Raw genomic sequence first — 114,457 nt, 5'->3', positions numbered from 1 at the left:
GACTCAGCCCCACCCTGCCGATCGTGCTGGCCAACCTGGTCAGCATCGGGCAGGTTGGCGTTACCTACCGTGACAATCTCGAATCCCTGCTGGTCGAGCTGCCCCAGGGCGCCGCAGACATCCAAGCGATCGGTGTCGCCAACCGCAACACCAAACAGGGCTACAACGGCGCTTTCCTGAGCTTCAACTTGAACCTCAACTGGCCGCCGCCCTGCACCACCGGCTTCCTGCCCGCCCAACAGCAGCGGGCCCCCAGCTACGAGGACTACCCCGACGCGCCCAAAGGCGACTTCTACTGCCGGGTGCCGCAAGATTCGATGCTCAACGTGCGCGGCGCGCACAACTACCCGTGTGAAACACGGGAGGGCAAACGATCCCCGACCGTCAAACTGTGCGAAAGCGACCAAACCTACGTTCCGCTCAACGACGGCTGGAACTGGAAAGGTGACCCCAACGAGACGTTGAGCGGCCAGGGCGTGCCGCAGCTGCGACCCGGCGACGAACCGCCCGGGCAACAGCCGCCGCCTTCGCCGCCCGGCCCGCCACCGCCACCGATCGCGGCCGTCCAATACGACCCGTCCACCGGCATGTACATGGGACCCGACGGCCGCATGTACAGCCAAGCCGACCTGGCCCACGGGAGCACGAAGGAGAAAACATGGCAAAGCATGCTGATGCCGCCGAAAAAGAACTGACTGAAACAGACTCCACGGCAACGTCATCCGCGTCAACGTCGACCAACAACGCGGATTCACTGGACTCCGACATCGCACCCGAGACGACCGCTGACACCCAGCCAGAAGAATCGACGGCCGACTGGGCCCAAGACTGCGATGCCTCCGTCGAGAACCAACCCGACAGCGAAGCCGGGGACAATACGCCCAAGAAGCCACGCTCGCCAGTGCGGATGGCGATGGCGTGCCTGCTGGTGGTCTTCCTCGCGCTAGGCGGGCTGGGTTGGTGGTTCGGCTACCAGCTGTATCAGTCACACCAAGCCCAACACCAACGCCAGTTATTGATCGGCGTTGCCCGACAAGGTGCGCTGAACCTGACCACCATCGACTGGCACCACGCCGACGCCGACATTCAACGTATTCTGGATTCGGCCACCGGCACCTTCTACGACGATTTCTCCCAACGCTCTAAGCTTTTCGTCGACGTGGTGAAAAAGGCACAGTCGACCTCTGTGGGAACCATCAGCGAATCCGGTCTGGAATCGCAAACAGGAGACCAAGCCCAGGTCCTGGTGGCTGTCGCTGTGAAGACCTCCAACCTCGGTGCAGCCGAGCAAGACCCGCGACACTGGCGGATGCGCATCACCGTGCAAAAAGTCGGGAGCGAGGCGAAAGTGTCTAACGTCGCATTCGTTCCATGAGACCCCGGCCCGCAGGGCAACCACCGACCAATCCAAAGATCAAAGTTAAGGAGGCGCCACAGTGGGGATCACATCCGGGTCTGCAGTTGACCAAAAAGAACTGAAGGCCGCTGACGAGACGACGCAGCCAGCCGACGCCATAACCGACCAGAACGACAAAACCGATTGCGGTGAAGACACATTCGACGACAATGCCGTCGCTGAGGCGGACAACGAAGACGGCGATGACGACCGGGCAGTTAGTTCAGAAGCCGATACGACACCCTCACCGAAACGCCGACCCAAATGGTCACGCGTAGCGGCCTTCGGGCTACTGCCCGTTCTGGCGTTGGCCGCGGCCGCCGGCGTGGGCTACCTCAAATGGCAAGACGCCTGGGACCGGGGGGCTGGGGTTGCCGGGGTCGAATCACTGGCCGCGGCCAAAGACTCCACCGTTGCCATCCTGTCCTACCAACCCGACACCGCCGAAAAGGACCTCGGTGCCGCCCGCGATCGGCTCACCGGCAAATTCAAGGACGCATACACACAGTTGACCCACGACGTTGTCGTGCCAGGGGCGAAGAAAGAGCACATCTCAGCGGTCGCGACCGTGCCCGCAGCGGCCCTGGTGTCAGCTGCGCCGGACCACGCCGTGGTGCTCGTATATGTCAACCAGACCGTGACCGCCGGCAATGACGTCCCCACCGACACCTCGTCCACCGTGCGAGTGACTCTGGACAAAAGTGGTGACCGCTGGCTGATCTCATCGTTCGATCCGCTGTAAGCACCCGAGTGCGAGGCTTAAGCCATGATGTCGCGGACCTGGTCTTCTCATAGGCCTCAACATCGCCGCACCTGCTGCCTCCACGTGCCTGCGCCAGTGCGCTTCAGCGGCACCACCCGTGCGAGCTTCGAGTAAAGCTGCCAGTCGTCTATAGGATTTCAACAGCCTCGTGTACTCGGCCTTGGGTACCGTAAGAGCTGCACTGGCAATTGAGATTGCCGCAGCATGTCTTTCACCCATCTCGTGCAGCATCCCGGCGATGATCCCCGGCGTCGCGTTGCCCGAAAGTTCGACCATGCGACGATGCAGGTGCGCCGACCCGAAGCCAATTCACCGGCTTCCCAGGCGCGAGGCACGTCAACGACCAACCGTCGGAATTCTTTGTGAGCCGTACCGGCGCCACGGTCGGCGAGCAATTTGGCGGCCGGCGGCTCGATCGCGGTGCGTGCCGCCAACACGTCCGCCAGCGTCGTGCCCGTCAACGCCAGCAACAGTCCCGCCGGTTTCGCGACGATCTCGGGGCCAGGTACGCGCACCCGCGCGTCCGTCCGGGAACCGCGGCGCACCTCAATAAGGCGTTCGGACTCCAAACTCCTGCCGCCTCCCGCAGAGTCGGCGTGCTGATCTGGACATGCGCCATAAGATCCGCCTCACGCGGCAGGTAGTCACCGTCTGAGCTGCCCGTCGACCACCATCCTGCGCAGCGTGCACGCTACGAGCTCCGCCGTCTTCGGCGCGCGTATCCTGACGGTCGCGCTCTCGGCTGAAGAACATCGGCGCAAGCGACTCCGGCCGAGACATGCGACCCCTCCTCCTGGCTGAGCTGATGTAGCACTCGTACACCATGCCGGCGCGCACTGTCGCGTAAACGCCCTGGTCGCAGCTGGCGTGTATTAAAGACGCGGTTTTAGCCCTGGCGCCGGGCCGCCGGGCACCAGCAGATCGGTCAGCTCACCCCATCGTCATCCAACCCTGTAGGATCCCCAAAACAGATAACCATTTATCCGATTGTCGCTATGGAGGGAATCGTCGATGAAGCGCCTTGTTCTCGACGCAGAGCACGAGCAGTTCCGCGAGACTACCCGGCAATACATCGAGCGTGAAGTCGCGCCGAACGCCGACAAGTGGGAGCGAGATCGGATCGTCGATCGGTCGGCCTACGTCACCGCCGGAAAATACGGTCTGATCGGATTCAACCTGCCCGAGGAATACGGCGGCGGAGGTTCGGATGATTTCCGATTCAACGCTGTCATCAACGAAGAGCTGTCGCGCTACGGCAATGTCGCACCGGCACTCACGTTACAAAACGATGTAGTCGGCCCATACTTCACGACACTTGCCGACGAGGAGCAAAAACAACGCTGGCTGCCAGGCATCGCCAGTGGCGAGACGATCGTGGCGATCGCCATGACCGAACCCGGGGCCGGTAGTGACCTAGCCGGCATCCGCACCTCGGCCCTTCGCGACGGCGACGACTGGGTCCTCAACGGCTCGAAAACCTTCATCTCCTCGGGCATCAACTGCGACCTCGTGGTCGTGGTCGCACGCACCGACCCCGAGGCAGGCCATAAGGGATTCACGCTGTTAGTGGTGGAACGCGACATGACGGGTTTCACCCGGGGCCGCAAACTGGACAAGATGGGCTTACCGTCGCAAGACACCGCCGAACTGCACTTCGAAAATGTTCGCGTTCCGGCCGCCAACATGCTGGGCAACGAAGGCCGCGGCTTCTATCACCTCATGCACAACCTTCCATCGGAGCGCTTGTCGATCGCGATCTCGGCCATCGCCGCGGCGCGCGAAACATGGCGTCAGACTTTGCGATACGTCAAGGACCGCGAGGCGTTTGGGCAGCCGATCGGCAGCTTTCAACACAACAGATTCGTCATGGCCGAACTCGATACCGAACTGGAGATCGCCGAACAATACATCGACCGGTGTCTGCGCGCCGTTGTCGACAAGGAGCTGACCGCCGTCGAGGCAGCCAAAGCCAAATGGTGGTGCACCGAGCTAGCCAAGAAGGTCGTCGACGCGTGCGTGCAGCTGCACGGCGGATACGGCTACATCAACGAATACCGGGTGGCACGCGACTACGTGGACACCCGGATCATGACCATCTTCGGGGGCACCACCGAAATCATGAAAGACCTGATCGGACGGGATCTGGGTCTGTGACGAGACCAACGTCAATTGCGCCGGCATCGCCAGCGCCACCAAAACGCTGGGCAAAGGCGGACCATTTCCGATCACGGAGTTCCAAAAAGTCGTGCAAGTCAACCTGATTGGCACCTTCAACGTCATCCGCCTGGCCGCCGAACGCATCGCGAAGACCGATCCAGTCGGCGAGGAGGGCGTGATCATCAACACCGCCTCCGTCGCCGCCTTCGAAGGCCAGGTCGGGCAGGCCGCCTACTCGGCGTCGAAGGGCGGCATGGTGGGCATGACCCTGCCCATCGCGCGAGATCTGTCCCGTGACCTGATCCGCGTCGTCACCGTCGCGCCGGGTTTGTTCAAGACCCCGTTGCTGGCATCGCTGCCCGAACCGGCTCAACAGTCGCTTGGCCAATAAGTACCGCACCCAGCGCGCCTCGGCGACCCTGATGAGTACGCTGCCTTGGCTGCCCACATCATCGCCAACCCCATGCTCAACGGCGAGGCGATCCGTCTGGATGCCGCCATCTGTATGGCACCCCGGTAATCAGCGTGACCAGCCGGCCCAGTCCTGCCATGGCGATACGTCGACTCACCGGCGGTAAACCCTTCGCGAATGCTATCCCGGCGACACATTTCGCTACATGTCCGGACGAAAAGAACTTGTCAGACAACGTATTCGGTGGATTCACGGCCAAAATCGATGATGTGAGTCATAGGGCGCATCGACGGCACCTAGGTGATTGACCAGAATTCCAGCAGCGTGCGCAACGCTGCCACCAGCGGCAGCGGTTGGTCGAGCATGGGATGGTGGCCGGCTTCCGCGAGCTCCACGAACGGGCCCCTAAGCTGGAGGAGGGACCGGATGCGTTCAGCCATTGCGAGGGACACCAATCCGGCTTCACAGCGCAAATAGCCTACGCGACAACGCATTGTGATCATCATGTCATCCAGCGAGTCGTCGTCCACGGGAGCCGGATCGAAGAGCTCACCGCCGAAGATCGCCGGGTCGAACTTCCAAATCCACTCTTTGCCGGATCTCCGTATCGATTCGGCTGCGATGTGATCGCGGATGTAGGGGAGGAGTACCTCCTGGGAGGGCACAGCCGTGAAGCGGGCCAAGATTTCGTCTCTGGTCGCATAACGGGTGTGATTGCGGTTGCGCAGCCGAGTTGCTTCGGGCGCACGGTCGCGCAGCGGCGAGTCGATCACCACCATGCTGTTGACCTGATCGCCAAAATGCATGGCCGCCTCGGCAGCGACCCAACCGCCCATACTGTGCCCGACGATGGTCGGTTGCCCCAAGGCCCCTGCGGCCGCAGAGGCGGCCATCACTTCACTTGCCCAGGTGCGCAGATCGTAAGTGCCGCGAATGCCGCTATCACCGTGCCCGGACAGATCGGGCGCGATCACGCGATGAGTGCGGGAAAAAAAGGGCGCGATGTGATCCCACCAACCCGAGTGCGCTCCGCCGCCGTGCACGAGCACCACCGGGGGTCGTGCCCGATCGCCCCACGCGCGGAGATGGATGTGGCAGCCCTCGACGTCGACGTCGGAATGCTCTGGTTGTTGGTTGAGCGCGGCGCTGAACCAGGATGGTCGAGTCGCCGCTGGAGTCGAACGAGAAAACAGGTTAATGACCTCCGTGTCCGGAAATTCAAGACCAGCCCCGACGCCTACTGACTTTACGGCGTCAATGGCGCTCCGATCGCTGAAGGCCGATACCGAAGTCTTTTAAAGGCCTTGAGCATCAGGCTCGACCTATGGCTCGCCATGACGACGAAATGTGTGCATCAAGGCGAAACTGAACGAGCAGGGACATGTCCGGCTCGCCGATGCCGATAAAGGGAGACTTAAACATGTTGTCTGGGTTGATCTTTCGTGTCACTCAGCATTTCCGTCCCCAGGTTCGGATGTATACGTGACCCGGTGCGGTGCATGAGCCCGGCGGCGTTGCGCTTCGAGCGCTGGTGCGCGGCCCAGCGCCTGATGCTGTACAGTTCCCATTCGACGGAACCCAAGTTCCGTCGCAGTTGAGTCGCTGACGATTAACAGCTAGACGCCTGGATGGCATCGCAACACACAAGCGGAAAACGAAGGGCGAGATGCCTTGTTCCGAATGCTCACCAAGGTGTGGATGCCCCTGCTCCTCCTAGTGGTGATTTCGTTGGGCGCATACACAGTCGTCCGGATCCGCGACACATTCGGCACCTATGGCACCGTCGGAAGCGGCGAGGGCAGTGGTGACAACACCAAACCGTTCCATCCCAAGCACATCACCTACGAAATAACAGGTGCGCCGACTGGAACGGTGAACGCCAACTACCTCGACGAAAATGGGCAGCCGCACCTCGTTGATACCGCCGCGTTGCCATGGTCCTACACCATCGTGACCACGCTGCCCTCGATGTCGGCCAACATCGTGGCTCAAGCCAGCACAGAGGTACACGCCTTGCGGTGCCGCGTCCTTGTCGATGGCCAGGTGCGCGACGACCGCAAAACCGACGACTACCAACCGTTCATCTACTGCTTGGTGAAATCTGTATGAGCAACCCGCATCTGAAGCCGCGCCTGCCGGTAATTCCTCGGCTGATCCGCGCACTGTCGTTGCCAATCATCCTGGGATGGCTCTTAATCGCCGTAGCCCTCGGTGTGTTCTCGCCCTCTTTGGACGATGTTGCGGCCCAACACTCGGTGCCCATGACTCCCAGAGACGCCCCGGCGTTCAAATCAATGATGCACATCGGCCAAAAATTCCAGGAGTTCAACACCGACTCCACGGCGATGGTGGTCCTGGAAGGCCAGGACAAACTCGGCGACAGCGCGCACGACTTCTACAACCACATTATTAGCAAACTCAAACAAGATCGCTCCCATGTCCAGAACATCCAAGACTTCTGGGGCGACCCGCTGACCGCTGCCGGTTCGCAAAGCCCGGACGGCAAGGCTGCCTACGTCCAGGTATTCCTCAACGGCGCCCAAGGCACGACCCCCAGCCATGAATCCGTCGCCGCGGTGCGCAAGATCGTCACCGACACCCCCGCGCCACCAGGCGTCAAGGCCTACGTGGCCGGCAACACCGTGCTCAACGCCGACACCAGCGTGGTCGGACACAAGAGCATGGCCACAATGGCGCTGGTCTCCATCGCCGTCATCTTCGGGATGCTACTGCTGGTCTATCGGTCGATCGTCACCACCATCTTGTGCCTGGCAGTAATCGGCATCGAACTCTCTGCGGCCCAAGGCGTTACAGCTACCGCAGGCGACCTCAACATCATCGGCCTCACCCCGTACGCCGTCAGCATGATCACCATGCTCGGCATCGCTTCGGGGACCGACTACGTCATCTTCTTGCTGGGCCGCTATCACGAAGCACGATCGATCGGCCAAGACCGTGAGGAGGCCTTTTACACCGCCTACCACGGCGTGTCCCACGTCATCCTGGGCTCGGGTCTGACCATCGCCGGTACCTGCCTGTGCCTAACGGCAGCCCGGCTCCTTATTTCCAGACCATGGGACTGCCCTGCGCGATAGCGCTGCTCGTCATCGTCTTCGCCGCGCTGACCCTTGCACCGGCAGTGTTGGCTGTCGGCTCACGGTTAGGCTTATTTACCAGACGCGCGGTCGATGTGCGGGGGTGGCGCAAGGTGGGCACCTCGGACGGGTGATCACAGTGCAGGATGGGGTGCAGGTCAAGTATCTCTACGCCCTTGAGGGGGTTGTCGATTCGGGCAATCGCGCGCCAGATGGGGACGTCACGGAAAGCGGCTGCTGGGGCGATTGCAGCGGAGCCACCGCCGCGATATCGGCGTATTTGGGTCCGTGACATTCGACCCGTGTAAGCCGCGTACGCGGGAGCTGTTGGCGCAGATCCCGATAATGCGGCGAAAATCATTGGGCGGTGGGTGGGTAGGTGGTTGGTTGGGGCTGGCGCGAGTACGTGCCCAGGGATCCGGCGGACCGGTTGTCGCATCGGCCGGGTGATCAGGTGCAATGCGCTCTGTGGTTTCCGCCAATCCAGCTTCCGCTGGGCCAAGGCCAGCACGGGTCAACACCGGTGACGGTGGCAGCGTTTTCCCGGTTGATTACCACGATGATGATTTCGAACCCGCACGACCTGGTCTCTGTTGACCTCCAGTTGGAGGCCGTACCGCGACAGCTGTTCTAGGACATTAAATCTGGTATCGGTAGCGGCGTCGAGATACGTGACCCCTTCGAGGCGAACAGTGTAGGCGCGCCGAATAGCCATGATCCAAACCGCACAGCCGATACCGGCTCCGGTCGGTAATCCCAGCATGCTTGGAAGCGTCAGGCGGCAGACCAACCAGCGCGTTCAGCGTTTTGTACGGGCATGATTTGCAATCAGCGTCAGGCGTGTGACATAGCTGCCAGCTTCACTTGCCAGAAACAACAGGGCACCGTCCAATTCCTCCTCCGAGCGTCCGCGACGGCGCGCCGAGATCCGTTCCTCGATCCACCGGCCCGCACCGCGCTGGAATCAGCCTGGCCCAAGGGCGTTGACAACGGATGCCATAGCGGCCTCATTGATGGGCCAGCTCGCGAGTCAACGTGATCGTACCGTCCTTGGTACTCGAGTGCCCGCCGGTGGGGAGTCGGGCGGTACCCCGCCACCCACGATCCGGAAAATGTTGACCACCACGCCGCCCTCGCCGCGCATCCGCATGGTGCGCGCGACGGCATCCGAGAGCCGAAAAGAGGCTATGAGGTTCACTGCGATCTGATCCTCGACGTTGGTAACGTCTTCCCGGGGCGGGCTTGGAGGTCGCCACACCCGCGATGTTGATCAGGGCGTCGATGCGGCCGTCAACTGTGCCCGCGAAGACTGATCGCGACCGCGCGATAACCGGCCGAGGCGAAGAGGTCCAGGAAGTGTTCGTCCCAGCACCGTGCGAAATGATAAGTGCCACGGGCAAATAGCAGCGGTGCGGGGTGCGCCGGACGAGCAACGCACTTGTCGATTATTTTGAGCACGCGCGCTCTCCAGGTCGAGATGAACGGCTATGCCAGCGAAGCGGTGTCAATTACAAACCGGTACTTCACATCGCTGGCCAGCACCCTCTCGTAGGCTTCGTTAATGCACTCGGGCTCGATCAATTCGATTTCGGGCGCGATGCCGTGCCCCGCGCAGAAATCCAGCATCTCCTGGGTTTCGGCGATCCCGCCGATTGCCGATGCGGTCAGCCTGCGGCGCATGAGCGCCATCATCGGTACGGTGGGCGGGTGTCGGGGCATGCCGAGTTCGACCATCGTGCCGTCGATTTCTAGCAGCCGCAGATACCGGCCGACGTCGATATCTGCTGATACGGTGTTCAAGATCAAGTCGAATGAGCGGGCAAGCTGCTTGAACGTGTTTGGGTCTGCAGTGGCGTGATAGTGACTCGCGCCCAGCCGCAGCCCATCCTCCATCTTCTTGAGGGACTGACTAAGTACCGTGACATTGGCACCCATCGTCGCGGCGAATTTGACAGCCATGTGGCCGAGACCGCCAAGCCCGATGATCCCAACGCGCTTAGCCGCTCCGGCCTTCCAATGCCTCAGCGGCGAATATGTGGTGATGCCGGCGCACAGCAACGGTGCCGCAGCATCTAGCGGCAATGCGTCAGGTATGCGCAACACGTAGTTCTCGTCGACGACGAGAGCGCCGCTATACCCGCCCTGCGTCAGCTGACCGTCAGTGCCTACGCCGCCGTAGGTTGGAACCATGCCGCGCAAGCAGTACTGCTCCAACCCGGCAACGCAGTTAGCGCAGTCGCGACACGAGTCGATAAAGCAACCCACTCCAACCCTATCGCCGACTGCGTGCTTAGAGACTTCGGAACCGATCGCGCCAACAACGCCGGCAATCTCGTGGCCCGGCACCAGAGGGTAAGTCCGCTGGCCCATCTCGCCACGGACAATGTGAATATCGGAATGGCAGATACCGGCGAATTTGATCACGATCGCGACGTCGCGGGGGCCGATGGGGCGACGCTCGATCGTGGTCATCGCCAACGGTTCGGTCGCAGACGGGGCGGCATAAGCCAAGACAGTGGTCATCATTGTCCTGCCGCTAAATGAGGCCCGGGGTTAATCACCCCATGCTCGGACACGGGACCGCGCGATCGCCAGCGAGGGCCTTGCGACTGAAGCCGAGCCGATCGATGACTCCCGGACAACTTTGTCGGTACCAACCGTGACTCTATGAGCTTACGTGAGAAACCGTCGGCTCCGCTTCGATTATTGAGCAAACCGTGCACAAACATATATATAGTTATACTATAAGCTGAGAACTCTTGTATACGGCTAGTTTCAAACATGCGTCCGTGGTTTGCCAGTACGGAGTTGTGCCCGGCGGGGGGTGGATGCGAGTTCGCCGAGTCGGTCAAGGCATGCCACACACATATAGCAATGTATTGCACCGTGGCTGGGTACGGTTGTGCACTGGTATGAGCGAGCAGGACATGATCGACTTCCACCGCTGAAGGTTCCGACGACGAAACTTCCCAGTGTGCGGAAGACGATCGTGCCACCACGCTACTGAAGCTCGATCGGCCCGGCCGCACAACGCATTAGGGCGCCTAACAGGATCGACGAACGGCTGAGCGTGGATATGATCACGGCCTCGAAGAAACCGGGGCACAGCGGGTATCGTTGTCATTCAAGGCATTTCCCGAGATTTCCGAGAATACGGATCGCGGTTGGATCCAGCGCATTTGCTATCGGTTAACCCACGTCCTGGACCCCTTGATCGCGTTCGAATCGCTATACAGATACGCGCGTAAGTCCCCGCGTTGAGGTCCGTCGTTACACGCTGATCTCGATGCCCCAGTTGAAGTACCCCAGGTTTTGTTCGTGGTTGAGCATAACGATCGGGAAGCCGGGTCCCCGTCTGCTGGGCGACCGTGCGAGGTGTCTCCGATCTAAAGAAGTTGGATGGCTCATTTCCTGACCTACAGGCCCACATCAGCCCACCCCATCGGCGCTACTGGCCGCGCGCGGCGAGGCGGCGGTCACCGTGCACGAACAGACGAACTCCTGGCGACTTGGGCCGCAGACCTGCGCACTGGTGTCGCAGCATCTCTACCCGCAGATGCCGTTCACATCACGCCGCCCCGACGAGGCGGTGATCGCACCGGACGGCACTGTGTTCGCTGAAATCGTCAGTCGCACAACCCAGGCGCGTCACGGTCCGACCGACCCGGCGCTGCTGACCGCGTTGGCCGAGCGGGTGCGCGAACTGACGTGGCATGACTACCGGCGAGGCGGAATCAGTGAACCGCTGACCGCTGCCGACATCGCTGTGGTGGTGCCCCACGTGGCCCAGGCCGGTGCGGTGCGGGCGCTGCTGCCCGACATGCCCGACGTGCTGGTGGGCACCGTCAACGCCCTGCAGGGCTTGGAACGGCCAGCTGTCGTCGCGCTGTACCCGATGGCCGGATACCCACGCCGAATCGTTCGCGCTTGACGCGGGTCGCATGTGCGTGACCCTGAGCCGTCACCGGGCGCCTGACGATCCTCACCGACCCGGCAACCGCGCTGCTGCTCGACGCCGCCGCTGACGACGATCCGCAAGCCGCGCACGCGCGGGCGGTGCTGGCCGCGCTCTGACCGGGCGCGGCCAGGCCGCGAAACCCACCCCACCCCGTGCCTCCACCCTCACTCGGCACGGGTGAGAGTGGAAGGTTGAAAGGAGCTGTCAAAGCCAGGGTTTCGTCGATGGTCCGGATTTGTCGGTGTGGGGCAGTAGAGTCGCACCTGTAGGGCAGGCCATTCGGGTCGGCCCGCGGTTCCCGGAAAGGGGAGTTGTGGTGACTGCTGTCGTTTAGGGTTCGGTCGCCGTGGTGTCGCGGTCGGTGGCGGAGGCTATGGCCGCCGGCGTGCCGGCGGGCGCCAGGTCTATTTCAGGGCTCTGCGATGCTGGTTGGCTCCCCGAGGATTCGCGCGATGCCCGCTTTCTGCTGTGGCGCCTTCGACCGTGATTGCCCACCACACGGTCCGATTCACTGCGCAGTTGGAGCAGGTGCGTGGGCCGATGACGCCCAGTACGCGTATTCGCGGCGGGTAGTCCCACCCCGTGTGATAGGCGGCCTCGGCGGTCAGAATCTCCTCGGTGCCGCAGACCTCGCAAATATGGCGCAACTGCATGGCCTCACGGTAATGACATGGGTGACAGATAGTTTCGGCATTGTCGGGCCTCATTGAATCTGGGGCACTTTGCACGTCTTGACCTGCGATGCCGCAGTTGCAGTGAGAACTGACAGGCGAGCGCTCTTTCGCTTCACCGATACGCTGTGCGCGCGGCGTCGATCTGTCAGCTGGCCATGCCGGCGAAGAACGCGCCCGTAATGAGGCCGATGATCATGGCTACGAGCACCTGCCCGAGCGCGGCGGCCACCAAGGTGGAGCTGACCCCGGCGATGAAGAGCATCAATACCAGGCTCACCCACAGCCGGTGGGTGGTCAACGTTCCCGCGGCTGGAGATGGACCGGCGATTGCCGCACGGTTCTGCCTTCGGATCATTTGTTTGCCTCTATCCATGGGTTTGATCACAACTTACACGGCCGGTGAGCTGAATCACAGCCTCCACCAGATTTTTGCTCAACTACGCCATCGCGGCGGTGAAGTGCAGGATATTGGGTCTTTCGACGACTGGCTCGCGAGTTGCTTGGTTGTCGAATTCTGGTGTTCTCACGGCGCAACCCAGGCCGCCGTGGCCGGCGCGGGCTGTTCCGCGGCCCATGCGTTAGCGGCGGAGTCCGCTCGCCTGAGGTACGTTTCTCACCGTCACAAACCGAGGAACTCCGGTTCCGTTACGGCGGGCGGTGCGGCTACTCGATGCCATGTGGCTTGATCAATGAACCGAATTGGGCAGGGGCATGCAGTGGTGTACCGGCTGATGAAGCGCTTGTGGATCCCAATGCTTCTCCTGGTAGTGACTGCGCTGGGTGCTTATGCCATTCTGCGCATTCATGGGTCCGGAGGACCGCGAGCGCCGAAGTCCGCGGAGGGGTCTGGGATTACCGCGAACTTCAACCCGAAGCACATTACGTACGAGGTCAGCGGCTCCGGGGGCACCGCGAATCTCAACTACCTCGATGAGAACGGTCAGCCCCATCTCGTCGAAAACACGCCGATGCCTTGGTCGTTCACTATCGTGACGACGTTGCCGTCGATGTCGGCCAACATTATGGCTCAGGGTGACCGAAATGTCAGCGGCCTTCGATGCCGGGTGACGGTCGACGGTGACGTGCGCGACGACCGGTCCAGCACCGATTTGGTTAAACCGTTCATCTACTGCTTGGTGAAATCCGTATGAGCATCCAACATTCGAAGCCCCATCGCCCGTTCTTGGGGCGGATGGTCCGGATCTTTTCGCTGCCGATCATCGTGTTCTGGGTGCTCGCCGCGGTCGGGCTGGGTCTCCTGGTCCCGTCTCTCGATGAGGTGGCGGCGAGCCGGTCGGTGCCGATGAGCCCGACCGATTCGCCGGCGTATCAGGCAATGCTGAATATCGGCAAAGTCTTTCAGCAGTACGATTCGGATTCTTCGGCGATGGTCGTGTTCGAGGGCAAGGACAAGCTCGGCGATTCCGCGCATAAGTTCTACGACGAGATCGTCGCCAAGCTGAAGGCCGATCACCAGCATGTGCAGAACGTTCAGGATTTCTGGAGTGATCCGCTCACCGCTGCGGGCTCGCAGAGCGTCGACGGCAAGTCGGCGTACGTGCAAATCTTCCTCAACGGCTCGCAGGGCACTAGTGAAAGCCATGAGTCGGTGGCCGCCGTTCGTCACATCGTCGATTCGGTACCGGCGCCGCCGGGTATCAAGGCCCACGTCGCCGGCAACAGCGTTCTCAACGCCGATACCAGCGTCGCCGGGCACCAAAGCATGGCAACGATGGAGTTGGTATCGGTCGCCGTCATCATCGTGATGCTGCTCGCCATCTACCGCTCGGTCGTGACGATGCTGGTGTCCATGGTCATCATCGGACTGGAACTCTTTGCTGCCCAAGGTGTTACAGCCGGCGCCGGTTACCTGCACATCATCGGTTTGACCCCGTACGCGGTGAGCATGGTGACCATGCTGGCCATCGCCGCCGGAACGGATTACGTCATCTTCCTACTGGGCCGGTACCAAGAGGAAAGATCGAAAGGCTTAGATCGCGAAGACGCGTTCTACGTGGCCTATCACGGTGTCTCGCACGTCATTCTGGGTTCGGGCTTGACGATTGCGGGTGCCACCATGTGCCTGAGCTTCACCACACTGCCGTACTTCAATACCATGGGTCTGCCGTGCGCGATTTCGGTCTTGGTGATCATCGCCGCCGCGCTGACGCTCGCACCGGCAATACTCACGGTGGGGTCCAAATTCGGTCTACTCGACGCCAAACGTGACCTCTCCGCACGGGGTTGGCGCAAGGTCGGCACCGCTGTCGTTCGGTGGCCGATCCCGATCATCTTTGTCACCACCATGGTCGCCGTCATCGGTTTCACCAGCCTGCTGACCTATGTACCGCAATACAACGACCAGAAGTTCACCCCTGCCAACATGCCCGCCAACCTCGCCATGGGCGTCGCGGACCGGCACTTCTCCCAGGCTCGCATGAACCCGGAATTGTTGATGCTGCAGGCCGATCACGACCTGCGCGACCCCGCCGACATGCTCGTCATCGACCGGGTCGCCAAGAACGTGGCACATATGCGGGGCATCGATCGGGTGCAGACCATCACGCGCCCACTGGGTTCGCCGATCGAGCACAGTTCGATTCCATTCATGCTTGGTGCGCAAAACGCCGGCACCCTTCAGTCCGCCAAGTTCAACAACGACAACTCAGCTCAAATGCTCCAACAGGCCGACGAAATGAGCAGGACCGTCGCCAGCATGGAACGCATGTACACCATCACCTCCGAGCTGACGGCGACCACACACAGCATGGTCGGCCGCACTCACGAGATGGTGGACACCACTAAGGAGTTGCGCAACAACATCTCCGATTTCGAGGATTTCTGGCGACCGATCCGTAGCTACTTCTATTGGGAGAAGCACTGCTATGACATTCCGATCTGCTGGTCACTGCGGTCCGTCTTCGACACTCTCGACGGCATCGACGCGATCACCGACGAGCTCCAGGGCCTCACAACCGATTTGGACCGCTTGGATCAGTTGATGCCACAGATGTTGCCGATTCTGAAGTCGACCATCGACTCAATGAAAAAGATGCGCGACTTCATGATCGCGACCCACAGCACCATGGCCGGCACCCAGGCTCAGCAACAGGAACTGGCCAAAGGTGCGACCGAGATCGGGCTGTACTTCGACCAGGCCAAGAACGACGATTTCTTCTACCTGCCACCGGATGTGTTCCAGAACCCTGATTTCAACCGTGGCCTCAAGATGTTCGTCTCGCCTGACGGTAAAGCTGTCCGTTTCATCATCACCCATCAGGGCGACCCCGCCTCCACCGAAGGCATCGCCCACGTCCGCGACCTCAAAGGTGTCGTCGCGGACGCCGTCAAGAACACCCCATTGTCCAATGCGCAGGTTTCGCTTGCCGGCACCGCGTCGATGTACGCCGACATGCAGGACAGCGTCAAGACCGATCTGATGATCGCGGTCATCGCGTCGATGATCCTGATCTTCGCGATCATGTTGGTGATCACCCGCAGTCTGGTGGCAGCACTGGTGATAGTCGGCACCGTGGCCGCATCGCTGGGCACCGCATGCGGGCTGTCCGTGCTGCTGTGGCAAGACATCCTGGGCTTGGGCGTGCAGTGGATTGTGATTCCGCTGTCCATAGTGATCTTGCTGGCAGTGGGCTCGGACTACAATCTGCTCGTGGTTTCGCGCCTCAAAGAGGAGATACATGCGGGACTGAACACCGGCATCATCCGCGGTATGGGAGCAACCGGACGCGTCGTCACCGCGGCAGGGATGGTGTTCGCGTTCACCATGATGTCGATGATCGTCAGCGACCTGCGCGTTATCGGCCAACTGGGTATGACCATCGGCATCGGTCTGATCGTTGATACGCTGATCGTGCGTGCGTTCATGACCCCATCGATCGCCGCGGCACTTGGCCGCTGGTTCTGGTGGCCGATGAACACCTTCAACATCGTGAACAGGACCCGTCCCGGGCAGTATTCCGACGACAGCACCGCACCAATCCCGCGAGTCCCGACCACATGAGGGCCATCCGAGCATCTGGCCGGCCGTCGACACCATCGTCGACGGCCACTCAACCCGGGTCCACCCCCGAATCGGAATCCAAACTGCGCCAACGTACCAACGGGCGCCTGGACCGCTCACGTGATCCCGCGATCCTCAACGCCGCCTTGGAAATTCTCGCCGAACGCGGCTACGACGCCACCAATATGAACGACATCGCCGCACGGGCCGGTGTCGGTAAAGCCGCCATCTATCGCCGCTGGTCATCCAAGACAGCACTGATTACCGACGCGTTGGTCTATTGGCGACCGGATCTGTTGGACGACGACCCGCCTGATACCGGCAGCCTAGCGGGTGATCTGGACGTCATCGTCGAGCGCGCAGCCCGCAACGACGATGGCCTGATCTCCAACGACCTGATCCTGCGCGTCGCGTTGGAAGCTGCTCACGATCCCGATCTGGCTTCTGTACTCGACGATTTGATTCTTTTCAAAGGCCGCCGGGTGGTGTCAGCCATTTTCGCCCAGGCTGCCGAACGCGGCGAGATTTCCGGCGACCGCGATTGGTCACTTGTCGCCGATGTGATCCCGGCGATGGGTCTGCTACGCGCTGCGGGTGGACAGACCGTCGACGCCGAATTCGTGCAGCACGTCATCAATACGCTTGTGATGCCGGCAATCACTTGCTCCGCCGGTGGCACCAGGCCCGACCGCCGGTAACTCGCTACGACTAATCACCGCCGGGTCGGCGTTGAATCTTATCTACTTAGATGCGAACGGCCATCAGCCCCTTGGCTGAAGCTCGTCCGAGCCAACCTCTCTGAGGTTGGGTTCAACGTTCCACACCGCAATGCGCCGCTGGCCAGCCGGCCTGCACATGACCGACCTCGTACAACGCCATCATCGCCACCGCGCAGCGAGGCTGCATGCGCAGCACCGTCGTCGAGTATGTCGAGAACGAAGGCATCGCCTGGCAGAACTGCGGGCACCACATCTGGCGCTACAAACTGCGACCGGTCAGCGCTTCGAAGGCCGACGGCAACCCTCGTGCGGGTGTGAAGTACCCCAGGTTTTGTTCCTCGGTTGCGAGGGCCGGGGTTGGCTGGCTCGCTGGTTGTGAGGTGCCGGTGAGGGCGGCCTCGTACTCGGACGGTGAAACGTAGCCGAGGGCTTCATGTAGGCGTTCCTGGTTGTACCAGGCGACCCATTGGGCGGTCGAGAGTTCCACGTCGTCGATGCAGCGCCAGGGCCTGCCGCGGTTGATCAAGTCGGTCTTGTAGGCGGCGTTGACCGCTTCGGCGAGGGCGTTGATGCTCCTATATCCGTCAAGCGGCTGGTTTTTCGGCTTGTGGAGTGGTCCGCAGTGGACGCATGAGGGCCCATATCTCACGGGCAAGGAAGCATTTTAGGCACCGGATGATTTCGGCCTTGGACTTGCCTTCGGCGGTGCGTCTCGCCACGTAGGCCTGGGTGGGTTGATGGTGTTGCATTCGCACGATGACGGTGCGGTAGAGCGCCGCGTTAGCTTGGCGGTGCCCACCCCAGTTGAGCCGGTGGCGAACGGTTTTGCCATGGACGCTGGGATCGGGCACACGCCGCACAGCTTGGCCCAGGCGGCTTCAGTACGGATCCGGTCGGGGTTGTCGCCGGCGACGATGAGCATCTCAGCGGCGGTGCCGAATGCTGCGGTCAACTGTGGCGCGATCGCGTTGACCAATTGGGCGAGTAGTTTCTCGTGTTAGGTGATCTCCTCGTTGAGATGCTGCCAGCGGCGGGCGATCGAGCGCAGGGTGTGCTTGGTTGCGGCTTCAACTGTGCTGATGTCAGCTGGCCTCAGGCCGGCGCAGCGGCGGATTAGGGCCATCTTGGACAAGGGCTGCAGTTGTTCACGCAGCTCGTCTGGGGCGTTGACGATGACCGTCTTCAGCGAGATCATCGCTGCCGTACGGGCTTTGACCGCAATATCTTGGCGATTTTGATCTGTCGGAGTTACCTCCACGACACCGATATCACTGCGACGCACGGCTGCTGTTAGACCTGCGCCGTAGGAGCCGGTGCCCTCGATCGCGAAGGTCAGGATGTGGCCCAGGTGGCTGCGCTCGGCATAGCCGGCACGGTCCGGCTTTGAACCTTCCGGTATCAAGCACCGCGCCGAAGTCGTCGAGCGCAGCCACCTGGGCCGTGCCGGTAACCTACCTCCCGCGGGAGATGGATCAGCATCGCGAAACGAGTCTTGCGTTCGACCAGGGTGCCGATCGCCGAACGCTCCAAACCGATCAGCAGATCACCCTTCCAATGCCCTGGAACCGCTCTGTCCTCGGCCTCGGCGGGTCGCTGGCTGATCAGCGTCTCAGCGGTGACATGCGCCCAGGTCTTTCGCCGTGACCGCTCCCGCGGCGCTCGCAGTGCACGTCCGGTGCGTAAACACCAGACCAATTCCCGTTTGAGCGCGCCACGGCCCTGGACGTAGAGCGATTGGTAGATCGCCTCGTGGCTGATGCGCATGGAATCGTCCTCAGGAAAGTCGACTTTGAGCCGGCGGGCGATCTGCTCTGGGCTCCACGCTAGCGACCACGGCCGGTCCTTGCGGTGCGGCTTATTACGCCCGGTGAACTTCGGCAGTGGCGGCCCAGCGATCAAAGTCCCATCGGGTCGGCTGATCTGCCCGGACAATCGTTGCTCGACATAGGCGCGCAGTCGCGGGTTGGCGACCAATTTCGCCGTCTTCGGCCGACGCGCGGCCATGTCGGCCTTCCATTGTGCAACCGAGGCCCGGTAACCGCTACTGCCGTAGCGAACAGCGGCGTTGCGACGCAGCTCGCGCGACACCGTTCCCGGATCACGCCCGATCACTCTGGCGATCTCGCGCACACCGCTGCCTTGGGTCCTCAGCGGCGCGATCTCCTCACGCTCCGGGAACGACAGGTAACGCCCAGAGGGCTTGAACGTCAGGTCAAATGGCGGCATGCCGCCAGCGTTGTGGAACCAGCGCGCACCAACCGGCTGCGACACCCCGCCAGCCAACGCGGCCTCCTCAGGCAGCAGCCCTCTGGCGATCTGCTCCCAAAACCCCACCTCGACATGACGCTGGAACTTCGGATGACCCGGCGACCTGCGCTTGGGCCTGATCGCCCGATCTGCTGCCTGCTGACGACGAACCATCCAACACCTCCACGATCACGAGGTGTTGCGACCATCGATTGAATCCGCCCTGCGATCCGCGGTCGGAATGATGAGTCAACTCAAATAGTGTTGAGTCCGACTGCCACACAGCATGATTGAATGCCTGCAAGGGCAGGTCTTCGGTGCGCATGGTCGCCGAGACGGCCCAGCCGACGATTTTCTTGGTGCAGGCGTCGGTGACGAACGCCGTGTAGCAAAGCCCGTGCCAGGTCCGCACGAAGGTGATGTCCGCGACCCACAGCCTGTTGGGTGAGGGGGCCTTGAACTGGCGGTTGAGCAGGTCGGCGGGGCGGCTGGCCGCCGGGTCGGTGATCGTGGTGAACACCGGCTTTCAGCGCTGCACCCCGCGCAACCCGGCCTTGCGCATCAACCTGCGGGTTTGTTCTCTGCCGAGGTGCCAGCCGCGCCGGGTCATCGCCGCATGCATCTTCTTGGCCCCGTAGACCGAGTAGTTCTCGCGGTGCACCGTGGCCAGCTCGGCGATCAGCTGTTCATCACGGATCTCGCGATCGGAGGGCGGGCGCGTCCGGGCGGCTCGGTAGCCTCGAGAGGTCAAAAATCCCGGGATTGCTGCCCGCAGCACCGCGCAGATGAGCTCGACCCCGAACTGATCGCGATAGGCATCGATATAGGCGAGCAATTCGTTGCGGGGCGGTCGAGCTCCGCTGCGAAAAACGCAGACGCAGTCTTCAAAATCTCGTTGGCCCTGCGTAAGTCGGCGACCTCACGCTTGAGCCTGCGGATCTCGGCGTGCTCGGAGCTGGTCGTGCCGGGACGTTCGCCGGCATCGACCTGGGCCTTGCGCCGCCATCGACGCACCGACTCTTGCGCGACGCCGATTTTGCTAGCCACCGACTTGATGGCTTCGAACTCAGAAATATCCGAGGTTTCCATCGTGGTGTCCACCAACCGCTCCGCACGCTGGCGAAACTCCGGCGAATACTGTCGAGGTATAGCGTCCAATCCTCCTATTAAGGATCGGAACAAAACCTGGGGCACTTCACAGTTGGTTCCGTTCGTCGGTGTGCTATTGACACTGAAGTTCATCCGCGTAGGCGATCCGCAGCAAAGGCGCCCAGAGCGCGTTGGACGCGGAACCATGAAAGACGTTTACGCACTGCCGGCATGCGGGTTTGGGCATGCGTCAGTGGTCCGTATTCGTGAGAGAGCACTTAACGAGAGCGGGCAGACCAGCCTGAGTTGACGATTCGTCGCGTGCAGGTGGTGTGCAACAGCTGCCCCGTCAAATCTCCCACTGCACGACCTCTGAGCACGGCCGCGAGGTCGGGCGCGAGGTCTATCCATGGCCGAACTCGGACGCCGCCCGCTTTCATCGCGGGATCGCCTGCTGCGTAGCAGCATCTGGGATCGCTCTACCGCTTGCCACACTGCTTTCCGACCACTCAGGACCTGACGTATCGGTCCTCACGGGTACCGTGCTGGTCGTTGCGCTGCTTGGACTCGCGCGCCACCGGTCCAACGCGTCGAACCACGTGGTCGCTGACCGAGTTGCGCGAGTACGAACGCGGCGTTTTTTCAGGATGGGTGCGCCCTCTCTACGGGCTTGGGCAGCCGTTCCTATCCCGCTCCTGGACAAGATGGTTCGGGTTGACCAACGACTGGTGACGCTGACCAGCTCCGCAGGAGGTGATCACCCACGATAATGTGCTGGCCCGCGTCGACGCGGTCGTGCGGGTGTGTGTGGTGTCCTCGTAGTCGGGACGCTGTCATTGGCCACGAGCGTGGGACGGGCCTACAGTAATCCGAGCTGTTTGAGGCTGTCGAGGTAGTTAGCAATGATTGCCGGTGACACGTGCGGAATGTCGTTGTCCGGTCCGATCTTTTGTGCTTGAACTGCAGCCTGGAAGCGATTAGCCGATACGAGCGGCCCTTGTTGGGGGACTTGAGGGTGATAGTAGTTGTGGATCAACGGCAAGACGGAGTTGCGCCGCTGGTTGTCGGGAAGGGCGCGGAGTGCGCCCTCGAAGCGCTGCAGCCAGTTGCTATAAGACTGGATGCGGTTGATCGCAACGCCGGCATCGATGAGCCAATCGACGTAGGTATCCAGCCCCACCCCGTCCCGATGCGGGTTGGCGACGTGATAGGTGCTGAACTCGCCGGTGCCAAGGTTGCTGAGACTGCAGATTGCTTCGGCGATGAAATCGACGGGCAAACCGTCGAAGTGGGCATGGCGCCGCTTGCCGGCATCGTCGAGCTCGTAGAAAGAGTAGGGCGCGATCCCAGTTGCCACCACACTCAAAATCAAGCGCGTAAACAAGTCTGGCACATTCAATTGTCCAGTATGCATGGCATCGGCCATGATCATGCCGCTGCGAAAGACGCTGACCGGCAATCCGCACTTCTCGTTGGCGTTGCGCAGCAACACTTCTCCGGCCCACTTACTCGTTACGTAGCCATTAGCGTAGGTGTCATCGATCATGCGACGGGGAACGGCCACACGGATGTCGTTGTCCTCATTGAATTCTGCCGGAGACAGTCCGACTCCTATCCCAGCAGTCGAAACATAGACATAGGGCTTAATCCTGCTGCTTAACGCTAAACGGATCAGTTCGGCAGTGCCCACCACATTGGGGCCGAACATCTGATCGTACGGCAGGACATGATTGACCAGTGCTGCGGGATCCACAATTAGGTCAACGGATTCGGCCAGCTGGTGCCAAGTCGCGTCATCGACACCCAGCCTCGGTTCGCCCTTGTCTGCGGCGATGACTTCCAGGTGGCGGTTCGCCAGTTCGTGGTACCGACGACGCACTGAGGGGCTGCCGATGTTGTAAACACTGTCTAGTCGCGCCCTGGCGCCGTCGTCGTCTTTCGCTCGGACCAAGCAAGTCAGCTTGCCTTCGACCGAGGACAGGCGGTGTAGCCACTCGAGTGCCAAGAACCGTCCCAGGAACCCGGTAGCTCCGGTCAGTAGCACATTGCGCACTTCGCCGCCCGGTGCCGGCAGCGACGCAGCTGTTGCCAATTCCCCTTCGCTAATGAATTTCTCGAGGTCGAGGTCGCCGGCGGACACTTCGACGGGATGGTGACCGTGCACAGCGGCGAAGCTCGGACGGTCGGCACCGCCCCTCTGAGACTTACCGATGAAGTCAGCGAGGTGTTGTAAATCACTTGCGGGACTGACGATCACGCTTACAGGCACGTCCATGTCATAAATCTCCTGCAGGAGATTTGCGAGCGTCAATGCCGACAGTGAATCTCCGCCGAGGTCGGTGAAGTGAGTATCAGGAGCCAGATCGGCATGCGTCAAACCGAGAACCGCGGCGACTGCGCGGCCGATCGTCAATGGCACCGGGCCGTCAGCGCCGTGCTGACGTAGCGTGCGAAGCTGCTCGGCTTGGCCCTCCGCATGCGCTATATAGAGCTGCTCGAGGTCCGCCCCGTAGTGTTGTTGCAATTTGGGGCGAGCCAGCTTGCCGATTCCCGTGAGCAAACCATTGTCCAGGGTAAATGGGTTGTAGTCGATGATGAAATCCCGTGGTATTTCATACGATTGCAATCCGGCAACGCGCCCAGCCTTCTGCAGTGCCTCACTGATCACTAACCTCACTATCGCTGTGTCGCCGCCAGCGACGGTGACCACCTCTTGGCCGGGCACGACCACGGCCAAGAGGTAAGCCCGCGCACTATTGCCATAGACGTAGATTTGGTGAATCTGCGGGCTTGCGCCAAAAATCGCCTCGAGTTTGGAGATAGTGACAAACTCACCTTGCGCGAGTTTGACGACGTTGTTGCGCCGGTCGAGGTATGCGACCTCATCGGGGCCCGTTTCGGCAACGATGTCGCCGGTGCGATAAAAGCCGTCGGAGTCAAACACCGCCGCCGTGACCTCGGGCCGCCTGTAGTAGCCGCCGAATATACTTTCGGATTTGACCAGCAATTCACCTCGAGGATGAGGTCGATCGGTCCGGTAGTAGCCGAGCTCGGGAACATCGACCAATTTGTAATCGATTACCGGCGGCCGTTGGACGCGGCCACCGATGGTGATCCCTCCCAATACCTCGGTCGATCCGTATCCTTCAATTACAGGCATCTCCAGCAGGGTCTCGGCGAATTCCTTCAGCTCTGCGGATAGAGGTGCGGAGCCGCACGACGCGACCAAAAACCGGCCCCCGAGCAGTCGTTGCCGGTGCTCGTCGAGCAGCTGTGTCTTCAACGCGTCAGTGTCGAGTGAGCCTGAGGTCCGCCGATGGAGTTCAGCTTGGAAGTGCTGGGCCAGCATCTCCCAGATGCGCGGCACAAACGCGAACCGGGTGGGACGCGTGATCGCGAGATCGTCGAGGAATGTTGAAAGGTCGCTGCGCGCAGTGAAATACGCTGTACCACCGGCAGCCAATGTACCGTAGAGGTTTATTCTGCCTGCCAAGTGACTCATCGGAAAGAAATTCAGGGTGATCACGGGTACCTGTGCGCGATCTCCTTGCGCGCCTCGCTTCGAGGGCCGCCAAAGGTCTGCGACAAGACGCTCGGGGAACATCGCCCCTTTTGGCGCTCCGGTGCTGCCAGAGGTATAGACCAGCAGGCTCAACTGATCAGGCTTGCCTTCGCACGGCACATCTTTGGCGGGCAGGACATTGCCACGCTCGATGAGATCGACGAGTGGTTCGATGGCTGCGGGACTGCCTGCTCGGCGCAACATCAAAATGGCTTCGTCATAAGAATCCCGATGGTCATCAACGATGGGGTGATAGTTAATGATGACGATCCGACGCGCGTCGTGCCCTGCAGCGGCCAACTCAGCAGCCGCTGCTAGGTTCTGGACGTCGCAGACGATCACCGACGGGTTAGTCTCGGCGACGATCGGGCGAAGCAGGTCGACCGGCGCTCCACTTTGCAACGGTACAGCGACTACGCCCAGCACAGCCAGTGCCAGGTCCACCGTCGTGTAGTCAACGCTCGTGAAGCCCAGCACGCAGACGCAGGCGTCTGGCATCTTTACATCGTCGCTAAGACCGCTGGCGACTGCGTTAACCCGTCGCCACAACTCGCCATACGAAACGGTTTCGAAATCATTCCCCAACTGCGCAACGCGTCGTCCGGTCGCGGGGTCGACGGCAATGCTAAATGTCCTCTGCCCCAATGCGGGTCGCTCTGCGTAACCGCTCATCACCGTCTCGATGATTGCGGCCAAGCCCAGGCCCGGCTTATCGATGGCAGCGGTGACCGTATCGATCGGTCTCGCCGCGGCAAACTGGGAATCGGTTTCGAGAAGATGGGCAATGCGCTGCTCCATGTGCGACTTGACGCTTCCAGCAGTCATGAGACCTCTCCTAGCCCCTTCGTGAAACAGTAATGGGCGGCATCAGATTCGATGAATTCGCCGACGCCGGTCACCTCGGGTAGGGCACCTACCCACGTATAGTTATACATACAAATATATAGATGCTAAAGTCGGCGCACAACGGTGATATCGGTGTGCGCCGCTGCGGGGGATGCTCCGCATGTGATGCGAAGGGAATGGAGGTGGTCAAGTACATGAGTGCGAGTCGGCACTCGCGAACAGACCTCGGGTTGTTGTGTGCGGAAGTCAGTGGGCGGCTGCGTGTAAAGGCTCCGACGGGACCGTATTGGCCCATTCAGAACTACGAAGGGTTGGAGCAGCGCTTGCGCCGGGAGAAGTTTCTGCGTACCCACGGTTGCGCCGCATCGCGGTACACCTCTGCTTCGGCGATCGCCGAAGCAGCAAACGATGTCGTACGTAAGCCACCCGACGTCGAAGACGCTGCGCTGCTGGCGCGCAACAATGCGACGATCGCCGAAAGCGATTCGAATTCTGCTGCTCTGCAGTGCCATGGCGGAATTGAGCTCACCTGGGAATACGGCCTTCAGAAGTGGCTGAGGCGTGGCATGGCGTTGAAGCTGGCCTACAGCCGCCGCCGCCGAAGCGCGCTGCTGGCTGATCGTTCGGTCCTGCGAGACTAGGGGTTGACCATGACATCAACACGCGTCTTTATCGCTGGTGCCTATGAGCACCCGGCGCGGGTGCTTCCCGACACCTCTCTCAGCCAGATACACGCCGAAGTCGCGCTCGGCGCGCTCGCCGACGCCGGCCTGACGCTCGCGGATGTCGATGGATATCTCTGCGGGACAAACGCTCCTGGTTTCGGGGCCCTCTCAATGGTCGATTACCTTGGCCTTAATCCCAGCTATGTCGACACGACGGAGACCGGCGGTTCCTCCTACATGGTGTATTTGGGACATGCAGCTTCGGCAATCGCAGCGGGCAAGTGCGACGTCGCCCTGATCACTCTGGCAGGCCGTCCGCGCCAGATTGCGGAGGGCGGATTCCGGTTCTGGCCCGATGCGCCGGAGTATTCATTCGAGGATATTTACGGAACGCCGAACGTGGTCTCGTATGCGTTGGCGGCGAAGCGCCATATGTACGAGTTTGGCACCACCAACGAACAGCTGGCCATGGTGAAGGTGACTGCCTCGCAGCACGCAAAACATAATCCGCATGCTTTCTTGCGCAACGAGACAACGGTTGATCAGGTGCTCGCCTCGCCGATGGTCAGTGATCCCTTGCATCGGGACGACTGTTGCGTGATCACCGACGGCGGCGGCGCACTCGTCGTAGTCTCTGCCGCCGTGGCCAAGGAGCTGCCGCGGCACTGTATCAGGATCATGGGCCAGGGAGAGGCCATCAAGCATCCATGCGGTGGGGCCGTCGACTTGACCTACAGCGGGGCCGTCTGGTCGGGTGCTCGTGCATACGCTGAGGCCGGTGTCACCGCAGCCGACATCGACTACGCCTCGATATACGACTCGTTCACCATCACCGTGGTCGAGACAATCGAAGACCTCGGTTTCTGCGCGAAGGGCGACGGTGGGCCTTTCGTTGGCTCGGGAGCACTGCGCGCGCCTGACGGCGCCATACCGTTCAACACCGACGGCGGAGGGCTGTGCAACAACCATCCCGGAAATCGCGGAGGTATGACCAAAATCATCGAGGCCGTGCGCCAGTTGCGCAATGAAGCACATCCCGCCGTCCAGGTTCGCGACTGTGAGATCGCCCTGGCGCATGGCACGGGTGGGCTATTGGGGAGCCGAATGGGCAGCGCGACAGTCATCCTCGGGCGGGAGGACGCGTGACCGCATCGCTCCCGACCCCCGAGCCGATCATCACGCCAGAGACAGCGCCGATGTGGTCCGGTGCCAACGAAGGCCGCTTGGTCCTACCACAGTGCGACCATTGCCATCGCTACATCTGGTATCCACGAGCTATCTGCGGTCACTGCTCCGCGATGGAGCTCACATGGCGTGCGGTAAGTGGTAAGGGAACGGTGTACAGCTACACCGTCGTGCGGCGCGGAATAGGGGACTACCGCGCATGTACACCGTACGTGGTCGCCTATGTAGAGCTCGACGAGGGACCGCGAATGATGACGAATCTCGTCGACTGCGATATCGACGAGATCGCGATCGGGGTTCCCGTCGAAGTGGTCTTTCATAAGGCTGAAAGCGGCCAGGCCCTTCCCCGTTTCCGGCCAGCGCGGACTGCCTTGTGAGCTTGCAGATGCTTATCCGCGACGACAGGCGCGCGCAATGACGCAGCGGTTCGGACGAATTGGCGGTAACGGACCGCTGCGTGGCATCCGAGTCATCGACTGTTCGACGACGCTGATGGGGCCTTATGCAACGCAACTCATGGCACAGCTCGGCGCGGAGGTTATCAAGATCGAACAACCTGGTGGCGATATCACCCGCAGCATCGGCGAACGTGATGGTGACAAGCTAGGTCCCATCTACTTAAACCTCAATCGTGGAAAGAGCAGCGTTGTCCTCGACCTTCGTCAATCAGACCAGTATCAGGCCTTTCTTGACTACGTAGCCCAATGCGACGTCCTGCTCCACAACAAGCCGCCAGCGACCGCGCGACGTCTGCGCATTGATTATGACTCCCTGCTAGGAGTCAACGACCGGATGATCTATTGTGCAGTACAGGGATTCGGTTCGAACGGACCCTACCGTGATCTCCCCGCATATGACGACATCATTCAAGCCGCCAGCGGAATGGCAGCCGTGCAAGGCGGCCCTGGCGGAAAGCCAGAATATGTCCGCGCCCCGATCGCGGACAAAGTATGTGCACTCTTTGCGCTCAGCTCGGTCTGTGCTGCCTTGTATGCACGCGATCATGGCGCGGGCGGTCAAGCGATCGAGGTGCCAATGTTCGAATGTATGACCTCGTTCGTATTGACCGAAGCCCAGGGAGATTGGGTTTTCTCGCCTCCGCGCGGAGAACCAGGCTACGCACGTATCAATTCACCGCATCGTAAGCCCTTCGAGACCGCCGATGGCACGATCGCTGTCATGCCTAACACCGACGCGCATTGGCGGGCATTTTTCAAAGTCGTCGGAGCCGAACAGATGTCTGAGGACCCGCGCTATTGCGACATCGATGCGCGTACGCGAAATATCGATTCACTGTATGCATTCCTTGCCCAGGAGCTGAGGTCACGTCCTACCGGAGAGTGGTTGGTGGCACTGAAAGAGTCCGGGATACCGGTGATGCCTGTGCTGACCGTTCCACGACTGTTCGACAATGAACATCTCAGGGCTGCAGCGTTATTCGAAACAGTGAAGCATCCTGTTGCGGGGTCGTTACGCCAAGCTCGAATGCCGGTCACCTTCTCAAGGACGGCTTGCGTCGACGTAGCCCCTGCGCCTGTCCTCGGCGCCGACAGCGACCAAGACGACCAAAGCCGCCATGACACTAAAGAGAAAGAAACTCCGTGATCGCGACGGCTTTCATCGCTGCTTCGGGATCGAGCACCTGATCCTGTGCGGCCGGCACCGCCGAACTACTTGCAGCCGTCGCCAACGCGGGTGCTTTAGGATTCGTCGTCGCCTTTGACCTATCAGTAAGGTCACGGGCGCGAACAACCTTTTGGCCAAAACCTCGGGGTGGGTGCGTATCTCGGCATTACGCAGGCTCTAGTTCCCTAACCTCTTGATTGAGCTGCAGAACGCGTTCTGCGAGATAGGCAGGTATCGTAGTGTCAACCCTCGGTAGAAGCGAACCGCGGCCACCTTAAGCCGCCGCTGCTTTTCAAGGATGTGTTGGACGCAAACGATTCCACGAAGCCGTCGCTATCGTCGAGTATTGAAGCGTTGTAGCCGGGACGGGGCCGGCGCGTACTGGATAGGTGGCCTATTAGGCTCATCATCAGCTCGTGCGTTGCATTCTTGTAAGAATCAGCCGAATCGGACGGCGATGATCAGATGACTGAAAGCGTTGCATCCCAGGAAAATCCAATGTTGCTGGCTGCCTGCGTATTCGATACGTGCATATACCAACGGTGAGGAGCGGGTTTGTCCGCTGAGTTTAGGTGTGTCTAAGGTCGTCCGGGTTGCCCGGATCTGCTCGGCGAGGGTGTCTGCGCGCCGGCGTGTCGGGCGGTTTCGGTGATTAGGCCAAGATAGATGAAGCGCAGGCTCAACGGCGCCGACGAGGCTGTGCTGGGCGGTGTCGTCGAGGTCGTGGCGAGCTGCGATGTCATCTGACGTTGCGCATGCGGCGACCTACCCGGACCACAACTTGGTCCAGTGTCTCGTGATTGGCGACGTGGCAACTGGCGTCACCAGCGGCGGCTTGGCCGGCGCACTCCGCTGATCGACGCGCACGAGCGCGGTGCAGGCGAGCTGCACGGTAGACCACGGGCGCAGCTGACATCGATCGACGAACTTCTCAGCGTCGGCCACGGCGCGTGCTGACATCTTGGTGGGCGATGTCGACGAGCCGATCTCGAGCAAGTCTGTTCTAAAGAGAAATACATATAGCGATATTGCCATCCGGCCATCGAAGCTCGCAGGGCGATCACTAGGCTTGGAGTGTGACCGATCTCGTTCTCATGAACGTCGACGACCACGTCGCGCTCATCACCGTCAACGACCCCGGGCGCCGCAACGCCGTCACCGCCGAGATGTCCGCTTGTTTGCGCGCGGCGGTGTCCGCCGCCGAGGCTGACCCCAACGTGCACGCCGTCATCGTGACCGGCGCGGGTAAGGCGTTCTGCGCCGGCGCCGACCTCACCGCTCTCGGGGCCGCGACCGAAGGCGGACTGCGCGTGATCTACGACGGCTTCCTCGCCGTCGCACAGTGCACACTGCCGACCATCGCCGCGGTGAACGGCGCTGCAGTTGGGGCCGGACTAAACCTGGCGCTTGCCGCCGACGTCCGCATCGTCGGACCCCACGCGCTCTTCGACCCCCGCTTCCAGAAGCTGGGCATCCACCCCGGCGGTGGTGCTACCTGGATGCTGCAACGCGCCGTCGGCCCCCAAGCGGCCCGCGCGTCCCTGCTGTTCGGTATGCGGTTCGACGCCGAGACGGCGGTCAAATACGGCCTGGCACTCGAGGTTGCAGATGACGCCGTCGCTGGAGCTCGCGCCCTGGCCGCAGGCCCCGCCTCCGCTCCACGTGACGTCGTGCTGGCAACCAAGGCCTCGATGCGTGCCACCGCGAACCCCGGCATGGTGGACCTCGAACAACACGCGCTCGCCGTCGACATCGAGATCGTCCCGCAGTCGAGGTCCATCGAATCCCCCGAGTTCGCCGCTCGATTGGCTGCTGCCCAGCGCCGTTCGGGTCGCACCCGCAGCTGACAATCGGGCGTCCGTCCACGGCACCGGCGGTCGATTACCGTTCGTCGGTCACCGGACGAGGCGGAAGAATCCGCGCACCTGTTCCACCAGTGATTCCGGCTGTTCGAGTGCGGCGAAATGGCCACCACGCGAAAGCTCCTCGAACCAGCGGAGGTCGGTGAACCGCTGCTCGGCCTGCCGTCGTGACGCTCGGTAGATGTCGCGCGGGTAGACGGACAGACCGCACGGTACGGTGACTTCGTCCCGGACTCCGGCGTAGCCCTCCCAGTACAGTCGCGCCGACGATGTGGCCGACGCGGTGAACCAGTAGACAGAGACCTCGTCAATGATCTGCTGCCGCGACACGGCGTCTTCCGGGTGCCCGTCGTTGTCCGTCCAGGCCCAAAACTTCTCCGCGATCCAGGCGGCCTGGCCGGCCGGGGAGTCGGTGAGGCCGTAACCGAGTGTCTGCGGCCGCGTCGCCTGCTGCGCCGAGTAACCTTGCTCGGTGCGCTGAAATACCTTCTGAGCCTCCATGTTCGCGAGCTCGGCGGGTGTCGGGTCAGTCGGTGCGCTCGCCGGCGCGGTCGCCATGTTGAGGTGCAGTCCCACCACCCGCTCCGGTGCGACCGCGCCCAAGGCGGTGGACACCGCAGAACCCCAGTCCCCGCCTTGGGCTCCGTACTGCTCGTAACCCAGCGACGTCATCAACATGTCCCAGGCACGGGCGGTGCGTTCGACGCTCCAGCCTGTCGTCGACGGCTTGTCACTCCACCCGTACCCCGGTAACGACGGCGCGACGACGTGAAAGGCGTCTGCCGGATTCCCGCCGTGGGCGCGCGGATCGCTCAGTGGTCGCAGAATTTCGAGGAACTCAAGCACCGAACCTGGCCATCCGTGCGTCAACACCAACGGCAGGGCGTCCGGCTCCGGCGAACGGACGTGCAGGAAGTGGATGCCGAGCCCGTCGACCGTCTCGCGGTACTGCGGGAAGACGTTGACTCGATCGGCGAAGCCGAAGTCGTAGTCTTCGGCCCAGCTGCGACAGAGCTCCTGCGCGTACGTAAGAGGCAGACCCTGTGACCAGTCGCCGACCGTTTCGGGCTCGGGCCACCGCGTCCGCCGCAGCCGTTCACGAAGGTCCTCGATCTCGGCTTCGGTGATGCTCACCCGGAACGGCTTAACGGCCACCGCGGCTCTCCCTCCAGTGTCGTGCTCGCTGGTCGTGCCAAGGGCACACTGCTTCGAGGCCGGCTAAGCCTTGGGGCCGCCCGCGACGTAGAGCACCTGGCCGGAAATGAAGCTGGCCCCCTCGCTGACGAAGAACGAGACCGCCTCAGCGATGTCCTCCGGCACTCCGGCACGGTTGACCGGGATCGCCTTAATGCGGGCCGCGAGGTACATGTCCCACTCCTCGCCGACGCGCTCCGCGGTCCCGCGGGTCATGTCGCTGATGATGAAGCCCGGCGCTACGCAGTTGGCGGTGATGCCGAACTTACCCAGTTCTATGGCGAGCGTCTTGGTCATGCCTTGGATTCCGGCCTTGGCCGTTGAGTAGTTCGTCTGTCCGCGATTGCCGAGCGCCGCCGTACTGGACAGGTTGACGATGCGCCCCCAGCCTTCGTCGACCATGTGCTTCTGCACCGCGCGGGCCATCAGGAACGATCCGCGGAGGTGCACTCCGACTACGGAATCCCAATCGGAGTCCGTCATCTTGAACAGGAGATTGTCGCGCGTGATCCCGGCATTGTTAATGAGGATGGTCGGCCGACCCAGCTGTTCGGCGGCATGGGCGACCGCGTAAGCGACGTCGTCGGCGTCGGAGACGTCAGCGCCGACGCCGATCGCGGAGCCACCTGCAGAGCGGATCGCGCCGACAGTGCTCTCGGTCGCCCGCTCTTCCAGGTCGAGCACTGCAACCGCGGTGCCCTCCGACGCGAGCCGCTGGGCGATCGCGGCGCCGATACCCCGCGCGGCACCGGTGACGATGGCGGTGCGAGTTGCAGTTTTCATCGAATCCTCCCTTTCCGGCGCCGATTGTTCGGTTCGGCCGTGTAACAAGTATGGGCTGGAATTATCAGTTAAACATATAATCCATTTGAATTTTTAAGGGATGCCCACTACCTACACAAACCAGAGAACGGAGAACGGAGATGGTGCACGGTGTATCGATCAACCTGACGGGGAAGGTCGCCCTTGTCACCGGCGGCGGATACGGAATGGGCAGGGCAACGGCGCTGAGGTTCGCTGAATCGGGTGCCGCGGTCGTCGTCGCCGACGTCGATTCCGTCACCGGATCGGACACCGTACGCATGATCGAGAGTGCGGGCGGGGCGGCGGCCTTCGCCCACGTGAATGTCGGAACGCCTCAGGGAGCGCAGGAAATGGTCGACGTTGTGCGCAGGACGTACGGGGGCCTCGACTTCGCACACAACAACGCGGGAATCGTCATGCCCGCCAAACGTTTTGAGGACTATCCCGAGGAGGCCTGGGAAGACGTCATCCGAACCAATCTGACCGGTGTCTTCTTGTCGATGAAATACGAGATCCCCGTGATCGCCGAGCGCGGCGGCGGGGCGATCATCAACGTCGCCTCCGAGTCGACGTACAAAGGCAACGTGGCAGACCTCGGCTATACGGCCAGCAAGCACGGCGTCGTGGGGTTGACGACCGTGGCCGCGCTGCAGTGCATCAGCCGCAACATTAGGGTCAATGCGGTGTCACCCGGCAACGTCGACACCGGCATCATCGAGCGGGCACGTCTCCATGTCGACGAGACGACGATGCATCAGATCGAAAAGGCGCAACCCATCGGCAGGCTCAGCCGCCCCGAGGAGATCGCTGAGATCGTCGTATGGCTGTGCACGGACAGCGCCGTGCTGGTCAACGGCGCTAAAATCGCGGCGGACACCGGTTGGCACGTGTCGTGATCACTGCGGCTCCGGCATGACCTTGCCTGGAACCAGATCGATTTCGGGCAATGCCGCGCCGGTGGCCGACAGAGAGGCCAACCTCATCGGCAAAGCAAGGGAAGTTCTTCAATCCACAAGATCGACAGGTTGCCGAAAATCACTGAAATACCCGAATGTGCGCGGCGCTCGCGCTGGCTCGTGAAGACGGAAAGGCGGCCGGGACGATCAACGAGACCGCGTCGAAAAACGTAAATAGGGTTTCTTCACGTGTTCCTTCGGAATCTCGGGTGCAGGCCGGAATGTGCAGAATGCGTAGAACAGCCGTTTACACGGGTGCGATCATTGTCAGATAACTCGAGCAGGCGAGGTCTCGGCTCATTAGCGGAAATAACGCTGTCTCCTGTCGTGGTTGCCGGGCTATTCGGTGTCGTATCCGGGGTGGGCGACGGTCAACCGACGTCGGACCAGTGTGCGCAGGCCGGCGATGACGTCATCGGCGCGCCCGTCCAACTCGCCCGCCCGTATCGCGGCGGCCAGCGCCTGCTCGTCGGGCAGGCCCAGGCCGGCCAGTGCGGCGTGGGATTCCGCCTCGCTTTCGTCGAGCAGTTCGCGCTCGACGATGCGCAGCGCGTTGGCGGCGACTCTGGCGTGGAAGTTGACCTGCCCGCTGGTCGCCTCCCGGACGTCGGTCTCCAGGAATTCGGCGACGGCGGCGACGAGTTCGGCGGCCAGCGGGCGACCGTACGCGCCGATCATGGGCGGGTCTCCTCGAGCAGATTGAGCAGGTCCCATTCGGTCTCGGCGACGCGACGGCCGATGGTCGCCAACTCCACCGAGCGGTTCTGGCCGCTGAGGTGCCGCTCCGCCTGGTAGCGGCAGATGACGCCCCAGCGCAGCGTGGCCAGCACCAGCCACCAGTGAAACGCCACCCGATCGACGCTAGTGGCGCCGGCCTCCTCGTAATCGCGCAGGAAACGCTCGATGCTGCCCAGGCCGCCGGCGCCCAGGCTGGCCGGCGCACCGAACCGCCAGGCCCGGATGCAGAACCAGGCCAGGTCGTCGTACACCTCGCCGAGGTGGACCAGCTCCCAATCCAGGACGGCGGCAAGGTCGGCCCCGTCGACGATCAGGTTTCCCATCCGGTAATCGCCGTGCACCAGAACCTGCGCCGACGGCGCGGGCCGGTGGGCGTCCAGCCAGCGAAACGCCCATTCGAAGGTGGCGGTGGTGTCGTCCATGGCGTCGAGCCGTTCGCGCCACTGCGTCAGTTGGTCCTCGTGGGCCAGACCGGGAAGTTGCGGGTCGGCCCGGTGGATGGCGGCCAGGGCCTGGGCACACTGTCGCAGCAGCCCGGCGCGCGCCGCCTGCCCACGGGCCGCGTCGAGCTGACGCTGGATCCGCCGAACGATGGTCTCGCCCTTGATCTCATCGCAGATCAGGAACGGATTGCCCAGTGCCGCAGGCGAATCGTGGGCGACCAGGACGTGGGGGACGGGCGCGCCCGCGGCTGCGGCCGCCGCCTGGGCGCGGGCCTCGAGCTCCATGCCGGCGTGCACGTCGTCGGGTGGCCCGATGCGCAGGATCAGCGGCTGGCGTTGATCGCCGGTGACGGCTTCGAAGGCCCACGTGGTGCGGCTGGCGCCGCCGGTCAGCGCGCGCAGGTTCTCGATCGTGGTGCCGGTGCCCAGGATCGGCGCCAGCACCGTGCTCAATTTCGGAGCCAACTCCTGATCGGCACTCACTGCTTGCCAAACTTGAACAGCCGCTGCGCCACCCGGCGAATCTGGATCTCTTCGGCGCCCTCGGTGATCCGGTAGCGACGGTGGTGGCGGTAGATGTGCTCGAACTGTTCGTGCCGGCTGTAACCGAGACCGCCGTAGATCTGCATGGCCCGGTCCGCGGCGTCGCAGACCAGCCGGTTGGCGCGATAGTTCGCCATCGACACCTTGTCCGAGACCTCCATGTGGTGGTTGCGGTCCAGGTGCCAGGCCGCGTATTGCACCAGCAGCCGCACCATCTGGGCCTCGGTCTGCAGTTCGGCCAGCGGCCACTGCACGGCCTGGTTGACCGACAGCGGCTTACCGAAAACGGTCCGCTTGCCGGCATACTCGGCGGCCCGGTCGATGCAGTACTGGGCGGCGCCGAGACTGCTTGCGGCCTGCCGGATTCGGTTCTCGTGCAGGAACGTCTGCGCGACCTCGAGGCCGCGGTCCACCTCGCCGAGCACCGCGTCGGCGGGCACGCGCACATCGGTCAACTCGACTTCGCCGTGGTCGGTCGGCATGTTGAACGTCCACCAGTAGTAGGGGACGTTGAAGCCCGGGGTGTCGGTGGGCACCAGGAACGCGGTGATGCCGCGGGCCTGGCCCGCTTCACCGGAGGTGCGGGCGAAGATCAGGTCGTGCGTGGCGCGGTGCACTCCGGTGTTGAACCGCTTGGAGCCGTTGATCACCCAGCCGTCGCCGTCGGGTTGGGCGCTGGTCTCCAGCCACGTCGCGTCCGAGCCGTGCTGCGGTTCGGTCAGGCCGAACGCCATGGACCGTTCCCGGTGATCAGCGCTTCGGACCAGAGCTTGCGCTGCTCCTCGGTCCCGAAGCGCTCCATCATGATCACTTGCGGGAAATTCCCGACGATCGACGACTCGTTCTGCAGGTCGTTGTGCAGGCCAAGGCCCTGACGTTGTCCGTCAGCTCGCCGAGAAGCCAATCCGACACTGCGCGCATAAGGCCCTCTTTCGACCCGAAATGGTGTATGACGAGTGCTGGTGACACGCCGGCCGTTCTCGCGGTTTCGCGAATAGTCAGTGACTGCGGACCGTCGCGCGCGATGAGCCGCATCGCGGTCGCTCTTATCCGGGCCTTCCTGGTCAAGTCACGTTCGTCGATTTGCTTCACTGTCCTGCCACCCCATGCCGGACGCTTTTGAACATCTGTTCAGGATACTAAACGGTGCTTGAGGTCACAATTAGTGCTCTGGCAGAGTCCGGTCACATCGAAGCGTCGCAGGAGATCCATCGCGACCCCAATTCCGGACTGTCCTGGAGGAGTGATTGTGCCGCTGCAAGAACACCATCAGATCGTCTCCGTGGATGACCACCTCATCGAACACCCGAGAGTGTGGCAAGACAGGGTCCCGGCGAAATTTAGAGAGCAAGCCCCTCGGATAGTCGAGGTCAACGACAATCATATGTGGACCTATGAAGGCAATATGTCGCCTACCATCGGGCTTAACGCTGTGGCAGGCAAACCACCGGAACAGTGGGGAGTCGATCCCATTCGCTACGAGGACATGATCCCCGGCTGTTACGACCCTGTCGCTCGAGTAGCCGACATGGACCTTGACGGCGTTCAGTCCGCTCTGTGTTTCCCCTCCTTTCCGGGCTTCGCGGGAAGTGTGTTCTTCAAGAGCAAAGATAAGGATTTGGCTCTGAGCTGTGTCAAGGCATGGAACGATTTTCATATCGACGAGTGGTGTGCGTCGGCCCCAAAGCGGTTCGTCCCTTTGGCGATCCTCCCCTTCTGGGATATCGACGCCACCGCCGAAGAAGCGCGACGGGTGATTGCAAAAGGCGCGCGAAGCTTATCATTTCCCGACAGCCCAACTCCCTTAGGTCTGCCAACGTTTTTTACGCGGCACTGGGATCCGTTATGGCAGATTTGCTCCGAAGCATCCGTACCAGTCTCGCTGCACTTTGGCTCGGGGACGTTCGTGCCAGGCTTCGCTTATTCCACGAGCAGCCCCGGCAACGACATGGTGCTAGACAGCGCGCCTTTTCTTGTGCCGATCACCCTCTTCGCAAGCAACCTGATGTGGACATCCATCGAGCTGATCTTCTCCGGGGCCCTACAACGTTTCCCTCAACTTCAGTTTTCTCTTTCCGAAGGGGGTATCGGGTGGATTCCGTATCTACTCGAGCGCGCGGATAAGTCGTGGAGGGGACACCGGCACTACCAGGACGTCGATCGCAACACACCACCGAGCGAGTTGTTCCGGCGACACTTTTGGGGGTGCTTCATCGACGATGAGCATGGGCTGGCAAATCGCTATGCCGTGGGAGTGAACAGGATTACCCTCGAGATTGATTATCCGCACTCGGATACGAACTGGCCTAACAGTCGCAAACGGGCCGCAGAGTTCCTCGCGGACGTGCCCGATGACGAAGCCCAGCTAATTGCCGAAGATAATGCAAGACGGATGCTTAATTTTCCCAGGACTTCGTAAACCAGCCAATCTCCGGTTTTCATTAGGGTGTTTTTGGTCAAGGCAATCAGGGGAGATTAAAGCCGACATGTTCATGAGCGACGGCAGCCTAGGCACGATCCGGACAGTAGGTACTTTCATGTGGGCACCGCCAGGAGAAGTTCAGGGCCAGCGGTGTGTGCGGTAGCGCGATGTCCAACTTTGCCTGGTCAACGGGCGCGGCGTGCCGGCGGCAGACGCCTGCGGATCGCGAAGCTTACCTCATCGTCAAATCGATTGTTTCCCAACAAATCTCAAGGAGAGATTCTTGACCGACATCGCCAAGTCCAAAGACGAGCTGTTCGCTGATTTCGACCACCATTCGTCGCGGTTTCGCGATGCCGTGCACGGAACATTTTCGGCCATGCGAGCGGTCTGCCCAGTTATCCACTCCGACCAATACGGCGGGTTCTGGTCTCTTGTTGATTACGCTTCAGTGTTCGAGGCTGCACGCGACTACGACACTTTCAACTCGTTCCCGTGGTCCGGGGTACCCAACAGTACTGCTCCTTACCCGATTATCCCCCTCGAGTCCGATCCTCCGCTTACTGGGAAACTCCGACAGGTCACCATCAAGCATTTCTCTCCTCAAGCCGCCGAGCGGTTGCGTCCCCGCACCCGCGACGCGGTCGCGGCTTACATCGACGACTTCATTGAAGAAGGTGAATGCGACATTGTCGGGCAACTGACCACACCGCTGCCTGCTCGAACCATCTTGCACCTCCTAGGGTTTGACGATTCGCACGTAGCGAGGACGGTGGATCTCATCCATGCCTTTGTGCACGATCGCACGAACGATGAAGATAGGGCCCTCGCTGCCACTGCCGAACTGTTCGATGGCATCCAGACGGAGTTGGTCCGGCGTCGCGGAGCGAGCGATCTGGGCAACGACATGTTCGGCGCAATTCTCAAGGGGACGATCGATGACCGGCCGCTGGAAGATAGCGAAATCCTCATGTACACGATTCAAATACTGCTGGGCGGTATGGACACCACTAGTGGACTTACCGGCAACTGCCTTCTGTATCTGGCTGACCATCCAGACGTACGCCAGCGGTTGATCGATAATCCGAGCCTGCTTGCCAGTGTCACCGATGAGTTCCTGCGGCATTCCTCACCGGTGGTCGGCTTGGCTCGGACCGTTGCCCGCGAAGTCAACTTTCACGGAGCCCGCCTGAGCACCGGCGATCGCATCATACTGATGTGGGCAGCGGCGAACCGTGATCCCGCGGTTTTCTCCGAGCCGGACAATATCGACCTCGATCGGAAGAACATGAAGCGCCACATGAGTTTTGGCGTCGGCGTGCATAGATGCCTGGGATCCCACCTTGCCAAGATGATGTTCCAGGAGATGATGGCAGCAGTGCTGACGCGGCTGCCCGACTTCAAATTGAACGGGGAGCCCGTATTGTTCGCCGACGCGGGCGAGGTCCACGCCGTGCGGAAGCTACCGATTGCGTTCACGCCCGGACCCAGGCGCACGAGCGATCCGCCGCCTGACTCGTAAGATCTTCGAGGGCCCCGCGATGAACTCCAAATATCAAGTGCTAGAGCATATCTACTAATACCGAGCAATCGATGCGAGATCTTGTATCCGGTGGTCGGCTGCATTGCAAGAATGGCCGGAGGTCGGCGCACTCGGGAGGGTCAGTCGAAATGGCTCGCGGACCCCTAGCATCGGCGCGTCATCCTCTGCGACTCGCAGTCTGCAGCCAGCGGTTCGAAGGGTGTTCAGAAGTCCGAAAAGTAATTGCAGGCAATGCACCCCATTGCCTGCACATTTCAACACCGGCAACTGGGTAGTTGCAAGGGAGCCGTCCGATGCCAGTAGACGTAGTTATCGGTCATACCGGGGCAGTTGGTAACGCCGTCGTGCGAATGCTTGTGCAAAGCAGCACCTTTCGCATCGTTGGCGCGCTTGCGCACGCTGACGAGAAAGTCGGTCGAGACGTCGGAGAGATCGCCGGCATCGGCCCTATCGGAGTTGCGGCTACCCGCGACCTCGATGAGCTCGTTGCACTCGAAGCCGACTGTCTCACCTGGCACGGCCTGGTCTGGAATCCGCGCGAGATCGCCCGGTTCCTGGAAGCTGGCACCAACGTGTACTCCGGATACGGCGGCTGGTATCCACTCGGAAATCCCGACGACCAGATCCTCGAAGCGGCTTGTGAGGCTGGCACGACTACTTATGTTGCGGGAGGCAATATCCCAGGTCTCATCAGCGATGTGCTTCCGCTGTTCGTCAGCGGCTTCTCCACCAATGTGCGCCAGTTGCGGGCCCGTCAAAGCAACTACGTGGCCGGATACCCCTCATCGCAACAACTCACTTTAGGGCTTGGGATCGGCGTTTCGCCGGACACTGCGGCCACCGAAACGGCGGCGGCCGACTCACAGATGACGTGGGCTGTCGAGCAATCAGCAGCGATGGTCGCGGCTGGATTAGCGGTCAAGTTAACGAAGTTTGAGTTGACCAGCAAGGAATACGCCAACACACCCGACGATCTCGTCCTGAAGCCCAGCGGGCTGACGGTGCAGGCTGGCACACCAGCTGGCGTTCGATGGAAGTGGACTGCATTCCATGGGGACCAGGCATTCTTTGAAGTGACGAATGAACAGACGGTACGCCTTGGACTCGCGTATGGATGGCGTCAACGCCTCGATGAGCCAAACTGGACAGTTGACCTTCGGGGTGAACCAGACGCACAGTGCACCTTTTCCCTGCCAGGACTGCGCGATGGAGTGATCGCTCCGGTGAGTGTTCTCAACGCCGCGCGGGCCGTTAATTTCTTGCCCCTGGTCGTTGCGGCCAAGCCCGGAATCAAAACCGTCCTCGATCTTCCCGCACCTAGTGGGCGCCTCACGTCGACTACGGACCACCATGACGGAAAGGCGGAGTAGCTGATGACGTCCGAACATCAAAGCCGCGAAACTGGAAGGCGCTCATGAGACTTCAAGGTAAGGTGGCAATGGTCACCGGGGGCACGGCAGGCATCGGAGCCGACATCGTCACGATGATGGCAACCGAAGGCGCGTCGGTAGGGTTCACTGGGCGCAACTCCGGCCGCGGGACGAGCCTGGAAACTAAACTGCGCGCCAAAGGACTCTCGGTCCGTTACATACAAGCCGACAACGGGGACGAGGCAGCGGTCTCGCAGGCGGTAGAGGTGATCGTAGAGGCCTTCGGATCGCTGACGATCCTCGTCAACAACGCCGCCGCCACGGAGGTCACCCTCAGCGGGGCAGATAACCATGTCGACGAAATCACCAACGAGGATTGGGATCACATCTTCAAATCCGCGTTGTATGGAGCGCTGTGGTCGAGCAAGTACGCAATCCCGCATATGCGGAACGCCGGCAAAGGTTCAATCGTCAACATTTCCGCCTCATCCAGCAAACGGTCGTTAAAGGGTCGGCCCGCGTACCAAACGTCGAAGGGCGCGATTAACTCGCTCACCCGCCAGATGGCAGTAGATTACGGAGCGGAAGGCATACGGTCCAACGCGATCATCGTCGGGTTCATCAACAGCGGTGGTCCGGTGATGCAGAAACTTCTCGCCGACGATGAGTACATGTCGGTTATCAACGGGATGCTCGTGTTGCCCTACATCGGTCAGCCATCCGACATCTCGTATGCAGCCGTATACCTGGCCTCTGATGAGTCAAAATACGTTACCGGCAGTCAAATCACGGTGGACGGCGGCGCTCTCTGCTATCAACCGGTCATTCCGCGTTGGGCCACAGCGGAAGCCGTTTCACCATGACCGCCTCATCACTCGACGCAGCCTCACGAACTTTTGACCGCCACTACATCGGTGGCGTATGGACACGCGCCCGGTCATCGAGCATGTTCGTCGCGATCAATCCCGCGACAGAAGAACCGATCGGGGCAGTGCCCGCCGCAGATGCGGCCGTCGCGGAATTCGCTATCACGGCCGCACGCCAAGCATTCGACGAAGGACCTTGGCCGCACACGACGCCTCAGGAGCGAGCTTCAGTTCTTCGAGCGATGGCAACAATTATGCGCCGCCGGCAACGCGAGTTGGTCGAGCTGGACATAGCTGAGACTGGTCGAGCGCGTTACCTGGCGGAAAGTATTTTTGTCGATACTCCGATCAGCCATTGGGAGGATATGGCTAATCGTGTGCTGCCTACTTTTGCCTTCGCAGAGCCCCAAGAGCCATTCATCTCTGCGGGCGGAATTGGACAGGGAGTCGTTCGCCAACAGCCTTATGGCGTCGCGGTTCTCGTCACTCCGTTCAACGCACCCTTCTTCCTCGGTGCCATCAAGTCGGCTGCAGCGCTCGCGGCGGGCTGTACCGTCGTATTGAAGCCGTCACCTCTCACTCCGATATCGAGCTTTCTACTCGCCGAAATCGCAGACGAAGTCGGGCTGCCACCGGGCGTCTTCAACGTGATCTGTGGCGACGTCGACGCCGCACAAGTGCTTACAGCACACGAATCCGTCGATATCGTCAGCTTCACCGGCTCCGGTGAAGTTGGTAAAAGTATCTATTCTCAAGCGGCTCCGACTGTGAAAAAGTTGATTTTGGAACTTGGTGGCAAATCGGCCAACATCGTCTGTGAAGATGCGGACCTGACGAAAGTTGTCCCCGACGTACTGGCGAATCTCACTGTCAACTGCGGACAGGGCTGCGCCCTCATGACCCGCACCGTGGTCCACGAATCGGTCTACGATGACTTAGTCGCAGCACTGCTGACCACGGTAAAGGATGTCAGCATTGGAGATCCAAACGATCCAGCGATCATGATGGGTCCGCTGATCAGCGACCAGCACCGTGAGCGAGTCGAGCGACTCATTGCCAAAGGAGTTGACGAGGGCGCCACGTTGGCTTTCGGCGGCAGACGTCCGCAAAAACCGAATCGGGGGTTCTTCCTGGAACCCGCCGTATTCATCGACGTCGAAAACTCGATGTCCGTTGCTCGGGAAGAGATCTTTGGACCCGTCACCGCGGTGATCAAGTTCAGCAATGACGACGAGGCAATCCGCCTCGCCAACGACAGCGCCTACGGCCTAGCAGGTGGTGTGTGGTCGCGAGATACGTTTCGTGCCTACACAATCGGAACCCGATTGCGCGTCGGCTACGTATCAATCAACGGCGGACACTCCGGCTTAAGTCCACACTCTGCCTTCGGCGGATTCAAGGCCAGTGGTTTCGGCCGGGAGTGGGGTAGTTATGGGCTGAGTGAATTTCTCCAAACCACGACGCTTGCCTGGCCGATGGCGAGCGGATAGTCGCTCCTAGCGATGCTAACGACACTGACACAACTGATTTCGGCACGTCGGTTCAATATCCCCCGTCGCGGTGAGCGTCGCCTAGAGGTGTTGCCAGTCGCTACCTGCGGCCAAGCGGCACCGCGTTGTGGAACGCTCATCATCAAACCAAGGTGCCCCGGACGTTTAAGGACAAGAATGTGGGACCGCTAGAAGGTCGCGTAGTTTTCATCACTGGCGCGGCGCGCGGCCAAGGACGTTCACACGCGGTGACGTTCGCCGAATGCGGCGCGGACATCGTCGGGGTGGATATCTGCGAAGACGTGGCCGCGGTGCCATATCACCTCGGCACCGCTGAGGAGCTCGCAGAGACCTCACGGCTGGTCGAAAAGGCCGGCAAATCCATGTTGGCGCATAAAGCCGATGTCCGTGATATGGGATCCCTCCAAGCGGCCTTCGACGCTGGAGTCGAACGCTTCGGAAGTATTGACACTGTTGTCGCCAACGCCGGCGTCGTGACATGTGATCTCGATGAGAAGGACCCCGGAACATCGCTGCGCACCGGCATCGACATCAACTTGATCGGGGTGTGGAACACGTTCCATATCGCAATCCCCCATTTAAGAGGGCGCGGTCAGGGCGGGAATCTCGTTGCCACCTCTTCCATGGCAGCACTGCTGGACCTCACCGACGGCAGCGGTGGATCCGACGGCTACAACCTGTCAAAGCTTGCGGTTACGGGCTTGGTCAAGGCGTACGCCAATCTCCTTGCGCCCGATGGCATCAGGGTAAACGGAGTAGCGCCCACCAACTGCGACACGCCGATGGTCACACAAAATCCCTCGTTGTTGAGGGTTGTGGAGACGAACCCGAATCTGGTCAACGCAATGCAGACCGCTCTACCCGACTTTCCGATGGTGCAACCCCGCGACGTGACAAACGCGATTCTATTCCTCATTACGGAGGCGGGGCGCACGTTCACGGGCAGCATCCTGAAAGTCGATGCGGGAATGGACATCCGGCGGTAATCGTCCAGTACTTAAAGAAAGGTGCACCGTGATCCTCTCGGAGAAGAAAGCCGAGGTGCGCAAGATTCTGGACCACCAGCGCGCATCCAACAACGAAGTTGGGATGTTTGGCACCAACGGCAAGAATCATTCTGGTCACCTGTCGGTGATACGGCACGCCCAAGCTGAGAACGATTTTGTCACGGTCTTTTGGGGGGGTGCACTCAAGCTCGATTGGGGCGACGGGGCAATGTTGGACTACGACCGGAACCTCGGCGAGGATGCCGCCCTCTTTGAAGCCGCCGGTGTTGACCTACTCTTCGTACCGAAACGTGACGACATGTTCCCCCGACGGACGGTAACGGTCATCGATATGCCCGAAATGTTCGCGCGCATCGACGGCATGCCGGAACGGCGGGGGATGGAATTGGTCGTCACGATGTTCGCTACTTTCATGATCATCGTTGGGCCCAGCAGGGTGTACTCAGGTGAGAAGGACTGGCCACAGCTTGCTATGTTTCGACAGATGGCCGAGGATCTGCAACTTCCTGCTCGGTTGGTGAGCTGTCCGATAGAGCGGGAAGACGACGGGCTCGCGATATCAAGCCGCAACGCTCAGCTCACTCCTTCTCAGCGGATAGCCGCGCCCGTTCTGTACAGGGGTCTATCTGCGGGTGTTGCGGCAATTTCAGAAGGGGAGCGATCCGCCCGACCCGTGATCGACCTCGTCACATCGCTAATTGCCAAAGAAGCGGAAGCGGACTATGTCACGATCGTTGACGCGGACACTCTGGAGCCTCGCGAGGTCCTTTCCGGTAATCTGCGGTTGCTCGGATCGGCGAAACTAGGCGAAATATCGATAGTTGATAATTTGGGCGTCTCAGTAAACGGCGACGTTGTAGCCTGACGGCTCCATATACCAAATGGTGCGGCGCTAGCGAACTTCCGTCGCCGGGGAGTTAAGAGTTGTCTCGAGTTTCACGCCACGTTCGGTAGTAGGCGTGCTTGGACGATGGTTTTTTTAATGTGAATGTTGATGGTATGTAATGCTTTTCGCAAAAATGGCGGAGCGAGGGCTGGTCGGCTGCAAGAAGTGAACGCTCAGACGGTCATGGCCCCATTGGTGTAGAAGGCCGCGAATCCCTAACCCCTCAATGGTGGGGGTTAGGGATTCCTACACGTGAAGCGGGTGACGATTCCGTTGCGCAATCGGGCCGAAAGTCATCGACGCCGTTGTGGCGGGGTAGACGTTCGTCGTAACGCGCAACGGCCAACCGGTGGCCGAACTTCGCCCGCTACGGCGCGTGCCCCAGAGATTTATTGGTCGAGATGAAGTCGAGCATCTGGCCAGCGCGGCGATGCGCATCGATCACCGCCGGTTTCGCGACGATCTCGACCACTCAATTGATCGAGGGCCGCCGAGCTGGCCGCCGGCCCCTTACTGGCCCCCACACCGGTCGAAGCAGCCACGCGCCAGGCACGGGTTTGCAAGAAGTCGAATCACGACTTGAGCCGCTGCCCTTAGGAAGACTCAGCGGTGCGCAGTTACGCACTTGTCGTGGCCGCGGTCGCCACCACCGGACGGACACCGCGAAGCAGGTTCGCTGATCTGTTGATCGCCGCGACGTCCGTTGCGGGCGTCATGGCGGCGCGGCGTCAGGAATTTGTTCCGGCTGGCGAATCGGACGCGATGGACAAGTCCGCCTCGCACGGAGCCCAAAGTCCTTCCCGGCTAGTGCCGTCGTGCTCTCGTGCAGATAAAGCCGTCGCGCAATCGTGGATATGACGAGGCTTTACCGAAAGGGGGGCACCTCCATGAATTCGCGCTTCCCAGATGCCGGCACGGTTCGGACCGTATTGAGCATGGCGTCTCGCGCGCCCTCGGTGCATAACACGCAGCCGTGGCGTTGGCGGATTGGCAGCGAGAGCCTGCACCTCTACGCGGATGAGAGTCGGCGCTTGCCCAACACCGACCCGGACGGTCGCGACCTGATATTGAGTTGCGGTGCGGCGTTGCATCACTGCGTCGTTGCGTTAGCGGCAGTCGGGTGGCGATCGAAGGTGACTCGGCTGCCGAACCCGGCCGACCCCGATCACCTTGCCGCCATCGAAGTGTCGCGCCATCCCGCTGATTACGTCGATATCGCGCTTGCGGCGGCGATCCCGCGACGTCGAACCGATCGGCGCCACTACAGTTCGTGGCCCGTACCGATGAGCGATATAGCGCTCGTGGCTGCGCGGGCGGCACGAAACGGCGTCACTTTATGCCAAGTTGAAGACATCGACAATCTGCACAAGATCGTCGCCAAATCCGTTTGGGATCACCTGAACCACGATTACATCGCCGAGCTCACGTCGTGGAGCGGGCGGTACGCATCGGTGGCGGGCGTGCCGGCACGCAATGCGCCGGTATCGGATCCTAAGGCGAAGATTCCGGGCCGGTTCTTCGCCGGGCCTGCGCTGCCTATGGCACCGGATTCGTCGCCCGCTGACGACAACGCCGTCGTTCTCGCTCTCGGGACGCGGGGCGACGACCGGCTGGCGCAACTGCGCGCCGGTGAAGCAACCAGTGTGGTGCTGCTCACCGCGACGTCGATGGGATTGGCCAGTTGTCCGGTCACCGAACCACTGGAGATCGCGGACACCCGAGAAATGGTCCACTCCGATATCTTCGGCGGCAGCAACCACCCGCACATGCTTCTTCGAGTCGGGTGGGCGCCCATCAACGCAGATCCATTGCCCGCGACGCCGCGACGCGAACTCAGCGAATTCGTCGAGTCGCTCGCCGACCACGAGCACAAGATCGCGAATTAGGCGCTGAAGAACCCGAAAACGTGGGCGCACAGATGATGGCAATGGAGACGTTCACATTAGACCCACGGTGCTGGTGGACGTCACGCATTCTCGGCCGTAATCCGCTTATCCGGCGCACTGACCGCATCGAAGCCTTGGTCATGTTGACCGTGTTCGTCGTTTCACTGCTCGCGGTGCCCGTGGCGGGTGTGGCGGGCACGCTGACCTATCAGGCGCGCGACCGCCTTTACCGTCAAGAAGCGCTCGAGCGCCACCGCGTGACGGCCGTCGTCACCGAGGCGGTCACCGAGGACTGGGGGAATGACTGTCGTGCAGGCACACTGGCCGGGCCATTAGCCCGCTATTGCCGCAACTCGTCGGCGCTGTCGCCGATCGCCGCTGAGGCAGCGGCCGCGGCGAAACTTGCCGCTGAATGCCGAAATCCTTTCCGCAGCATCGTTGTCCGAGCTGTCGAAGTTGTCTACGCGATCGAAGAAACGCTCCGGATCATCGAGGACTACTAACGCCCGACGCGCCTCTTCGTCGACGTGCCGGCTCGTCCTGGCGTCGGGCACGGCGTCAGCGAGGCACCCCGCGGCTTGTTGTACCACCGCTACCGCATCGATGATGCCGGGCTGGTGTCCGCGGCGACGATCATTCGCCGACGTCGCAAAAATTTCGCGGGCACTTTCCGACGTGTGGGACGTCTCGGAGTGGGAAATATTCAGCGATGAGACCGAGGGCGTTGAAGAGAAGTACTGGCTGATCGACGGTCGGTACGTGATGAGCTGAAACTGCAAGGGCTTCAACCTAAACCGTGATGTGGCACTCCGACGGAGTTCTGGAGACTCGTCATATTTCCTCACTTGACTAAACAGTGCGGTCCAGCACTGTGGGGTACCGGGTTGGAAATGCCTGGCCACTTTCCGCTATCCGACCTGGATCGCGACGCGGTCCAAGAGCGCCCGGGACTGGATGTCCGCGACTCCGGCGGCAGGACGCCGAGGTCAATGGTCGAGTGGCTCACAATGCTGAAGCCGGGTTGTGGCAGACCGTGGCCGAAACATCCCGGCTGGCTGGAACGCTACACAGGCTCATCGCGAGGCATCCTCTTTGATCGCACAAGCCGCAAAACGGATATATATCGCGACGAACACGGCCGGTTCTACAATTCGCTTGTATCGCCTTGAGCTGGCCTGTTGCTCGCGAGCATCGCTACGTCAAGCTGTTCTTCTTCCAGCGCGTCGACGGGCAGCTGCGTCTGGTCGGGGCGCACCCGCATGCCGTCAACCAGCAGGGCGACATAGCGTCGCCATAGATCGATGTTGATGCTGTCGGCGTATTCGCTCACTGTTCCAGCCAGCAGTCCGATCACGGGAACATCGGTGGGCGACAGCTCCGTACGCAAGTACCCATCGGCCTGTGCGCGCGAGACAAGTTCGGCTAGCGTCGGGGCGAGCCGCACTCGCGCGGCCTCGACTCGACCTCCTCGGTAGGCCTTGCTGAAGGCGACCTCGCGAAGTCCTCGGTCGGTGGCGCTGATCTCGCACATACGCTGGATAAACCAGACGAATCCTTCCCATGAATCCGGATTGCGCAACGCGGTTTCGGCAAGATCGGCGAGCTGGTTCATTGCGTCTTCGAAGATGGCCTCTAGCAGGTCCTCCTTCGTTGCAAACCGCCGATAGACGGTGCCTACTCCGAGCCTGGCGTAGTGGGCGACGTCGTTGAGAGTGGCTTCAAGACCCCGGACTGCGAAGAGCTCGCGCGCGGCGTTAATCACCCGTTGCCGGTTGCGCTGAGCGTCTCTGCGTAGTGGGCGACGCGACTGCTCAGGACTGGCCATGGCCATGAGTGTAACCGTCAACACAGTATAAGTGGATGACTTCTATCCGTTTATGTGTTTAGGTTGCCTAGCCACCCTCGATGTGCACGGGGTGGCGCCAGCACGGGAAGGTGCACCTAATGACTACTGTCCTGCCCAGCGTCGCAGAGCGCCCCACGCCGACGCCTCCTCGATTCGCAGCTGCGCGCCGATGCGACACCCATTGCAAAGGTGGAGGGCGGTCGTGGTGACCAAGTTCTTTGGGCAGGTGTGGTTGCCGGTCCTGGTCGCGTTATCCGTGGCGATTGGCGGTATCGCCGTCAGCGAGTTGCGTACGGTCTTTGGATCGCACCCTGTGTTGGTGACACCAGAAAGTTCAGATAGTGCCGAAGCGTTCAACCCGAAAATCGTTACCTATGAGGTGTCGGGGGGATCTGTCACCGCGGTCATCAACTATCTAGACCTTGATTCCAAGCCTCAGAGGGTCGAGCACGCGACGTTGCCGTGGTCGCTGACGTTACGGACCACCGCGCCTGCGGCCACGCCAAATATTCTTGCCCAAGGCGACGGTGACAGCATCAACTGTCGGATCAAGGTTGATGACAAGGTCAAAGACGAGCGCACCGCTACGGGTCAAACCGCGGAAACGTTCTGCTTGGTGAAGTCGGCATGAGCGCGCCCGCCCACCGGGCCACACCCGGGGCGGCTTCGGCCACCTGCCACCAAACTCGTCCACGCTTGCCAAGGCTGATCCGGATGCTTGCCGCCCCGATCATCGTGGCTTGGATTCTTCTCGTAGCTGTACTGAACACCGTTGTGCCGCAATTGGAAACAGTGGGCAAGATGCGTGCGGTATCGATGAGTCCCAACGATGCGCCTTCAATGATCGCGACCAAGCGTGTAGGTAACGTTTTTCACGAATTCACCACCAGCAGCTCGGTGATGATAGTGCTGGAAGGTGACAAGCCGTTGGGCGCAGACGCGCACCGCTTCTATGACACGTTGGTGCGCGATCTCCGGGCCGACACCACCCACATCCAGCATGTGCAAGACTTTTGGGGAGATTCGTTTACTGCAGCGGCCGCCCAGAGCCGCGACGGCAAAGCCGCCTACGTGCAGATCTACATCGCCGGCGATCAAGGAGAGACGCTGGCCAACGAGTCGGTAGCGGCTGTTCGACGTATTATCGCCAGCGTCCCGGAACCGGCGGGGGTCAAAGCCTACGTGACCGGGCCCGCAGCCACCACGGCCGATCAGAACGTCGTCGGTGATCAGAGCATGCAAGTCATCGAACTGGTCACCTTTGTCGTCATCATTGTCATGCTGCTGTTGGTCTACCGGTCGGTGGTGACGATGGCCATCGTGCTCACCATGGTGCTCTTGGGATTGTCGGCAGCTCGTGGGCTTGTGGCGTTTCTGGGCTATCACAACATGTTTGGCCTTACTACGTTTTCGTCGAATCTGACGGTGACTCTGGCTATCGCTGCGGCCACCGACTATGCGATTTTCCTGATCGGTCGCTACCAGGAGGCACGCCGGTCGGGTGAAGACCGAGAATCGGCTTACTACACCATGTTTCACGGGACAGCGCACGTGGTATTGGCTTCGGGTTTGACCATCGCCGGGGCGACCTACTGCCTGTACTTCACGCGGTTACCGTATTTTCAGACCATGGGCGTGCCGCTGGCAGTCGGCATGGCGATCGTCGTTGCCGTCGCCTTAATATTGGGGCCGGCAGTGATCGCGCTGGCCAGTCGCTTCGGGCAGGTGCTCGAGCCCAAAAGCGTGAAACAGAAGCGGGGTTGGCGTCGCGTCGGCACTGCGACGGTCCGATGGCCCGGCGCAATTCTGGTGTGCGCCATCGTGTTATCCATGGTCGGCTTGCTCGCGCTGCCCGGCTATCACACCATCTACGAAGACCGCATCTACCTGCCTGCCACCGTCGCGGCCAACGTCGGCTACGACGCTGCTGATCGGCACTTTTCCCAGGCGAAAATGAATCCCGAGCTGCTGATGATCGAAGCGGACCACGATCTGCGCGATCCGGCTGATTTTCTAGTGATCGACAAGATCGCCAAAGCGATCGTAGCTGTCCATGGGATCGCGCAGGTGCAAACCATCACCCGCCCCGAGGGACGACCCATCCAGCACGCAACCATCCCGTTCACCATCGCCATGAACAGCACCGGCCAGGTGATGAACAATGACTACCTACAAACCATGATGGCCAACATCCTCAAGCAGGCCGACGACATGCAAGTGAGCATCGACACCATGGAAAAGATGCAAAACCTCACCGCTCAGATGGCCGACATCACCCACAGCATGGTCGCCAAGATTAAGCAAACTAACATCGACGTCCAGGCATTGCGTGATGAAATGGCGAACTTCGACGATTTCTTTCGACCTCTACGCAGCTACTTCTACTGGGAGAAACATTGTTTCGACATCCCGGCCTGCTGGGCCCTGCGATCGTTGTTTGATGCCCTCGATGGCATCGACAAGATGAGCGACGACATCGAAGCCTTGGTCCCCGACATGGAACGCTTGGATGCGGTAATGCCGCAGATGGTCGCGCTGATGCCCCCGATGATCCAATCGATGAAAGACCAAAAGCAAATGATGCTCAACCAATATCAAACCCAAAAAGCGCAGCAAGACCAAACGATGGCATTACAGAATAACGCGACCGCCATGGGGCAGGCTTTCGACGCCGCCAAAAACGACGACTCCTTCTACCTGCCGCCGGAGGCCTTTGACAACGCCGACTTCAAACGCGGTGTCAAGCTGTTCCTATCCCCTGACGGGCACGCGGTGCGATTCACCATTTTGCTCCAAGGCAACCCCCTCACCGAAGAGGCAACCTCGCGGATTAACCCCATCAAAACCGCGGCAGCAGACGCGATTAAAGGAACACCGCTGGAAGGATCCACCGTCTACCTCGGCGGCAGCACAGCCCTTTACAACGACATGCAGCAAGGCGCTGACTACGACTTGCTAATCGCCGCGGTCGCCGCCCTGATCCTGATCTTCCTCATCATGACTGTCTTGACCGGGGCCTTGGTCGCGGCCGTGGTCATCGTCGGCACCGTAGCGCTTAGCCTGGCTACATCATTCGGACTCGCTGTGCTGCTCTGGCAACACCTCATCGGCATTCCTCTGCACTGGATGGTGCTGCCCATGTCGGTGATCGTCTTGCTCGCCGTCGGGGCCGACTACAACCTATTGCTGGTATCACGGATGAAAGAAGAAATCCTCGCAGGACTCCGGACCGGGATCATCCGGGCCATGGCCGGCACCGGCTCGGTGGTCACCTCTGCCGGCCTCGTCTTCGCCTTCACCATGATCTCCATGGCAGTCAGCAAACTCATCGTCATAGGCCAAGTCGGCACCACCATCGGCCTGGGCCTGCTGTTCGACACCCTAGTCGTGCGGTCACTGATGACACCTTCTATTGCAACCCTGCTCGGACGATGGTTTTGGTGGCCCCAGCGGGTCCGGTCCCGACCCCTCCCACAGTCGTCGACCCCGACCAACATCGCTCCCGAATGTTCTGTAGCAAATAATTGATAGCGACAGGTCCGGCGCGCCGTCGGACACGCACCCGGTGCACTCGCGGGGAGTTGTGTCCGGCCAGCTTGACAGGTCGCGGGGCGCTTTTTCAAAACTGGGACCACGAGATCAACGTCGCCAGGCCGGGATTGACTGCGGCACCCTGGCAATGAAAGCTGGCCCCACCAACCGCCACACCTGGCTGACAGCTCCTACCGTGTGAACCAGTTACGGGGAGAAGGCGGGTGGGATCCTGGAGACCAGCCCGCCGACCACATTGTGCTCTCGTCTACCGAGCGCGGTGGTGCGACGTGCAGACGCATCATCCGGAGCCCCACTCTCTGGGCGAACATTTCCAATAACGCGGGCCGAAAGAATCCGGTGTACGTCTGCCTAGACTAGATTCGGTGACTCACCGACGATTCCTTTCGGCATAGATTCGTCGAGGCATAGGACGCGAATAAAATCGCCCATGCCGGGTGTGATCCACTTCGCTACGGTCGACTCAGGTACAGGATCTCGGCGCTATGAATTTAGTCGGGGACCGGACCGCAAAGAATTTTGTGTCGACCAAAGCGTTGCGGATTCACGGACCAGGCGACACAGCGGCCCTAGGTGTGCTTTGCCTAAGTGGCATGATGTAGCGGCGTCAAAAGTCAACGCGCCGGGCTGTCTTCGGCAAAGGCCTCCGCCTACTCTCCGTGCCCGAAGCGGGCGTCCGGGTGATTATACTGTGTAAGCACATTGCTTAATGGTTGGACCGCCGCCCTTACTTCTCAGGAGACACAGAGGCCAGTGAATATCGAGGAGGCCGAGAAGTTCGTCTACGGGTGGATGATGTGGGATCGTGGGTTTTCGGACGGCATTGCACACGCCACAAAGCTGGTCGAGGCGCTTCTGTGCCATAAAGGGACATGCGAACCGCAACGAGGAGTCCTGCTCGGGTTGTACGAATCGCTATTGAGTACCAGCAGCAACCGTCTTGGTGCTCCGTGATTTTCGAGCCAGACTTGGCTAGGCGTTGCTGGACGGAGCGTTGTTGACAGCCGCTACTGAGCCCGGGTGATGCCAAACCGCGTGCCGGCGCTCACGATCGACCGCCCCGAAGTGCTCGACGCCTCAATGCAGCGACGCGAACGCGTCGAGCAATTCCGCGAAAAGGACCGGCAATCGCGGCCATGGATCTATGCGACTACGTCGTCGGCCCCGGAGTGGCGGTATGGCGAACCGTGGCGAGCCGCTGGTCCACCTTCCGTATGTGCTACCACGTAGCACATGAAGACGATAGGGGTACGGGAGCTGCGGCAACACGCGAGCAAGTACCTTAAGAAAGTCGCCGCGGGGAAGCGATCGAGATCACTGACCGCGGTCATCCTGTCGCGCGATTGGTGCCGATCACCAGCGATCCGTGGCGGGACCGGATTAACGCCGGTGAAGTCGTCACGGCGGGCAGTCCAATGAACGTCGACGACCTCAAACCCGCGGGATATTCGCTCAGCGGCTCTGAAACCCTTGAGCACCTGCGGAGCGACGAGCGCTAGTCCGTGCGGATCTATTTGGATACCTCTGCGCTAGTCAAACTTGTTGTCGCGGAGGATGAATCGCAGGCGTTGCTGCACTTCCTCGACACACACTGTTGACAGCCTGTTCTCATCGGCTCTAGCACGCGCCGAGCTGATACGTGCTGTGGCACCAAACGGTGACCCGGCGATAACTGACGCTCGCAAACTACTTAACGGGTTGGACACCGCCATGCTGACGCGACAGCTGCTTGAGGACGCTGGCACCATGCTCCCGTTGCGTCTGCGAAGTCTGGACGCAATACACCTCGCGGCGGCATAGCGAGCCGGCGAGGCATTGCGCGCGGTTGTCAACCTACGACTCCCGAATGCTTGCAGCGGCAGCGGATCTTGGGATCCCGACGGCGAATCCACGCGAGAGCTGAGCGGTTCTGGCCTCGTAGTCGAGGCCGCCGGAAGCGATCCAGGTAGCCAGTGGGGCAGTACGCGAAACTCGCCGTGGTCCACGATTAGATGCGCTACGGCCAAGCATCAAACCCCGGGCAGTAATGACGACGCGTTGGCGTCCGCCTTGCTCGCGGGTCCGTCTAGCGGGGCACTAATCGATTACCGGTATCCGCCATGTTCGATTCCGCCATATTCCTCCAGGGGCTTGGCCAGGCCAATAGGGGCGAGGCGGACCCGCCGCGGCACCACTTCCGGCGGATCGTGGGCGTCGGGGGTCGAGGGCCGGACAACAAGCTTTGTCGCTGATGGGGGACAATGCTTCTGCCGCAACAACACCCGTAGAAGAGCGATTGGCGACGTACCGTTGACGTGCATCAGCCCGAACTAACCAGGCTGCACCCAGCGTGTGAAGACCTCGCCGTGGACCCGCGTGAGGTTGATCGGCACCTTGACCGGCCTGTCGATCCGGCCGGGATGGGTCTCCGGGGGTCGCCGGATGCAGGAGACCACCTTCGCCTTGGCATTGCTCACCAGGTACGTGGGATGTGCTCCGTGAGTACCGGCGTCCTGGCGGCGCTCGGTGTGGCCACCGGGCAGGTGGAAATCGCGCTTCCCGCAGCGATATTGAGCAGCGTCGCGGTCGGCATGAACCTCCGCAATCAGATCGCGGAACGGCAATGTAGTGGTGATTCGGTGTCATGCGGTCGTCAACGTGGTGAGGAGCGCGTGACAGCGATCGACCCTGTCGGAGTCGTGTTTCGTCCTCGAAGTACGATGCCAAGTCGCGCGGGCCGGCGTCTTCGCGTCGTGCACGTACTGTCCGTAGTCATGCCCAGCCTTGAGTGAGTGATACTGCGTGGAGGTAAGCAGACGTCACGTCATTAAATCCGGTCCGCCCGGCTGCCATAATGCCCCCAGTCTCATTGGTGTATTGAGGTATTCGCCCTTCCGGTCAACAGCGGGACTAAACCCGCGCAGTTGTCGGCGGTGCGCTCGACCGACGACAGGCCAGATCGTCGCCGGCAAGCCAGCACTGGCACGCTCTTCGCGTCGCGATCACCGTAGCGGGCATCCGGAAACTACTATGGGACAACATGATTCGCGTTTCACGCGGCGTGGGGATGGGGTAGCCGCCTGAGTCGGTAGGCCATCCGATGGCATCCAGCCGCCGCTGAACGCGTTCCAGGTCGGCCGCGGACGGCAGCTCATCGGTGATGCGGGTGATCGCCACACCGATGTCTGTATCCTCGATGGCCATCTTGTCGCGCGCCGCCAGCTGCGCAGCCACCGCCGCTACCTCATCGTCGGACAAGCGACGCCGCAAGAGAGCCAGCAGCGGGATGTAATCCGACTGCGGAACACCGTGCGGATAGCCGGCACGAACAAAGGCCATAAACCTGGCCACCAAGCCGCCCCAACTCATCCTGAATTCCACCATCCTGCAGCAGATGCCACTAACACGGTCTACCGACCATCACAGCCATGAATCCAGCCCGGCCGCCGGGCCGCGCGGTCTAACCTCGACGATATGCGTACGGCGTTCCATCAGCAGCTTGAAGCGTTGACACGCAGCATCGGCTACATGTGCGGACTCGCCGGCACCGCGATGCAACAAGCCACCCAGGCGTTGCTGGGGGCCGACATCGTCCAGGCCGAGATCGTGATCGGCGACCACGACAAACTTGCGGTTCAAGCCGCACAAAACCGAAACCGACGCCGTCAGTTTGCTGGCTCTGCAAGCGCCGGTCGCCAGCGATCTACGCGCCGTCGTGAGCAGCCTCAAAAATGTCGGAGACGTCGACCGCATGCACGCGCTCGCGCTGCACGTCGCCAAGACTGCGCGGCGTCGACACCCCGCACACGCCATCCCCGACGACATCAGCGATTACTTCGCCCAGATGGGCCGAATCGCGGTCGATATCGGTATCACCACCAAAGATGTTGTGCTGACAAGGGATATCGGTAATGCGGCCAAACTTGCCGATGACGACGACGCGATGGACGACCTCCATCGCCAATTGTTCGCCGTGGTCCTGGAACGCCAGTGGCCGTATTCGGTCGCCACCGCCGTCGACGTGACGCTGCTAAGCCGCTATTACGAACGCTTCGCCGATCACGCCGTGGCAATCGGCCGACGAGTCATCTTCCAAGCAACCGGTGTCCCGACTGTCTGATCAGACCGCGGCAACACCCTTCTCACACGACTTGAGCGCGATCTCCTTCAAGACAGCAGGCCTGCCACTGCTGCACCCGCCGCAGGAAACCCAGAGGGAGGGATATTGGCGCATGGTTTGGCGCTCGCATGCGGGGCTACCCCTGATCGCCGGTCGCCCGCTGGCCGCCATGTCGAAAGAGAACCGATGATCCTTGATAATTTTCACGTCACCGATCAGGTGGCCATCGTCACCGGCGCTGGCGTGGGCATCGGACGCGCCATTGCGATCGCCCTGGCTTAAGCCGGCGCCAACGCGGTCGTGGCAGCCCGATCGGAAGCGGATCTTGACGAAACCGTCCGCCAGATTGAAGCCACCGGGCAGCGCGGACTGGCGGTCATCACCGATATGGATTTCCGCTACGCGGTCCACGACCGGTACCACGGCGAATTCTTTTTGAATCACTGTGGGTCCCTGCTCAATCGCGAGCCGCTGGGCGCCGACTTCGTCAAAGGAATGTGTCATACCACCGAAGACCCAACGTTTGACGCTACCGCCATCGCGACAAACCCCCCGCGCCCAGATGCGCCCCATCCACCGGCTTCCATGGGTGCCCAGCGACCAACATCCCCATTGCGCCTGGACGGTCATCATCGACGACTCGAACCCAGCCGTGGCCGAGCCGGTTGGTCAAGACGATATGAGGCGCACTCGTCCGGCCGACCTCACGCTTGATTCGATAGACAGCTCAGAACCCGGTCACAGCGACTATTCCGGACCGCTTGTCAGCGACATCGACTTCTCGGCGTTCTCGCATTTGGCCTTGGTGCGGTTCGCCGACGAAACCTGTATACATATACAGATGTACTTGCTTTACCTAGCGTTTGCGCGAGCGGTAGCCAAACGCACCGACCCCGTCACCGCCGCATCGATATGTCTCAAACAGCTAATTGGTTTCGGCGCTGTCACCGCGGCACGCCTACGTACCGGCTTTCGATTGCCCGCGACCGCCCAAGGAGCATTGCGGGCACTCGAATTGCATCCATTGTTCAACCCGGCCGCCTACGTCTCGGCGAGCCGACAAGGCGACCGATGGTTCCTGAGCGCTTCTCTGGCACACCAGGATCGCGCGTGGGTGGATCTGATCGGCCCCCTTGAAGTGCGGCCGCTACAAGCGATCGTGCGCACAATCGACCCGACGGCGGATGTCGAAGTTCTTGGAAGTCAACAGGGTTGGGCACTGAGCGTCACCAGCGGGCACCGACCCACACCCGAACCACGCGAAGTTGCCATGGCCAAAATCGGAGATCGGCTGTCCTGGCGTTTCGAAGGACGGTCATCGCCTCCGCTCACCGCTATCTAACGCTCGCTAACGGTGAGTTATCGCGACGCTGGGATGGAGAAGACTCAAGTTGAGCCGGCCGAATCAGATGCCCGCGATCGGGTTGAGGGCAAAGTGATTGCGGCGAAATCGTTGTCGAGCACTGGGCGGCGCGGGGACAGTCGGTGACGGTGTGTTTCAGTCAGTGAGACTTCATCGAGCCGATTTGATGCACCCACGGCTACCCTGTGGATTGCGTTATAGATACTGCCAAATCTGTGAGGGGGTCTCACATTCGTCTCATAATTTGGTCGCATAACCAGGCTGCGAGCTGCTGCGTCCACCCCCAAAATTTTGCCCGAAATCGCCCAGGTGAACGCCGTGGCGGCTCAATTACGTATCTATGTGCGTTTCTCTCCGAGCCCACAACCCCTGGGGTTCCGAACATTTGGTGGGCGCAAGCATCGTGATCACCCCGGAGTGGCCGCAGGCCTACCACGTACATGCCATCGCCACATGCGCTCACGATGTGGTCGTCGGCATCGGGGGGTGGCTGTTCGATCACGCGAGGCAAGGGTGGAAGGTCTCGGTGATGCTTAGCGAACCCGTCCAGTCCTCTGCGCTGAATATCCTCGGAATCAGTGCCCGCGAGATCGATTATGCATCGTGGCCCTCGGCGGAAAACGTCAATGTGGTCGTCGCTTCGACCGAGCTGTACGAGCGCGACCAAGCACTTCGCCGACATATTGGCAAGGCGAGCCGGGATCTTCATACCACCGTCTGGCTGTGGGATCCCAACGGCCGACGCGTCGCTCCGCACGAGTCCAAAGCGTTGCGCTACACGCTTGGCAACGCCGCGCGCGTGTTCAAAACTCAAGCGATGGTCTCGGCTGAGCTTGCGACGGAGCGGGTAGCGACACACGAGACGCTCTATTCGCTGAAATCCAACCGCGACATTCTTGGAGCACCGACACGGAGCGCCGGGCTTTGAAGCGATCCGGCGCCCGTCATCCAGCGTTGCCGACCAGACAGCGATTCCGGGCGTCGTCAGCACTACTCCGCCCGCTGCTCGCGCTCCGAGCGCATCGTTCAGTTGCTCACCCAAACCGACGGAAACTGAATACTCGGCGCGACTTCCTGCTTGCAGCCCGATCGAGGCCATGTGGGTGTTCCGGTGCGTTGTACCTGTGGCCTGACCCAGGTTTATTGAGCCAGGCACTGTCTTGGTTGTCTAGAAACGCGACGGGATGATCCGATTGAGACTGAGATGTGGGTGAGTCTGGGCGACTGGGATGTGTTCAACTCCGGGAACGCGCCAATCACTGCCCGTCAGGTTGTGGTCGGATGCGCTGGCGCAGGAAGAGCGCGGCCCGGTCTAGCGCCTCGTTGGCCTCGTCGAGCATGCCTGTGAACGACTGGAACACGTGCGGCACCTTCGCTGTGATGTCGAGGACGACGTCGACCTCTGCGTCCGAGGCGCGCACAGCGAGCCGACGGGCATCGTCGAGGAGCATCTCGTTGGTGCCGACCTGCACCAGCATGGGCGGCAGGCCGGTGAGATCGGCAGCCACAGCCGGGCTGAGCAATGGGTGGTGGGGGTCCTGACCGGCGACGTAGAAGCTGCTCATGCGGTCGAGGCTTGCGCGGTCGAGCAGGGGATCGGCATCCGCCTTGGTCGCCATGCTCGCACCGGTTCGCGTCGCGTCCACCCCCGGCGAGAACGTGACGATCGCCGCCGGCATGGGCAGTCGGGCGTCGCGCGCTGCGAGCGCACCGGCGATCGTTAACGCGCCGCCGGCGGAGTCGCCGGCGAAGGCGATCGACTCGGGTGATCGACCCAGCTCGAGAAGCTCCCGGTAGGCCGCGACCACGTCCTCCACGTCTGCAGGGAACGGGTGCTCTGGCGCCAAGCGGTAGTCCAGGGAGATGCTCGGAATCCCCGTCCTGACCACCAGGCCGCCGGTGAGCCCGAGTGCGGTGCGGGGAGAGCCGACCACATGCGACCCGCCGTGGAGGTAGAGCAGAGTGGCGGAGTCGGCTCCGGTGTCTGAGCTGACATGCAGCGCGGGTCGTCCGGCGAGTGAGGTCTCGCTGACGCGGATGCCGTCCGGCACCGGCAGCGGATTCATCAGCTTTGCGAAGTTTTCGCGCATCTCGCCCACTGATTGTTCTGTCCCGATACCGATGCCGCGCAGTTGCGCGTCGAGCCGTTCACGCTGGAGTTCGGACATCGGCGACCCTTCCCTTCCAGGGTTATTGCCACTACAGTACATGCCATGGCAGGTATTGCAACGGCACAACCTGTTGACCCGGACAGGGTATTCACCGACCTCGTCCGCGTGGAGACGCGTCTGTACAACGCGGTCGCCGAACGCGTGAAGGCTGGGGCTGGCATCGGAGCCGGACACTTTGAGGTGCTGCGCTACGTCCGCGACCACCGGGACGCGCGCGTCGCGGATCTCGCCTCCACCTTCGCGATCGGTGTCGGAACGACCAGCAAGATTGCCGACCGCCTAGAGAGGGAGGGCTGGTTGACGCGCCGCCCGAACCCAGCCAACCGGCGCTCGTCCCTGCTCGCACTGACTCCGGCAGGTGAGGCAGTTGTATCCCGGACCGAGCCCATCTGGCAGGCGGCGATCCAGGAAATCCTCGGCGAGGTCATCACCCCTAAAAAGCTGACGGCTTTGTCTCTGACACTCGGCGCCCTGCGCTCAGACCTTGAGCGACTTCACCTGGGGCTACCGACCGGCTGAGCGGCCCCGGGCTCCCATGCGATTACCGTCGGGGCGTAGAACGTGTACATGAGCCAAGACGAACCCCAGGTTGAAGGCTGGGATGTTCAAATGCAGGCCGCCGCGCAGTCCGTTGAGCAGGTCGAGGAACCCCCACGTGTTGGCCACTCAAACTAGCGGTACGGCCATGCGTCAGCTGCTTCGCAGGGCGACGATGGCAGCCAGGGATAGCGCCGCTGCAAGGAGATCGCCGTAGGCGGTGCTGGAAAGTAACTCTCTGGTCAGTTTGGGATCGACCATGCCTGTCACGAACAATGTCATTACCTACGTACCGGAATACGTGCACGAAGAGCAGCGGGACGAGAGCGGAAGTGCGGGTGAGTGTGGTGAGTGCTGGCCATAAGTACCACTTGGTGATGAGGGCGTAGACCACGCAGCTCACGAGGAGCTGCATCCAGAATATCGTGACGTTGTCCATCGCGAGGTGCACGCCGTGGGCTGCCTTTCGTTGTTCGTTTTCTAGAGATTCGGTGGTCGATCGATGCCCTGGGAGCGTCCGGCATCATTGCCCCGGACGGAGGCTCGTGAGTGTTCCCTTTCGGTGCCAGCGAGCTGATGTCGCGATTGCCCAGGCTCAACTCATGTGGGGGTGCCGGTGACTTCCCAGTCTTTGACGGTCGCTAGCGGCCCCAGTAGGTCGGCGGGCAGGTCCGGCGAAAACGCCTGTCCGGTGCGCACGCGGTGTGGCCAGTCCCGGTTGGCCAGAGCGGGTTTGGCCAGGGCGACGACGTCGGCGGCACCGGAGTCGACGATCGTGGCGGCGTCGTGGGGGTCGTCGAGGTGGCCATTGGCGATGATCGACAGGCTGCTGTACTGTTTGGCCAACTTCGCCAATGGCTTGGTTGTGTTGGTGAAAGCCGGTGCCAAGGCGCGGTATTCGGTGGTGTGGATGTAGTCGATCCCGGTGTCGGCTAGGGCGGTGAAGATCTCGGCGGCGTCGTCCTCGCCGCCGGTCCACCGATGGTCGTTGTCGGAGACCTTGCCCTGGGAAATCCGGATCCCGACGGCGATGTCCGCTCCGACAGCCGCTGCGACGTCACCGCAGACCTCGGTCGCCAGCCGGACGCGGTTGGCGATGCCACCGCCGTAGCCATCGGTGCGGGTGTTGAGGTAGTCGGTGAGGAATGCGTCGAGGAGGTATCCGTTGGCGCCGTGGATCTCCACACCGTCGAACCCGGCGGCGCGGGCCATGCGGGCGGCGGTGACGAATGCGGCTCGGACTTGCCTGATGTGCTCGGCGGACATCGCCTCAGGAATCTGAAATGGGCCGGATCCGCGGTAGATGGCCAGCTGCTCACCTTTAGGGCGCACCGCGGATGGTCCCCAAGTGGTGTTGGTGTGCGGGTTGCCTTGTACCTGGCTGCCGGCATGCATCAACTGGGCGAAGACCTTCGCCCCGCAGGCATGGACGCCGTCGACGACTCGCGTCCAGGCTGCGGCGTGGGAGGGATTGGCGATGCCGGGTTGGAAAAAGTAGCCCTGGCTGGTCTGGTCATCGATATAGAGGCCTTCGGTGATCAACAAGCCAAAGCCACCGTTGGCGAAGACTCGATAATAGGCGCCGATTCGATCGGTGGGTACACCATCGGCTGTTGCACTCACTCGGGTCATCGGCGCCAGGGCGATCCGGTTGGCCAGCTCTACGTCACCGATAGGAGTCGGTGTGAAGAGATTGTCTGGGTTGTGGGCATGCTGCTGGATGGACACGGTGGCAGTCGCTTTCGTGGTCGAATTAAGGTTGGGAGGGGAGCGAGGACGCCCCTTCGTGCGAGTCCGATTTCAGGCGGGAGTTGATCATTTCGCCTCTTACGCAACTGAATCCGGGCTGCGCCGCGAGGGCTAGAGATCGCCAAGCCCCCGCCAAATTCCGATAGTCGCTTATTCGGCTTCCGCAACCCGTCGTCGACGGCGTGGTAGTCGCCGCGCCGAGCAGTCACGTTCGTCGACCCCGCCCTCGGAAGGCTTGCGTGCCAAGTGGATCGGCACGCAGCGCTATCGAGAGTCGCTCAATGTGTGTCCGGGTGTGAGGACACGTGTGTGACGAAGCCAGCTACGTCGTCGGGAACGTGTCGTCCGATTGCTCCGCTCGAATACACGGTCAGACGCACCGTTCCATCCGGTGCCAGGATGATTCCGGTCGATTGCAGATAGTGCGGGTCATCGTTGACGTAGGCGCCGATCGCGGCGGCGACCTGGTCGGCGTCGGCGCCGTATCCGACTGGAAAGTGCAGCTTGCGCTTGGCGACCAGTTCCGCGGAGGTGTCCTCGTCGTCGACGGAAAGGGCGACGACCTTGATGTTGAGCTGGCTCAGGGTGTCGAGTGCACGCGAGAACGAGCCGAGTTGTGCGTTGCAGTAGGGGCACCAAGACCCGCGATAGATCAGGATGACGCCGCAGGAGCCAGCGAGATCGCTCGGCATGTTGATCGTGCCACCCCCTACGGCGGGAATCTCGAGCGGGGGGAACGGATGGCCATTGTCGAGGCACGACATAGAGATTCTTTCATTGTGTTCGTTGACTGCTGGGCATCCTGCTGGGACAAAAACCAATCCGACGTTTCCAGTTCAATTGCTTGTCCGGTCGTCTTTGTCAGTCTGAAAACGGTCAATCATTCTGCGGCTCATCTGCAGCGAGGTCGCATTTCCTAAGGGGAACCCGTCGGAATGCGAATCAATCGTTGACACCGTCACGACGCAGCCGGTTCTGGTGGCCTAGTCTCGGCTTGCCCCTGGAGCCGGCGGCTATTTCCTCGATAGGCCTGGTAGAGATTCACGACCGCCAAGACCATGACGAGCAGCGGGATGAATGGGGGTTTGATCCCTAGGGGTAGGACGTTGGCCGGAACACGGGGTTGTAAATGCACGTAGGTCGCAATTCCCATGTTGACCACGAGCGCGGCTGAGGCGACGAACACTATTGGGCGATAGAGGTTTGGAATCTTGTGCCTGAAGCATGCGGGCAACAGCAGGCCGAGTCCGATGGCCATTTCGCCGACTTTACCTAGGGGGATGCTGAGCCGTGGCAGGTCACTTTCGGTGATCTGCACGTCGAACATGGTGCGAAACGGCTCGAAATATTTTAAGAATCCGAACATGAACATGAATACGCCGAGAAACATCGAGTTGTACTTCAATATCCTGTTGTCTTGGGTGTGATTCACAAGTTCCTCTCAATTGGTTAGTGACTCTTCACCGTGGATTTGGCATGATTGGTCGTCTCCTGCCTGATCGTGGAAAGAGGCGACGGTTGAGGGTTTATAGGCGGGCGTCGCGGACCGGGTCCCTCCAAGATGATGTGTTGACCACACTGCGGATCATGCCGAGGGAAAAGTGGACCGGCAATTCCAATTCGGATAGTGTCCGGCCGTGGCGACAAACGAACGTGATTCTGCGCCCCGGCTGACGCCCCGCGGATTGGTCACCAAGGCTCGCATCGTCGCTGAAGCCACATCTCTGGTCCGTGAGCGCGGCGTGGCGGGAACGAGCCTCGATGCGGTGATGACGGCCAGTGAGACCAGCAGGTCGCAGCTCTATCACTACTTCGCCAACAAAGACGCTCTGATCAGCGAAGTAATCAAGACTCAGCTCGGGCGAGTCATCGCGGCACAGGAGCCACGCCTACGTGAAGTGACATCCTGGAGCGGTCTGCAGCGTTGGTGCGAGCATCTCGTGGCCACGACCCGCACGACACAAGGCATCGGCGGCTGTCCCCTCGGCTCCCTCGTCAGCGAGCTCGCGGACCGATCCGAATCCGCGCGCCTCGAGCTGGCGCGGTCGCTCGCCGAATGGCAGTCCTACCTATCCACCGGCTTCGCGGTCATGCGCGACAACGGCGAACTCATCGGCGAAGCCGACCCCGACGAACTGGCATTGACGATGATGAGCGCACTGCAGGGCGGACTGCTCATGGCGCAGACCACACGCAGCGTTCGTCCCCTCGAACTGGCCCTCAACATGGCACTCGGGCACATCTCCGGATATCGGTCCAACCCGATCCGATCAACAAGCGTCAACGCCGGTTGTCCAGTGTCGATGAGGTCATATTGTCGCTCTACGCGAAAGGGCTCCCGTCACGCCTCGTGCCGAAGCGTGAGCGCGCGCACCGGGCATGCCCATTCCGCACGTTCGACCGCCTCGACATCGGGGTCGTCAGGTTCGGGATTGACGATCTCGACCTTGCCCCGTTTGGGAACGCGGAAGTGCTCGGGCGCTTCGAGTTCGCACATCGCGTGCCCTTGACATAGGTCGAGATCCACCTCGATCCGAACCGCCATGTCTTGTCCTCCTCGACCGCGCGGTTGCCGGGTCGAATGACCCTAGTTAGTGTCATTGACACTCAGTGTCTAGTAGCTATACCGTGCCGATTATGCACATGGTGTCGAAGCCGCTCAGGGTCATCCAGTGGGGAACGGGCGGCGTCGGTCGCGCCGCCATCGACAACGTCGTCAATCACCCTGACCTAGAGTTGGCCGGCTGCTGGGTACACAGCAGCGGCAAGAACGGGCGCGACGTCGGGGAGATCGCCGGGCGTGAGCCCCTGGGGCTCACCGCAACATCGAACATCGATGAGCTACTCGCACTCGATGCCGACTGTGTGATGTACAGCCCGCTGATGGCCAACGACGATGATGTCAAGGCGATCCTGCGGTCAGGTAAAAATATTGTCACACCCGTCGGCTGGGTGTACCCGGACCTGACCAACCCCAAGGTGCAGGCCATCCTGGACGCGGCGAACGACGGCCGGGCAACCCTGCACGGCTCGGGGATCCACCCCGGCGGAATCACCGAGCGATTCCCGTTGATGGTGTCGGCACTGTCGTCGGCGATCACGCACATCCGCGCCGAGGAGTTCTCCGACATCCGGACTTACAACTCACCCGACGTGATACGTCAGATCATGGGCTTCGGCGGTAGTGCCGAGGACGCCGTGCGCGGCCCGATGGCAGCGATGCTGGCGTCCGGATTCAAAATGTCGGTCCGGATGGTGGCCGACTACCTGGCATTCCGGACCGACCCGCAGATCAGGACAACCCAGGAAGTCGCCGTGGCAACCAGCGACATCGATTCTGAGGTGCTGCCCATCGCGGCAGGCACCGTCGCCGGTCGCCGCTTCCGCTGGGAGGCACTCGTCGACGGTGAACCGGTGATCACCGCTGCGGTCAACTGGCTGATGGGTGAGGCTGATCTCGACACCGGTTGGACGTTCGGTGATAGCGGCGAACGGTTTGAGGTGGAGATCACCGGCGATCCCGATGTCAGCCTGATCTTCAAGGGGGTACATCCCGAGTCGATCACCCAAGGGCTCGAACGCAACCCCGGGGTGGTGGCCACCGCCAACCACTGCGTCAACGCCATCCCCTATGTCTGCGCCGCGCCTCCCGGCATCAAGACCTATCTGGACCTCCCCCTGATCGCCGGAAGACCGGCGCGCAAGCTCTCGGCGGTGAACTCATGATCCTCGACGATTTCCGGGTGACCGACGAGGTCGCCGTCGTATCCGGTGGCGGCGTCGGTATCGGCCGTGCCATCGCGGTCGCCCTTGCCGAGGCGGGCGCCGACGTCGTCGTTGCTGCGCGCACTGAATCCGATCTCGCCGAAACGGTCCGCCAGATCGAGGCAACCGGGCGGCGCGGGTTGGGCGTCGTCGCCGATGTCATGTCCGACGACGACCTCGGCCACATCGTCGAGGAAACCCTGGCCACCTTCGGCAAACTCGACATCTTGGTCAACAACGCCGGTGGTACCCAACCTCGACCGGCGATCCACACCTCGTCGCGCTACCTGAGCACCGCCCTCCATTTCAACGCGGTCGCACCGTTCACGCTCAGCAAGCTCGCCGCGCAAGCCATGGTCGACAGTGGCGGCGTCGGCTCGATCGTGAACATTTCCTCTCGCTCGGGTGACATGGTGATGACGTCGTTCGCCGCCTACGGCGCCGGCAAGGCCGCGCTGAACATGTTGACGCAGAACCTCGCCGCTGACTTTGCACCCCGGATCCGGGTCAATGCCGTCGCGGTGGGGGGCGTCGCGACCCAGTCGATGGATTTCGTCACCAACAATGCCGACTTGCGCGACGAATACGTTCGCAACACACCGATGGGACGGATCGGGAATCCTCGTGATGTGGCCGCCGCGGTGCTCTACCTGGCCTCACCGGCGTCATCCTGGGTCACCGGGGTGATCCTTCGCGTGGACGGCGGGACGACCAAACCGTCCTTCGACATCCCCGCTACGCCACCCCAGCCAACCACGGTCGTAGTTGACTGACCATCGACATCCCCAGGAGGACGATGTGAGCACCCACCAGATCCCCTTGTCCGACGTGCGGTTTTGCCATCTCGTGATCGGCGTCACCGACATGGACCGCGCCCTGCAGTTCTACCAGGATCTGCTGGGGATGGACGTGGTGTTCGACCGGCTCATCTCCGGGGAACCCTTCGAGGCCGCGTTGCATGCGTCACGTAAGCAAGGGGGTCGCGTCGTTGGAGGCCTGGTCGGTGGCCTGATGCTCGAGCTGTTGAGCCTCGGTGGCGCTCCTGCCGACGCGGCGAACGGCAAACGTCGCGGCATCATCGGCGTGCAGAACCTCGCGCTGTCGGTCGCCGATATCGACGCGACCCACCGCGCGGTCCTCGCCGCTGGCTACCACCCCGACCAGGAACCCTTCGCGATCGATCAGGTCCGGATGTTCTTCGTCAAGGATCCCGACGGGACACCGGTGGAATTCATCGCGCTGCCCGACGGGGCCCGTAGCACCTACGAGATGTACCGGGGCGAACCGATCCTGCTCGGCCCGCGGACATGACTGCCGCCGATGATTGGGGACATTTCAGAAGAACAACCCACGTTGCGCGACCGGCAACGGGCGGCGATCCGCGCCGAGCTGCGCCGTGCCGCGCACCGGTTGTTCACCGAACGTGGCTACGACGCGGTCAGCGTCGATGACATCGCGGCCGCTGCGGGACTGTCCCGACGCACGCTGTTTCGCCATGTCGCTAGTAAAGAGGATCTACTTCTCGACCCGCTGCGCCACGGCGGCGCTGCCATCGCCACGTTGCTCGACCAGCAACCCGCCGATATCAGCCCCGACACCGCACTGATCAATGCCATCGTTGCGCGGGCAACGGCCTTCGAGGACACCGAAACCCAGGGTTGGCGGGCAGCGGTCCTGAGGGCCCCCGGGCTACTCGACAAAGTCACCATGGTGAACCCGGCCGACCGCGAGCGCATCGTCAAGGCCATCGCCGACCGCATGGGTGCCGAACCCGAGCCCGCCACCGACTTGCGCCCCGGTTTGCTGGTCCAACTTGCCTTTGCGGCAGGGGATTTCGGTTTCCAACAATGGATTCGCCAGCCGCTCGGCAATACCAAACCTCTGCACGCGTGGGTCCAGGAGTCGCTCCAGGGCATCGTTGGCGCGCAGTGGCGACGTCCGCTACCGAACTGATCGGGAAAGAGCATTCATGTCGACCGTCGACGCACCCTCCATCGGCTACTCTCACCGCGACTCGCTGCGGGATCGAGTCGTGATCGTCACCGGCGCGGCCCGTGGCCTCGGTAAGGGCATCGCGCACGCGCTGCTGCAGCGAGGCGCCTCGGTGCTGCTCACCGACGTCCTCGAAGATGCGTTGAGCGCTACCACAGCCGAGCTGCGCGCAGCCGGATTGCCGGCGCAGGCGTTCGTGGCTGACCTCCGCGACCCCGACAGCACACCGCAGATCGTCCAAGCGACCCTCAATGCGTTCGGCAGCCTGCATGCTCTGGTCAACAACGCGGTGGCCAGCAACGAACCCAAAGCCTTCGCCGACATCGACCGAGCCGACTTCGAGCTGGTCTACGACACCGGGCCACGAGCCACCTTCGGACTCATGCAGGCGGCACGGCCCGCGTTGGTCGCCGCCGGCGGTGGGTCCATCGTCAACGTCGGCTCCGTATCCGGGACCGCCGGCGAGGCGAACTTCGGTGCATACGCCAGCGCCAAGGAGGCCATCCGCGGGATGTCGAAGGTCGCCGCGCTCGAATGGGGTACGGACGGCATCCGCGTCAACGTCATCTGCCCACTGGCGGAATCCGACGGAACCAGGCTGTGGCGCCAGGCCGCCCCCGAGCACTACGAGCGGACGATCAACCGAATCCCACTCAAACGGATCGGCAACGCCACCACCGACGTGGGCGCCCTCGTCGCATTTCTGATCGGTGACGACGCGACCTACCTCACCGCGCAGACGATCTTCGTCGACGGCGGATCCGGATCATTCCGCTAAGTCTGGCCCAAAAACGTTGTCCGGTAACGTCTTGAGGTCGTCTCCGCGACGGCCCGCAACCCCGCGCCGGAGCCGCCCCTGCCATCGGGGTAGTACTCAATCGCCCATTCCCGGATCGCGGTGAAGCCACGTAATTCCGCGTTCGCAGCAGCGGGCGGATCCGAATAACGCGGGTGCTCCCAGATATTGACGTCGCCGAGGACCTGGCTGATCACGCCGTAGGCGAACCGTAGGGCCCTCGCCTCGTCCCGTGGCGTGTCGTCGCCGAGCGCACCCCCGATGAACACCATGAAACGCATGTCCGACGTGTACTCGTCGAAACGAGTGATCGCCGAGAGCCTGCGGTGCCCGCCGTGCCCCAAGTCGTGGTGACGGCGATACGCGGGCCGCCGTTGATCGCCTGCACCCAGTCCGTTGACCCGATCAACGGACTGGGTGTCGTCGCGCCTTCGAACTTGACGGTGAATTGACCTCCTCGCGCGACTGAACGTCGCGGGATTCCCTATGCCGCTTGCGCGTCATCGGGTCTACTCGCGAATGTCCGCGCGGTCTTCGTGGCCACATTTCACGCACTGGAACGCCGGCTTGGCTCTTACGGTTCTCCTTCACGCTGTGGCCGCAGTTGCGGCACTGTAGCCTGCTGTAGGCGGCCGGCACCTCGAGCAGGGGGTACCCCCCAGATGCGGACGTCTTATCTTCCAGCCGCTGCGCGATCGAACCCCAAAGCAGGCGTGTGCTGATTGGCTCTGTCGTCGAAAATCCTTAATGCCTCGGCGGTTTAGCCCACTGGGAAGTACTGGCCGATGATGCGGGCGATCTCGATATACAGGGGGATTCCGACGGTGACGTTGTAGGAAAACGTTAGGCCCAGTGACGCTGCCAAGGGCAGGCTCGGGCTGGCTTCGGGGATCGCTAGCCGTTGGACTGCGGGCACCGCGATGTAAGACGCCGCACCGCACAACACGGCGAACAGCACGTAGGTTCCCGGCTTAAATTCGCTGTGTGTGAAGTAGGCATAGGTGTGTGCCACGAGGATCCCCAGTGTCGCGAAGAGGTTCGGTGCTATCAGACCGAAGACGATAAAGCCCAGACCTGCTGACTTCAGGTCTCTTAGCCGACGGGAGGCCGTCATCCCCGCCTCGAGCAGGAACAAGCACAGCACGCCTTGGAACGCCGACACAAAGAACGTGTCATCGTCGTGAATTACCTTTTGGCCCTGCAGCCCACTGATGACGCCGACGATGACAGCCCCGATGAGCAGACACAGCCCGGGGTTGAGCAAGACCTCCCGCAGGGTGGTTGCTGGCCCGTGGATCGGCAGGGTATCCCCAGTGGAAGGTGTGCTCTCGGGATGCTTCCGTGTTTGGAGGGAGTGGTCCCGTTCTGACTCGGTCTTGTGCTCTCGCGGGGCTTCTAGGCTTTGGCCGAGGGCGGGCTGACAAGCCGTTCCAGGCCCGTCGCCAACGAGCGCTGCTGCGGTGTAGCCGCGCTCGCCAGGCATGTTTCCTGCCGGGTCCATCCCACGAGCGCGCAGCCGGGCGACTAGATACAAGGCGACTAGACAGCCTGGAATCTCCATGATGGCCAACATGACTGGCATGTAGGCGTCGAACGCGATGGCGACGCTGGTGAGGACGGCCACGCAGGTGGCGAAAGTCCCGGCCGAGTCTGAGCCGTAATACCCCGCTACGGTGGCCCGATCGATTTGCCTCAGCCTCGCGAGGTGGGTGATCAGGAAGTAGGCGAGGAGGCCGATGGCGAAGTTGAGGAGAAAACCTACAACCATGAATCCCACGATGCTGGCGATGCTCGCCGGGTTGATCTCAGCAAGTTCTTCGCCGCCGTGCCAGCCGATCGCGATCAGGAGGTACATCGTCAAACCCTGGTAGACCACGTAGGGGATCTCGAAGCGTACCTTCAGAATCGGGATCAAAAACCCGAAGTAAAAAAACAACAGAAGTGGCTTAAAGAGGTTGTGGATGAAGTTCTGCCAGAACTCGTAAAGCATTGATCCTCCTAGTAATTGGTGTCAGCAACCAGCAATAGGCCAGTGTCGGGGGCGGACATCCTGTCCTGGGCCTGCGTCGCTGTGACGAGTTCTTTGGTGATCCTCGCGGAGCGACTGTGGGGTGAGAAGAGATACGCGGAATCGGTCGCCCCGTCGTTGAGCAAGTAGAGACCTTCAGAAGCGGATTCGGCGCCCATCGTGAAATACCGCTGAATTGATGGAGCAAAGGCGATCAACGCCACGATTGGCGGAATCTGCCGGGACGCACCGGTGAACATGACCAGCTCCTACCCATCAGGGTGGATCGCGCGACTCGACGATCCACGGGTAGAAGCCATTAGCTCTGTCTGGGGGCCAAATCGGCCGAACAGTCAGTGCGTAGAGCGAGCCCCATCGCTTTACTGCTTGTACTGCAGACTTTACACGCCAACCTGCGCGGTGAAAACCCAAGACACCCATCGGGAGCCGAGGCCGAGGTCGACTTCGGTGAGGTCTGGGTGATGCTGGCCGGTGTAAAGACCAAGTGTCACATGTTCGTGTTCTGGCTGGCCCACTGTGGCAAGGCCATTCACCGGGTCGACCCGACGCAGGGTCAAGAAGCGTTCCTGGAAGGACACATTGAGGCGTTCACCGCGATCGGCGGGGTACCGACCCGTCATATCCGCTACGACAACTTGACCAGCGCGGTCGCCGCTGTGCTGCACGGCACTACCGATCGGCGGCGCATCGAAAACCAGCGCTGGGTGCTGTTCCGATCCCATTTCGGGCGGTGCCCAGGTGGGCGATCATATCCCGGTTGAGTGCGGGTTGATGATCGAAGTTGAAGTCCTCCAACGACTTGCGGGTCGGGAAACCAGCGGAGCGGATGCGGGTCGCCGCGCCGGAGGCTTCACGCGCGGCGACTTCCCGGGCGAGCACCGCCGCCAGATACTCTTCGTGGCTCAAGCCACCGTCACGGGCTTTGCTCGGCCGGTCGGGCAGCGGACTCGCGGATGCGTGGCGCCTTGAGCGCTTGGGCGCAGTGCAGGACGGCCTTGATCGGATCCTCGGCCACGATCAGGCCACCTCGCCATCGGAAGTGATTGTGCCAGTGGTGAAGTCGACACCGAAGGCGCGGTCGTAATCGGCCAGATCGCGCACCAGGTGATCACCCGCCGCCAGCGGTGTGCCGGCTTGGAACTGCTGGCGCAACGCCGCCGCGGACTGGACGTGGGCGCGATCGGTGAGGGTTTGTCGCGCCGCCCAGCAGCGGTCACGGGTCGCCAGCAGGCGCCCGGTTCGGCTTACCGTCACCTGGTTCAGGGTGCTGATCACGTCGACGAGTTGGCCGATCATGTTTGGGTCCACGGAGTAGTCGTTGCCGGCCACCCGCACGTAGTAGTCGCGGCTTAGCCGTACTGAGGTCACCGTCTGGACCGTGGGCGCCACCGGTGGCAGGGTCAGCGTCTGGGCTCGATCAGCGTCCAGGAAGTCGATCGGACGGCCATCGAGGACCCGCACCCGGCGACGGTTGGCCGCTGGAAGCCATTGCCTCAGTTGATCGTTGAAATCCACAGGTGAGATGAAGTTACGCCTGGGCAGGAACGAGGTCTCCAGATATCGGTTGGCTCGCTCCACCATCCCCTTGGATTCAGGGTCATAGGGTTTGAGTTGCACCAACCGCGACCCGAGGGCGCCCATCGAGGCAGTGACCGGATCGGTTAACCGGCCCCGGCGGCTGACCCCGGCCTCGTTGTCCCACCACAACTCATGAGGCACCGCAGTGAAACTGCCCGCGAGCAGCTGCCACATCCCGGCCACCAGATCCGTGCTCTGGCGCGAGGGCAGCATCACCGCGGCGATGAACCGGGAGAACGCGGCCACCATCACCAACACCGGCAGCATCGCCTCCTGGCCGAACCCGACCGGAATCTTCGGTGCCGCGAACCACAGGTCGCACTGAATCACCCGGCCCGGTGGATGCTCGAGGCGGTCGACCGGATCAGCAGGCAAGTACTCCGGGCGGATCGCCCGCACCCGCTGCCGAAACCAGGAGATCGAACCCGTCCAGCCGACCCGCTCGGCGATCACCGTGGGCGGCAGTTGCGGATAGGTCGACAACAAGGCCCGAATCCGCGGCTCTACTGCGTCGATCGCCGACGGCACCGAGGTCCGCTCGTACTTCGGCGGACTATCGCTGGCCACCGCGGGCGCCACGGTGTCACGCGCAATGCCCAGTTGTCGTGCGATGGCCCGCTGCGACAAACCCTCGTTACGGTGAAGATGCCGGATCAAAGCCCACTCTTCCAAGGAGATCACCCATCCAATCTGACTGGGTGGCCTACTTTTCAACCGCCGCGACTGGCCGGGTTTTCAACCGTCGTCAACTGCCCTCGGCACTCCACGCTGGGTTGGGTCAGATGCGCGGTGCCTTCGCCTGGTGCTTCCGGTCGCAGACCACAAGCACGCGACGGCGGTCTTTCTGGGACGGATTGTTCCGTCGCATCGACGCTGGGCCCTGCGGTCGCCGCACATGAGGGCGAGGGAAACGCTAGCGCGCATCGGGGGAGTGCTCCAACCAATGTCCGCCCCGAGGTTCTCCCGCACCCAAACGCATGTGTCGAGGTTGCCGCCGGCGGTCGCGGGGGCCGACACCCGCACGGTCATGCGTGCGTGAGCCGTGGTCGCTGTTTAGGCCTGGATCGATCGCAGTGGTGCCGTGGAGGGGAGGATCGATGCTTGAGCTTATCGAAAAGGTGTGAGCACCGAAAAACACCTGACTCCTTTGCTTTTCGTGCGCAGCGCCTACCATGCCCAGCGGTGCTGGGATGACCATTTTCTTCTTTGCCGAGCGCGGTTACCGGGTTCTCGCACCGAGCCTGCGTGGCCACGGTGGCAGTGCTCTTTCGCAGCTGCTGAGCGATTGGTCGATCGCAGACCTCATCATCGACGTTGCCTCTGTCGCGGCAGGACTGCCCAGTGCTCCGGTGGTGATCGGCCGTTCGATGGGCGGCTTCGTCGTCCAGACGTACCTTGAAGTCCACGATGCACCCGGCGGCGTCCGGGTCGCGTCGGTGCCACCGCGCGGGCTGAAAGCGATGGCCTCGTGTCACCAGGGCTCCGCCACCGGCCTCGACAATGCGACCCGATGTGGAATTTCCCGGGGGCGTAAGAACCGCTGAGTTCCGATTTGGGCGAGCGCTTTGGCGACTCCACGCTCCATCCCGTACGGAGCGCCGGCGAGCGCGACAGACCTTTCGGGCCTGCCTCCTGCCCAGGTGGTCGGGTGCAGCGCCCATCTGAAGGCGGCCGAGTCGGAGGGAGAGAACCGCATTTGATCGCACTTCACCGGCCAGCGCCTTGGTCGGCCGCAGCCCGTGGGCGACACCGACACATATGGCTGTCCGTACCTGGTCCAGGGACCGGTCACTTCCTTGCAGGCAACCCGGTCGGGCAGGTGTCCACGATCCGCGTGCCCGCAGTGGTGGTGCATTGACATTGTCAGTGCTGCAGGCGTAATTTCCCAATACGTCTCAGTGTGTGACTTAAATCAAGAGGCTGGAATGGAATTAACAGAGTACAGCGGACCTTTTCGCCCCGATGCGCGGCTCGATGACTTCAGTAAGCAGACCATTGGTCGCGTGCTGGTCGCGTGGAACCGGCTGAACTTGGTGTTAGACCGCTGGTGGCAGGATCTCGCCATCGCCCAAGGGGTTGACCTCCGCGAAGCGCATGCCAAGATCTGGAACAGTTGGTCCAAGAAGCGTCCACGCACGATCCGCGAGGCGGTCGGCATCGATGGCCAGGATTTGGTTTCTTTTCTGAAGTGCCTGCAGCTGGATTCGGCCCTGTGTTATCAGGTCTATGACCTCGAGTGGGAGCTGCAGCCCGCCCGGGCAGCGATATTACGCGTCGACGCGCCAGTCGCGTTGCCTCCGTTGGCGGACTTGTCGCACGCGGACACCGACTACGTGGCGGGATGGCTGGATCCTTGTTCGCTGCAGCGGATGGCGCGGGTGTTTCACGAGCGCATTGAGGTGCGTGAACGGCAAACAAGTTCTCATTACCGAGAATTCGAGTTTCTCCTCGACGATGACGGGCCGGCTGGTTTGTTGCCCGTTGATCGTGGACCTGCCGCTGAACTGGCTGACTACGGGGGCCCGTTCCGGCCCAACCTGCGCTACGAGGACTTTTCCAAGGACCGGTTGATGAAGCTTGCTGTGGTCTATGCCGGCCTTGGTCTTGATCTAGATGGGCTTTGGCAGATGACGTTTCGAGGAGCTACCGACGACAAGACCGGAGTGCTGGCCGAGGTGAAGCTGTGGGGTCAGGGCAGTGATTACTGGCAAACCCAGACCATCGATGCCTTGGGGATCCGGGGTAACAACGTGACCGCGGCGATGAAGGCCATGCAAATGGACCCACAGCATCTGCTGTTCCGTCTGGACATGGAGATGATCGACGACACTCGCGGAGTTTGGACCAACCGGCATTGCCATGCGGTGGAGTTCTCCGAGGCCACCGACGACTTGTACATGCAGATGCATATGTGCAAGCTCGATTGGACGGCCTACCGCAACGCGGGGCGGCACTTCAACGTCAACATCGAGGCGTTTCCTCACGAATTGCCGCCGCGATGTGGGTCAGACGTGTGCTGTAAGTGGGAGTTTCGGCTGCTGCCCGAAACCCAAATTAGTTGACACAACTCGTGCTTGACTAGCCTCTTGAGCGATAGCCAACTGACGAAAGGTAAGCCCGTGAGCAAAGTCGCTTTGATCACCGGCGCGAGCAGAGGCATTGGGCGCCAGTGTGCTCTGTCGCTGGCCGAGCGTGGATTCGATTGTGTGGTGGCCGCGCGCACCATTACAGGCAACGAGGTCAACGAGTACACCCGTGCGGGCACTGTTCAGGTGCGCACCATGCCGGGTTCCTTAAGGGAGACCGCAGAGTTGGTGGAACAACGCGGTCAGCGCGCGGCCGTCGTGCGGCTGGATCTTACCGATCAGGATTCCGTCGAACGGGCCGCCGCGGCTGCCCTGGAAGCGTTCGGGCGCATCGATGTGTTGGTGAACAACGCGATCTATCAAGGCCCTGGAATCCATGACACGGCGCTGCAGGTGGATCCGCTGGACTTGGCGACCGTGTACCGCGCCAATGTGATTCATCAATTGCTACTGATCCAGCGACTACTGCCCGAAATGATCAAACGTCGGTCAGGCTCCATCGTCAACCTGGTCTCAGGGGCGGGAACTGTCGATCCGCCGGTCTCAGCCGATAAAGGTGGTTGGGGCTTTGGCTACGGCTCGTCGAAGGCGGCGCTGATTCGTCTCGCCGGCTTCCTTGACGTCGAAAATCCCCACTGTGGAGTCAACTTCTTCGCCGTGGACCCGGGACTGATCCTGACAGAACTGATGCGCGAGATGGGTCTCACCGATGAGTACGTGAAGAATTTCGGTGGTGCGCCCGTAGAAGTGGCTGGCGAAGTGGTGGCCTGGCTGGCCACGTCACCGGAGGCACGACAGTGGCACAACAGACTGCTGCGGGCGCAGCCGCTGTGTAAAAAGCTTGGCCTGGTTCCTAATTGGCCCGAACCGGCGCAGGCTCCGGTCGCCTGACACCTCGCCCTCGTACACCTCGCCGCCCGAACGCGGACGAATTCCCGAAAGGAACGATTATGCCCAGTCGCTATGCACATCTGTCGCGGAATCGATTGGCCGATCTGGTGTTACACCTTCAGCTGGCTGGGCACCTCATCGATCGGTCGGCGATTCCGCAAACAATGCATGCAGTCAGCCGTAAAGAGCTCATTGACATCATCATCGATGAAGACGTCGCCGCGACACCGATCTATCACAAGAGGTTGCAACGTGCGCTCAAGTTTGAGTCCGATGATGTCACAACCTTTTTCAAGGGCATCCAGCTCGAGATCTTGGCGCCGCCACAATACATGGATTTCGAATTCATCGTCCACGGGCCCCGCGACGCCGAGTTCATCCTGCGGAGCTGCGGGTCGCTCCTGGATTTTGAGCCGATAGGGGAGGGCTTCGTGCGCGCGATGTGCCATGACGTCGAAGACCCGACGTTTGATGGCACCGCAATCGCGACCAATCCGCGCATGCAGTGTCGCCCCATCCACCGTCCACCACGGGTACCGGCCGATCGGGAACCGCACTGCCACTGGACGGTGAAAGTCGACGACGCCTATCCGGCGGTCTCCGTGCATCCGAACCAGTTGGTGCTCGAAGCCCATCACGTGGCCAATCTGGTACTCGACGAGATCGACCCGGCCGACGAAGGCGCTTCGGACTATTCGGGTCCACTCGTGGACAACGTCGACTACCACGCGTTTTCCCGATCGGCGCTGATTCGATTGGTTGATGAGATGTGCATCCAGATGCACCTGCTCAACCAGTCTTGGCGGATTGCCATGGCCCCACGGACCACCAAGGAAACGCTTCACGACATAGCCGTGAAGTCGCTTATCGGTCACGCAGCGGTCACTGCCGAGCGCATCCATAAGGTGCTAGGGCTGCCGAGCACCCTCGAAGCGGCTGCAGATGTGCTTGAGTTACACCCGATTTTCAACCCCTTCGGCTACGTCAATCTCACCCGCGACGGTGTGAGATTGCGTATCACCAAATCGATCGCCCACGACGATGAGGCATGGATCTGTCTTGTCGGTCCGCACAGTGTTGGACCGCTGCAAGCCGCGGTGCGGGCAGTGGATCCGCACTTCGATGTGGAGGTCGCGGGCACAGACACCGATTGGTCACTGGAGGTCGTGCGACGGGCAATCCCGGCCAAAGAGGACCCAAATGTGTCGTTGGTCCGCGCAAGCAACGCCACCGCTTTCCAGTTCAAGCAGCGTAAATCACTTCCCCTGACTGTCATCAAATAGTGCCCGTGCGGCCCAATCGCCGAACGGACCACGAAGCGAGGAAAGCAAGGATTCATGGTGTTGCGTGTTGTGCAATGGTCCACCGGTAACGTCGGACAGAAGGCGCTGCGGGCGATCATCGATAGCCCTCGTCTAGAACTGGTCGGTGTACATGCCCACAATGTCCACAAGATCGGGGTGGACGCCGCAAAATTGTGTGGTCTCGACGAACCGACGGGCATTCTCGCCACCGACGACATCGATGCCCTCATCGCGCTGAGGCCCGACTGCCTGTCCTATTCCACCCTGGCACCCGATGTGGATGTCATGTGCCGGTTTCTTGAGGCGGGGGTGAACATTTCCGGCACTGCAGGCTTCATCACCGGCGAGCATCTCGGCACTGACGCTCTTCAGCGTCTAGAAAAAGCCTGCCTGGCCGGCGGCGCATCGCTTTACGGCAGCGGTCTCAACCCGGGCCTGTCAAACATCTTGGCGCTGGTCGCCTCCAGTGTCTGCGACCGAATCTATTCGGTCTCAGTCACCGAGAGTGTCGATGTCACCGACTACGCATCCAAGGAGACATGGGAGGCATTGGGTTGGGCGAGACCCCTAGGGGCCGAAGGGCAGAACGCGGCCACCTTAGAACGCACCAGCGAACTGCGTGAAGCAATGGAGATGACCGCCAACGGACTGGGCATCGAGATCGACGATGTCAAGTTTGAAGTCGAGTACGCCGTCACCAAAGAAGAGATCGTCCTGCCCTACATGACCTATCCGGCGGGCACTGTCGCGGGGCAACGCTCGACTTACCACGGAATGAAAAACGGGCGCAGTGTCGTGCGCCAACACATCTGCTACCGCGTCCAAGGTAGCCTCGAGCCGGAATTTCCGCTCGTGCACGGGTATCTCGTTGAGATCGAAGGCGAGCCGTCCGCCGAAGTCCTGTTGACGTTCCCGAAACCACACGTCGAAGGGGTTAACCGGGAACGTAAAGCAATGGCCTCTGGGATGGTCGCCACCGCAATGCCCGCCGTCAACGCAATCCCCGCCGTCTGCGCCGCCCCTACCGGCATCCGCCACGCCTACGAACTGCCGATCATCACCGCATTTGGCGTCGAATACACCCCACCGGCGCACTAACACCCAATTCGCTCTCAGCGCAAGGCGCTGACAGCGAATTGGGTGACAAAGTCGGTCAGGTCACGGTGCCGACGAAATGTCTGCTGCTGGGTAAGCACGCTGATTGCTCCCACCACAGCGTGTGCAACCGCTGCGTGATCAAAGTCGTGGCCGACCTCGCCGCGTGCGGCTGCGTGGGAGAGCACCTCGTCCCAGCGGTCGATGTGCGCGCGGGTATAGCGGTCTTCCACCTCGGCCGTCAACGCCGGGTCAGCGATCAAATCCGCCTGTAGGCCGGGCAGGCCGACCGCCATTTCGCGGCGCATGTAGCGCCGCGAAACGCTGTCCACCAGCACTCGCACGTCCCCCTCCAACGTCCCCGTATCGGGCGCGATCCCATCTGCGGCATCGTCGAACAACACCTCAGCCACGATCTGCGCCTTGTGGCGCCACCATCGATAGATCAGCCGCCGCGACACATCTGCGCGGCGTGCGATCGCATCGATGTTGACCGAACTGTAACCAACTTCGCGCAGCAATTCACGAGTCGCATCCAACACCGCCTGGTGACGAGCTGAATCCCGCCGGCGGCCGGGACCTACTCGGATGTTGTCCGCGTCGGCAGTGGTGTGGGGCATCGATTCAGACTAGACCGCCAGGTAGTGGCACAGACCCTGGCACCCACCGGCCCGGGCGCCGCGGCGAACCGCGTTCACGGTCTGCCGGAATTTTGAGGGTCCCCTGGACGGCTAATATCGGCCCTGTTGGGCGCTGGTTGCCTCGTAGACGGGCGAATTCGGGCCGGGTCATAACGTCCTCGCCGAGCGGGGTTTCATGCCGCAGTTGCGGGCCATTCTCGGCAAGCATGCCGATCAGCCGGCCACCGTTGTATTGCCACGACTGATGCGAGCTTTCGACGAAACGCTCGCCAACGCTGATCTGATGTCGCTGTTTTTCGCGGTGAGTCACGCCGATGGAGCGCTGAGAAATTTCGTCGCGACAGGACAGCACCTGTTGCAGTCCTACCTGAGCTCGCGTGCGCTTGGCGCGCCGGCATCCCGAGGTCTGCGCCGACGTCGTAACGGCCGTCGGAGGGAATGTCGCCGTCGGCATCCGCATCTCCCAAGCCAAGGTCTCCGACAACGACCACCGATGGGCCGGCGGCCAAGACGATGCCGCCGTCATCTTCACCGCGCTTGCCGACACTGGCATCGACTACATCCATCTACACCTTCTTCGCGCCGATGGTCATCATTTCACCTCTGCTCATCTTTCTGATTTTGCTCAAATCCAGGTCGTGGACGAAGTGAGGTTCGGTGTTGGTTAGAGACGGATCCGACGGCAACAATCGCTCACCTCTGAGGAGCTGGGGGTCGCTGGCCCTGGGTGCCTCGCGCGCGGACCTTGAGCGCCGCCACCTGGGACTTCCGACCCGATGAGTCGAGCGGGCCGTCACTGCCAAGATCGGGGCGCGACGCAATAACGCACCGGCAACGCGGTGTTTAAAGGCTACGAAAGCTGTTGCTGGACAAGCGAAGAAGGCTGTTCTGCTCGCATTGATGGATTCGCACGGCAAGTTCGACGGTGAAGGAACCGTAGCCACGTCACGCAGCTGCGGCTCAAAGATTGTCGATGATGTTGAGCTGAACCTGGTTGATGTGGAACGTATTTGAAGTATCCGGCAGCAAAGGGCTGCTTCTTAGGCAAGAAACGTCACTGTGAGGCGCTAGCGTGGTCGGGGAGACTGGCGACGTCGGCGGCCTCGGCTTGCGCCCGCGCCTTCCAGCCGCGCAGCGTGCTGTGCTCTGCGATCGGGATCTGCACAAACGTACGGTTATAGGATCCGCCACGAAGATGAGAAAACGGCGTCCGCCAGTTTGATGAGAATTTTGCAAATCCGCAGGTGCAAGCATCGCCGTCCGCCACGTTGGATGGGAACCTACAGCTGGGCCGCCGGCGTTGAGGGCGGCGATGGTGGCGGGGTCATCGACGATGACGAGCGTGCCGCCGAAACTGCTGTATTTGGCGGGCAGGCCGCCGTATCCGCCGCCGCCGGCGCCCGGGTCGGTGCGCAGCAGCAGCATGACGTCGCTGCGTTGAGCGATGTAGTCGACGTCGTCGATGTTGAACGGGACGGTTGGTGGGCCGCCGGGGGCGCGTTTGTAGTGGGTGTTGTAGGGGAAGCCGATGCTTTCCAGGTAGCTGCTCGGCGGTGATGGGACCGCCGCCGCGGTGGTGTTGGTCCCGGTGTAGTTGACCGCGACGATGGATTTGCCGCCGAAACTTCGATGCTCGGAGCGGATCTGGTTCTGCTCGGACTGCGCCTTGTCGACCAAGGTTTTGGCGGTGTCGGTGCGGCCCAGCGCGGTGGCGATCCAGTTCAGTTGGGCCTGCCAGTTCCAGTCTTGGGTGTTGTCGGCGGGTTGGGTCAGCGTGGGGGCGATCGCGGCCAGCGAGTTGTAGGTGGTCTGGTCGATGTTGTCGGTGTCGATGATGAGGTCGGGTTTGGCAGCGGTGATGGCGGCGGTGTCGGCGGCGGCGAAGACCGGTGGGGTGGAATGGATGAGCGGCTGCAGCCAGCTCGGTGTGGTCGCGCCGGGCGCGTTCATCACCACTACAGGGGCGCCGAGTGAGAGCACGGCATCGGGGTCGCCAGCTCCGAGCGCGGCGATGGCCATCGGGCGGTGCTCGAGTTTGAGGGTGCCGAATTTGGTGTTCAGGGTCTGCGGTTGGTATGGGCCCAATCCGGTCCTGGTGGTGCCGAACAGGTGAATGCCCACCACTGTCGCTGCGACCAACGCGGCAACCACGATGGTTGCTCCCACGATCAGCCGGGTGCGGTTGCGGCGCTTGGGTTTAGGACCGGACTCGGTTGGGCGACCGGTCGGGGTTGAGGGGGGCGGTGCGCCCGTGAACGGCTGCGGCGCCGCTCCATTCGCGGATGCTGCGCGGGGATCATAGGCCGGCCACACCGGTGCGGAGCCCGCCGGTAGGGAAGGTCCGGTGGGTGGGTAGGTCAGGGTGGGATTGGTCGGCTGGGATGGACGAGGTCCGGTGATGGTTGGCGGTGCCGGATTGTTAGTCAGCGCCGCAGTAGTCGCCGCAGCCAGTTCGCCAGCGGTCTGGAAACGATCAGCTGGATTTTTGGCCAGCGCGCGAGCCATCACCTCGTCGATCTGCGGTGGCAGGGTGGGGTTGATGTCGCTGGGGTGCGGGACAGGCCGCATCAGGTGTCCGACCAATATGGCCTCAAGGGACTTGTTGGAGGGGTCCTCATACGGGGTGCGGCTGGTAAGCAGCCGAAACAGGGCACACCCCAGCGAGTAGATGTCGGTGCGGTGATCGGCGGGTCGGCCTTCGATGGTCTCCGGCGCGGCGTAGGCCGCGGTGCCGACCATCGAGCCCGTCGCGGTCAGGGCGGTGGCATCGTCGAGAGCGCGTGCAATGCCGAAGTCCGCCAATAACACTCGTTCACGCTCACTGCCGGGCGCTGCGACGAGGAAGTTGCCGGGTTTGATATCGCGGTGTAAGACGTGCTGCGAGTGGGCGTAGTCGAGTGCGGCGGCGACGTCGGTGATGATGCGCACGATACGGGCCGGGGTGAGGTTGGCGCGGTCCAAATCGTTGGCGGCGGTTCCTTTGACGTATTCCATGGCGATCCACAGGTGCCCGTCGGTTTCGCCTCGGTTGTAGACCCGCACGATGTTCGGGTGGTCCAGGCTCGCGGCCAGGTTGGCTTCGCGGATGAAGCGCTCCCTGAATTGGCGGTCTCCGCACAGTTCGCCGGACAGGATTTTCAGCGCCTCGCTGCGGGGCAGCGTCGGGTGGCGGGCCAGATACACTGTGCCCATCCCGCCCTGGCCCAGCACGCCTTCGATGCGGTAGCCGGCGATGATAGTTCCTACATCAAGGGGCATTCAGCGGCTCATTTCCCTGTCAGCATGCGGTATTGGGCGGCCATCATCTGGTGCACAGCGTGTTCTTGTTCGTTTTGCATCTCGAATGCGTAGCGGTCGGCGCGGGCCACGCACCAGTAGCCCAGGGTTTCGTTGAAGCATTTCGCCTTGGGCATGCCGCTGATCCCGCCGACCTGGTTGGGCCCGGTCTCATCGGCGACGAGGCGCGCCGCGGAGGCCGTGTCGGGGGTTTGGTAGACGCGGGTTTCGAGGACGTAGGAGACCTGTTGCACGCCAGCGGATTTGAACATCGCCGCCAAGTGGACGGGGTCGCCGGTGGCCAGGTGCAGCGCCCCATGGGCGTCATAGATCCCGTCGCTGATCGATTCGTTTTCTTGGCGGGGGGCCACCGTGTGGGCCATCAACCCATCGGGGTCCAGCGGCAGTTGAGCCATCTGATCCGGCGGGGTCGGCTTGAATTTGTCGACCAGGAGCTGCTGCAAATCCAGTGTGGTGGCGATCAACCCGGCAGCCGTATCGGGTTTGTCAGCCGACGTCGCTGTTTGTGCCAGCACGTATTGTCCGTGTGCGGTCAAGGCGGTCACCGAGAACCGCGGGCCGGGGTCGGGGTATTGCGCTGTCCATTGGTAGGTCAGTGCCGTCGTAGCTGGGTATCGGGGAATCGAAAACAGTTGCGTCGGGATGGGTTTGGTGTCAAAGGGCATCGTCAGGGCAGCGCCTTTGGCTGCCATCGCGGTGATCGCGGCGCTCGCATCAGCCGGGCTGGCCAGTTCCAACACCGTGGTCAGCAGGTCCTTATAGGGGCCCTTGTCGGTGTGACGGGCGCTGGAAAACCCGGCCAGCAAGTTGTGGCCGTTAAGCGCCTCCCCCAGGGGGGCCCCGAGCAGCGCGTTGACCGCATCGACGTCTTTGACCACGCCGGATTCGATTTGCGCATAGTCGATCAGGTCGGCGTCGACCTCCCACGGGCCCACCACCACGCTGGCCAGGCGGCGCCCTTCGGCCCAGCCGCCGCGCAGCGCGTCGCCGGCCAACCCCAATGGGGCGCGGGGGGTGGTGGGGAAGTTCCCAGCATCGAGCAACGCCAGATTCACACCGTCGGGGCTGGCCTCCCCGGGGGCTTTGACCGCGCTGCCGGCGATCGTGGTACTGCAGGCCACCGTCAGCGCCGCGACTCCGACGGCCGCGGCGCGCAACCATGAACGGATGCGCCCGGTCATGGCGCGGTCAGCATCAGGTATTGGGCAGCCATGATCTGATGGGCCTCAACCTCTTGGGCCGCAGTGGCTTTGAACGCGTAGCGCGCTGCGGTGGCGATGCACACAAACCGCACCGCCCCCAGGTCGGTGATGTCGGGCCCGCGGTCAAAGCAGCGCGCTGAGGGTAGACCGTTGATGCCGGGGGCGGAGTGATAGCCCAGGAACGGCACGTCGATGCGGGCAAGCCCATCAGCGGCGCGCTGGGCGCCGGTGGTATCGACGGCCTCGTAGATGGTGGTGCGGTCGACGGCGACGTGGGTAATGCCGGCGTCGTTGTACATCGCCTGGGTGGCAACCGGGTCGGATCGGAAATGTAGTGAGCCGTGCGCGGAGTAGACCCCACCCTGGTTGACGTTGGGGTCGGTGGCCGGCACGGTGCGGGCCAGCAGACCGGTCGGGTCGGCCGGCAAGCTGGCCAGCCGATCGACTGGGGTGGCTTGAAAGTGGTCAGCGGCCGGGCCTTGCAAATCCAGGGTTTTGGCGATCATGTCGGCGACCGCCGCGGAGCTTTCCTTGGATCCGGCGAACTGGAAAAACACGTACAGGCCGTGCGCGCTGAACGCTGAGGCTTCAAAACCTCCTGACAGCGGGGCCACGTAGGCCCGCGTGTTGGGATAGTTGGGGATCGCCAGCCGGGTCGCTGGGATGTTGCCCGGGCGGATGGTGCCCACATCAGCGGCGGCCATCGCCGCAGCCGCATCCGTCGCGTCTTGGGGGCTGGGGAACCGAAACACCCCGTTGTCCAGGATCTTGGGCTTGTCAGCGCCGGCCTGTCCCTGTGGAGGTGGCGGGGTGGCGCGCCCACTGACGAAACCGGCCACGAAATGATGCGCGGCGGCGATCGCGGCGATCGAATCCCCACGCACCAGCGCCGATAGCCGTGTGGGCTCGGGAAACGCTGTCGTGGGCGCGATTTCGGCGTTCGTCGGGCTGATCAACGTGGCGTCGATCTGCCACGGTCCGGCCACCATGTCGGCCATCCGCTGGGCCTCGACGCGGCGCCCGGCGGCGTCATCGGCGACGTTGCCCAAGGGGGGGCCGGGGCCGGCGCGGATAGTTACCGGGGTCGAGCAGGGCCGCGTTGGCCGCCGCGGGCGCCGGGCCGCCGGATTTGACGGCTACCCCCGTCACCTGGTTCGAGCAGCCGCTGCCCACGACGACCACTACGGCGAGGCTGAGCAGCAGCGGCGATAAGCCCCGGCGCGCGGCGGCGATGCTTGTGTGTCGGATCTTCACCGGGCGGCTTTCGCTGATCCGCTCCGGCGCCTGTTGGGCCGTTTGCCCGACCAGCGCCGCAACGCCATGCGGTCGATGAAGATGGCGCTGGCCGCCCGCCGTTCCGAGACAGCCTTGTCGGCCACCGCCATCACCGCGAGTTGGCGGACTCGGGCACCGAGTCGCTTCTCCTGGTCGCGAATGCGATGCCATTCGGCACCGTCAGCGTCCAGGTCAGCATTGTCGTTGAGATAGTCGATCGCCGCGTCGACCGCGCACTGCTGTAAGTCGGGATTGTCCGGATACAGCAGTGCGGCCTCGCGCGCGGCGCGGTGCAGGCGGTTCCGCGCCGCAGCATCCAGCTGGCGGGCGCGCGCGCTGTTGAGCAGCGTCGCCATCGGCTCAGCCGCCGATTCGTCGCGCACGTCCGATCCCTCCTTTTCTCAGGTCCCGCGGCCGGCCTGTGTGCGCCGGCAACGATGGGGAGAATGGTAGTCGCTACTACCAGGGCGTCAGCTTCGATCGCTGATTTTGCCCATCATCGCCCTGGCCACATCGCTGGCGTCCTTGCCTGGCGCGGGCGCCACGTCGCGGAAATAGACCGCCTCGACCTCCACCAGGCAATTGCCCCGCACACCGAGCGCGCGCACCCGCCGCAGTTTCGTGTGCAGGTCTACCTCTTCCACGGTGGCTTCCACGACTGAAGCACCGGCGTGCACCTCGGTGATCTCATTCTGAAATCCCAGGCCGCTGTCGAGGCGCTGACCGGCGCACCGCGACCACTGCGAACCGAATTTCTCAAACAACGCATTGGCCGCCGCCGTGTTCGGTAACGCGACCACACCCTCGACGAGATCGATCACCGTGGGAAATTCGCCGACATCGGCGGCCCACCACTGTTCGTGAGCAACGTTGACCACCTGCGCATTACGGTAGGCCTCGCCCATCAGGATGTGCGCCAGCGAGGCGCAATCGCTGCGTGAAGCGTCCGGCCAGTCCCAGTACATCTCCGCCGGGCCGCCGAACTTCGGCGGCATACTGTCATCGAGTTTGAACGATTGACCGAACACGTGGGACAACTCAGCATCGGTCAGCATCGCCTGCTTGATGACTTCGCCGACCAGCGGGCGCGGTTTGAGGTCCGGCGCCGCGCGCACAGTGCCGCTGACGACATCAGCGCAACCGGCCACCAGCGTGATCAACGCCGAGGACACCAGCACCAGGATCAGCCGAACGACATTGGGCGCCAAGCGCATCCAAGCCATGGCCGCTCCTCTCTTCTCGCGCGAGTAGCAACGGTGGGTCTGGTCAGCGGGGGTTGACACGATCGGCCATCCGGGTCGCGATCTTGAGGCCCTGATCGGTGCGGTTATTACCGCAGCTGCGCACATCGATGACGATGTTGTTGCGGGCGGTCATGGCCCGTTGGCACTGCCAGCCCCCCGCACCTTCCTGGGTGTTGATGATGCTGAGCATGCCGTCACGGTTGGCGACCGTGCTGGCCATCCAGATGCTGTCTGGTTGACCCCGCTCGAGCAGGCGCAAGGTGGCGCCGTTGCATTTCGGCCAGGCCGCAGCCTGCTTGGCCACGAAGTCGCTGGCCGCCGTGGCGGTCGTGAAGTAGATCGCGGCGCTGTTGTCCAGGTGCTCAACGACTTTCGGGTCCTGCAGGGACTGGGTGCGTATCCCTACCCAACCGGTGCCCTCAAGTTCGGACTCGAGCGCGGGGATTTGGATCTCGCCGCATTCGGGCCGGTCGGTATTCACGCCGCTGTAGGCCACGTCGTCGCTACCGGCGTCCGGTGTTGGCGCGATGTTCGTCGCGCCCTCGATGCTGCTGATGGTCGCCACATCCAGCAGCAGCCCGGGCAGCGCCGACAACGGCACCGTTGCCGCCGCTTGCCGCGTTGGGCTCGGGCTGGCCTGCGTCGAGGACGGGCGGGGGGAGCGAGTCACTGCCACGCTGCCCATGTCATCGGGGCTGCTGGCGACGTTGATCACGATTCCGGCGGCCACTATGGCGACTATGACCGCGGCGGCGGCGCCGATCCGGGCCCACAGGGGGAACCGCTGGTGGCGCGGCGCCGCGATCGCAGCAGGGTAGCCCGGGCCGGCGCCCCAGGACGGCGCCGGCGGCAGGGGCCGGACCGGGGGAGGGCCGCCTGCGAATCCGAGTGGCCGCCGCGGCAGCACCACGGTGGCTTCCTCGCCGGGCCCGGGGCCCATGGGCGGCATCGCAGCAGGCTGGTAGCCGTTGCGCATCGCGGCATTGCCCGATGGCGGGGCGGTCTGGGCGGTGCTGAGCGGCGGGTTCGCGTGGTGGGGCATCTGCTGTCCTTCGGGGATAGGCGAGGTTGCGGGGTGCGCAGTGGGTCGCTGTATGGCGGCCGGGGTTTGTCCAAGGCGAGGGGTGAAGCCCTCGGACGCTGCCGCGCTGTCATGCATGCTTTGGATTAGACCACAGCAAAAAACATAGCGCAATGGTTCATAACATTGCACCACTGTGGTTTTGTTGGTAGCGTCTGCATCCGTATCCACCAGGCCCAGCAAGGAGAACCGCCCGAATGAGCGCCTCAAGACCACCCGCGAAGACCACAGAAAACAGCGCACCAAAACACAGCACCCGTACATCGCGGCTGACCGCCACCGGCCGCTGGGCAATCCTCGCCGCCACCGCCCTATGCCTGCTGCTCACCGGCTGCACCGCCACCACCACCGGCCACCCCGCAGCCGCCGCAGACCTCGGCCGCTGGCAACCGCCGGCGATCCTGCCCCAACACCTGCCAGACCTGTTGCTCAGCGAAAACGACATCAACACCGCTGCGCACACCACAGGCATGGCCGTGCGCACACCGATCACGCACATGTGGCACGACGAGGACACCATCTCCACCCCGGCTTGCCTCGACACCTACTTCCCAGCCGAAGCCAACGCCTACCAAGGCACCAACTGGACCGCCATGCAAGGCCAAATCCTCGACGACGCAACCACACCGGGGAGCGCCCGCCACGCACTGGTCCAGGCCCTCATCAGCTTCCGCGACGCCGACTCAGCCCAACAATTCTTCAGCCAAGCCAAAACACGCTGGTCGGGCTGCGCAAACCACTCGCTCACCGTCGTCCTGCACAGCCACGCCCCGGTGACATGGAACTTCGGCGAGCTGCGTGCCACCGACACCACCTTGACCAGCACCCAAACCCAAGCCAGCGGTGAAGGTTTCACCTGCCAACGCGCCCTGGGGCTGGCCAACAACGTCATCATCGACACCCTGTGGTGCGGCTTCGACACCACCAGCCAAGCCAGCGACATCGTCGCCAAGACCACCGGCGCCATCTCCCAGGCCTGACCCAGCGAGCTCGCCAGTCCATCGTCGACTTGATGGGCACATGACACAGAAGAAGGAGGTGCCGGCAGTGCGCGCGCTTGCCGTCCCCGTCTCAGCAATACTCATCGGCGCCGCGAGCGTGGCATGCCACCAAAAGCCGGCATGTTGCGCCGCCCCGCCGCTACCCCCTCCGGTCAACTTCGACGACTACCGGTCCGTCAACACCGACGACTACCGCACCTATTCGACCTACGGCTGGAACGGAATTCAGTTCGCCACCCGCGCCGGAATCCGCTGCCGAATCTATGACGGCCCACACTCGTTCCAGTACGCCGCCGCAATCGACTGCTGGGGGCCGCTCCCTGGCGTGGCATCTGGGGTGAACTACGCAAAGGTATCCGAGTGGCCCTACGACAAAGACACCTTGACGCCGATCACGCGGGGACCCGCGCCCCCAGGGCACACCGAAGTCTTCTCCTTGCTCAGCCACACCGACCTCAACGAGCAAGAGACCTACCACGCCGGCCCGACCGAGAAAAGAACCGTCGACCCCGCCAGCTACCACCTACTCAATCCTGGGCAGAAGATTGTCGTCCCCGGAGGACACCGCGGCGACGACGACCTCAACACATCAATATGCGCCGTCGTCACTGACGACTCGATCACCTGTGAAATCCAGAACCTCTATCACGACGGCACACATGGCTTCCGGATCCTGCCCCAAGTCAGCCAGACCTACTGATTGGATGATGTTGTGGCTAAACAGATCACCGAGCGCGAACCGCGCAACAACAACAGCAACCTGATCGGCTTGCGGGGCGCCATACTCTGCGCCGGCGTGGCCACTGCGCTTACCGGCCTAACAGCCCCTCCCGCTGCCGCAGATCCATCCAACTACACCGGCTACCACCCCGTCGACCCGAAACCCTTCCAGACCTTCAACACCTACGGCGGCGGCGGCGCACAGTTCACCTCGCCCAGCGGCCAACTGTGCCGAATCGTGGTCATCTCCCGCGGCATGTTCGCCTACATCGAATGCCTAGGCGAGCTACACGGCTCCGCCGAAGGCAACAACCTCGTGCGGATCACGACCACGGCCCCAAGTGGCTTTTCGAAGACCACGCGCGAAGAGTTCCTCAGCACCCAGCGCGTAGGACCCGACGGCGTCACCCGCGAACCCACCGGTGCCGCCGGATTCATCCCGCTGCCCGCAGGCAGCAGCCTGACCTACACCAGCAGCGTCTGGTCCGGCACCTGCGCAGTCGACGCGACCAGCACCCGCTGCACCGTTACCAGCAACCACAGCGACGGCACCGTCACCACCAAGAGCTTCGCATCGACCGCCACCGACGCAACAATCGACTGATGTTTGCCCGGTCCGCCGCGGGACCCAGCGCCTTTATGCTGACCACGATGGCGAATCACGGCCCCGATCCCACCACGCCGCTGTGGCGCGCGGCGCAAGTGTTCCGCCTGCTGAGCTGCATCTACGCCACCGGCTTTCAAATCGCGATCAACCCGGATCTGGTTCGGCCCGTGCTGGGTTGGGTGCTGTTCGCCGCGCTGATCGGCTGGAGCGCGGCCTGCGCGATCGCCTATCTGCGGGGCTTCGGCCGCAAACCGGCGTGGGTGCTCGCCGAGCTGGCGGTCGTCGTCTTGCTGATGTGGTCGAACAACCTCGTCGCGAGCCCGCACTGGGCGGCCGACAACCAGACCTGGCCGACGACGTTGTGGGCCAGCAATCCCACGATTTCGGCCGCCATACAGTTCGGCCCCGCGGGCGGCATGCTGACGGGCCTGGCGGTGATGGCCACCAATTTCGCCGTCAAGAACTACCTCGCGCTCAACCTCGGGCACAACGCCACCGTCATCATCGAACTGGCGATCGGCATGGCCATCGGGATGGCCGCGCAGACCGCGCGCCGCGCGCACGACGAGCTGCAACGCGCGGCGCAGTTGACGGCCGCGGTGCAAGAACGCGACCGGTTATCCCGCCAGGTCCACGACGGCGCCATCCAGGTGCTGGCGCTGGTCGCCAAGAAGGGGCACGAGATCGGCGGCCCGACAGCCGAACTCGCCGACCTGGCCAGCGAGCAGGAGCGCGCGTTGCGGCGCTGGCTGGCGTGCGCGGACGTCGATCCCGACGCCGACAGCGCGACGATCGACCTGCGCGCGCTGCTGCGGTGCCGGGAGTCCGATCGGGTGTCGTTCAGCCTGCCGGGCACTGCGGTGCCGTTGGGACGTTGGGCGGCAACCGAACTGGATGCCGCGGTGGGCAACGCGCTGGACAACGTGGTCGGCCATGCCGGTCCGGATGCGCACGCCTTCGTGCTCGTGGAGGACCTCGGCGATTCCGTCGTGGTCAGCGTCCGCGACGACGGCGTGGGTATTGCCGCCGGCCGGCTCGAGGAAGCGACGCGTCAGGGGCGCCTTGGCATCGCCCAATCGATCGTGGGGCGCCTCACGGCGCTGGGTGGCAGCGCCGAATTGCACAGCGAGCCGGGGGAAGGCACCGAGTGGGAGTTGTGCGTGCCACGCGGACAGGGACGCCATGGCGGATGACGAGACGCCGACCACGGTGATGGTGGTCGACGACCATCCGATCTGGCGTGACGCCGTCGCGCGCGACCTGGCCGAAGGTGGCTTCACCGTGGTCGCCACCGCCGACGGCGTGGCCGCCGCGGGACGGCGGGCCGCCGTGGTCAAGCCCGACGTGGTGGTGATGGACATGCAGCTGACCGACGGCGACGGTGCCCAGGCGACCGCCGCGGTGCTCGCGGTCTCCCCCTCGTCGCGGGTGCTGGTGCTGTCAGCCTCCGACGAACGCGACGACGTCCTGGAGGCGGTCAAAGCCGGCGCGACGGGATACCTGGTCAAGAGCGCCTCGAAAGCCGAACTGGCACAGGCGGTTACCGCCACCGCAGCCGGGCGGGCCGTGTTCACCCCGAGCCTGGCCGGGCTGGTGCTGGGCGAATACCGGCGCATCGCACAGAGCAAGGACAGCACGGACGACGGGCCCGCCCGCCCCAGCCTCACCGAACGCGAAACAGAGGTGTTGCGCTACGTGGCAAAAGGGCTGTCCGCCAAGCAGATCGCCCAGAAGCTGTCGTTGAGCCACCGCACGGTGGAAAACCATGTGCAGGCGACCTTCCGCAAGCTCCAGGTCGCCAATCGGGTGGAGCTGGCACGCTACGCCATCGAGCACGGCCTGGACGAAGAGCCGTGACCCGCGGGGCGGCCGGATAACCACACTTACCCCGCGGGCCAACGATCTTGGGCTACCGCGTTGCGAGGCGGTGTCGCACCGGGAGTGTGGCCAGGATTCGCGCACTCACCAGCGCGCTCACCACCACGGCCATGCACGCCAGGCCGTCGTCCTTGAGCCCCCACCTGATCGCCGCGAGCAGCGCCACGCCGGACGTGCACAGCAGGGCGCCGATGGCCGCGCCGCGCCACCGCGACGTCACCGCGGGCGCACCGTCCCAGCCGGACAGCGGGTTGTTCTCCAGCGGCCGCAGCGCCACGAACAGCACCGCCACCGCGACCATCACGATGAACACCTGCGCGAAGCTGATGGCGAGGAAATCCTGCGCACCCGGAAAGCGCGGGCAGCCAAAGAAATCGAAGACCAGATGCACACCCAACAGCACCGGCATGTGCCACAGATACAGCGTCATCGCGCCCGAGTTGCCGATGGCGGTCCACCACCACACCCGCGGCCGCTGCGCCCAGCGCGCGATCGCCGGTGCGGCCGCGATCGCCAACGCGCTCAGGATGATTGCGTGCCCGGCCAGCAGCAGCGACGGCGGGCTGGTGTTGGACAGATGATGGTCACCGGTGCCGACCATGCTGATCTGATACGGCCCCCAGCGCACCAGCGCGACGTCGACGGCGAAGAAGACGGCGGCGACGGCCAGCGCGGCGCGGCCGCCGAGCAGCCCGCGACGGTAAGCCACGCCGAACATCGCGGGAATGAGCCAGACGGCCAGGTTGAGGTAACCCAACGGCATCATCGCCGGCCAGTGCAGCCGGATCACGTCGATCATCGCGATCGCCCCGTAGACCGCCGCCACCCCGGCGGCCAGCCGCCCGGCCGTGCTGACGCGGTGCAGCAGCGGCATGGCGGCCAGCACCAGGACGTAAGCCCCCAGGAACCACAGCAGCTGCGTGCTGACGCCGGCGATCGGATCGTAGATGTGCCGCGGCAGCGCCCGATACAGCACCGTCAGCACCACGGCCCAGAACGCCAGGTAGTAAAACACCGGCCGGAACAGCCTGGTGCAGCGCCTCATCAGCCAGTCACCCCAATTGGTGCCCGGAGCCCAGGAGGACACGCACGCCGCCGCGCCGGCGAAGAAGAACAGCGGCATGATCTGCAACAGCCACGTCATCGCCTGAAACAGCGCCGAGGTGGTGAGCAGGTTGTCCCAGATCAAAACGTTATTGCGGATGATGCTGGCCGCCATCACGGTATGGCCGAGCACCACGCCGACCAGCGACGTGATGCGGATGACGTCCAGGACGCGGTCGCGATCGGCCGGCGTACTCGCGGCCACCTCGGCGACGTCTGGAAACCGGACAAGAGTGGTCATGGGAGCGGAATTGCCCTTCTGTGCTGTGACTGCGGAGCGTTGTGGTGGAGCAGGAATCGTGCGATGAGGAAAGCATCGCCGGTGGCGCGGGCGCGGGCCTGCGCACTTCTACGCGACAAGGCTGAGTAGTTCTACTCAGCCCGCGGCGTTGAGCGGGTCGTAGTCGGCCAGCAGCCTTTCGATGCGGGCCTCATCGAGCCGCACCCGAACGGTTGCGGCCTCCTGCTGGTCGCGGATCACCTTGGCCAGGGTGAACGCGCTCGACACCAGAAAGAGGAAGGTGACCCCGAGGAACAATCGCGGCCAGGGGTCAAGCGGCAGGAAATAGATTCCGCCGAGCGCGGCCACGAAGCTGATCGCGAATGCAACGGCGGCCTGGACGAAGAAGGCGGCGGTGGTTTTCGACATGCTGTTGGGAACGGTCATGCCAATAAGCCTGCGGCAGCGGACCGTTCGCGGGATCCGTAAGACTACTCAGATTTCGCGGTGCGGTCGCGGGGCCGCGCCAGCAGCGCCGCCGCCGCGCCCGCCGCGCCCACCCCGATCGCCGCGGCGGCCACCGTCGCCACCTCGACCGCGGCGAACTCGGAGTCCACCAGCGGTTTGACCACCGCCACCGCGGCCACCGCGGGCATCACCAGCCGCACCCACCAGGCCACCACGCTGTCGCCGGGGACTCGCGAATTAGCTTCTGTGACAAACACATACAGCGCCATCAGCAGCAGGGGCGCCGCGCCGAGAATGACCAACCCGATCCAGCGCGCACCGTGCGCCGACAAGACGGCAGCCGTCACCGCGACAAGCGCCATCAGCACCACTCGCGCGATGGTGTTCGGCCGCGCCTGGCGCGTTACCGCCAGGTCCGCGGCGACGCGCACCACTGCCCACCCCGAGGCCAACGCAGCGGCCACCCCGACAGCGACGCCGGTGATAGTCATCCACGTCCGACCCGCTTCGGCATAGAACTCCGGCACAGCTTCGCCCAGGAGTTTGGCACTCCATCGCCACGGCCCCACCACCCCCTGGTGATCACCCACCCACAACACCAGCGCCGCCGCGGCCACTACCGCGACCGCCAGCGACATGGATCGCCCCGGCCTGGCTACGCGCGCGCTTCGGACCGTGATGAGTTCAACGCCCACCATCCCCAGTCCGAAGCCGACTAACTGACCAGACAGCCGGCCCTGGGTAGCGGCCGTCCCGATGACAACGGGGTCACTGCCTGCGGCGACGCGCGCAGTGACTGCCACCGCAAGGTAGACGGAGATGAGCAACCCGGCGATCACGAGCGGCGCCACCAGCGACGCGATGACCCGAGTCGACGCCCAACAGACAATGGCGCCAACGACGACCGCGGTCCCCGCCGCGGCGACCGGTAACCACGAAAAGTTCTCGGCAGGGTCTTCACCGGATGAAAACTGCAGCAGCAGCAGCGATCCGAGGGCGGTGGCGAACTTCGCTGTCAGCACCACATAGGCGAGCAGTTGAACGGTGCCGGCTGCAGTCCCCGCCTTCGGGCCCAGTGTGGCACCAACCAATTCGGCGGTGTTGCGCGCATGGGGTGCATAGCGGCGCAGTCGCGCCAAGGCGTAGATGACCGGGACCATGACCGCTGCACCGAGCAGCGCGCCCAGTCCGTACTGCGCCGCAGACACAATCACCGCAACGCTCAGTCCGGCGGCTTGCCACGTACCGAGGACGCGCTCACCGGAGCCGGTTTCTGGCTGGGTCTGTGCCTCTAGTGATTTTTTCGGCATGTCCTTAAGCATGACTTACGCCTAATCCGGTCGAGCGGGAGCGGCATTACTGCCGAGCGCCACACTATGACGCCTCGCTCTTGGCTTGCGTATTTCTCGGCGAGGCTTCGTTCGGCGTCGGTCGCGCGGGGGCGCGGGTTTAGGGGGACTGCCGGATACTTCCGACGAGCTCTGCAACTCGCTCGTTATTGCCGCAGCGACCGACCTCAGCCCGAGGCGGGCTCGGTCGTGATAGCGCCGTCAGAGCCGTCGTGGTGCCGATGACCGTGCTTTGGCGGCCTTGTACGCCCATGACCCCAACATCAGTGCGATCAGTAACGCGCCGCCCAACATGGTGTAGCCGGTGTTGCGGTGAAAATCCCGCATGCTCGCCGGCGAGTACACGCCCTGGTGGATATTTTCCTGTGTTGCATGCCAGTTCACCGGCGCGGTCAGCACCGCTGGATCGGTGCCTGCCCGGTTCAACTTCTCGATCGTTCTTATCGACCGGTACCCGCGGGAGGTCAGCACCGAGCAGGTGTCGGCCGGGCCCATCCGGTGTCCATCGCAGTGCGGCCCAGTCAGATCTTGGTAGGCGACTAGGCCTGCCCCGAAAAATAGGGCGATGAACATCAGGCCAAGGGCGCCGACCGCGAGGCGGCCCACGACGTGCCAGAAAACCGCCCCTATGGTGGCCCCGGGGGCCGCGGGGTGTGGCCCGTCTACTTCAGCATCGGACACGACGACCCTCCGGCGAGTGGACCACCTCATGAGACGACACGCTGGTGCCTATCTACAGTCGTGAAAGTCGCTGGCTAGTTGCCGCTGCAATTGAGCCGCCTCTGCCGTCTGATTGCCCAGAGGGGCTTGGGGTTTCGGCGATCCACTGTCGTCGCGGCAGTCAGGCACTTGAAGATCTCCGGTGAACTGGTGGAAATTATCGGGCTCTACCATGAGGTGCCATTGCAGTTGTAGCGGGTGCTGTTTGGTGGGCGCTATGGTGGAAATGACTGATTTGAGGTCGCGGTAGGCCGTAGCAGGGTCTGTGATGTAAACCGAGAGCGCGGTGATTCTGGCGTCGTCGACCCGCACGTAATAGATCGGCAGTGCCAGCCGCGATATCAGGGCGTCGATGTTTGCGCGCTGCTCGGCGGTGATTGGGATACCGACTTCCCAGGTGGGGAATTTGGTCGGCTCGGCCGAACGGATATAGACGGTCATCGGTTCGGGCTGCACAGTGGCCAACACTGCGCTCAAGACGTCGTTGGTGTGGTCGATATCTGATACTTCAAGGCGCACCGTGGCACTGTCACGTGACCACAGGATCGACGCCTCTGGCACACGGGTCCTGAGTTGTCGTAACTGATGTGTGTCACCGGCGATCTGGGCGGGGTTGAGCTCTGCGCCGCGTTTTACCTCGACTCGGTCGCCAATGACGAAGGTGGTGGACTGGCGGTAGCCGTTGAAATCCCCGCCTTTGATGCGGGTGATACGTGAGGCCACCGCCGCGATCTGTTCCTCGCTTGCCTTCGGCATCGCGACTACCAGATTCAACTGGGCGCCGTTCTCAAAATCGTTGGTATATAGTGGATTAACGTCATCAACGCCCGGCATTTTGGCGATCTCGGCCTGAAGGTGGCGCACCTCGGCGCTGCGATCAGGAGGCGTGCACGCAGCCACGACCAAGGCCAGCCATGCCATGGCCGCCACGCATACCCGTTTCACCGGTGCCGGGAGCCGGCGCGTGACACGCCGCGACACTGCACTGATCACGAAGCCAAGCACCTTGCCTGCCTTGCCTTTACATCCCGATGTGAGTAACTGTGCGTTACCCTAGACTGCTTTGCAGCCCGTCGAGATGAGGCTGGTGCCCTGGGCGGTGACGTCGTACAGGTAGTGGTCAGCCACCACATATGTTGGAAGCGCTTCAACATAGGCGCGGCCATACACCGCGGTGAGCACCGCGAAGTCTTCCATCACCGGATTGCCGCTACGCCGACCCAATCGGTCTAATTCGTCGTCGACGGCGCTCATCGCCGGCCGGATGCCGTCATTGAGGGCCCTCTGTTGCGGGCTCCACTGGCTCGCGGGGATGTCCTCATCCGTGTCATGCCACGCCGCGGCGGCGTCATTGAAGTGAGCAAACACCGAGGTGAAGTCCGCGCATATCGAGTTGCTGGCGCGAAGGAATCGCTGCGGGTTGGCCGGATCGTCCGTGTGCGGTGACGCGTTCGTCGGTGGGGCCGCCGCGGTGACCAGCGGTCCGCGCAGTGCGGCCGCCCCGTGGCGAATCGCATCGCAGATGGCAAAAATCGCGTTGCCAGCCGAATAGGTAACACGCAACAGCAGATCATCAGGTGAGGTGTACTGCGGGATTCGGTCTGCGTAAGCGCGCCAGTAGGCGATCAGCTGCTCGTAGAGTTCCCGAACCACCCGGTGCGGGGTTTGCCTGGCCAGCATCCCAGTCTTATCGGCGGCCTCACGTATTGCCGTGCCGGCGGCCCGATATTGGGCGCTCAACTGCGCACTCCAGGCAGATGCCGGGATGGATTTGTCTCTGTCGTGCCAGCCAGAGGCTTTCTCGCTGGCCGCCAAGGGATGGGCAACGCTACTCCACCCCCCGCAGGTGGGTTCTTCGGTGATGACGCTGATCGGTGCGGAGTCTCTAGCACTAGCCAGGCCTGGACGCGGCGGCGAGGAATGCCTGACAACGACGATGGTCACCATGACCGAGACGGCGATAGCTACCGCAAATGCCGCCGCCCCCACGAGCATCCACTCCTGTTTGCCGCTCTTCGGTCGCCGGCCGGCGGGTGAAGACCACGGCAGCGGCGAAGCCTCCGGCGACCCCCAGTGATCATCCGGCCGCGGCACCCTCATGTGAACTTTCCTCGAACTGGAGAACCTTCGTTATGCCCGCAAGGCTCGATGAGGTGGTGCCGTCCACGCCGCTGCTGGTCCCTGCAGCAGGTCCGGCGCTCTTGGTACATCCCGTCGCGGCTATGCCAGCGGCGACAACGCTGACAATCACCGCGCCGGGATAACGACGTGAAGACATGGCCAAAGCCTACGGTGAGCGGCGCTGCGTCGAGATGGAAAACCGACGGCGGTAGCGGTGCAACCAACGATGTTCACCACGATATTCACGAAAAGTGTGGTCGAGAGTTCGGATGTCAGTTGAGATGGTCTCGAGAACGGACCGCGAAAGGAGGTGAACAGATGAAGAAAACGCTTCCTCTCGTGATGATGCTCTGTGGGCTCGTGTCGGGAGTCCTCGCAAGCCCTGCGGCGGCGGACATGAATAGCTACATGAACTGCATCCTGTTGAGTAGACAGCACTTGAACCCGGAACCACCTCAGGCAAAGCAGCTTGTCTACAACACGATCGGACAAGAAGTCTCCCGGAACATTCGCAACAACGGGAGTTCCTCGATGGCGGAGATCTCGCGTCTCGAAGGCAACGGGATTGACCCACAGCTCGCACAGATGATCGTCCAGTGTGCCAGCGTGAACGGGCCGATGTGATGTCATGTCGCGCAAGTTGCAAATGCTGGATCGGCCTGGTTCTTCCCAAGGGCCGCCTCCCTTCTGGGACACTTAGAACCTGTGTGGGCTCGAATCGTTGTTGCGCCTTGGTGGGTGAGCTGGCTGGCGAACGCCGCGTTCGGCGCGATCACGCTTGGCGCAGTCGCGGCGTTGCTGTACCCGAACTTTTTCGCCGTCACCGGATGGTTGTGGGGACCGCTCACCGTGGCGGGGTTCGCTCTACTGATATCCGCGTGCCTGGCTTTCGTCCAGCGCCCGTTCCGCCGGGCTTATTCTGCAGCCCTCACTGGACTTAGCCGCCAGCAGCTGCCCCAAATCAACAGGGCATTGCGCCGCGGAGAGATCCCTTCTGAACCGCGCGTGCTGGTGGCTGCCGTCAAGGTGGGCACTTTGCGGCTGGCGCACACGCGTAGGGCCCTGCGCGGGTCGAGGGCATTGATATGGCTGACGCCGGCCTTCCTCATCCTCGCCGGAGTTTTGTCCTTCCTAGCCAACGATATTCGGCGCGGAGTGTTCTTTGTCGGGTTCGCGCTGTACTTCGCGGCCTACTACGCATGGCTCGGGTACCGCAAGGATCAGCTGACCACGCACGTGGAGTCGTTGCGCGCAAGCGCAGAAGCTGACGACGCGGCGGTGGACGTCGACTATGCTGCGCCGCCGCGGCGACTAAGGATGTCGATCCCGCTGTTTATCGTGGCTGGAATCGCCACTGTGACAATCGCATACCTATCGGATCGCCCCAACCCGGACTGCCGGACCGTCGACTCGGTCGCCAACTTCAACTTCAAAACCAATAGCGTGCTCACAGCGCGGCTGACAGCGACCGACGTGGATCTGGCCAGCTACCGAGATTGGTCCAACCAGCTGCAAACCTACGCACGACAAGCATCCACCCCCGACATTGCTCGCCGCCTTCACCGGATCGCCGACCTATCCGTGCAGGCAGTGGCGCGGCGACAAGCTATCAACAACGACGAAATAGCCGGGCGCCCAAGCGATGCCATCCACAGCGACCAATCCGCATATCTGAGCACGATCAGCGAGCTGCTCGACGAACAGCAAGCCCTCATCTCAACCTGCCACCGTTCCTGACCCCGGCTCCCTCGCAAATTCATCGTGATGGCCGGCCCCGGTCTCAACCCGATTCTCACAGCGGCTATCACTGCACCGCTTGAGACTTCTGGAAGTGCTGGAGGAGAACTCTCTCAACGATTTCCGTGCCGAAACTCGGCCGATGGGATGCGGGCCTTCCACTGTGGCTTTCCCGCCTGCGGACACGTCTGGTTGCCAGGCGGTCCTCCGAGGGAGGCCTCGCGTCCACCTCAAACCGCCGGAAGCCAGTCCGGCTCGATGAAAACTGGCCACTTCGACAAAAGAACGATCGGCGATTTCGCTCCGCAGGCCTGTCGCCAGGGGTACCTTTTTCTGGCCAGGCGACCGGTGGCCCGATAGAAGGTGGAACGATGATAGCCGTGCGGTGGACGTCGACCCCGCTTGTCACCGCGGTTGCCGCGTTGCTGGCGCTGGCGCCGCTGGCGAAGGCGGATCCTCTCACCGCCTATGATGTGCAGTTCATCAACGCGCTAGCCGAGGTTCAGTGGCACACGTCGAGCCCGACGACCACCGTCCGGTTGGGGCATGACGTATGTAACGGGATATCGATGCAGGGATTGACCCCCCGGCAATCGGCCAACAGTGGGAGTTGGTGGGTGGTCCCTCCGGGCAGCGCCGGCGCGTTCGCGTTCGTCAAGACAGCGATCAGGTTCTATTGCCCGCAATACCTTTCAGCAGTCGACTGGTAACGGGCCGTGGGTGGGGTTAGGCCCTCGCGAAGACGATAGGAAGGTCAGGATGACGAGGGACAGAAAGCTTTTGGTAATCGCCATCGCCGCTGTCGTCGCCGTGGTTGTCCTGGTGTGGGGTGTTTCCACCCATGGTTTCAAGGACATGCGTTCATACAACTTGGGGCATAACGCAGGACTTCAGGACAAGAACTCACGCTACCCAGCCGGATGCGTCACGATGCTGCTGCTGGCCCTAGAGAGCAGTGATGCGGCAGGTCTCGACCAAGACGACTTCAACTCTGGTTGCAAGGACTCTGGAGACTGGTCAGGCATTAAGGGAGCCCCTGATCAGCCCAAACTCGGCTGAGTTACTCTCTGCCTGCCATCATGGCAAGGTGATGGGTGCTACGGATTATGGCCTTCTGATCGCCATCGGCCAGGCACTGCCCTGACGTGAGGATGGCACGATTGACCGACATGGAGGAAGACCTGCCTACCGTCAGCGTGCGTTTGTGGCGTGCCGACGCGATCGTCTTGTTCGACTGGTTGGCCCATACTGATCTGAACACGGTGCCGATCACGCATCCGGCGCAAAAGCAGGCGCTGGCTGATCTTTTGACCCGGTTCGAATGGGCGGCCGATGCGGATGTGACCGCGGCGACTGCTGACGAGGTCGCGGCGGCCCAAGCAGAAGTGTCGCGCGACATGGGCTGGTGAGGGAACAGAATCCGTTCGTGGCGGTGCTGACGAGCCTGCTGTCAAGATTGACCAACAGAGTCAAACCGGCGGCAACCGGAGCGGCACCAGAATTCGCGAACAACGGACGTCACGACTGCCCGCCAAAGCCATCGGGTCTTGTACGCGGCTGCCAACGCGGGCGCGTACATCTCCACGTGAAGCGCTCGCTGTGGGTCCAATCATCAGTACGAAGACGAACTCGACGCTCAGTGCGCGCATGGCTTCGTAGGTACCGTGGTCGAGTGTCTGACGAAGAAATGGCCGCATCGGAGCACGGCGTGCATCTGGAATGGTGGTACGACCTGGACCGGCCTTTTCTAGCCGAAGTGGACTTGCTTGCCGCCAGGTCAAGCTACTCGACGTCGTTCGTTACAGAGGACGGCGTCTTCGCCGCGACTGTACGTCTGCCACGGACGCCCGACGCTGAAACCGGGCTTGCGGATTATTTGGCGCCTCCGCGCGATTGGGCGGCAGCGCTACCCACGCCCGATGAAGAATGGGGAATCCACTACAAGGACCATACGCTGGGCTTCAAAGGTGTTGTCATCAAACGTCTTGCCTTCAGCATTCAGGCTGGGCCGGAGGTCGTGGAGCCCGCCATACGTTCGGAGTGGGGGCAGGACCTTCTAGCGTTGGAGATTCTCAACACGATTGATACCTGGTGGGAGAATGTCAGGACATGGCTCGAGATTGCAACTAACCAACGCCTCGCACAAGTCGGCCACGAGGCCAGCGATTGGTTAAACCCGAATACGCGGACGTCGATATGGACGGTCGACGAAAGCGGGGAAAGGAAGCCGTTGAGGGCCGGCGGCACTGTTGTTCAGGGCCCTGAGCGAGTCCTCGGTGTGACCGCAACGATTCTGCAGGATTGCTTGGCGCTCGCACACATTGAGCCGCCACTGGCATGGACTCTGTTGCGGGACGCGCGCGCTCTGCAAAACGCCGATCAGTACCGCCGCTCGGTCATCGATGCAGCCACTGCAGCAGAGCTGGCTGCGACCAAGCTGGTTGACGATCTGCTAGTGGGAACCGAGTCGGGGGAGCGAGCAAGGCTCCTCCGCGACCGAAGCCATCAGGGACTTGGAGGGAAGGCAGTACTGCTGAGGGAATTGGGGCAGGGCCCTTCGGAGGGTTTCAAAACTGATCTAGTGGCCAGGCGAAATGACGCTGTGCACGAAGGGATAGATCTGAAATATCTCGAGTGGCAGGCGGCGTTTCGTGCGGCGTTAGCCCTTGTCGAGCAAGGCTTTCCACTGCCCACGGCGCCGGGTTCAAGCGGGCCGCTAACGTGTTATTGGTCTCAGGCCGTAGAAGCGCAGAATGTCCATTCGTGGCCGTGATGCGAGCCTGCTAGCGGGCTGGTTGGTAGGCGTTGGCGCGGCTCGCAGGGTGCAGGTACGGGGGCCGGACGGCGGCGGTACCCAGCTGTCCTGTCTGGACACCGGGGGTGTGGGTGAGGCAGCGCACCGGCGTTGTGCGGCCGAGTACGCCGGGCTCGTGTTCGTGGCCGGCGGCCCAGCGTGAGATATCGGGGGTTTCGGTGACTTCCCATCGTGTGACGAGGCCTTCTCCGACCCCGCGGTGCTTGCCGATCGAAAAGAGGTCGGTGAGCAGCTCACGGATGAGGTCGGCGTCGCCGACGGCGCGCCAGGTCAAGGTCGCGGCGGGATGCGCCATGACAGGGACGATGCGCTTTTGATAGCGGCCCTGGGCGTCGGAAACTGCTTGGCTTCCAATGACGGGGGTCAGCTGCTGAAGCCGGCCCCGATTCGTGCGTGAGGTGCGCCAGCGCATGTCGGGGTCGGTGACGTGATGGGGGTGGAGGTCGGCGAAGGTGGCCATCCAGTGCCAGTCGGCGTCAGAGGTGGGATTGCCGCATTTGGCGAGGGGAAGGTCCAGTGTCTCAGGGTCTTTGGTGTGCTGATAGGTGAACTCTTCGCCCGCTGTGCGGGCGGCCCACTTACGGCGGTGCCACAGTACTGAGGCGAGTAATCCATCCAAGGCCACGCCCCAGGGGCGGGACAGCACGACACCGTGTGGTGTGGTGGCGGTGATCTGCAGAGCAATCATGTGTGTGTGTCAACTCAGTTGCGATAGCGTGGTGATCGCCTCGTCGCGGTGAGCGGTTAGGTCCGCTGCCCAGTCGATGTTGTCGCTGGGCAGATTTCCGCGAAGCGTGGTCGCGGTGACGGTGGCGGTGACCTGTCCGTGGCCGGCGGCGATGCGGCCGCCGAGGTGTCCTCGGGTGGCGAATTCGTCCAGGACGGAAAGCAGAAATGCTGCTTGGATGGGGGTGGCGTTGGTGAGTCGAACCCAGGTCTGAAGTCGGGTTCCGGCCGGCAGCGTCTCCACCCCGAATCGTCCGAGCGGACTGCTGTTTTCATCCGAGTCCGTGCTGGGAGGCCAGGCGGTGGTGGTGCGGTGATCGGACAGGTGGCTAAACGATTCTTCTGCGACGCCAAGCACGGCAGACAAGGCTTTGGATCGCGGTGGGCGGGGCAGGATGTGGGAGAGTTCGGCGATCTCGGGCAGCACCTTGCCGACGTCCAGTAGCCCCGACATGATGCGGCCCGACGCCGCCCCGCCGAATACCGCGACCTGGGGCAGTAGAGCCTTGAGGCGGCGTTCTTGCTCGTCAGTAAGGGGCCGCGCGGATTTGGCCAGCCGGCCGCCGTTGGTGAGTAGGTGTGCTGCCGGGATGGGCAGGGCGGTGTCTTCGTAGTTGAGCACGGCGGCGGTCAGTGACTCTCCGATGCGGCGCAAGATGCCGCGGAAGCCGCTGCCCGACACGATCGGGACAAGTATCACTTCACCGGTAGGGGTGATGATTTTTTCTCGGCGGAACAAGGCGAAATTGTCGGTGCCGATGGCGCTGTAGTCCTCGCGGTGCACGATCGAGGATCGGGCCAAGACGTCGATGTCGAAGTGAACGCTGATCAAGCTCACCCGCGGGCCGCTTTCCGTTGTTCGGCAACAGCTTCGGCGATGATGCGCACTCGCAGCAGCAGTGCCGGCAGACTGTCACGTAGCACGGCGATGACGGGTAGCGACGGTTGGCGTAGCAGCATGGCTAGCTCGAGGCGTCGATCCCGCTGCCGGGGCGCGCAGACCTCGAGCTGTATGGACACATCAGACCACCAGCGATCCAGGGTGTCGGCGCGGTAGGCGGCACGGCGAACTCGACCGGGCAGCAGCTCGTCCCAGTAGGTTTTGCGGTATCGCGGGTCGGCGAGCCAGCTTCTCTCCCAGTCGATGCTGTAGTGCAGTAGCAGCAGCAGCCGTTCAGCGGTGTCGGCGGGACTGGGCCGGGCGGCTTCTTTCGTTTCGGCGTCCGGGGCGGGTTCGTCGAAGGGGGGCAGTTCGGGAACCAGGGCACGCCACGCCTGGGTGGGAGTGGGAGCTGCCGTCATGGGTGAAGCGTAAATGGCCCGGCAGTCACCGGGTGGTGATCGCTCGGCGCGCGGGTTAGGGCTGAGGCGTCGGCATGGTGGTGAGGGCGCGAGCTGCTGCCCACAGTGGCGGGACGGTGCGCCATATCTGCAGTGCTGTCCAGGCAGCCAGGATGCGCCCCCAATGGCTGGACGGCTGAGCGCGCAGTAACCGCGAGGGAGGCGCCGGATGGCTCAGCTGGGTCCAGGTTGCGCCCACGGTGGTGCGCAGCCAGATCAGGTCGGTCAGCCGGGTCGCCGCAGCGGCATCCCAGGGCACGACGAGACCATCGGTGGCGAGATGTCCCCATTGGGCGGTCGGCAGGATGTGGCGGCGTCGAGCGGTCGGAAGGATCGCGGCTTGAGAGGTCGGCAAGGCGCCGCCAGCGAGCGCGTCAGCCAATGCGGCACCGGTGGAGTACTCCGTCACGGTCGTCGCAGTGACCAGTAAAGCCAGTTGTGTGGTGGGAGGGGTGCTGTAGGCCCAGGCGCATGGCACACAGAGCCGGCGGGATCCGAATGGCCAGGCGTCGAAACCGGTGAACTTCTCAGAAATGATGCGCGAGCTCAGCACGGTCGGCCCCTCTTCGCCGCAGCGCCCGCAGCGGCCATCTACCGGCGACGGCGCGTCCACGGCGGGTCGACCGGCGGCAACCCATGCCGCGGCGGCGGGATCGGAAAGCATGCTGGCGCCACGATACGGCCGGATCGGTTGGTATCGTGAGCGACACGAAACGCACACAGGGGTCGGGTGAGGGTTTCACCTGAGGCGGCTCCGGAAGGCTGATTATCAGTCCATCCGGGGCCGCCTCCCTCTTTTCGGTCTGGCGCGCGCAGCAATCCCGCTTGGTGTCCAGGTTGGCCCATACACTGCCCTTGATCGTCGAGCTAGGGAAGTTTGAGACCGCGTGGGTGCCAAGACCGCCAGACCGAACCGGGAACAACCCGTCGTCGTCGATGTCGAAGGTGGCCCGATCTCCGCGCGCGACGTGAAGGCCGCCCGCGAGGTGGCCGAGGATGCGATGACAGAGCGTGGCTTCCAGCGCCTGGCCAACCAGATCACCGACGAACTGCGCGACGCGGACACCTCACTGACCCGGGCGGCTCGCGACCGTGATCGCGCCACGCCTCGAGATAGGAGCCATATCGAGTCCGGGCGCCTGCGCGGCGAACTGCCGCCCCGCGAGGAGTTCCGGGAAAGGCTGAGCGGTCGCCAGCGCAAGATCCGCTCGGCGGTCAAGAACCAGGTGATGGCCGCCGCGCCGGCGTCGCAGCACGCCGCGATCGCGAGCATGCTGACCAGCGAAGACCCCACTGAGTGGCGGCGCATCAACGAGAAGCTGCACCGCTCGGCGGGTGACGTCCAACAACTGGCGGACACTGATCGGGCGAAGGTGCAGCGCCTCGACAGGGCGATCCAGGCGTATGAACGCCTCAACGACCGCACCCACCGCGTCTACGTTGCGGTGAAGCTGCCCGATAACCGTGGCGACATCACCAAGCCCTCCGACCTGCCGGCTAACCTGCGGCCCGGTGCGAGCATCGCGTTCGACCAGTTCACCCTCACTCGACACAACTTGCATGAGACGCCGGGCCACGACAGCTCCCGGCATGTGGTGTTCGAGGTTGTGACGAGCCGTGGGATGTATTTGGGTCGCTCCGACAGCGTGGAAGACACCACCCATATCCTCCCGAGAGGAATGCAGTTCGACGTAGCGTCCGCCGAACACGTCGCCTATGCAACCCGATCCGGAGGCTTCAACGAACGCGTCGTCTTGCAACTGAGGGAGCGGTGATGACCCCCACCGAATGGATCGTGCACCCCAACCGATCCGACATTGGATCCGACGAGCCCGGCCGCAACGGTCATTACCGCTCGCTCACCCGCCCGCGGAAGCCGGCCATCGAACCGTGCCTGGCCCGAGTAAGGCTGCCGCGCAGACTATCCGACGTCGCCGACGCTGATGGCACCATTACCTTCGGCGGCAACGACTGGTGGTTCGTCGTCGGCGCGGCCCGCACCTTCGTCCGCACCCACATCGACTCAAACGTGCCGCCGCCGTTTGGATTCAAGCGCAACGGACAGTGGTGGTGGTGGGACGACACCACCAGCGTGGAATCGATTCTCGAAGGCCCAGAGGGCATCGACTACGTCCGCGAATACCTCGCTCGGCTGTTCCCGAGGTGCACCGTCACCGTCAGCGACGCACGATGACCACGACGCCGGCCGGACTAGACCTGCACACGTTACGCGGCATCGCCGCCCGCCGGCGCGGGGCCCAGGGCCACCAGCATCTGCTCGACCGCATCGCCGAACACCTCGACGAGAACGACGGGTTCGTATCTTGGAGTGGCGGCAAGGATTCCACCGTCGTAGTCGACCTCGCTCGGCAGGTCGACCCGCACATCCCAGTGGTGTTCTTCGACAGCGGGCTGCAGTTCCCTGAGACGCTGCGTTATCTGGAGGACCTGGCGCAGGAATGGCAGCTGAACTACCACGTGATCACCGCTGACCCAGATTTGCTGACGGTGCTGATCGCCGGCGGTGGTTTCGACCATCACGCAGTCGATCGTCGGTTGCGCGGACAGCTCGCCGACATCATGATCACCGGGCCCGCGGCCGAGGCGCACCGCCGCTACGGCCGCGGATCGCTGTGGGGAGTGCGCGCTGAGGAGTCCCACGGCCGACGGATGCTGTACCGGCGCGGTCTGGGCGCCGAAACGCGGGCTCGACAGCACAGTTCGCAGTCAGATGTACGCGCGCAAGTCGGCGGAGTGGTGCGCCGAGCGGACGGCACCATTACCTATGGCCCGATCTGGGACTGGCAACGCTCGCATGTCTTCGAGTACCTGGCCGGCCGCGACATCGAGCCCAACCCGCTCTACCGCAAGCTCGCCGAACTCGGAGTCCCCGAACAGCAAATCCGCGTCGACTCGATCATCGACGCCTCCAAGCTGTCCAACGGACACATCGCCTGGCTGCAAAAAGGCTGGCCAGATCTATATGACCGGCTCAGTCGTGCTCTACCGCGGCTGACTGAATGGACGTGAAAGCCGCTGTCGGACTGCGCTATTGGCGGCGGCGCCTCCTCCTCCTCCTCCTCCTCCTCCTCTCCTCGTGGCAGTGCCAATTCATCTGAAATGTCCCCAAAAGGCATATGGGACATAAGGTAAGAGGCACAGCGGTTGTTATCTACTCGCGTTGGCGCGATTGCCGGCCGCTGGCCCTGTGTGCCGATCTCAGCGTCGTTTGTTCGTGAATCCTGACGTCGGCGCCCGTTTTCCCGGTCGAGTATTTGCGAATGTGGGCGTCGCGAATTCCGTGAGATGGCGGCCGGTTGGCGCACCGCTCTGCGGCATGCACGTAAAGGCCGAGGAACCGCGTACGTGGGCGCACGCTTTCGCGCGCTGATCGCTTGATCTAATATCAGAGTATGCGATCAGATCTGCAGAAGCCGGCGACCTTCACCCAGTCGGCGCGACGGGCGCAGATTGTGGCCGCCGCGATCGAGGTGATCGCCGAAATCGGGTGGGCTCAGGCGTCGATCCGCAAGATCGCTGATCGGGTTGGGGTGGCGATGAGCGCGGTGCTGTATCACTTCGGCACCAAGGACAACTTGGTCGACGCGATCGTCGAGGAGATGTATCGCACGGCGCTGTCGTTCGTCGGACCGGCCGTCGATGCGCAGTCAACCGCGGCGAACAAGCTCGCCGCCTACATCACAAGCAGCGTCGCGTACTTCGATACCCACCGTTCGCACCTGGCGGCCCTCACGCAGCTCGGTACGAGCTACCAGCCGGCAGACGGGCGCCGTTTCGAGGAACTCGAAGTGACGGCTGAGCTACAACAGGAACTGGCTGTCTTGGACCCGACGACGATCTTGACGGCGGGGCAACAGGATGGACAATTCGGCGATTTCCCGATCACGTCGATGGCGGTCGCCCTCCGGGGCGCGGTCAATGCCGCGGTGGAGAATATCTTGCGCGATCCCGCCTTCGACGCCCGTGCGTACGGTGAAGACCTGGTCGCCATCTTCGGTCGTGCCGTGGCGGTGAACCGATGAGCCGGATTGTCATCATCGCCGTGGGTAGCCGCGGCGATGTCGCTCCCCTCACCGGGGTGGGCGTGGCGCTACAGCAGGCCGGACACGAGGTCGCCATAGCCGCCTACACCCCCTTCGCGGACATGATTTCCGGCTGCGGTTTGGGGTTTCGCGAGCTGCCGGCCGATTTGCAGCCTGCCGCCGATGGCGCCGAGGTATCACCCGTCAAAGGTTTGGCAGCATTCGCCTCGCCTAGAGGCATGCGCGCCCTGGGCAACGACATCCTCTCGGCCGTCGCCGACGAACCCGCAGACATCCTGCTGCTATCACCGTTCGCCGAAATGGTTGGACACCCGCTCGCCGAAGCGAAAGCTATTCCCTCTCTTGGGCTCCGGTTGCAGCCACTGTCAGCGACCGCGCAGTACCCGCCGTCGATTGTGGGTTCCTGGTCGGCCGGGTCGTGCGGAAATCGGGTTGCCGCCAACGCAGGCGCCTGGTTACTGGACTCCCTATACGGCGGCGTGGTCGCGCAATTCCGCCGCCAGCTCGGGCTGTCGCGCACCTCCGCCCGTCGGCTGCGTCAACAACGCACCACTGCGCAATGGCCTGTCCTGCACGGGTATTCACCGAGGGTGGCGCCCCGGCCTACGGACTGGCGCCCGGGATTGGAAGTCACTGGTTACTGGTGGCCGGCGAGCGCCGGCATCTGGGAACCGCCTGCTGACCTCGCCGAGTTCCTCGCTGCCGGTCCACCGCCGGTGTTTGTCGGGCTCGGCAGCATGATGACCACCTCGGCGCGAGCCGAGCAGCTATCGGACACGATCCGCCGAGCGGCCCAACTGGCCGACGTCCGGGTCATCGTGCAAGCTGGCTGGACCAATCTACATGTCGCCGAGGACCATATGTTGACCATCGGCGACACCCCACACGACTGGCTGTTTCCTCGGGTTGCCGCCGTGGCGCACCACTGCGGGGCGGGAACCACCGCGGCAGGTATTCGCACCGGAGTGCCCACCATCGCCTTACCCGCCTATGGTGATGGCCCGTTCTGGGCCAGGCGCATCACCGAACTCGGGATCTGCGCGGCCACCATCAACCAGCGCAAACTCACCTCGCAACGCCTTGCCGAGGCAATGCGCATCGCCGTCAACGATCCGCTGCTGAGGGATAACGCCCGCCAAATCAGCGTGCTGATAAGCGCTGAAGACGGTGCTGCACAAGTTGTTTCATCAGTTAGTTCCCTGATCCAACAATTCACGTAGAGGAGTAACCGATGGCCGCGGACCCCGAACTCGTCCACGCAATCATCACCGCAGGAGCCCTTGCCGGTGGAGGCTTGATGATGGCCGGAGGCGCGATCGGCGCCGGCATCGGTGACGGCATGGCCGGCGCTCAACTAGTCGCCGGCGTGGCCCGCCAACCCGAGGCCCAACAACGAATGTTCGCGCCCTTCCTCATCACTGTGGGCCTGGTCGAAGCTGTCTTCTTCATCAACCTCGCCTTCATGGCGTTGTTTGTCTTCGCCACACCCGGCAAGTAATACGTCGTTGGCAGGATCGCGGCTTTACCGACTCACGACTCTGCGCAGCCATCGTCGGCCGATTCATATTCGGCCGCAACATCTTCGATGACCGGAACCGACTCTTACCGCCTCGGCCACCACGACACGCCCATCTCACAATGGCGTCAATATTGACCAACAGAATCAGAGTGGCGGCAACCCGAGCGGCACCAGATTTCGCCAACAACCGACGTCACGATTGCCCGCCAAAGCCAGGCCGCCTACGGCGTTGGCAGATCGGTAAGCCAGTCGACCAAATCTGCCGGGCGGCGAGGAAGGAAAGGCTGGAAGACGTTCAGCTCGCGGCTGGTAACCACCTGGTTGCGCGCGGCCTTGTCGATGAATACCGCGTCGCAGTAGGGCACTGCGATCGCCAGCGCATCGATGTCCTGCATGTCGTTCGTCGTCCATTCATGGCGACTATCGCTGTGGTATCGCTCCTTCACCGAAGCGGCCACGCGGGTTGAGGGCATCCCGTCGATGAAATTCCGTACTTTGGCGAGGCATTCGGGTGTCGGGGGATCCTGTATCCCGAGGATCTGGGACAGTGACAGCCCGGTGGCTCTCTGTGCGCGGTCGACCAGGTGTCCGAGCTCGGCGTAAAGCTCATTGGCGTTGACCACGTCGCGCAACTTGGACTGCCGAAGCGCTGGATCCGCATCCAGCTTGCCGACGAGGTCGTTCTCCCGCTCGGCCCGCTTCTTGAGCATGTCGCGCCAGCCGTCCAAGCTGTACCCGGCTTGGAGTAAGGCAGGATCCTCGTGGTCGTCGGGTCCGGTGACCAGTTGGCGCATCGCCCATCGATTCAGACTTGCCATCGGATCAGCGCCTGTCTGTATTCCCATGTCCTGACAGAGCTTCTCAGCCCACCACGATGCTTCCTCCGCGGTGGTTCCCTCGAAGACGATGCCGCCCTTCTGCCCGAAGGCATGCAGCATGTGCGTTCCCACAAGCGGGATGTGCCCTTGAGAGGTGACCGTCATGGTCGGCAGATCGTTGAGCGCGGCCTCGAACTCGAGCTCCATGATCTGGGGGCGTCCCAGGAAGAAGTTGAAGTCGGACAACTCCTCCATCACTGCTACAACGTCCCGGCGCTGGGCGGCGCTGGCGATGTTGTAGATCTCCAGGATGTGCGTCGACGACAACGGGAACATCGCGCGGCCGTCGGCCAGAGCCTGCCGACAGACCGCGAACAGGTCGCGGTAGCCGGGTGGTGCGGTCCCGACCGCGACTTTCGCCAGGTTGATGCAGGCGAACGTGTCCAGGTACACGAGAGCTGGCGGCCTGGGTGGCAAGGCCAGGTCGCTGGGCCAGACGACGTCGGCCCGGACGCCGTAGGCAGTGGGCAACGACCCCCACCCCTCTCGCGCATGGTTGGACGTCGACAATGATCCCCCGTAGGGGAGGGATGCCGCAAACGCTTGATCGGCGCGACACGGCCGATTGCCTCCGCCGGAGCGCTAACGCTGTGTGGCCGAGCTCTATTGATGGTGCATTAGATCGCCGGTTTGCGCCGGCGTAGGAAGCATCCGATTCCTCCTAGCGCGGTTGTCAGGACGATGGCGTCGGCCCCGAGGGTTAACAGGGCGAGGAGTCCTTTGGCGATGTCGACGGGGAAACGACACACCTCTCTCCCGCCTGCTGATCACCTTTGAGGGCGCCGGGTTCGCTCGTGCGGCGTTGACCATGTGCGTGTTCTCGCGTTGTCCGGCTCGGCGTGCGGGAGGATGGGGGTGTGGTGAAGAAGAAAGGTCGCGATCTGCGGACCAAGCGGCACATCAAGGTTGATGATGCGGCCGCGGTGATCGCCGCGTTCCAGTGGTGGGCGAACCGACCACCAGCACGCAACCCCGCCACGCAGTGGGCTCAAGACGTGGCCGGGATGATCTTCGAGAAGTGGTCCGACAGTCCTGTGGTGTTGCGCGTCGACGACGAGTTCGCTGGCGCGTTGATCAACGCGAAGACCGATGTGGAGCTCGTCCCGGACTGGTTGACACGGTTCCCGTTCGATGCCGTCGCTTACAGCCTTGCCACCCCGCTGTCACTGCACGACGGGCGCCGCATGTGTCACTACCTCGGAATGGTCGTGGCCGGCACGGTCAGTCAGTACCGGAACTTGACAGGTTCGGGACCGACGCCTGCGGTGGGCAACATGAAGCTTCGAGGCGCCGACGGCCGCGGCGTATTAACGGGTTACACGAATATACCTGCAGCGCAGGGTGTTCGGTGCATGTGGGTGTATAAGGAGGAGGGCGACCCGACCCCGCAAGTCCAGAGCGTGACTTTCCCGCTCCGCGGCGACCTTGCAGCAGCGACGACGCTGGCCGATCTGGTCAGGGTGCAGATTCAAGGTGCGCACGAGGCTGGGAACTCCAATGGCGAGGAGTTGCCGGTCCTCATCCCGTTGTCGTTGTCGCTGTTGTTGTACTCCGCGGCGGGTGATCCCGAAATCGACTGGCCTCCCGCTGAGCAGATTTCTCGACCGCAGCAGATCCGCCGCGCCGAAATCGGCAATCTGGGATGGCGGACCGGCGCAGCGCTGCGACAGTACCGCCGGCAAGCGGGCGAGCGCACAGGAGATGTGGGCATTGCTGGATGGAGGCTCCCGCCTCATATCCGGATCGCCCATTGGCATCGAGTCCGCGTCGCCGAACGAGACGAGAGCGGCAACGTGACCGGAAACCGACTTGGCGCCGAAGGCATCGATTGGCACTACGAACTGCGCTGGTACCCACCGACGCCGGTGAATGCCGACGGTGGCATTGCCCCTGCAGTTCGAGATTTGAACTTAGGGCGATCTTGCTCGCCTATAAATGACGCGAATTTGAGATAAACCGTAGAGACAAGACTAATCGCATCGCCGCAGCTCAGGGGAGCGCGATAGGACACGAAAAGCGAGAACCTACAGGCGCCGCCGCGCGGGGGAAGTCCACTGGGTTGAGCACCGGTCGGTGTTGCGTTGTGGGTCTATTGCTGGTTCGTGCGGCGCTTGTCCGACCATGCCCGGTACCCCATCAACACGGCCAGGCCCCCGTACTGATCAAGCCCAGCCACGTGCCATGGATGGCGTTTACCACGAAGAGTGCCAGAAATAGCGCAGCCATCACTGCGAAGAAGACTGAGCTGTTCAGGCGGTTCCTCTTCACCCGCGTCCTCCTCTCCGTTGGCGTGCCTGGGTTGAGCATGCCAGTCATCATCCAGTCTGCAGTAGGCGCGAGGTGGATAACCGCCAGCGTCGCATGGCGTTGGTAGCATCGGCGTGGAAGGGCAGGCCAGCAAGGGGCCGGCCCGAGATCTCCGGAGGGGAGAAGGAATCATGAAAGTGGATTTGGCGGGTGTGTCGCCCGCCGCTGTCTGCATCCGGGAGGACGACATCGACGAGCCGCCGTACCTGTGGTCAGACTTGATCGCTCGTCGCAACGCGTTGAGTCTGCGCGTCGAGGACCTCGTGCCGGTGCTGCGTGTCGATCTGCGCAAATACCGTTCGCGGGAGACTGGTGCCTTGGAGGTCGGTCCGGAGCTCGTCGACGAGCTGATCGCGATGGAGGAGTTTGTCGCCGGCGAGGCCGCGCGCATTATCGCCGCGGCGCCGGCTGAAGGCACCGTGGTGCTGAGGGCTGTGGTCGACCAGGCCGAATTTGAAGACGCCCATCCCGACGCGCGCACTCTGCGGGATCTGGCGGCCTACCCGCTGTCGCTGCAGCATGTGGCCGTGGGGCGGGCCGCCGGGCAGTTGAGCCGGCACGGCCGCGTCGTTGAGGTGTACCGCGGTGAGCAGCGCGGTGACCTCACCGTGCGCCGGCTGGCGGCGGGCCTGCTCAAGGAGGAGACCGCTCGGTTACTCGGTGTGGATGCGAAGCGTTACGCCAAGTTCGAGCGCAGCACCGCGGCGCCGCCGGCAGGGCTGGTGGCTGAACTGCAGGCCGTTGACGACTTCATCGCTGCCAGCGCCGAGCAGCTCGAGGTGGCTGAGGTCGATGGCGTCAGTGTGGTGCTGATGTTTGACGACCAGGACGCGTTTGAGAGGACCTACCCGCAGGCCCGGACTAAGCGCGACGGCAGGGTCTATCCGCGCCGGGTGCATCGGGTGGCCGCCGCGCGCCGCGCTCACGAACTTGAGGCGGCCGGTGGCTCGGCCCGCATCGCCGTCGTCGACGCTCAGTGATCCCAGCGACCCCACCACCCACCCGGCACAGTGGTGGGGTAGTGGACGCTATAGCGCTGTGCTGCAACGGGTTCCGTAGCTAATTTTCTGTCGGTGCCGATTGATAGTGTTACTGGTGTACGGGCAAGCCGTTGGGGGCGGGCCCACCTCACCCGAAGGGGATTGTGAGAATGGTCGTCTATGTCGATGATGACGAGCCGGTCGCCGTCGAACAGCTAAGCCTGGATGAGGCGCAAATGATGTTGTCGCGCAGCGAAGCTGACTTGGTGCGTGCGTACAACTGGGCCCATGCGCAGTGCGTGCGTCAACAGATCGCAGAGCTTCGAGGGCAGATTGAGTGGCTTGAGTCGAAGGCGGTCGAGGCCGCATTGGAGGACGCCGCTGTGGAGCATGCCAGCGATTTGTGGGCCGACTACGACCGCGGGATTCTGGCATGAGCGCCGCTGCCGAGGATCACGCCCTGGTCGATGACGACGGTTACCCCACCGCGTGGGGGATTGCGGTGATGCGTGGTTTCTACGGCTCACCGCGGGCGCTGGTGGACCTGCTCGAGCAGGTGTGGTGGACCCCGGCGCTGATGACCGTTGACGAGTGGCTAGACGCTCAGTTGCGGACGGTCGTGCGGCTGTCGCTGGCGACGGGAGGATGGAGCAGCAACGAGCAGGTCATCGAGGCCCTCGACGGGTCGATGTTTCACCTGCGGTTCTGGCAGTCCAGCCATCGCGGCGGATTGCACGTCTACGAGGTGCCGAAGAGTGAGTGGGAGGTGGCGGACCAGCTCGGTGCGATTGCGACCTAGGTCGCCAGACTCGGCCAAGCTCGGGACGCTGGCTGAACTCCCCACCGCAGCCCCCGGGCCCCAC

The 114,457-nt window shown here is 62.6% G+C and carries 104 protein-coding genes, 14 pseudogenes and 1 other annotated feature (1 of these 119 cut by a window edge); of the genes and pseudogenes, 68 read left to right on the top strand and 50 right to left on the bottom strand.

From position 1 onward, the window contains the following. The 3 genes from ACYQ8K_RS10810 to ACYQ8K_RS10800 form a co-directional block, all read left to right on the top strand. On the top strand, positions 1–695 hold the final stretch of the coding sequence (locus tag ACYQ8K_RS10810; protein ID WP_459968697.1) for an MCE family protein. Its footprint begins 781 nt before the window's first position; only the last 695 of its 1,476 coding nucleotides appear in the window; its start codon lies beyond the left edge, outside the window; its stop codon occupies positions 693–695. Next, positions 659–1,375: an Mce protein gene (locus ACYQ8K_RS10805; RefSeq protein ID WP_459968695.1), complete on the top strand. Its 717-nt coding sequence runs from the start codon at positions 659–661 to the stop codon at positions 1,373–1,375. Before ACYQ8K_RS10810 ends, ACYQ8K_RS10805 begins: the two co-directional genes overlap by 37 nt. 61 nt (positions 1,376–1,436) lie before the next feature. Then, positions 1,437–2,138: a hypothetical protein gene (locus ACYQ8K_RS10800; RefSeq protein ID WP_459968694.1), complete on the top strand. Its 702-nt coding sequence runs from the start codon at positions 1,437–1,439 to the stop codon at positions 2,136–2,138. 17 nt (positions 2,139–2,155) lie between these two features. Here the strand turns inward: ACYQ8K_RS10800 and ACYQ8K_RS10795 are convergent. After that, positions 2,156–2,939: pseudogene (locus ACYQ8K_RS10795) on the bottom strand (FadR/GntR family transcriptional regulator). Between the two features lie 231 nt (positions 2,940–3,170). On the opposite strand from ACYQ8K_RS10795, the gene ACYQ8K_RS10790 reads away from it, so the two are divergent. Both ACYQ8K_RS10790 and ACYQ8K_RS10785 read left to right on the top strand, forming a co-directional pair. Next, positions 3,171–4,313, top strand: coding sequence for an acyl-CoA dehydrogenase family protein (locus ACYQ8K_RS10790; protein WP_459968692.1), 1,143 nt, complete (start codon positions 3,171–3,173; stop codon positions 4,311–4,313). 7 nt (positions 4,314–4,320) lie between these two features. Further along, positions 4,321–4,836, top strand: a pseudogene (locus tag ACYQ8K_RS10785) (SDR family NAD(P)-dependent oxidoreductase); the annotation flags it as partial. A 188-nt stretch (positions 4,837–5,024) separates the two neighbouring features. On the opposite strand, the gene ACYQ8K_RS10780 reads toward ACYQ8K_RS10785, so the two are convergent. Then, complete coding sequence (locus ACYQ8K_RS10780; protein WP_459968718.1) at positions 5,025–5,921, bottom strand: alpha/beta fold hydrolase; 897 nt, start codon at positions 5,919–5,921, stop codon at positions 5,025–5,027. Positions 5,922–6,426: 505 nt separating this feature from the next. On the opposite strand from ACYQ8K_RS10780, the gene ACYQ8K_RS10775 reads away from it, so the two are divergent. Together ACYQ8K_RS10775 and ACYQ8K_RS10770 are read left to right on the top strand one after the other, a co-directional pair. Beyond that, the gene (locus ACYQ8K_RS10775) at positions 6,427–6,837 is read left to right on the top strand and encodes an MmpS family transport accessory protein (RefSeq protein ID WP_459968690.1); all 411 of its coding nucleotides are present in this window, start codon (positions 6,427–6,429) and stop codon (positions 6,835–6,837) included. Beyond that, positions 6,834–7,948 (top strand): annotated as a pseudogene (locus ACYQ8K_RS10770) (MMPL family transporter); the annotation flags it as partial. The gene ACYQ8K_RS10775 and the pseudogene ACYQ8K_RS10770, both read left to right, overlap by 4 nt. Positions 7,949–9,308: 1,360 nt before the next feature. Here the strand turns inward: ACYQ8K_RS10770 and ACYQ8K_RS10765 are convergent. Continuing rightward, positions 9,309–10,346, bottom strand: a complete 1,038-nt coding sequence (locus ACYQ8K_RS10765; protein ID WP_459968688.1) for an NAD(P)-dependent alcohol dehydrogenase — start codon at positions 10,344–10,346, stop codon at positions 9,309–9,311. 895 nt (positions 10,347–11,241) lie between these two features. On the opposite strand from ACYQ8K_RS10765, the pseudogene ACYQ8K_RS10760 reads away from it, so the two are divergent. Next, positions 11,242–11,897 (top strand): annotated as a pseudogene (locus ACYQ8K_RS10760) (AAA domain-containing protein); the annotation flags it as partial. A gap of 703 nt (positions 11,898–12,600) precedes the next feature. On the opposite strand, the gene ACYQ8K_RS10755 reads toward ACYQ8K_RS10760, so the two are convergent. Then, the gene (locus ACYQ8K_RS10755) at positions 12,601–12,732 is read right to left on the bottom strand and encodes a hypothetical protein (RefSeq protein WP_459968686.1); all 132 of its coding nucleotides are present in this window, start codon (positions 12,730–12,732) and stop codon (positions 12,601–12,603) included. A gap of 442 nt (positions 12,733–13,174) precedes the next feature. Between ACYQ8K_RS10755 and ACYQ8K_RS10750 the strand changes: the two genes are divergently transcribed. From ACYQ8K_RS10750 to ACYQ8K_RS10740, 3 genes are read left to right on the top strand one after another with little or no spacing between them, the layout of a single operon-like run. Beyond that, positions 13,175–13,606 (top strand): MmpS family transport accessory protein, encoded by a 432-nt coding sequence (locus ACYQ8K_RS10750; RefSeq protein ID WP_459968716.1) that lies wholly within the window; start codon positions 13,175–13,177, stop codon positions 13,604–13,606. After that, positions 13,603–16,476, top strand: a complete 2,874-nt coding sequence (locus ACYQ8K_RS10745; RefSeq protein ID WP_459968684.1) for an MMPL/RND family transporter — start codon at positions 13,603–13,605, stop codon at positions 16,474–16,476. Before ACYQ8K_RS10750 ends, ACYQ8K_RS10745 begins: the two co-directional genes overlap by 4 nt. After that, positions 16,473–17,174 (top strand): TetR/AcrR family transcriptional regulator, encoded by a 702-nt coding sequence (locus ACYQ8K_RS10740; protein ID WP_459968682.1) that lies wholly within the window; start codon positions 16,473–16,475, stop codon positions 17,172–17,174. The genes ACYQ8K_RS10745 and ACYQ8K_RS10740 overlap by 4 nt, the downstream gene beginning before the upstream one ends. Before the next feature lie 280 nt (positions 17,175–17,454). Here ACYQ8K_RS10740 and ACYQ8K_RS10735 read toward each other — a convergent pair whose 3' ends face one another. The 6 genes and pseudogenes from ACYQ8K_RS10735 to ACYQ8K_RS10710 form a co-directional block, all read right to left on the bottom strand. Continuing rightward, a complete protein-coding gene (locus ACYQ8K_RS10735) occupies positions 17,455–17,844 on the bottom strand; it encodes an integrase core domain-containing protein (RefSeq protein WP_459968714.1) in 390 nt (129 codons plus the stop codon). Positions 17,845–18,192: 348 nt separating this feature from the next. Beyond that, positions 18,193–18,597 carry a hypothetical protein gene (locus tag ACYQ8K_RS10730; protein WP_459968680.1) on the bottom strand — a complete coding sequence of 135 codons (405 nt, stop codon included), beginning with the start codon at positions 18,595–18,597 and terminating at the stop codon, positions 18,193–18,195. A gap of 44 nt (positions 18,598–18,641) precedes the next feature. Next, a pseudogene (locus ACYQ8K_RS10725) lies at positions 18,642–19,583 on the bottom strand (IS30 family transposase); the annotation flags it as partial. Continuing rightward, positions 19,489–19,962 (bottom strand): DDE-type integrase/transposase/recombinase, encoded by a 474-nt coding sequence (locus ACYQ8K_RS10720; protein ID WP_459968678.1) that lies wholly within the window; start codon positions 19,960–19,962, stop codon positions 19,489–19,491. The pseudogene ACYQ8K_RS10725 and the gene ACYQ8K_RS10720, both read right to left, overlap by 95 nt. Positions 19,963–19,968: 6 nt before the next feature. Next, complete coding sequence (locus ACYQ8K_RS10715; protein ID WP_459968676.1) at positions 19,969–20,193, bottom strand: IS3 family transposase; 225 nt, start codon at positions 20,191–20,193, stop codon at positions 19,969–19,971. After that, positions 20,190–20,684 carry a transposase gene (locus tag ACYQ8K_RS10710; RefSeq protein WP_459968674.1) on the bottom strand — a complete coding sequence of 165 codons (495 nt, stop codon included), beginning with the start codon at positions 20,682–20,684 and terminating at the stop codon, positions 20,190–20,192. The genes ACYQ8K_RS10715 and ACYQ8K_RS10710 overlap by 4 nt, the downstream gene beginning before the upstream one ends. Then, positions 20,200–20,316, bottom strand: a sequence feature (AL1L pseudoknot). It overlaps the preceding gene by 117 nt. Before the next feature lie 162 nt (positions 20,685–20,846). Between ACYQ8K_RS10710 and ACYQ8K_RS10705 the strand changes: the two are divergent. Continuing rightward, positions 20,847–21,184, top strand: a pseudogene (locus ACYQ8K_RS10705) (hypothetical protein); the annotation flags it as partial. 206 nt (positions 21,185–21,390) lie between these two features. On the opposite strand, the gene car reads toward ACYQ8K_RS10705, so the two are convergent. Then, positions 21,391–24,918: a carboxylic acid reductase gene (car, locus tag ACYQ8K_RS10700; RefSeq protein WP_459968672.1), complete on the bottom strand. Its 3,528-nt coding sequence runs from the start codon at positions 24,916–24,918 to the stop codon at positions 21,391–21,393. Positions 24,919–25,115: 197 nt separating this feature from the next. Here car and ACYQ8K_RS10695 point away from each other — a divergent pair, with 197 nt between their 5' ends. From ACYQ8K_RS10695 to ACYQ8K_RS10675, 5 genes are all read left to right on the top strand, one after another. Beyond that, positions 25,116–25,580 carry a hypothetical protein gene (locus ACYQ8K_RS10695; RefSeq protein WP_459968670.1) on the top strand — a complete coding sequence of 155 codons (465 nt, stop codon included), beginning with the start codon at positions 25,116–25,118 and terminating at the stop codon, positions 25,578–25,580. Positions 25,581–25,589: 9 nt separating this feature from the next. Then, positions 25,590–26,750 (top strand): thiolase domain-containing protein, encoded by a 1,161-nt coding sequence (locus ACYQ8K_RS10690; protein ID WP_459968668.1) that lies wholly within the window; start codon positions 25,590–25,592, stop codon positions 26,748–26,750. Continuing rightward, a complete protein-coding gene (locus tag ACYQ8K_RS10685; protein ID WP_459968666.1) occupies positions 26,747–27,166 on the top strand; it encodes a Zn-ribbon domain-containing OB-fold protein in 420 nt (139 codons plus the stop codon). The genes ACYQ8K_RS10690 and ACYQ8K_RS10685 overlap by 4 nt, the downstream gene beginning before the upstream one ends. Before the next feature lie 37 nt (positions 27,167–27,203). After that, positions 27,204–28,394, top strand: coding sequence for a CaiB/BaiF CoA transferase family protein (locus ACYQ8K_RS10680; protein ID WP_459968664.1), 1,191 nt, complete (start codon positions 27,204–27,206; stop codon positions 28,392–28,394). Positions 28,395–29,491: 1,097 nt separating this feature from the next. Further along, the gene (locus ACYQ8K_RS10675) at positions 29,492–30,262 is read left to right on the top strand and encodes an enoyl-CoA hydratase (protein ID WP_459968662.1); all 771 of its coding nucleotides are present in this window, start codon (positions 29,492–29,494) and stop codon (positions 30,260–30,262) included. A gap of 48 nt (positions 30,263–30,310) precedes the next feature. Here ACYQ8K_RS10675 and ACYQ8K_RS10670 read toward each other — a convergent pair whose 3' ends face one another. Further along, positions 30,311–31,432: an epoxide hydrolase family protein gene (locus tag ACYQ8K_RS10670; protein WP_459968660.1), complete on the bottom strand. Its 1,122-nt coding sequence runs from the start codon at positions 31,430–31,432 to the stop codon at positions 30,311–30,313. 63 nt (positions 31,433–31,495) lie between these two features. After that, positions 31,496–32,254: a 3-oxoacyl-ACP reductase FabG gene (gene fabG, locus ACYQ8K_RS10665; RefSeq protein ID WP_459968658.1), complete on the bottom strand. Its 759-nt coding sequence runs from the start codon at positions 32,252–32,254 to the stop codon at positions 31,496–31,498. Between the two features lie 140 nt (positions 32,255–32,394). On the opposite strand from fabG, the gene ACYQ8K_RS10660 reads away from it, so the two are divergent. Continuing rightward, positions 32,395–33,171: an SDR family NAD(P)-dependent oxidoreductase gene (locus tag ACYQ8K_RS10660; protein WP_459968656.1), complete on the top strand. Its 777-nt coding sequence runs from the start codon at positions 32,395–32,397 to the stop codon at positions 33,169–33,171. A gap of 399 nt (positions 33,172–33,570) precedes the next feature. Here ACYQ8K_RS10660 and ACYQ8K_RS10655 read toward each other — a convergent pair whose 3' ends face one another. From ACYQ8K_RS10655 to ACYQ8K_RS10640, 4 genes and pseudogenes are all read right to left on the bottom strand, one after another. After that, complete coding sequence (locus ACYQ8K_RS10655) at positions 33,571–33,909, bottom strand: DUF6285 domain-containing protein (protein ID WP_459968654.1); 339 nt, start codon at positions 33,907–33,909, stop codon at positions 33,571–33,573. Continuing rightward, positions 33,906–34,895, bottom strand: coding sequence for a phosphotransferase family protein (locus ACYQ8K_RS10650; RefSeq protein WP_459968653.1), 990 nt, complete (start codon positions 34,893–34,895; stop codon positions 33,906–33,908). Before ACYQ8K_RS10650 ends, ACYQ8K_RS10655 begins: the two co-directional genes overlap by 4 nt. Further along, positions 34,892–35,829: pseudogene (locus ACYQ8K_RS10645) on the bottom strand (acyl-CoA dehydrogenase); the annotation flags it as partial. The pseudogene ACYQ8K_RS10645 and the gene ACYQ8K_RS10650, both read right to left, overlap by 4 nt. Next, positions 35,763–36,047 (bottom strand): TetR/AcrR family transcriptional regulator, encoded by a 285-nt coding sequence (locus ACYQ8K_RS10640; protein WP_459968651.1) that lies wholly within the window; start codon positions 36,045–36,047, stop codon positions 35,763–35,765. The gene ACYQ8K_RS10640 and the pseudogene ACYQ8K_RS10645, both read right to left, overlap by 67 nt. A gap of 157 nt (positions 36,048–36,204) precedes the next feature. Between ACYQ8K_RS10640 and ACYQ8K_RS10635 the strand changes: the two genes are divergently transcribed. From ACYQ8K_RS10635 to ACYQ8K_RS10595, 9 genes and pseudogenes are all read left to right on the top strand, one after another. Further along, positions 36,205–37,374 (top strand): amidohydrolase family protein, encoded by a 1,170-nt coding sequence (locus ACYQ8K_RS10635; protein WP_459968650.1) that lies wholly within the window; start codon positions 36,205–36,207, stop codon positions 37,372–37,374. 286 nt (positions 37,375–37,660) lie between these two features. Then, positions 37,661–38,899, top strand: a complete 1,239-nt coding sequence (locus tag ACYQ8K_RS10630) for a cytochrome P450 (protein WP_459968648.1) — start codon at positions 37,661–37,663, stop codon at positions 38,897–38,899. Between the two features lie 314 nt (positions 38,900–39,213). Next, positions 39,214–40,290 carry a dihydrodipicolinate reductase gene (locus ACYQ8K_RS10625; RefSeq protein WP_459968646.1) on the top strand — a complete coding sequence of 359 codons (1,077 nt, stop codon included), beginning with the start codon at positions 39,214–39,216 and terminating at the stop codon, positions 40,288–40,290. Positions 40,291–40,358: 68 nt separating this feature from the next. After that, complete coding sequence (locus ACYQ8K_RS10620; protein WP_459968712.1) at positions 40,359–41,153, top strand: SDR family NAD(P)-dependent oxidoreductase; 795 nt, start codon at positions 40,359–40,361, stop codon at positions 41,151–41,153. Continuing rightward, the gene (locus ACYQ8K_RS10615) at positions 41,150–42,646 is read left to right on the top strand and encodes an aldehyde dehydrogenase family protein (RefSeq protein WP_459968644.1); all 1,497 of its coding nucleotides are present in this window, start codon (positions 41,150–41,152) and stop codon (positions 42,644–42,646) included. Before ACYQ8K_RS10620 ends, ACYQ8K_RS10615 begins: the two co-directional genes overlap by 4 nt. A 179-nt stretch (positions 42,647–42,825) precedes the next feature. Next, the gene (locus tag ACYQ8K_RS10610; RefSeq protein WP_459968642.1) at positions 42,826–43,653 is read left to right on the top strand and encodes a mycofactocin-coupled SDR family oxidoreductase; all 828 of its coding nucleotides are present in this window, start codon (positions 42,826–42,828) and stop codon (positions 43,651–43,653) included. Between the two features lie 28 nt (positions 43,654–43,681). After that, positions 43,682–44,539: a pantoate--beta-alanine ligase gene (locus ACYQ8K_RS10605; protein ID WP_459968640.1), complete on the top strand. Its 858-nt coding sequence runs from the start codon at positions 43,682–43,684 to the stop codon at positions 44,537–44,539. A gap of 908 nt (positions 44,540–45,447) precedes the next feature. Further along, on the top strand, positions 45,448–46,446 hold the full coding sequence (locus ACYQ8K_RS10600) for an Acg family FMN-binding oxidoreductase (RefSeq protein WP_459968638.1): 999 nt from the start codon (positions 45,448–45,450) through the stop codon (positions 46,444–46,446). A gap of 320 nt (positions 46,447–46,766) precedes the next feature. Then, positions 46,767–47,108: pseudogene (locus tag ACYQ8K_RS10595) on the top strand (Ni/Fe hydrogenase subunit alpha); the annotation flags it as partial. A 482-nt stretch (positions 47,109–47,590) separates the two neighbouring features. Here ACYQ8K_RS10595 and ACYQ8K_RS10590 read toward each other — a convergent pair. Continuing rightward, positions 47,591–48,271: a TetR/AcrR family transcriptional regulator gene (locus tag ACYQ8K_RS10590; RefSeq protein ID WP_459968636.1), complete on the bottom strand. Its 681-nt coding sequence runs from the start codon at positions 48,269–48,271 to the stop codon at positions 47,591–47,593. Positions 48,272–48,497: 226 nt separating this feature from the next. On the opposite strand from ACYQ8K_RS10590, the gene ACYQ8K_RS10585 reads away from it, so the two are divergent. From ACYQ8K_RS10585 to ACYQ8K_RS10575, 3 genes are all read left to right on the top strand, one after another. Beyond that, positions 48,498–48,923, top strand: a complete 426-nt coding sequence (locus ACYQ8K_RS10585) for an MmpS family transport accessory protein (protein WP_459968710.1) — start codon at positions 48,498–48,500, stop codon at positions 48,921–48,923. Then, positions 48,920–51,820, top strand: a complete 2,901-nt coding sequence (locus tag ACYQ8K_RS10580) for an MMPL/RND family transporter (RefSeq protein ID WP_459968634.1) — start codon at positions 48,920–48,922, stop codon at positions 51,818–51,820. The genes ACYQ8K_RS10585 and ACYQ8K_RS10580 overlap by 4 nt, the downstream gene beginning before the upstream one ends. Positions 51,821–53,187: 1,367 nt before the next feature. Beyond that, positions 53,188–53,343 carry a hypothetical protein gene (locus tag ACYQ8K_RS10575; RefSeq protein ID WP_459968632.1) on the top strand — a complete coding sequence of 52 codons (156 nt, stop codon included), beginning with the start codon at positions 53,188–53,190 and terminating at the stop codon, positions 53,341–53,343. Between the two features lie 810 nt (positions 53,344–54,153). Here ACYQ8K_RS10575 and ACYQ8K_RS10570 read toward each other — a convergent pair. Together ACYQ8K_RS10570 and ACYQ8K_RS10565 are read right to left on the bottom strand one after the other, a co-directional pair. After that, entirely contained in the window at positions 54,154–54,447 is a 294-nt protein-coding gene (locus ACYQ8K_RS10570) for a hypothetical protein (protein WP_459968630.1), read from the bottom strand. A gap of 445 nt (positions 54,448–54,892) precedes the next feature. Beyond that, positions 54,893–55,192: pseudogene (locus ACYQ8K_RS10565) on the bottom strand (DUF3349 domain-containing protein); the annotation flags it as partial. A 105-nt stretch (positions 55,193–55,297) separates the two neighbouring features. On the opposite strand from ACYQ8K_RS10565, the pseudogene phoU reads away from it, so the two are divergent. Continuing rightward, positions 55,298–55,943, top strand: a pseudogene (phoU, locus tag ACYQ8K_RS10560) (phosphate signaling complex protein PhoU). Here phoU and ACYQ8K_RS10555 read toward each other — a convergent pair. Beyond that, entirely contained in the window at positions 55,944–56,516 is a 573-nt protein-coding gene (locus tag ACYQ8K_RS10555; RefSeq protein WP_459968629.1) for a hypothetical protein, read from the bottom strand. 16 nt (positions 56,517–56,532) lie between these two features. Here ACYQ8K_RS10555 and ACYQ8K_RS10550 point away from each other — a divergent pair, with 16 nt between their 5' ends. Next, complete coding sequence (locus ACYQ8K_RS10550) at positions 56,533–57,285, top strand: hypothetical protein (protein ID WP_459968627.1); 753 nt, start codon at positions 56,533–56,535, stop codon at positions 57,283–57,285. A gap of 409 nt (positions 57,286–57,694) precedes the next feature. Further along, the gene (locus tag ACYQ8K_RS10545; RefSeq protein WP_459968625.1) at positions 57,695–58,234 is read left to right on the top strand and encodes a hypothetical protein; all 540 of its coding nucleotides are present in this window, start codon (positions 57,695–57,697) and stop codon (positions 58,232–58,234) included. Positions 58,235–58,562: 328 nt separating this feature from the next. Here ACYQ8K_RS10545 and ACYQ8K_RS10540 read toward each other — a convergent pair whose 3' ends face one another. Next, complete coding sequence (locus ACYQ8K_RS10540) at positions 58,563–59,474, bottom strand: alpha/beta hydrolase (RefSeq protein WP_459968623.1); 912 nt, start codon at positions 59,472–59,474, stop codon at positions 58,563–58,565. Between the two features lie 45 nt (positions 59,475–59,519). Here ACYQ8K_RS10540 and ACYQ8K_RS10535 point away from each other — a divergent pair, with 45 nt between their 5' ends. Then, the gene (locus ACYQ8K_RS10535; protein WP_459968621.1) at positions 59,520–59,996 is read left to right on the top strand and encodes a MarR family winged helix-turn-helix transcriptional regulator; all 477 of its coding nucleotides are present in this window, start codon (positions 59,520–59,522) and stop codon (positions 59,994–59,996) included. 618 nt (positions 59,997–60,614) lie between these two features. Here ACYQ8K_RS10535 and ACYQ8K_RS10530 read toward each other — a convergent pair. The 3 genes from ACYQ8K_RS10530 to ACYQ8K_RS10520 all read right to left on the bottom strand — a co-directional run bounded on the left by ACYQ8K_RS10530 (position 60,615) and on the right by ACYQ8K_RS10520 (position 63,195). Then, the gene (locus ACYQ8K_RS10530) at positions 60,615–61,742 is read right to left on the bottom strand and encodes an oxidoreductase (RefSeq protein ID WP_459968619.1); all 1,128 of its coding nucleotides are present in this window, start codon (positions 61,740–61,742) and stop codon (positions 60,615–60,617) included. A gap of 299 nt (positions 61,743–62,041) precedes the next feature. Continuing rightward, positions 62,042–62,527, bottom strand: coding sequence for a peroxiredoxin family protein (locus ACYQ8K_RS10525; protein WP_459968617.1), 486 nt, complete (start codon positions 62,525–62,527; stop codon positions 62,042–62,044). 194 nt (positions 62,528–62,721) lie between these two features. Continuing rightward, entirely contained in the window at positions 62,722–63,195 is a 474-nt protein-coding gene (locus ACYQ8K_RS10520) for a hypothetical protein (protein ID WP_459968615.1), read from the bottom strand. Between the two features lie 205 nt (positions 63,196–63,400). Here ACYQ8K_RS10520 and ACYQ8K_RS10515 point away from each other — a divergent pair. Beyond that, positions 63,401–63,976 (top strand): annotated as a pseudogene (locus tag ACYQ8K_RS10515) (TetR/AcrR family transcriptional regulator); the annotation flags it as partial. Positions 63,977–64,104: 128 nt separating this feature from the next. Here the strand turns inward: ACYQ8K_RS10515 and ACYQ8K_RS10510 are convergent. Beyond that, the gene (locus tag ACYQ8K_RS10510) at positions 64,105–64,308 is read right to left on the bottom strand and encodes a ferredoxin (RefSeq protein WP_459968613.1); all 204 of its coding nucleotides are present in this window, start codon (positions 64,306–64,308) and stop codon (positions 64,105–64,107) included. 98 nt (positions 64,309–64,406) lie between these two features. Here ACYQ8K_RS10510 and ACYQ8K_RS10505 point away from each other — a divergent pair, with 98 nt between their 5' ends. Genes ACYQ8K_RS10505 through ACYQ8K_RS10485 form a run of 5 tightly spaced genes read left to right on the top strand, consistent with a single transcriptional unit; the run spans position 64,407 to position 68,298 of the window. Beyond that, positions 64,407–65,489 carry an NAD(P)H-dependent amine dehydrogenase family protein gene (locus ACYQ8K_RS10505; RefSeq protein WP_459968708.1) on the top strand — a complete coding sequence of 361 codons (1,083 nt, stop codon included), beginning with the start codon at positions 64,407–64,409 and terminating at the stop codon, positions 65,487–65,489. Beyond that, positions 65,486–66,301, top strand: coding sequence for a glucose 1-dehydrogenase (locus ACYQ8K_RS10500; protein ID WP_459968611.1), 816 nt, complete (start codon positions 65,486–65,488; stop codon positions 66,299–66,301). The genes ACYQ8K_RS10505 and ACYQ8K_RS10500 overlap by 4 nt, the downstream gene beginning before the upstream one ends. A 40-nt stretch (positions 66,302–66,341) precedes the next feature. Beyond that, positions 66,342–66,839 carry a VOC family protein gene (locus tag ACYQ8K_RS10495; RefSeq protein ID WP_459968706.1) on the top strand — a complete coding sequence of 166 codons (498 nt, stop codon included), beginning with the start codon at positions 66,342–66,344 and terminating at the stop codon, positions 66,837–66,839. Positions 66,840–66,848: 9 nt separating this feature from the next. Further along, positions 66,849–67,481 carry a TetR/AcrR family transcriptional regulator gene (locus ACYQ8K_RS10490; RefSeq protein WP_459968609.1) on the top strand — a complete coding sequence of 211 codons (633 nt, stop codon included), beginning with the start codon at positions 66,849–66,851 and terminating at the stop codon, positions 67,479–67,481. A gap of 40 nt (positions 67,482–67,521) precedes the next feature. Then, a complete protein-coding gene (locus tag ACYQ8K_RS10485) occupies positions 67,522–68,298 on the top strand; it encodes an SDR family NAD(P)-dependent oxidoreductase (RefSeq protein WP_459968704.1) in 777 nt (258 codons plus the stop codon). On the opposite strand, the gene ACYQ8K_RS10480 is transcribed toward ACYQ8K_RS10485, so the two are convergent. The 3 genes from ACYQ8K_RS10480 to ACYQ8K_RS10470 all read right to left on the bottom strand — a co-directional run bounded on the left by ACYQ8K_RS10480 (position 68,295) and on the right by ACYQ8K_RS10470 (position 70,584). Next, positions 68,295–68,660: a hypothetical protein gene (locus tag ACYQ8K_RS10480; protein WP_459968608.1), complete on the bottom strand. Its 366-nt coding sequence runs from the start codon at positions 68,658–68,660 to the stop codon at positions 68,295–68,297. The genes ACYQ8K_RS10485 and ACYQ8K_RS10480 overlap by 4 nt on opposite strands. 416 nt (positions 68,661–69,076) lie before the next feature. Beyond that, on the bottom strand, positions 69,077–70,306 hold the full coding sequence (locus ACYQ8K_RS10475) for a sodium-dependent bicarbonate transport family permease (RefSeq protein ID WP_459968606.1): 1,230 nt from the start codon (positions 70,304–70,306) through the stop codon (positions 69,077–69,079). An 8-nt stretch (positions 70,307–70,314) separates the two neighbouring features. Then, positions 70,315–70,584 carry a hypothetical protein gene (locus ACYQ8K_RS10470; RefSeq protein ID WP_459968604.1) on the bottom strand — a complete coding sequence of 90 codons (270 nt, stop codon included), beginning with the start codon at positions 70,582–70,584 and terminating at the stop codon, positions 70,315–70,317. Positions 70,585–70,758: 174 nt separating this feature from the next. Between ACYQ8K_RS10470 and ACYQ8K_RS10465 the strand changes: the two are divergent. Beyond that, a pseudogene (locus tag ACYQ8K_RS10465) lies at positions 70,759–71,073 on the top strand (IS21 family transposase); the annotation flags it as partial. A 1-nt stretch (position 71,074) separates the two neighbouring features. Here the strand turns inward: ACYQ8K_RS10465 and ACYQ8K_RS10460 are convergent. Further along, positions 71,075–71,360, bottom strand: a pseudogene (locus tag ACYQ8K_RS10460) (ATP-binding protein); the annotation flags it as partial. Positions 71,361–71,362: 2 nt separating this feature from the next. Beyond that, a complete protein-coding gene (istA, locus tag ACYQ8K_RS10455; protein WP_459968602.1) occupies positions 71,363–72,604 on the bottom strand; it encodes an IS21 family transposase in 1,242 nt (413 codons plus the stop codon). 509 nt (positions 72,605–73,113) lie between these two features. Between istA and ACYQ8K_RS10450 the strand changes: the two genes are divergently transcribed. The 5 genes from ACYQ8K_RS10450 (at position 73,114) to ACYQ8K_RS10430 (ending at position 78,302) form a co-directional block, all read left to right on the top strand. Continuing rightward, on the top strand, positions 73,114–73,467 hold the full coding sequence (locus ACYQ8K_RS10450; RefSeq protein ID WP_459968600.1) for an alpha/beta hydrolase: 354 nt from the start codon (positions 73,114–73,116) through the stop codon (positions 73,465–73,467). 381 nt (positions 73,468–73,848) lie between these two features. Further along, positions 73,849–74,985, top strand: coding sequence for a hypothetical protein (locus ACYQ8K_RS10445; RefSeq protein WP_459968598.1), 1,137 nt, complete (start codon positions 73,849–73,851; stop codon positions 74,983–74,985). Positions 74,986–75,042: 57 nt separating this feature from the next. Next, positions 75,043–75,900, top strand: coding sequence for an SDR family NAD(P)-dependent oxidoreductase (locus ACYQ8K_RS10440; protein WP_459968596.1), 858 nt, complete (start codon positions 75,043–75,045; stop codon positions 75,898–75,900). Between the two features lie 59 nt (positions 75,901–75,959). Then, positions 75,960–77,183 (top strand): hypothetical protein, encoded by a 1,224-nt coding sequence (locus ACYQ8K_RS10435; protein ID WP_459968594.1) that lies wholly within the window; start codon positions 75,960–75,962, stop codon positions 77,181–77,183. A gap of 54 nt (positions 77,184–77,237) precedes the next feature. Continuing rightward, the gene (locus ACYQ8K_RS10430) at positions 77,238–78,302 is read left to right on the top strand and encodes an NAD(P)H-dependent amine dehydrogenase family protein (RefSeq protein WP_459968592.1); all 1,065 of its coding nucleotides are present in this window, start codon (positions 77,238–77,240) and stop codon (positions 78,300–78,302) included. A gap of 14 nt (positions 78,303–78,316) precedes the next feature. On the opposite strand, the gene ACYQ8K_RS10425 is transcribed toward ACYQ8K_RS10430, so the two are convergent. Continuing rightward, the gene (locus ACYQ8K_RS10425; RefSeq protein WP_459968590.1) at positions 78,317–78,838 is read right to left on the bottom strand and encodes a TetR/AcrR family transcriptional regulator; all 522 of its coding nucleotides are present in this window, start codon (positions 78,836–78,838) and stop codon (positions 78,317–78,319) included. Between the two features lie 479 nt (positions 78,839–79,317). Between ACYQ8K_RS10425 and ACYQ8K_RS10420 the strand changes: the two genes are divergently transcribed. Further along, positions 79,318–79,608 carry a hypothetical protein gene (locus ACYQ8K_RS10420; RefSeq protein ID WP_459968588.1) on the top strand — a complete coding sequence of 97 codons (291 nt, stop codon included), beginning with the start codon at positions 79,318–79,320 and terminating at the stop codon, positions 79,606–79,608. A 292-nt stretch (positions 79,609–79,900) separates the two neighbouring features. Here the strand turns inward: ACYQ8K_RS10420 and ACYQ8K_RS10415 are convergent, their stop codons facing one another. The 6 genes from ACYQ8K_RS10415 to ACYQ8K_RS10390 all read right to left on the bottom strand — a co-directional run bounded on the left by ACYQ8K_RS10415 (position 79,901) and on the right by ACYQ8K_RS10390 (position 87,000). Further along, positions 79,901–82,198, bottom strand: coding sequence for a serine/threonine-protein kinase (locus tag ACYQ8K_RS10415; RefSeq protein WP_459968586.1), 2,298 nt, complete (start codon positions 82,196–82,198; stop codon positions 79,901–79,903). Between the two features lie 8 nt (positions 82,199–82,206). Beyond that, positions 82,207–83,418, bottom strand: a complete 1,212-nt coding sequence (locus tag ACYQ8K_RS10410; RefSeq protein ID WP_036473554.1) for a DUF7373 family lipoprotein — start codon at positions 83,416–83,418, stop codon at positions 82,207–82,209. Further along, entirely contained in the window at positions 83,415–84,488 is a 1,074-nt protein-coding gene (locus tag ACYQ8K_RS10405) for a DUF7373 family lipoprotein (protein WP_083063901.1), read from the bottom strand. The genes ACYQ8K_RS10410 and ACYQ8K_RS10405 overlap by 4 nt, the downstream gene beginning before the upstream one ends. A gap of 201 nt (positions 84,489–84,689) precedes the next feature. Then, the gene (locus ACYQ8K_RS10400) at positions 84,690–85,097 is read right to left on the bottom strand and encodes a hypothetical protein (RefSeq protein ID WP_036473556.1); all 408 of its coding nucleotides are present in this window, start codon (positions 85,095–85,097) and stop codon (positions 84,690–84,692) included. A gap of 87 nt (positions 85,098–85,184) precedes the next feature. After that, positions 85,185–85,874, bottom strand: a complete 690-nt coding sequence (locus ACYQ8K_RS10395) for a sensor domain-containing protein (protein ID WP_198049005.1) — start codon at positions 85,872–85,874, stop codon at positions 85,185–85,187. A 106-nt stretch (positions 85,875–85,980) separates the two neighbouring features. Continuing rightward, positions 85,981–87,000, bottom strand: coding sequence for a sensor domain-containing protein (locus ACYQ8K_RS10390; protein WP_051641690.1), 1,020 nt, complete (start codon positions 86,998–87,000; stop codon positions 85,981–85,983). Positions 87,001–87,236: 236 nt separating this feature from the next. Here ACYQ8K_RS10390 and ACYQ8K_RS10385 point away from each other — a divergent pair, with 236 nt between their 5' ends. From ACYQ8K_RS10385 to ACYQ8K_RS10365, 5 genes are read left to right on the top strand one after another with little or no spacing between them, the layout of a single operon-like run. Beyond that, the gene (locus tag ACYQ8K_RS10385; protein WP_036473566.1) at positions 87,237–88,019 is read left to right on the top strand and encodes a sensor domain-containing protein; all 783 of its coding nucleotides are present in this window, start codon (positions 87,237–87,239) and stop codon (positions 88,017–88,019) included. 40 nt (positions 88,020–88,059) lie between these two features. Continuing rightward, complete coding sequence (locus tag ACYQ8K_RS10380; protein ID WP_036473568.1) at positions 88,060–88,740, top strand: hypothetical protein; 681 nt, start codon at positions 88,060–88,062, stop codon at positions 88,738–88,740. Between the two features lie 12 nt (positions 88,741–88,752). Further along, positions 88,753–89,364 (top strand): hypothetical protein, encoded by a 612-nt coding sequence (locus ACYQ8K_RS10375; RefSeq protein WP_036473570.1) that lies wholly within the window; start codon positions 88,753–88,755, stop codon positions 89,362–89,364. 35 nt (positions 89,365–89,399) lie between these two features. Further along, positions 89,400–90,560, top strand: coding sequence for a MacS family sensor histidine kinase (gene macS / locus ACYQ8K_RS10370; protein ID WP_036474078.1), 1,161 nt, complete (start codon positions 89,400–89,402; stop codon positions 90,558–90,560). Next, the gene (locus ACYQ8K_RS10365; protein WP_036473572.1) at positions 90,550–91,224 is read left to right on the top strand and encodes a response regulator; all 675 of its coding nucleotides are present in this window, start codon (positions 90,550–90,552) and stop codon (positions 91,222–91,224) included. The genes macS and ACYQ8K_RS10365 overlap by 11 nt, the downstream gene beginning before the upstream one ends. Positions 91,225–91,276: 52 nt before the next feature. Here the strand turns inward: ACYQ8K_RS10365 and ACYQ8K_RS10360 are convergent, their stop codons facing one another. The 6 genes from ACYQ8K_RS10360 to ACYQ8K_RS10335 all read right to left on the bottom strand — a co-directional run bounded on the left by ACYQ8K_RS10360 (position 91,277) and on the right by ACYQ8K_RS10335 (position 96,846). After that, the gene (locus tag ACYQ8K_RS10360) at positions 91,277–92,590 is read right to left on the bottom strand and encodes an acyltransferase family protein (protein ID WP_051641691.1); all 1,314 of its coding nucleotides are present in this window, start codon (positions 92,588–92,590) and stop codon (positions 91,277–91,279) included. A 135-nt stretch (positions 92,591–92,725) separates the two neighbouring features. Then, positions 92,726–93,016 (bottom strand): YiaA/YiaB family inner membrane protein, encoded by a 291-nt coding sequence (locus ACYQ8K_RS10355; protein WP_036473574.1) that lies wholly within the window; start codon positions 93,014–93,016, stop codon positions 92,726–92,728. Between the two features lie 44 nt (positions 93,017–93,060). Then, a complete protein-coding gene (locus ACYQ8K_RS10350; RefSeq protein ID WP_036473576.1) occupies positions 93,061–94,347 on the bottom strand; it encodes a hypothetical protein in 1,287 nt (428 codons plus the stop codon). Between the two features lie 240 nt (positions 94,348–94,587). Beyond that, complete coding sequence (locus ACYQ8K_RS10345) at positions 94,588–94,881, bottom strand: hypothetical protein (protein ID WP_036473578.1); 294 nt, start codon at positions 94,879–94,881, stop codon at positions 94,588–94,590. 234 nt (positions 94,882–95,115) lie between these two features. Further along, positions 95,116–96,099: a hypothetical protein gene (locus ACYQ8K_RS10340; RefSeq protein WP_139813800.1), complete on the bottom strand. Its 984-nt coding sequence runs from the start codon at positions 96,097–96,099 to the stop codon at positions 95,116–95,118. Between the two features lie 60 nt (positions 96,100–96,159). Continuing rightward, positions 96,160–96,846 carry a hypothetical protein gene (locus tag ACYQ8K_RS10335; protein WP_139813801.1) on the bottom strand — a complete coding sequence of 229 codons (687 nt, stop codon included), beginning with the start codon at positions 96,844–96,846 and terminating at the stop codon, positions 96,160–96,162. Positions 96,847–97,545: 699 nt separating this feature from the next. Between ACYQ8K_RS10335 and ACYQ8K_RS10330 the strand changes: the two genes are divergently transcribed. The 6 genes from ACYQ8K_RS10330 to ACYQ8K_RS10305 all read left to right on the top strand — a co-directional run bounded on the left by ACYQ8K_RS10330 (position 97,546) and on the right by ACYQ8K_RS10305 (position 101,737). Further along, the gene (locus tag ACYQ8K_RS10330) at positions 97,546–97,851 is read left to right on the top strand and encodes a hypothetical protein (protein WP_036473583.1); all 306 of its coding nucleotides are present in this window, start codon (positions 97,546–97,548) and stop codon (positions 97,849–97,851) included. Positions 97,852–97,965: 114 nt separating this feature from the next. After that, positions 97,966–98,964, top strand: a complete 999-nt coding sequence (locus tag ACYQ8K_RS10325; protein WP_036473585.1) for a hypothetical protein — start codon at positions 97,966–97,968, stop codon at positions 98,962–98,964. Between the two features lie 371 nt (positions 98,965–99,335). After that, positions 99,336–99,674 carry a DUF732 domain-containing protein gene (locus tag ACYQ8K_RS10320; RefSeq protein WP_064942984.1) on the top strand — a complete coding sequence of 113 codons (339 nt, stop codon included), beginning with the start codon at positions 99,336–99,338 and terminating at the stop codon, positions 99,672–99,674. A 49-nt stretch (positions 99,675–99,723) separates the two neighbouring features. After that, positions 99,724–100,023, top strand: a complete 300-nt coding sequence (locus ACYQ8K_RS10315; protein WP_139813803.1) for a hypothetical protein — start codon at positions 99,724–99,726, stop codon at positions 100,021–100,023. A 101-nt stretch (positions 100,024–100,124) separates the two neighbouring features. Continuing rightward, entirely contained in the window at positions 100,125–100,373 is a 249-nt protein-coding gene (locus tag ACYQ8K_RS10310; RefSeq protein WP_196771085.1) for a hypothetical protein, read from the top strand. Between the two features lie 263 nt (positions 100,374–100,636). Continuing rightward, positions 100,637–101,737, top strand: coding sequence for a hypothetical protein (locus ACYQ8K_RS10305; protein WP_139813804.1), 1,101 nt, complete (start codon positions 100,637–100,639; stop codon positions 101,735–101,737). A gap of 10 nt (positions 101,738–101,747) precedes the next feature. Here ACYQ8K_RS10305 and ACYQ8K_RS10300 read toward each other — a convergent pair whose 3' ends face one another. Genes ACYQ8K_RS10300 through ACYQ8K_RS10285 form a run of 4 tightly spaced genes read right to left on the bottom strand, consistent with a single transcriptional unit; the run spans position 101,748 to position 104,510 of the window. Continuing rightward, entirely contained in the window at positions 101,748–102,467 is a 720-nt protein-coding gene (locus ACYQ8K_RS10300; RefSeq protein WP_036473593.1) for a hypothetical protein, read from the bottom strand. Positions 102,468–102,476: 9 nt separating this feature from the next. Continuing rightward, positions 102,477–103,343 carry an RAMP superfamily CRISPR-associated protein gene (locus tag ACYQ8K_RS10295; protein WP_036473596.1) on the bottom strand — a complete coding sequence of 289 codons (867 nt, stop codon included), beginning with the start codon at positions 103,341–103,343 and terminating at the stop codon, positions 102,477–102,479. After that, positions 103,340–103,807, bottom strand: a complete 468-nt coding sequence (locus tag ACYQ8K_RS10290) for a hypothetical protein (protein WP_036473597.1) — start codon at positions 103,805–103,807, stop codon at positions 103,340–103,342. The genes ACYQ8K_RS10295 and ACYQ8K_RS10290 overlap by 4 nt, the downstream gene beginning before the upstream one ends. A 55-nt stretch (positions 103,808–103,862) precedes the next feature. After that, positions 103,863–104,510 (bottom strand): hypothetical protein, encoded by a 648-nt coding sequence (locus ACYQ8K_RS10285; protein WP_036473599.1) that lies wholly within the window; start codon positions 104,508–104,510, stop codon positions 103,863–103,865. A 223-nt stretch (positions 104,511–104,733) separates the two neighbouring features. Between ACYQ8K_RS10285 and ACYQ8K_RS10280 the strand changes: the two genes are divergently transcribed. From ACYQ8K_RS10280 to ACYQ8K_RS10255, 6 genes are all read left to right on the top strand, one after another. Next, positions 104,734–105,621, top strand: coding sequence for a hypothetical protein (locus tag ACYQ8K_RS10280; RefSeq protein WP_036473601.1), 888 nt, complete (start codon positions 104,734–104,736; stop codon positions 105,619–105,621). Beyond that, on the top strand, positions 105,621–106,040 hold the full coding sequence (locus tag ACYQ8K_RS10275; RefSeq protein ID WP_036473603.1) for a hypothetical protein: 420 nt from the start codon (positions 105,621–105,623) through the stop codon (positions 106,038–106,040). The genes ACYQ8K_RS10280 and ACYQ8K_RS10275 overlap by 1 nt, the downstream gene beginning before the upstream one ends. Beyond that, a complete protein-coding gene (locus ACYQ8K_RS10270; protein WP_036473605.1) occupies positions 106,037–106,876 on the top strand; it encodes a phosphoadenosine phosphosulfate reductase domain-containing protein in 840 nt (279 codons plus the stop codon). Before ACYQ8K_RS10275 ends, ACYQ8K_RS10270 begins: the two co-directional genes overlap by 4 nt. 383 nt (positions 106,877–107,259) lie before the next feature. Beyond that, on the top strand, positions 107,260–107,889 hold the full coding sequence (locus tag ACYQ8K_RS10265; RefSeq protein WP_036473607.1) for a TetR/AcrR family transcriptional regulator: 630 nt from the start codon (positions 107,260–107,262) through the stop codon (positions 107,887–107,889). Then, positions 107,886–109,130 (top strand): glycosyltransferase, encoded by a 1,245-nt coding sequence (locus tag ACYQ8K_RS10260; protein ID WP_036473608.1) that lies wholly within the window; start codon positions 107,886–107,888, stop codon positions 109,128–109,130. Before ACYQ8K_RS10265 ends, ACYQ8K_RS10260 begins: the two co-directional genes overlap by 4 nt. 11 nt (positions 109,131–109,141) lie before the next feature. Next, the gene (locus ACYQ8K_RS10255) at positions 109,142–109,408 is read left to right on the top strand and encodes a F0F1 ATP synthase subunit C (RefSeq protein ID WP_036473610.1); all 267 of its coding nucleotides are present in this window, start codon (positions 109,142–109,144) and stop codon (positions 109,406–109,408) included. Between the two features lie 242 nt (positions 109,409–109,650). Here the strand turns inward: ACYQ8K_RS10255 and ACYQ8K_RS10250 are convergent, their stop codons facing one another. Then, complete coding sequence (locus ACYQ8K_RS10250) at positions 109,651–110,778, bottom strand: hypothetical protein (protein WP_064942985.1); 1,128 nt, start codon at positions 110,776–110,778, stop codon at positions 109,651–109,653. Positions 110,779–111,164: 386 nt separating this feature from the next. Here ACYQ8K_RS10250 and ACYQ8K_RS10245 point away from each other — a divergent pair, with 386 nt between their 5' ends. Beyond that, complete coding sequence (locus ACYQ8K_RS10245; RefSeq protein ID WP_036473615.1) at positions 111,165–112,262, top strand: hypothetical protein; 1,098 nt, start codon at positions 111,165–111,167, stop codon at positions 112,260–112,262. Positions 112,263–112,396: 134 nt separating this feature from the next. On the opposite strand, the pseudogene ACYQ8K_RS10240 reads toward ACYQ8K_RS10245, so the two are convergent. Next, positions 112,397–112,533 (bottom strand): annotated as a pseudogene (locus ACYQ8K_RS10240) (hypothetical protein). Positions 112,534–112,745: 212 nt separating this feature from the next. Between ACYQ8K_RS10240 and ACYQ8K_RS10235 the strand changes: the two are divergent. The 3 genes from ACYQ8K_RS10235 to ACYQ8K_RS10225 all read left to right on the top strand — a co-directional run bounded on the left by ACYQ8K_RS10235 (position 112,746) and on the right by ACYQ8K_RS10225 (position 114,393). Further along, a complete protein-coding gene (locus ACYQ8K_RS10235) occupies positions 112,746–113,594 on the top strand; it encodes a hypothetical protein (protein WP_064942988.1) in 849 nt (282 codons plus the stop codon). A gap of 170 nt (positions 113,595–113,764) precedes the next feature. Beyond that, entirely contained in the window at positions 113,765–114,031 is a 267-nt protein-coding gene (locus ACYQ8K_RS10230; protein ID WP_081285083.1) for a hypothetical protein, read from the top strand. Beyond that, positions 114,028–114,393, top strand: coding sequence for a hypothetical protein (locus tag ACYQ8K_RS10225; protein WP_036473620.1), 366 nt, complete (start codon positions 114,028–114,030; stop codon positions 114,391–114,393). The genes ACYQ8K_RS10230 and ACYQ8K_RS10225 overlap by 4 nt, the downstream gene beginning before the upstream one ends. Positions 114,394–114,457 lie beyond the last annotated feature (64 nt).

The organism is Mycobacterium sp. MUNTM1 (genome assembly GCF_054660795.1).
This window is presented reverse-complemented; position numbering and strand designations above follow the sequence as displayed.

What these genes read in the sequence shown, in the direction of transcription:
- ACYQ8K_RS10430 (WP_459968592.1), top strand. Translation starts at nt 77,238, where the DNA reads ATGGTGTTGCGTGTTGTGCAATGGTCCACCGGTAACGTCGGACAGAAG.
- ACYQ8K_RS10510 (WP_459968613.1), bottom strand. Translation starts at nt 64,308, where the DNA reads ATGGCGGTTCGGATCGAGGTGGATCTCGACCTATGTCAAGGGCACGCG.
- ACYQ8K_RS10655 (WP_459968654.1), bottom strand. Translation starts at nt 33,909, where the DNA reads ATGATCGGCGCGTACGGTCGCCCGCTGGCCGCCGAACTCGTCGCCGCC.
- ACYQ8K_RS10500 (WP_459968611.1), top strand. Translation starts at nt 65,486, where the DNA reads ATGATCCTCGACGATTTCCGGGTGACCGACGAGGTCGCCGTCGTATCC.
- ACYQ8K_RS10695 (WP_459968670.1), top strand. Translation starts at nt 25,116, where the DNA reads ATGGAGGTGGTCAAGTACATGAGTGCGAGTCGGCACTCGCGAACAGAC.
- ACYQ8K_RS10265 (WP_036473607.1), top strand. Translation starts at nt 107,260, where the DNA reads ATGCGATCAGATCTGCAGAAGCCGGCGACCTTCACCCAGTCGGCGCGA.
- ACYQ8K_RS10580 (WP_459968634.1), top strand. Translation starts at nt 48,920, where the DNA reads ATGAGCGCGCCCGCCCACCGGGCCACACCCGGGGCGGCTTCGGCCACC.
- ACYQ8K_RS10235 (WP_064942988.1), top strand. Translation starts at nt 112,746, where the DNA reads ATGAAAGTGGATTTGGCGGGTGTGTCGCCCGCCGCTGTCTGCATCCGG.
- ACYQ8K_RS10385 (WP_036473566.1), top strand. Translation starts at nt 87,237, where the DNA reads ATGAGCGCCTCAAGACCACCCGCGAAGACCACAGAAAACAGCGCACCA.
- ACYQ8K_RS10590 (WP_459968636.1), bottom strand. Translation starts at nt 48,271, where the DNA reads ATGGCCAGTCCTGAGCAGTCGCGTCGCCCACTACGCAGAGACGCTCAG.
- ACYQ8K_RS10490 (WP_459968609.1), top strand. Translation starts at nt 66,849, where the DNA reads ATGATTGGGGACATTTCAGAAGAACAACCCACGTTGCGCGACCGGCAA.
- ACYQ8K_RS10230 (WP_081285083.1), top strand. Translation starts at nt 113,765, where the DNA reads ATGGTCGTCTATGTCGATGATGACGAGCCGGTCGCCGTCGAACAGCTA.
- ACYQ8K_RS10680 (WP_459968664.1), top strand. Translation starts at nt 27,204, where the DNA reads ATGACGCAGCGGTTCGGACGAATTGGCGGTAACGGACCGCTGCGTGGC.
- ACYQ8K_RS10620 (WP_459968712.1), top strand. Translation starts at nt 40,359, where the DNA reads ATGGTCACCGGGGGCACGGCAGGCATCGGAGCCGACATCGTCACGATG.
- ACYQ8K_RS10805 (WP_459968695.1), top strand. Translation starts at nt 659, where the DNA reads ATGGCAAAGCATGCTGATGCCGCCGAAAAAGAACTGACTGAAACAGAC.
- ACYQ8K_RS10225 (WP_036473620.1), top strand. Translation starts at nt 114,028, where the DNA reads ATGAGCGCCGCTGCCGAGGATCACGCCCTGGTCGATGACGACGGTTAC.
- ACYQ8K_RS10625 (WP_459968646.1), top strand. Translation starts at nt 39,214, where the DNA reads ATGCCAGTAGACGTAGTTATCGGTCATACCGGGGCAGTTGGTAACGCC.
- macS (WP_036474078.1), top strand. Translation starts at nt 89,400, where the DNA reads ATGCTGACCACGATGGCGAATCACGGCCCCGATCCCACCACGCCGCTG.
- ACYQ8K_RS10660 (WP_459968656.1), top strand. Translation starts at nt 32,395, where the DNA reads ATGGTGCACGGTGTATCGATCAACCTGACGGGGAAGGTCGCCCTTGTC.
- ACYQ8K_RS10710 (WP_459968674.1), bottom strand. Translation starts at nt 20,684, where the DNA reads ATGAACTTCAGTGTCAATAGCACACCGACGAACGGAACCAACTGTGAA.
- ACYQ8K_RS10390 (WP_051641690.1), bottom strand. Translation starts at nt 87,000, where the DNA reads ATGCCCCACCACGCGAACCCGCCGCTCAGCACCGCCCAGACCGCCCCG.
- ACYQ8K_RS10330 (WP_036473583.1), top strand. Translation starts at nt 97,546, where the DNA reads ATGAAGAAAACGCTTCCTCTCGTGATGATGCTCTGTGGGCTCGTGTCG.
- ACYQ8K_RS10415 (WP_459968586.1), bottom strand. Translation starts at nt 82,198, where the DNA reads ATGCCCCTTGATGTAGGAACTATCATCGCCGGCTACCGCATCGAAGGC.
- ACYQ8K_RS10255 (WP_036473610.1), top strand. Translation starts at nt 109,142, where the DNA reads ATGGCCGCGGACCCCGAACTCGTCCACGCAATCATCACCGCAGGAGCC.
- ACYQ8K_RS10300 (WP_036473593.1), bottom strand. Translation starts at nt 102,467, where the DNA reads ATGATTGCTCTGCAGATCACCGCCACCACACCACACGGTGTCGTGCTG.
- ACYQ8K_RS10365 (WP_036473572.1), top strand. Translation starts at nt 90,550, where the DNA reads ATGGCGGATGACGAGACGCCGACCACGGTGATGGTGGTCGACGACCAT.
- ACYQ8K_RS10350 (WP_036473576.1), bottom strand. Translation starts at nt 94,347, where the DNA reads ATGCCGAAAAAATCACTAGAGGCACAGACCCAGCCAGAAACCGGCTCC.
- ACYQ8K_RS10345 (WP_036473578.1), bottom strand. Translation starts at nt 94,881, where the DNA reads ATGGGCCCGGCCGACACCTGCTCGGTGCTGACCTCCCGCGGGTACCGG.
- ACYQ8K_RS10505 (WP_459968708.1), top strand. Translation starts at nt 64,407, where the DNA reads ATGGTGTCGAAGCCGCTCAGGGTCATCCAGTGGGGAACGGGCGGCGTC.
- ACYQ8K_RS10790 (WP_459968692.1), top strand. Translation starts at nt 3,171, where the DNA reads ATGAAGCGCCTTGTTCTCGACGCAGAGCACGAGCAGTTCCGCGAGACT.
- ACYQ8K_RS10690 (WP_459968668.1), top strand. Translation starts at nt 25,590, where the DNA reads ATGACATCAACACGCGTCTTTATCGCTGGTGCCTATGAGCACCCGGCG.
- ACYQ8K_RS10740 (WP_459968682.1), top strand. Translation starts at nt 16,473, where the DNA reads ATGAGGGCCATCCGAGCATCTGGCCGGCCGTCGACACCATCGTCGACG.
- ACYQ8K_RS10270 (WP_036473605.1), top strand. Translation starts at nt 106,037, where the DNA reads ATGACCACGACGCCGGCCGGACTAGACCTGCACACGTTACGCGGCATC.
- ACYQ8K_RS10290 (WP_036473597.1), bottom strand. Translation starts at nt 103,807, where the DNA reads ATGACGGCAGCTCCCACTCCCACCCAGGCGTGGCGTGCCCTGGTTCCC.
- ACYQ8K_RS10320 (WP_064942984.1), top strand. Translation starts at nt 99,336, where the DNA reads ATGATAGCCGTGCGGTGGACGTCGACCCCGCTTGTCACCGCGGTTGCC.
- ACYQ8K_RS10615 (WP_459968644.1), top strand. Translation starts at nt 41,150, where the DNA reads ATGACCGCCTCATCACTCGACGCAGCCTCACGAACTTTTGACCGCCAC.
- ACYQ8K_RS10260 (WP_036473608.1), top strand. Translation starts at nt 107,886, where the DNA reads ATGAGCCGGATTGTCATCATCGCCGTGGGTAGCCGCGGCGATGTCGCT.
- ACYQ8K_RS10535 (WP_459968621.1), top strand. Translation starts at nt 59,520, where the DNA reads ATGGCAGGTATTGCAACGGCACAACCTGTTGACCCGGACAGGGTATTC.
- ACYQ8K_RS10600 (WP_459968638.1), top strand. Translation starts at nt 45,448, where the DNA reads ATGAATTCGCGCTTCCCAGATGCCGGCACGGTTCGGACCGTATTGAGC.
- ACYQ8K_RS10380 (WP_036473568.1), top strand. Translation starts at nt 88,060, where the DNA reads ATGACACAGAAGAAGGAGGTGCCGGCAGTGCGCGCGCTTGCCGTCCCC.
- ACYQ8K_RS10445 (WP_459968598.1), top strand. Translation starts at nt 73,849, where the DNA reads ATGGAATTAACAGAGTACAGCGGACCTTTTCGCCCCGATGCGCGGCTC.
- ACYQ8K_RS10435 (WP_459968594.1), top strand. Translation starts at nt 75,960, where the DNA reads ATGCCCAGTCGCTATGCACATCTGTCGCGGAATCGATTGGCCGATCTG.
- fabG (WP_459968658.1), bottom strand. Translation starts at nt 32,254, where the DNA reads ATGAAAACTGCAACTCGCACCGCCATCGTCACCGGTGCCGCGCGGGGT.
- ACYQ8K_RS10410 (WP_036473554.1), bottom strand. Translation starts at nt 83,418, where the DNA reads ATGACCGGGCGCATCCGTTCATGGTTGCGCGCCGCGGCCGTCGGAGTC.
- ACYQ8K_RS10360 (WP_051641691.1), bottom strand. Translation starts at nt 92,590, where the DNA reads ATGACCACTCTTGTCCGGTTTCCAGACGTCGCCGAGGTGGCCGCGAGT.
- ACYQ8K_RS10765 (WP_459968688.1), bottom strand. Translation starts at nt 10,346, where the DNA reads ATGACCACTGTCTTGGCTTATGCCGCCCCGTCTGCGACCGAACCGTTG.
- car (WP_459968672.1), bottom strand. Translation starts at nt 24,918, where the DNA reads ATGACTGCTGGAAGCGTCAAGTCGCACATGGAGCAGCGCATTGCCCAT.
- ACYQ8K_RS10470 (WP_459968604.1), bottom strand. Translation starts at nt 70,584, where the DNA reads ATGTTCACCGGTGCGTCCCGGCAGATTCCGCCAATCGTGGCGTTGATC.
- ACYQ8K_RS10475 (WP_459968606.1), bottom strand. Translation starts at nt 70,306, where the DNA reads ATGCTTTACGAGTTCTGGCAGAACTTCATCCACAACCTCTTTAAGCCA.
- ACYQ8K_RS10745 (WP_459968684.1), top strand. Translation starts at nt 13,603, where the DNA reads ATGAGCATCCAACATTCGAAGCCCCATCGCCCGTTCTTGGGGCGGATG.
- ACYQ8K_RS10775 (WP_459968690.1), top strand. Translation starts at nt 6,427, where the DNA reads ATGCCCCTGCTCCTCCTAGTGGTGATTTCGTTGGGCGCATACACAGTC.
- ACYQ8K_RS10355 (WP_036473574.1), bottom strand. Translation starts at nt 93,016, where the DNA reads ATGACCGTTCCCAACAGCATGTCGAAAACCACCGCCGCCTTCTTCGTC.
- ACYQ8K_RS10275 (WP_036473603.1), top strand. Translation starts at nt 105,621, where the DNA reads ATGACCCCCACCGAATGGATCGTGCACCCCAACCGATCCGACATTGGA.
- ACYQ8K_RS10540 (WP_459968623.1), bottom strand. Translation starts at nt 59,474, where the DNA reads ATGTCCGAACTCCAGCGTGAACGGCTCGACGCGCAACTGCGCGGCATC.
- ACYQ8K_RS10555 (WP_459968629.1), bottom strand. Translation starts at nt 56,516, where the DNA reads ATGGGGCGCATCTGGGCGCGGGGGGTTTGTCGCGATGGCGGTAGCGTC.
- ACYQ8K_RS10315 (WP_139813803.1), top strand. Translation starts at nt 99,724, where the DNA reads ATGACGAGGGACAGAAAGCTTTTGGTAATCGCCATCGCCGCTGTCGTC.
- ACYQ8K_RS10525 (WP_459968617.1), bottom strand. Translation starts at nt 62,527, where the DNA reads ATGTCGTGCCTCGACAATGGCCATCCGTTCCCCCCGCTCGAGATTCCC.
- ACYQ8K_RS10285 (WP_036473599.1), bottom strand. Translation starts at nt 104,510, where the DNA reads ATGCTTTCCGATCCCGCCGCCGCGGCATGGGTTGCCGCCGGTCGACCC.
- ACYQ8K_RS10450 (WP_459968600.1), top strand. Translation starts at nt 73,114, where the DNA reads ATGACCATTTTCTTCTTTGCCGAGCGCGGTTACCGGGTTCTCGCACCG.